The organism is Marinobacterium sp. MBR-111, from assembly GCF_040547585.1.
Classification (GTDB): domain Bacteria; phylum Pseudomonadota; class Gammaproteobacteria; order Pseudomonadales; family Balneatricaceae; genus Marinobacterium; species Marinobacterium iners.
Window position 1 is genome coordinate 1 of the sequence record NZ_JBEPQA010000004.1, and the last position, 115,343, is coordinate 115,343.

111 protein-coding genes, 6 tRNA genes and 2 pseudogenes are annotated in these 115,343 nt (G+C 53.0%); 88 read left to right on the forward strand and 31 right to left on the reverse strand.

Annotated elements, in window-relative coordinates; genetic code table 11:
- Positions 1-198 precede the first annotated feature (198 nt).
- The 3 genes from galU to ABIE61_RS03680 are packed head-to-tail and all read right to left on the reverse strand — an operon-like array spanning position 199 to position 2,163.
- A complete protein-coding gene (gene galU, locus ABIE61_RS03670; protein ID WP_354406827.1) occupies positions 199-1,104 on the reverse strand; it encodes a UTP--glucose-1-phosphate uridylyltransferase GalU in 906 nt (301 codons plus the stop codon).
- Positions 1,094-1,240 (reverse strand): oxidoreductase-like domain-containing protein, encoded by a 147-nt coding sequence (locus ABIE61_RS03675; RefSeq protein ID WP_091824585.1) that lies wholly within the window; start codon positions 1,238-1,240, stop codon positions 1,094-1,096. Before ABIE61_RS03675 ends, galU begins: the two co-directional genes overlap by 11 nt.
- Before the next feature lie 23 nt (positions 1,241-1,263).
- Positions 1,264-2,163 (reverse strand): LysR family transcriptional regulator, encoded by a 900-nt coding sequence (locus ABIE61_RS03680; protein WP_091824588.1) that lies wholly within the window; start codon positions 2,161-2,163, stop codon positions 1,264-1,266.
- A 115-nt stretch (positions 2,164-2,278) separates the two neighbouring features.
- Between ABIE61_RS03680 and ABIE61_RS03685 the strand changes: the two genes are divergently transcribed.
- Positions 2,279-2,872, forward strand: coding sequence for an FMN-dependent NADH-azoreductase (locus ABIE61_RS03685; protein WP_206835526.1), 594 nt, complete (start codon positions 2,279-2,281; stop codon positions 2,870-2,872).
- Positions 2,873-2,959: 87 nt separating this feature from the next.
- Positions 2,960-5,773 (forward strand): putative bifunctional diguanylate cyclase/phosphodiesterase, encoded by a 2,814-nt coding sequence (locus ABIE61_RS03690; RefSeq protein WP_354406831.1) that lies wholly within the window; start codon positions 2,960-2,962, stop codon positions 5,771-5,773.
- A gap of 19 nt (positions 5,774-5,792) precedes the next feature.
- Here ABIE61_RS03690 and ABIE61_RS03695 read toward each other — a convergent pair.
- Positions 5,793-5,868, reverse strand: a tRNA-Gly gene (locus ABIE61_RS03695).
- A 7-nt stretch (positions 5,869-5,875) separates the two neighbouring features.
- Positions 5,876-5,951 (reverse strand) — tRNA-Glu (locus ABIE61_RS03700).
- Between the two features lie 129 nt (positions 5,952-6,080).
- Here ABIE61_RS03700 and ABIE61_RS03705 point away from each other — a divergent pair.
- The 6 genes from ABIE61_RS03705 (at position 6,081) to ABIE61_RS03730 (ending at position 9,541) form a co-directional block, all read left to right on the forward strand.
- Positions 6,081-6,857: a hypothetical protein gene (locus ABIE61_RS03705; protein WP_354406834.1), complete on the forward strand. Its 777-nt coding sequence runs from the start codon at positions 6,081-6,083 to the stop codon at positions 6,855-6,857.
- A gap of 92 nt (positions 6,858-6,949) precedes the next feature.
- A complete protein-coding gene (locus tag ABIE61_RS03710) occupies positions 6,950-9,085 on the forward strand; it encodes a putative bifunctional diguanylate cyclase/phosphodiesterase (RefSeq protein ID WP_354406837.1) in 2,136 nt (711 codons plus the stop codon).
- A 60-nt stretch (positions 9,086-9,145) separates the two neighbouring features.
- Positions 9,146-9,221: transfer RNA gene (locus ABIE61_RS03715), tRNA-Glu, on the forward strand.
- A gap of 31 nt (positions 9,222-9,252) precedes the next feature.
- Positions 9,253-9,328 (forward strand) — tRNA-Gly (locus ABIE61_RS03720).
- Positions 9,329-9,346: 18 nt separating this feature from the next.
- Positions 9,347-9,422, forward strand: a tRNA-Glu gene (locus ABIE61_RS03725).
- Between the two features lie 43 nt (positions 9,423-9,465).
- Positions 9,466-9,541: transfer RNA gene (locus ABIE61_RS03730), tRNA-Gly, on the forward strand.
- Positions 9,542-9,708: 167 nt separating this feature from the next.
- On the opposite strand, the gene ABIE61_RS03735 is transcribed toward ABIE61_RS03730, so the two are convergent.
- On the reverse strand, positions 9,709-10,116 hold the full coding sequence (locus tag ABIE61_RS03735; RefSeq protein WP_206835517.1) for a PA2817 family protein: 408 nt from the start codon (positions 10,114-10,116) through the stop codon (positions 9,709-9,711).
- A 134-nt stretch (positions 10,117-10,250) separates the two neighbouring features.
- On the opposite strand from ABIE61_RS03735, the gene ABIE61_RS03740 reads away from it, so the two are divergent.
- From ABIE61_RS03740 to ABIE61_RS03760, 5 genes are read left to right on the forward strand one after another with little or no spacing between them, the layout of a single operon-like run.
- The gene (locus ABIE61_RS03740) at positions 10,251-11,183 is read left to right on the forward strand and encodes an ABC transporter ATP-binding protein (RefSeq protein WP_091824605.1); all 933 of its coding nucleotides are present in this window, start codon (positions 10,251-10,253) and stop codon (positions 11,181-11,183) included.
- Positions 11,180-11,953 (forward strand): ABC transporter permease, encoded by a 774-nt coding sequence (locus ABIE61_RS03745; protein ID WP_091824608.1) that lies wholly within the window; start codon positions 11,180-11,182, stop codon positions 11,951-11,953. The genes ABIE61_RS03740 and ABIE61_RS03745 overlap by 4 nt, the downstream gene beginning before the upstream one ends.
- Complete coding sequence (gene queF / locus ABIE61_RS03750) at positions 11,950-12,774, forward strand: NADPH-dependent 7-cyano-7-deazaguanine reductase QueF (protein WP_206835515.1); 825 nt, start codon at positions 11,950-11,952, stop codon at positions 12,772-12,774. The genes ABIE61_RS03745 and queF overlap by 4 nt, the downstream gene beginning before the upstream one ends.
- A gap of 12 nt (positions 12,775-12,786) precedes the next feature.
- Positions 12,787-13,344, forward strand: coding sequence for an NAD(P)H nitroreductase (locus ABIE61_RS03755; protein ID WP_354406841.1), 558 nt, complete (start codon positions 12,787-12,789; stop codon positions 13,342-13,344).
- Positions 13,344-13,793, forward strand: coding sequence for a YiiD C-terminal domain-containing protein (locus ABIE61_RS03760; protein ID WP_354406844.1), 450 nt, complete (start codon positions 13,344-13,346; stop codon positions 13,791-13,793). Before ABIE61_RS03755 ends, ABIE61_RS03760 begins: the two co-directional genes overlap by 1 nt.
- A gap of 26 nt (positions 13,794-13,819) precedes the next feature.
- Here ABIE61_RS03760 and ABIE61_RS03765 read toward each other — a convergent pair whose 3' ends face one another.
- The 4 genes from ABIE61_RS03765 to ABIE61_RS03780 all read right to left on the reverse strand — a co-directional run bounded on the left by ABIE61_RS03765 (position 13,820) and on the right by ABIE61_RS03780 (position 19,298).
- Positions 13,820-15,508 carry an ABC transporter permease gene (locus tag ABIE61_RS03765; RefSeq protein ID WP_354406846.1) on the reverse strand — a complete coding sequence of 563 codons (1,689 nt, stop codon included), beginning with the start codon at positions 15,506-15,508 and terminating at the stop codon, positions 13,820-13,822.
- A 76-nt stretch (positions 15,509-15,584) separates the two neighbouring features.
- Positions 15,585-16,610: a Fe(3+) ABC transporter substrate-binding protein gene (locus tag ABIE61_RS03770; protein WP_091824621.1), complete on the reverse strand. Its 1,026-nt coding sequence runs from the start codon at positions 16,608-16,610 to the stop codon at positions 15,585-15,587.
- A gap of 169 nt (positions 16,611-16,779) precedes the next feature.
- Complete coding sequence (locus ABIE61_RS03775) at positions 16,780-17,499, reverse strand: 16S rRNA (uracil(1498)-N(3))-methyltransferase (protein ID WP_091824624.1); 720 nt, start codon at positions 17,497-17,499, stop codon at positions 16,780-16,782.
- Positions 17,500-17,564: 65 nt separating this feature from the next.
- Positions 17,565-19,298, reverse strand: a complete 1,734-nt coding sequence (locus ABIE61_RS03780; protein ID WP_354406849.1) for a sigma 54-interacting transcriptional regulator — start codon at positions 19,296-19,298, stop codon at positions 17,565-17,567.
- Between the two features lie 396 nt (positions 19,299-19,694).
- Here ABIE61_RS03780 and ABIE61_RS03785 point away from each other — a divergent pair, with 396 nt between their 5' ends.
- The 9 genes from ABIE61_RS03785 to ABIE61_RS03825 all read left to right on the forward strand — a co-directional run bounded on the left by ABIE61_RS03785 (position 19,695) and on the right by ABIE61_RS03825 (position 26,999).
- Entirely contained in the window at positions 19,695-20,006 is a 312-nt protein-coding gene (locus tag ABIE61_RS03785) for a phenol hydroxylase subunit (RefSeq protein ID WP_354406852.1), read from the forward strand.
- A 25-nt stretch (positions 20,007-20,031) separates the two neighbouring features.
- Positions 20,032-21,015: an aromatic/alkene monooxygenase hydroxylase subunit beta gene (locus ABIE61_RS03790; RefSeq protein WP_354406854.1), complete on the forward strand. Its 984-nt coding sequence runs from the start codon at positions 20,032-20,034 to the stop codon at positions 21,013-21,015.
- A 17-nt stretch (positions 21,016-21,032) separates the two neighbouring features.
- A complete protein-coding gene (locus ABIE61_RS03795) occupies positions 21,033-21,302 on the forward strand; it encodes an MmoB/DmpM family protein (protein WP_354406857.1) in 270 nt (89 codons plus the stop codon).
- A 16-nt stretch (positions 21,303-21,318) separates the two neighbouring features.
- On the forward strand, positions 21,319-22,821 hold the full coding sequence (locus ABIE61_RS03800) for an aromatic/alkene/methane monooxygenase hydroxylase/oxygenase subunit alpha (RefSeq protein ID WP_354406859.1): 1,503 nt from the start codon (positions 21,319-21,321) through the stop codon (positions 22,819-22,821).
- Positions 22,822-22,896: 75 nt separating this feature from the next.
- Positions 22,897-23,259 (forward strand): phenol hydroxylase subunit P4, encoded by a 363-nt coding sequence (locus ABIE61_RS03805; RefSeq protein WP_206835480.1) that lies wholly within the window; start codon positions 22,897-22,899, stop codon positions 23,257-23,259.
- A 10-nt stretch (positions 23,260-23,269) separates the two neighbouring features.
- Positions 23,270-24,331, forward strand: coding sequence for an NADH:ubiquinone reductase (Na(+)-transporting) subunit F (locus ABIE61_RS03810; protein ID WP_206835477.1), 1,062 nt, complete (start codon positions 23,270-23,272; stop codon positions 24,329-24,331).
- Between the two features lie 110 nt (positions 24,332-24,441).
- Complete coding sequence (locus ABIE61_RS03815; RefSeq protein ID WP_091824646.1) at positions 24,442-24,801, forward strand: 2Fe-2S iron-sulfur cluster binding domain-containing protein; 360 nt, start codon at positions 24,442-24,444, stop codon at positions 24,799-24,801.
- Positions 24,802-24,820: 19 nt separating this feature from the next.
- Positions 24,821-25,744, forward strand: coding sequence for a catechol 2,3-dioxygenase (locus ABIE61_RS03820; protein WP_354406862.1), 924 nt, complete (start codon positions 24,821-24,823; stop codon positions 25,742-25,744).
- Between the two features lie 202 nt (positions 25,745-25,946).
- Positions 25,947-26,999, forward strand: coding sequence for a zinc-dependent alcohol dehydrogenase family protein (locus ABIE61_RS03825; protein ID WP_354406865.1), 1,053 nt, complete (start codon positions 25,947-25,949; stop codon positions 26,997-26,999).
- Positions 27,000-27,075: 76 nt separating this feature from the next.
- On the opposite strand, the gene ABIE61_RS03830 is transcribed toward ABIE61_RS03825, so the two are convergent.
- Positions 27,076-28,329, reverse strand: coding sequence for a YeeE/YedE family protein (locus ABIE61_RS03830; protein WP_354406868.1), 1,254 nt, complete (start codon positions 28,327-28,329; stop codon positions 27,076-27,078).
- A 122-nt stretch (positions 28,330-28,451) separates the two neighbouring features.
- A complete protein-coding gene (locus tag ABIE61_RS03835) occupies positions 28,452-29,507 on the reverse strand; it encodes an alkene reductase (protein WP_354406870.1) in 1,056 nt (351 codons plus the stop codon).
- Positions 29,508-29,677: 170 nt separating this feature from the next.
- On the opposite strand from ABIE61_RS03835, the gene ABIE61_RS03840 reads away from it, so the two are divergent.
- The 17 genes from ABIE61_RS03840 to ABIE61_RS03920 all read left to right on the forward strand — a co-directional run bounded on the left by ABIE61_RS03840 (position 29,678) and on the right by ABIE61_RS03920 (position 50,399).
- On the forward strand, positions 29,678-31,015 hold the full coding sequence (locus ABIE61_RS03840) for a diguanylate cyclase (protein WP_354406873.1): 1,338 nt from the start codon (positions 29,678-29,680) through the stop codon (positions 31,013-31,015).
- 234 nt (positions 31,016-31,249) lie between these two features.
- The gene (locus ABIE61_RS03845) at positions 31,250-32,248 is read left to right on the forward strand and encodes a WD40/YVTN/BNR-like repeat-containing protein (protein ID WP_354406876.1); all 999 of its coding nucleotides are present in this window, start codon (positions 31,250-31,252) and stop codon (positions 32,246-32,248) included.
- Between the two features lie 21 nt (positions 32,249-32,269).
- Entirely contained in the window at positions 32,270-34,702 is a 2,433-nt protein-coding gene (locus ABIE61_RS03850) for an efflux RND transporter permease subunit (protein ID WP_354406878.1), read from the forward strand.
- 13 nt (positions 34,703-34,715) lie between these two features.
- Positions 34,716-36,350, forward strand: coding sequence for a DUF1302 family protein (locus tag ABIE61_RS03855; RefSeq protein WP_206835457.1), 1,635 nt, complete (start codon positions 34,716-34,718; stop codon positions 36,348-36,350).
- Between the two features lie 28 nt (positions 36,351-36,378).
- Positions 36,379-37,695 carry a DUF1329 domain-containing protein gene (locus tag ABIE61_RS03860; protein WP_206835454.1) on the forward strand — a complete coding sequence of 439 codons (1,317 nt, stop codon included), beginning with the start codon at positions 36,379-36,381 and terminating at the stop codon, positions 37,693-37,695.
- A 131-nt stretch (positions 37,696-37,826) separates the two neighbouring features.
- Positions 37,827-39,191 carry an MATE family efflux transporter gene (locus ABIE61_RS03865; RefSeq protein ID WP_354406881.1) on the forward strand — a complete coding sequence of 455 codons (1,365 nt, stop codon included), beginning with the start codon at positions 37,827-37,829 and terminating at the stop codon, positions 39,189-39,191.
- A 186-nt stretch (positions 39,192-39,377) separates the two neighbouring features.
- Positions 39,378-40,127 carry an acetoacetyl-CoA reductase gene (phbB, locus tag ABIE61_RS03870; protein ID WP_091824668.1) on the forward strand — a complete coding sequence of 250 codons (750 nt, stop codon included), beginning with the start codon at positions 39,378-39,380 and terminating at the stop codon, positions 40,125-40,127.
- 136 nt (positions 40,128-40,263) lie between these two features.
- A complete protein-coding gene (locus ABIE61_RS03875; protein WP_206835452.1) occupies positions 40,264-40,536 on the forward strand; it encodes a type II toxin-antitoxin system PrlF family antitoxin in 273 nt (90 codons plus the stop codon).
- 97 nt (positions 40,537-40,633) lie between these two features.
- Positions 40,634-41,761 (forward strand): Fic family protein, encoded by a 1,128-nt coding sequence (locus tag ABIE61_RS03880; RefSeq protein WP_354406885.1) that lies wholly within the window; start codon positions 40,634-40,636, stop codon positions 41,759-41,761.
- A 61-nt stretch (positions 41,762-41,822) separates the two neighbouring features.
- Positions 41,823-44,060, forward strand: a complete 2,238-nt coding sequence (locus ABIE61_RS03885) for a heavy metal translocating P-type ATPase (protein WP_354406888.1) — start codon at positions 41,823-41,825, stop codon at positions 44,058-44,060.
- A 38-nt stretch (positions 44,061-44,098) separates the two neighbouring features.
- Positions 44,099-44,632, forward strand: a complete 534-nt coding sequence (locus ABIE61_RS03890) for an Xre family toxin-antitoxin system antitoxin (protein WP_354406891.1) — start codon at positions 44,099-44,101, stop codon at positions 44,630-44,632.
- The gene (locus ABIE61_RS03895) at positions 44,629-45,102 is read left to right on the forward strand and encodes an RES family NAD+ phosphorylase (protein ID WP_206835443.1); all 474 of its coding nucleotides are present in this window, start codon (positions 44,629-44,631) and stop codon (positions 45,100-45,102) included. Before ABIE61_RS03890 ends, ABIE61_RS03895 begins: the two co-directional genes overlap by 4 nt.
- A 203-nt stretch (positions 45,103-45,305) precedes the next feature.
- On the forward strand, positions 45,306-46,988 hold the full coding sequence (locus ABIE61_RS03900; protein WP_354406894.1) for a methyl-accepting chemotaxis protein: 1,683 nt from the start codon (positions 45,306-45,308) through the stop codon (positions 46,986-46,988).
- A gap of 83 nt (positions 46,989-47,071) precedes the next feature.
- On the forward strand, positions 47,072-47,788 hold the full coding sequence (locus ABIE61_RS03905) for a DUF6134 family protein (protein WP_354406896.1): 717 nt from the start codon (positions 47,072-47,074) through the stop codon (positions 47,786-47,788).
- Complete coding sequence (locus ABIE61_RS03910) at positions 47,785-48,567, forward strand: SDR family NAD(P)-dependent oxidoreductase (protein ID WP_354406898.1); 783 nt, start codon at positions 47,785-47,787, stop codon at positions 48,565-48,567. The genes ABIE61_RS03905 and ABIE61_RS03910 overlap by 4 nt, the downstream gene beginning before the upstream one ends.
- A complete protein-coding gene (locus ABIE61_RS03915; protein WP_354406900.1) occupies positions 48,564-49,034 on the forward strand; it encodes a nuclear transport factor 2 family protein in 471 nt (156 codons plus the stop codon). The genes ABIE61_RS03910 and ABIE61_RS03915 overlap by 4 nt, the downstream gene beginning before the upstream one ends.
- Positions 49,035-49,112: 78 nt before the next feature.
- Positions 49,113-50,399, forward strand: coding sequence for a sugar transferase (locus tag ABIE61_RS03920; protein WP_354406902.1), 1,287 nt, complete (start codon positions 49,113-49,115; stop codon positions 50,397-50,399).
- An 18-nt stretch (positions 50,400-50,417) separates the two neighbouring features.
- Here the strand turns inward: ABIE61_RS03920 and ABIE61_RS03925 are convergent, their stop codons facing one another.
- The 5 genes from ABIE61_RS03925 to pilB are packed head-to-tail and all read right to left on the reverse strand — an operon-like array spanning position 50,418 to position 55,057.
- Positions 50,418-50,630: a DNA gyrase inhibitor YacG gene (locus ABIE61_RS03925; protein WP_091824692.1), complete on the reverse strand. Its 213-nt coding sequence runs from the start codon at positions 50,628-50,630 to the stop codon at positions 50,418-50,420.
- Positions 50,631-51,242, reverse strand: a complete 612-nt coding sequence (gene coaE / locus ABIE61_RS03930; protein WP_354406905.1) for a dephospho-CoA kinase — start codon at positions 51,240-51,242, stop codon at positions 50,631-50,633. It lies immediately after the preceding gene.
- Entirely contained in the window at positions 51,242-52,099 is an 858-nt protein-coding gene (locus tag ABIE61_RS03935; RefSeq protein ID WP_354406908.1) for a prepilin peptidase, read from the reverse strand. The genes coaE and ABIE61_RS03935 overlap by 1 nt, the downstream gene beginning before the upstream one ends.
- A gap of 3 nt (positions 52,100-52,102) precedes the next feature.
- Positions 52,103-53,347 carry a type II secretion system F family protein gene (locus ABIE61_RS03940; protein ID WP_206835427.1) on the reverse strand — a complete coding sequence of 415 codons (1,245 nt, stop codon included), beginning with the start codon at positions 53,345-53,347 and terminating at the stop codon, positions 52,103-52,105.
- Between the two features lie 12 nt (positions 53,348-53,359).
- Entirely contained in the window at positions 53,360-55,057 is a 1,698-nt protein-coding gene (gene pilB, locus ABIE61_RS03945) for a type IV-A pilus assembly ATPase PilB (protein ID WP_354407211.1), read from the reverse strand.
- A gap of 285 nt (positions 55,058-55,342) precedes the next feature.
- Between pilB and ABIE61_RS03950 the strand changes: the two are divergent.
- Both ABIE61_RS03950 and ABIE61_RS03955 read left to right on the forward strand, forming a co-directional pair.
- A pseudogene (locus tag ABIE61_RS03950) lies at positions 55,343-55,448 on the forward strand (prepilin-type N-terminal cleavage/methylation domain-containing protein); the annotation flags it as partial.
- A gap of 358 nt (positions 55,449-55,806) precedes the next feature.
- Entirely contained in the window at positions 55,807-56,181 is a 375-nt protein-coding gene (locus tag ABIE61_RS03955; RefSeq protein ID WP_341868535.1) for a type IV pilin protein, read from the forward strand.
- Between the two features lie 137 nt (positions 56,182-56,318).
- Here the strand turns inward: ABIE61_RS03955 and ABIE61_RS03960 are convergent.
- Together ABIE61_RS03960 and ABIE61_RS03965 are read right to left on the reverse strand one after the other, a co-directional pair.
- Positions 56,319-56,800 (reverse strand): annotated as a pseudogene (locus ABIE61_RS03960) (IS3 family transposase); the annotation flags it as partial.
- Positions 56,796-57,308, reverse strand: a complete 513-nt coding sequence (locus ABIE61_RS03965; protein WP_206842164.1) for an IS66 family transposase — start codon at positions 57,306-57,308, stop codon at positions 56,796-56,798. The gene ABIE61_RS03965 and the pseudogene ABIE61_RS03960, both read right to left, overlap by 5 nt.
- On the opposite strand from ABIE61_RS03965, the gene ABIE61_RS03970 reads away from it, so the two are divergent.
- The 11 genes from ABIE61_RS03970 (at position 57,251) to ABIE61_RS04020 (ending at position 68,121) form a co-directional block, all read left to right on the forward strand.
- A complete protein-coding gene (locus ABIE61_RS03970; RefSeq protein WP_206835426.1) occupies positions 57,251-57,505 on the forward strand; it encodes a hypothetical protein in 255 nt (84 codons plus the stop codon). The two genes, ABIE61_RS03965 and ABIE61_RS03970, sit on opposite strands and share 58 nt — an antisense overlap.
- A 285-nt stretch (positions 57,506-57,790) precedes the next feature.
- Complete coding sequence (locus ABIE61_RS03975; protein ID WP_206842161.1) at positions 57,791-58,276, forward strand: GspH/FimT family pseudopilin; 486 nt, start codon at positions 57,791-57,793, stop codon at positions 58,274-58,276.
- Entirely contained in the window at positions 58,273-58,749 is a 477-nt protein-coding gene (pilV, locus tag ABIE61_RS03980; RefSeq protein WP_206835423.1) for a type IV pilus modification protein PilV, read from the forward strand. Before ABIE61_RS03975 ends, pilV begins: the two co-directional genes overlap by 4 nt.
- Entirely contained in the window at positions 58,746-59,777 is a 1,032-nt protein-coding gene (locus ABIE61_RS03985; protein WP_354406912.1) for a PilW family protein, read from the forward strand. The genes pilV and ABIE61_RS03985 overlap by 4 nt, the downstream gene beginning before the upstream one ends.
- On the forward strand, positions 59,774-60,415 hold the full coding sequence (locus tag ABIE61_RS03990) for a pilus assembly PilX family protein (protein WP_354406915.1): 642 nt from the start codon (positions 59,774-59,776) through the stop codon (positions 60,413-60,415). Before ABIE61_RS03985 ends, ABIE61_RS03990 begins: the two co-directional genes overlap by 4 nt.
- A gap of 10 nt (positions 60,416-60,425) precedes the next feature.
- Positions 60,426-63,683: a pilus assembly protein gene (locus ABIE61_RS03995; protein ID WP_354406917.1), complete on the forward strand. Its 3,258-nt coding sequence runs from the start codon at positions 60,426-60,428 to the stop codon at positions 63,681-63,683.
- Between the two features lie 4 nt (positions 63,684-63,687).
- Positions 63,688-64,089, forward strand: a complete 402-nt coding sequence (locus tag ABIE61_RS04000; RefSeq protein WP_277987729.1) for a type IV pilin protein — start codon at positions 63,688-63,690, stop codon at positions 64,087-64,089.
- 2 nt (positions 64,090-64,091) lie between these two features.
- Positions 64,092-65,543, forward strand: a complete 1,452-nt coding sequence (gene lnt, locus ABIE61_RS04005; RefSeq protein WP_206835408.1) for an apolipoprotein N-acyltransferase — start codon at positions 64,092-64,094, stop codon at positions 65,541-65,543.
- A gap of 26 nt (positions 65,544-65,569) precedes the next feature.
- Positions 65,570-66,892: a deoxyguanosinetriphosphate triphosphohydrolase gene (locus ABIE61_RS04010; RefSeq protein WP_425270453.1), complete on the forward strand. Its 1,323-nt coding sequence runs from the start codon at positions 65,570-65,572 to the stop codon at positions 66,890-66,892.
- 65 nt (positions 66,893-66,957) lie between these two features.
- Entirely contained in the window at positions 66,958-67,332 is a 375-nt protein-coding gene (locus tag ABIE61_RS04015; protein ID WP_206835406.1) for a translation initiation factor Sui1, read from the forward strand.
- Positions 67,333-67,350: 18 nt separating this feature from the next.
- Entirely contained in the window at positions 67,351-68,121 is a 771-nt protein-coding gene (locus tag ABIE61_RS04020; RefSeq protein ID WP_206835404.1) for an aspartyl protease family protein, read from the forward strand.
- Positions 68,122-68,131: 10 nt separating this feature from the next.
- Here the strand turns inward: ABIE61_RS04020 and ABIE61_RS04025 are convergent, their stop codons facing one another.
- A complete protein-coding gene (locus tag ABIE61_RS04025) occupies positions 68,132-69,097 on the reverse strand; it encodes a methylenetetrahydrofolate reductase (RefSeq protein ID WP_354406919.1) in 966 nt (321 codons plus the stop codon).
- A gap of 102 nt (positions 69,098-69,199) precedes the next feature.
- Between ABIE61_RS04025 and ABIE61_RS04030 the strand changes: the two genes are divergently transcribed.
- Entirely contained in the window at positions 69,200-69,757 is a 558-nt protein-coding gene (locus ABIE61_RS04030; protein WP_354406921.1) for a DUF1285 domain-containing protein, read from the forward strand.
- 10 nt (positions 69,758-69,767) lie between these two features.
- Here the strand turns inward: ABIE61_RS04030 and ABIE61_RS04035 are convergent, their stop codons facing one another.
- Both ABIE61_RS04035 and ABIE61_RS04040 read right to left on the reverse strand, forming a co-directional pair.
- On the reverse strand, positions 69,768-71,507 hold the full coding sequence (locus ABIE61_RS04035; RefSeq protein ID WP_354406923.1) for a PglL family O-oligosaccharyltransferase: 1,740 nt from the start codon (positions 71,505-71,507) through the stop codon (positions 69,768-69,770).
- 85 nt (positions 71,508-71,592) lie between these two features.
- Positions 71,593-72,930 (reverse strand): magnesium transporter, encoded by a 1,338-nt coding sequence (locus ABIE61_RS04040; RefSeq protein ID WP_354406926.1) that lies wholly within the window; start codon positions 72,928-72,930, stop codon positions 71,593-71,595.
- A gap of 92 nt (positions 72,931-73,022) precedes the next feature.
- On the opposite strand from ABIE61_RS04040, the gene ABIE61_RS04045 reads away from it, so the two are divergent.
- Positions 73,023-73,565, forward strand: coding sequence for a YaeQ family protein (locus ABIE61_RS04045; RefSeq protein WP_354406929.1), 543 nt, complete (start codon positions 73,023-73,025; stop codon positions 73,563-73,565).
- A 1-nt stretch (position 73,566) separates the two neighbouring features.
- Here the strand turns inward: ABIE61_RS04045 and rfaH are convergent, their stop codons facing one another.
- Positions 73,567-74,058: a transcription/translation regulatory transformer protein RfaH gene (rfaH, locus tag ABIE61_RS04050; protein ID WP_206835393.1), complete on the reverse strand. Its 492-nt coding sequence runs from the start codon at positions 74,056-74,058 to the stop codon at positions 73,567-73,569.
- Positions 74,059-74,312: 254 nt separating this feature from the next.
- Here rfaH and ABIE61_RS04055 point away from each other — a divergent pair, with 254 nt between their 5' ends.
- From ABIE61_RS04055 to ABIE61_RS04065, 3 genes are read left to right on the forward strand one after another with little or no spacing between them, the layout of a single operon-like run.
- Entirely contained in the window at positions 74,313-75,671 is a 1,359-nt protein-coding gene (locus ABIE61_RS04055) for an MBL fold metallo-hydrolase RNA specificity domain-containing protein (RefSeq protein ID WP_354406932.1), read from the forward strand.
- Positions 75,668-76,072, forward strand: coding sequence for a nucleotidyltransferase substrate binding protein (locus ABIE61_RS04060; protein WP_354406935.1), 405 nt, complete (start codon positions 75,668-75,670; stop codon positions 76,070-76,072). Before ABIE61_RS04055 ends, ABIE61_RS04060 begins: the two co-directional genes overlap by 4 nt.
- Positions 76,069-76,395: a nucleotidyltransferase domain-containing protein gene (locus ABIE61_RS04065; protein WP_354406938.1), complete on the forward strand. Its 327-nt coding sequence runs from the start codon at positions 76,069-76,071 to the stop codon at positions 76,393-76,395. The genes ABIE61_RS04060 and ABIE61_RS04065 overlap by 4 nt, the downstream gene beginning before the upstream one ends.
- Positions 76,396-76,414: 19 nt before the next feature.
- Here the strand turns inward: ABIE61_RS04065 and ABIE61_RS04070 are convergent, their stop codons facing one another.
- Positions 76,415-76,600: a hypothetical protein gene (locus ABIE61_RS04070; protein WP_354406940.1), complete on the reverse strand. Its 186-nt coding sequence runs from the start codon at positions 76,598-76,600 to the stop codon at positions 76,415-76,417.
- Positions 76,601-76,716: 116 nt separating this feature from the next.
- Between ABIE61_RS04070 and ABIE61_RS04075 the strand changes: the two genes are divergently transcribed.
- The 29 genes from ABIE61_RS04075 to ABIE61_RS04215 all read left to right on the forward strand — a co-directional run bounded on the left by ABIE61_RS04075 (position 76,717) and on the right by ABIE61_RS04215 (position 102,166).
- Positions 76,717-77,292 carry an ATPase gene (locus ABIE61_RS04075; protein WP_354406943.1) on the forward strand — a complete coding sequence of 192 codons (576 nt, stop codon included), beginning with the start codon at positions 76,717-76,719 and terminating at the stop codon, positions 77,290-77,292.
- A complete protein-coding gene (locus ABIE61_RS04080; RefSeq protein ID WP_206835379.1) occupies positions 77,289-77,474 on the forward strand; it encodes a hypothetical protein in 186 nt (61 codons plus the stop codon). The genes ABIE61_RS04075 and ABIE61_RS04080 overlap by 4 nt, the downstream gene beginning before the upstream one ends.
- Before the next feature lie 45 nt (positions 77,475-77,519).
- On the forward strand, positions 77,520-77,822 hold the full coding sequence (locus ABIE61_RS04085; RefSeq protein WP_354406946.1) for a nucleotidyltransferase domain-containing protein: 303 nt from the start codon (positions 77,520-77,522) through the stop codon (positions 77,820-77,822).
- Positions 77,819-78,286, forward strand: a complete 468-nt coding sequence (locus ABIE61_RS04090) for a hypothetical protein (RefSeq protein WP_354406949.1) — start codon at positions 77,819-77,821, stop codon at positions 78,284-78,286. The genes ABIE61_RS04085 and ABIE61_RS04090 overlap by 4 nt, the downstream gene beginning before the upstream one ends.
- A gap of 56 nt (positions 78,287-78,342) precedes the next feature.
- Positions 78,343-78,609, forward strand: coding sequence for a DUF4160 domain-containing protein (locus ABIE61_RS04095; RefSeq protein ID WP_277987728.1), 267 nt, complete (start codon positions 78,343-78,345; stop codon positions 78,607-78,609).
- Positions 78,602-78,853, forward strand: coding sequence for a DUF2442 domain-containing protein (locus ABIE61_RS04100; protein ID WP_206835370.1), 252 nt, complete (start codon positions 78,602-78,604; stop codon positions 78,851-78,853). The genes ABIE61_RS04095 and ABIE61_RS04100 overlap by 8 nt, the downstream gene beginning before the upstream one ends.
- Before the next feature lie 198 nt (positions 78,854-79,051).
- Entirely contained in the window at positions 79,052-79,258 is a 207-nt protein-coding gene (locus ABIE61_RS04105) for a hypothetical protein (protein WP_354406952.1), read from the forward strand.
- 53 nt (positions 79,259-79,311) lie between these two features.
- Positions 79,312-80,622 (forward strand): UDP-N-acetyl-D-glucosamine 6-dehydrogenase, encoded by a 1,311-nt coding sequence (gene wbpA / locus ABIE61_RS04110; protein ID WP_354406955.1) that lies wholly within the window; start codon positions 79,312-79,314, stop codon positions 80,620-80,622.
- A gap of 19 nt (positions 80,623-80,641) precedes the next feature.
- Positions 80,642-81,589 carry a Gfo/Idh/MocA family oxidoreductase gene (locus ABIE61_RS04115; protein WP_354406958.1) on the forward strand — a complete coding sequence of 316 codons (948 nt, stop codon included), beginning with the start codon at positions 80,642-80,644 and terminating at the stop codon, positions 81,587-81,589.
- Positions 81,590-81,620: 31 nt separating this feature from the next.
- Positions 81,621-82,214, forward strand: a complete 594-nt coding sequence (locus ABIE61_RS04120; protein ID WP_354406960.1) for an acyltransferase — start codon at positions 81,621-81,623, stop codon at positions 82,212-82,214.
- A 31-nt stretch (positions 82,215-82,245) separates the two neighbouring features.
- Entirely contained in the window at positions 82,246-83,352 is a 1,107-nt protein-coding gene (locus ABIE61_RS04125) for an AAA family ATPase (RefSeq protein ID WP_354406963.1), read from the forward strand.
- Positions 83,352-83,849, forward strand: coding sequence for a hypothetical protein (locus tag ABIE61_RS04130; protein ID WP_354406966.1), 498 nt, complete (start codon positions 83,352-83,354; stop codon positions 83,847-83,849). Before ABIE61_RS04125 ends, ABIE61_RS04130 begins: the two co-directional genes overlap by 1 nt.
- Before the next feature lie 73 nt (positions 83,850-83,922).
- On the forward strand, positions 83,923-84,999 hold the full coding sequence (locus ABIE61_RS04135; protein ID WP_354406968.1) for a DegT/DnrJ/EryC1/StrS family aminotransferase: 1,077 nt from the start codon (positions 83,923-83,925) through the stop codon (positions 84,997-84,999).
- The gene (gene rfbB / locus ABIE61_RS04140; RefSeq protein WP_354406971.1) at positions 84,999-86,102 is read left to right on the forward strand and encodes a dTDP-glucose 4,6-dehydratase; all 1,104 of its coding nucleotides are present in this window, start codon (positions 84,999-85,001) and stop codon (positions 86,100-86,102) included. Before ABIE61_RS04135 ends, rfbB begins: the two co-directional genes overlap by 1 nt.
- Before the next feature lie 30 nt (positions 86,103-86,132).
- Complete coding sequence (gene rfbA, locus ABIE61_RS04145) at positions 86,133-87,002, forward strand: glucose-1-phosphate thymidylyltransferase RfbA (RefSeq protein ID WP_354406974.1); 870 nt, start codon at positions 86,133-86,135, stop codon at positions 87,000-87,002.
- Entirely contained in the window at positions 86,999-88,042 is a 1,044-nt protein-coding gene (locus tag ABIE61_RS04150) for a TDP-N-acetylfucosamine:lipid II N-acetylfucosaminyltransferase family protein (RefSeq protein ID WP_354406977.1), read from the forward strand. Before rfbA ends, ABIE61_RS04150 begins: the two co-directional genes overlap by 4 nt.
- Positions 88,032-88,691 carry a NeuD/PglB/VioB family sugar acetyltransferase gene (locus ABIE61_RS04155; protein ID WP_354406978.1) on the forward strand — a complete coding sequence of 220 codons (660 nt, stop codon included), beginning with the start codon at positions 88,032-88,034 and terminating at the stop codon, positions 88,689-88,691. Before ABIE61_RS04150 ends, ABIE61_RS04155 begins: the two co-directional genes overlap by 11 nt.
- Positions 88,692-89,381: a WbqC family protein gene (locus tag ABIE61_RS04160; RefSeq protein ID WP_354406981.1), complete on the forward strand. Its 690-nt coding sequence runs from the start codon at positions 88,692-88,694 to the stop codon at positions 89,379-89,381.
- Complete coding sequence (gene rffA, locus ABIE61_RS04165; protein ID WP_354406984.1) at positions 89,381-90,514, forward strand: dTDP-4-amino-4,6-dideoxygalactose transaminase; 1,134 nt, start codon at positions 89,381-89,383, stop codon at positions 90,512-90,514. Before ABIE61_RS04160 ends, rffA begins: the two co-directional genes overlap by 1 nt.
- A complete protein-coding gene (locus ABIE61_RS04170) occupies positions 90,511-91,917 on the forward strand; it encodes an oligosaccharide flippase family protein (RefSeq protein ID WP_354406986.1) in 1,407 nt (468 codons plus the stop codon). Before rffA ends, ABIE61_RS04170 begins: the two co-directional genes overlap by 4 nt.
- Before the next feature lie 142 nt (positions 91,918-92,059).
- Positions 92,060-93,154 (forward strand): glycosyltransferase family protein, encoded by a 1,095-nt coding sequence (locus ABIE61_RS04175; RefSeq protein ID WP_354406988.1) that lies wholly within the window; start codon positions 92,060-92,062, stop codon positions 93,152-93,154.
- Positions 93,151-94,263 (forward strand): glycosyltransferase, encoded by a 1,113-nt coding sequence (locus ABIE61_RS04180; protein WP_354406989.1) that lies wholly within the window; start codon positions 93,151-93,153, stop codon positions 94,261-94,263. The genes ABIE61_RS04175 and ABIE61_RS04180 overlap by 4 nt, the downstream gene beginning before the upstream one ends.
- Before the next feature lie 126 nt (positions 94,264-94,389).
- The gene (wecB, locus tag ABIE61_RS04185) at positions 94,390-95,457 is read left to right on the forward strand and encodes a non-hydrolyzing UDP-N-acetylglucosamine 2-epimerase (protein WP_354406992.1); all 1,068 of its coding nucleotides are present in this window, start codon (positions 94,390-94,392) and stop codon (positions 95,455-95,457) included.
- On the forward strand, positions 95,454-96,680 hold the full coding sequence (locus ABIE61_RS04190) for a glycosyltransferase family 4 protein (protein ID WP_354406994.1): 1,227 nt from the start codon (positions 95,454-95,456) through the stop codon (positions 96,678-96,680). Before wecB ends, ABIE61_RS04190 begins: the two co-directional genes overlap by 4 nt.
- Complete coding sequence (locus ABIE61_RS04195; protein ID WP_354406997.1) at positions 96,677-97,273, forward strand: sugar transferase; 597 nt, start codon at positions 96,677-96,679, stop codon at positions 97,271-97,273. The genes ABIE61_RS04190 and ABIE61_RS04195 overlap by 4 nt, the downstream gene beginning before the upstream one ends.
- Entirely contained in the window at positions 97,270-97,887 is a 618-nt protein-coding gene (locus ABIE61_RS04200) for a NeuD/PglB/VioB family sugar acetyltransferase (protein ID WP_354407000.1), read from the forward strand. The genes ABIE61_RS04195 and ABIE61_RS04200 overlap by 4 nt, the downstream gene beginning before the upstream one ends.
- Positions 97,888-97,937: 50 nt before the next feature.
- Positions 97,938-99,107, forward strand: a complete 1,170-nt coding sequence (locus tag ABIE61_RS04205; protein ID WP_354407002.1) for a DegT/DnrJ/EryC1/StrS family aminotransferase — start codon at positions 97,938-97,940, stop codon at positions 99,105-99,107.
- Positions 99,108-99,170: 63 nt separating this feature from the next.
- A complete protein-coding gene (gene galE, locus ABIE61_RS04210; RefSeq protein WP_354407005.1) occupies positions 99,171-100,214 on the forward strand; it encodes a UDP-glucose 4-epimerase GalE in 1,044 nt (347 codons plus the stop codon).
- A complete protein-coding gene (locus ABIE61_RS04215; RefSeq protein WP_354407007.1) occupies positions 100,214-102,166 on the forward strand; it encodes a polysaccharide biosynthesis protein in 1,953 nt (650 codons plus the stop codon). The genes galE and ABIE61_RS04215 overlap by 1 nt, the downstream gene beginning before the upstream one ends.
- Positions 102,167-102,213: 47 nt before the next feature.
- On the opposite strand, the gene gcvP is transcribed toward ABIE61_RS04215, so the two are convergent.
- Positions 102,214-105,114, reverse strand: coding sequence for an aminomethyl-transferring glycine dehydrogenase (gcvP, locus tag ABIE61_RS04220; protein WP_354407010.1), 2,901 nt, complete (start codon positions 105,112-105,114; stop codon positions 102,214-102,216).
- 177 nt (positions 105,115-105,291) lie between these two features.
- Positions 105,292-107,565 (reverse strand): TonB-dependent receptor, encoded by a 2,274-nt coding sequence (locus ABIE61_RS04225; RefSeq protein WP_354407013.1) that lies wholly within the window; start codon positions 107,563-107,565, stop codon positions 105,292-105,294.
- Between the two features lie 296 nt (positions 107,566-107,861).
- Between ABIE61_RS04225 and ABIE61_RS04230 the strand changes: the two genes are divergently transcribed.
- Together ABIE61_RS04230 and ABIE61_RS04235 are read left to right on the forward strand one after the other, a co-directional pair.
- Positions 107,862-109,604, forward strand: a complete 1,743-nt coding sequence (locus ABIE61_RS04230) for a PAS domain S-box protein (RefSeq protein ID WP_354407016.1) — start codon at positions 107,862-107,864, stop codon at positions 109,602-109,604.
- A gap of 84 nt (positions 109,605-109,688) precedes the next feature.
- A complete protein-coding gene (locus ABIE61_RS04235; RefSeq protein ID WP_354407018.1) occupies positions 109,689-111,350 on the forward strand; it encodes a methyl-accepting chemotaxis protein in 1,662 nt (553 codons plus the stop codon).
- Between the two features lie 7 nt (positions 111,351-111,357).
- Here the strand turns inward: ABIE61_RS04235 and ABIE61_RS04240 are convergent, their stop codons facing one another.
- The 5 genes from ABIE61_RS04240 to ABIE61_RS04260 form a co-directional block, all read right to left on the reverse strand.
- Positions 111,358-112,815 carry a diguanylate cyclase domain-containing protein gene (locus tag ABIE61_RS04240; protein WP_354407021.1) on the reverse strand — a complete coding sequence of 486 codons (1,458 nt, stop codon included), beginning with the start codon at positions 112,813-112,815 and terminating at the stop codon, positions 111,358-111,360.
- A gap of 13 nt (positions 112,816-112,828) precedes the next feature.
- Positions 112,829-113,452, reverse strand: a complete 624-nt coding sequence (locus ABIE61_RS04245) for a chemotaxis protein CheC (protein WP_354407024.1) — start codon at positions 113,450-113,452, stop codon at positions 112,829-112,831.
- A complete protein-coding gene (locus ABIE61_RS04250) occupies positions 113,453-113,824 on the reverse strand; it encodes a response regulator (RefSeq protein WP_206835268.1) in 372 nt (123 codons plus the stop codon).
- Positions 113,825-113,933: 109 nt separating this feature from the next.
- A complete protein-coding gene (locus tag ABIE61_RS04255; RefSeq protein WP_354407028.1) occupies positions 113,934-114,998 on the reverse strand; it encodes a lipid A deacylase LpxR family protein in 1,065 nt (354 codons plus the stop codon).
- Positions 114,995-115,333, reverse strand: coding sequence for a YdbL family probable chaperone protein (locus tag ABIE61_RS04260; protein ID WP_206835266.1), 339 nt, complete (start codon positions 115,331-115,333; stop codon positions 114,995-114,997). The genes ABIE61_RS04255 and ABIE61_RS04260 overlap by 4 nt, the downstream gene beginning before the upstream one ends.
- Between the last annotated feature and the right edge of the window lie 10 nt (positions 115,334-115,343).

The following is a 115,343-nucleotide window of genomic DNA, read 5'->3' on the forward strand; positions in this document are numbered from 1 at the left end:
CGCCGATGGTAGTGTGGGGCTTCCCCATGTGAGAGTAGGTCATCGCCAGGCACTTAATACCAGAAACCCCGGTCTCGTTGAGGCCGGGGTTTTTGCATTGGGGCGAAGCACAAGCAGACGGCTGGCAAAAGAAAGGGCCCGGCGCCCCTGCGGCGGGCCCTGTCACTGACTTCCCTGTCAGTCGCTGTTACCTTGCATTTATTGTGACAATAACAGGCCATCGCCCACTATTTTATTTATGCATGCCTTCAGGTCGGCTGCTGTTTCTGAGTGCTTGAGCCCAAATGCCAGGTTGGCCTGCAGCAGGCCCGATTTGTTTCCGCAGTCATACAGATCACCGGACATGGTAAAAGCGTGAAGAAGGTCTCCCGATTCCACCAGTGATTTGATTGCATCAGTGAGTTGTATTTCTCCACCTGCGCCGGCTGTGGTTTTACGCAGCAGGTGCATGATCTTGCCTGGCAGGATATAACGACCGACTATGGCAAGGTTGGACGGTGCTTCGGACCGTGTAGGTTTTTCAACCAAATTATGCAGCTTTGAACTTGTACCGATGGCAGGCGGCATACCACCACAGTCAACAATTCCGTATCGCTCCACCTGATGTTCCGGTACCGCCTCAACCATGATCTGGCCGCACTGGTGCTCATAGTAGTGTGCAACCATTTGCTTTAGATCGCTGGACTCACCATTAGTGTCGATCAGCATGTCTGGTAGCATAACCGCAAAGTCTTCCTCGTCATGAATCAGTTGAGCCGCACAGAGAACCGCATGCCCCAGGCCTAGGGCCTGATCCTGACGTACTGATATGAGCTGTGAACCTGTCGGGAGCGTATTGCGCACTGCCTGAAGCAGTTCCTCCTTGCCTTTCGCAGTCAGAGCCTCTTCCAGCTCCGCATTGCGATCAAAGTGATCCTCGATCGATTCCTTGCCACTACGTGTGACCAGAATGATCTGAGTAAATCCTGCAGAAACCGCTTCTTCGACTACATATTGAATGACCGGTTTATCGACAACAGGCAACATCTCTTTTGGAATCGCTTTGCTGGCAGGCAAAACTCGAGTCCCAAGCCCGGCGACTGGAATAATGACTTTATTCAGCATTTTCGGATTCCTTCTGTTGTCGTGACTGTTCTTCCTGCCACAGTCTCAACTCTTCGTAATAGGTGTCCCACACGCATGGCTCGCAGCCATTTTCGCAGCACTCGCCATCTGCAGGTGGTGTCGGTTTGTCGCTCATTATCGACTCCATCAAAATGGCCTTCATTCTAACTGGTCATGCTGTTTTGCTCCACGAACAGCTTCCTTAATCATGGCAGCGAGTTTTTGCACCCCGGGTCTAGCCAGCTCACCATCGGTTAGGATCAGGTAAAGGTCAGCATAGCGTTCGGCACCGACTTCAAGCTGAAGAGGCTTGAGCTGTCCAGATTCAATCGCACTGGCTGCATGTGTCATTGGGTACCATGCATATCCGATACCTTTTGTTGCCGCCATTATCGACGTGGAAACATTACTGAGAGTCCAGCGCTGGTCAGCCCCAAGCCAACCTGCGTCATCATTGCGACTGCCAGAATCACGTACGACCAGTTGGCGGTGTTGACGCAAATCCTCCAGGCTCAGTGGACGGTCAAGTTGATGAAGGGGATGTTCAGGATGTGCACATGCTAGAAAGCGAATCTGCAGTAAACGCTCACCCAGAAAGCCTGGCGGGAGTCGACCGCTGATGGCCATGTCTACGTCTCGCTTGAGCACGGCTTCGTCACTGCCGCTGAGGACCGTTTCAAGCAAGGTGATGCGCGTCTGTGGATGGGTGGCAGCATAATTGGCGAGGGTATCGAGCATTAACTCCTTCGGGAAAATGGTATCCATTGCGATATGAATTTGTGCTTCATAGCCCATCCCAAACTGTTCAGCCAGTTGTTCAGCCTGCTCCGCCTGTTCGAGCAGGCGCCTTGCATGATGACACAAGGCTTCTCCTGCTTCAGTGAGGACTGCCCGGCGCCCTTCCAGCCGAAACACGCGAACATTAAGGCCAGACTCCAGTTTTTGAACCGAATAACTGATGGCCGACTGGCTTTTGCCAAGACGTTCGGCTGCCTTGGCGTACCCTCCGGCATCCACAACTGCCAGCATGGCCTGCCACTGTTCCAGTGATATCTGCATACGCCCTCGAACGATCTATTTTGTTGTTCAAACCAAACATGATTTTACTGTTTTATATAGACCGTGTTGATATGAAAATATTGCCTGAATTAACGATTGAGGCTGAACTTAAACAATGGCGACTCTTCTTCATATACGCAGCAGTATCTTTGGTGACAGCGGGCAGTCGTCCGTATTGGCCAATGATTTCATTACACAGTGGCATCTGAACCACGACAAGGCTGAGGTTATTACGCGTGATCTGATTTCAGACCCTTTGCCTCTGCTTGATGCCGAGTTGGTGTCGGCGTTGGTGAGTTCAGCTGAAAGTCGCACAGCGAAACAGCAATCCATCGTGAATTTGGCAAATCGCTTGCTGGCAGAAGTCCGCTCGGCCGATCAGATCCTGATCGGAGTTCCAATGTACAACTTTGGAATCCCAGTGCAGATGAAGGCCTGGTTCGACCTGCTTGCTCGTAGTGGTGTGACATTTAAGTATACGGATCAGGGGCCTGTCGGGTTACTTGAAGACAAGCCGGTGGTACTGATTGCAACGAGAGGCGGTCAGTATAAGGATGGGGGATATGACTTCCAGATTCCATTTGTAAAACAGTTCCTGGGCTTTCTCGGCCTCAAGGATGTACGAACCGTTTACGCAGAAGGCCTGAATATGGGGGAGCCTACTCAGGCTGAGTCTCTGAGCGCCGCACGTGCAGAACTTCAGTCGTGAGACGTTTTTATACAAAACATAACTTTGCTGTTGAGGAGCCTTGTGGCAAGCTCATGAAAAATAAATACAAAAAGCAGGAAACAACCTGTGTTTTTTTCACGCTTGCACCACAAACTGCTGTTGCTCTGGCTTCTGTCACTAGCCGGAGCATTGATGTTTGTTGGCCTGATATTCACACTGATGCTTGGGCATACAAGGGAGCAGCAGTCACTCCATGAGTTGGAACAGGCGCGTCATTTTCTGGCCGGGCGCTGGGATACCGCCCGGCAGGCTGTAGAGGAGCAGCTGGATCAGCTGGCAGGACAGTCAGAGCTTGCTTTACCTGATTCACCCGGTAATAACGAGAGACTCGAAACCGAACTGGAGTTACTTGCATTGAGGCTGCTCCGTCGGCTTGAGACACGAGGTCTGGACTATCTCGCCATCCATGATGAGCGAGGTCAGTTACAGGCCATGGCCTGTCGGTGTCAGGGTGGTGACAGGCTTTATGCCTACAATACAAAGCCCCTTGGCCGCACCGGTTTCCGTATACGACCCTCAAATGATGAGCCCTCCTACCAGAGCCACTTCCTTCCGTATGATTTGTTGCGACTGTCCCTGTCCAGTCATTCAGAGCCTGTGATTGCTCGCACGCGAGACCAGCTCTACCTGTTGGGGTGGCATGACGTGCCGGGTGGTTCAAGGCTTCAAGGTGGAGTAAAACTCAGCGATGATACGGTAGGCCACCTTGCGCACCGGCTTGAATACCCGGTGCTGTTACAGGCCGAAGAACTCAGTGTAGGGCAAGGATTCGAGTCACGACTCTCGTTACAACGCTTACAGCAACTTGAACGGAGTCAGCAAGGCTGGGTCGGGGCGGATGATGAATACTACGGTGCTATTACGTTTGCTGAGCCAGGAATTGAAGCGCGATTGATTTTCGCGGTACCGGTTAAAGGCTTGGGCCATGAGCTGGAGACGCTTGGGCAGTCGATGCTGGTACTTTTACTGCTTGCTCTGGTTGGGTTTACCCCGTTGGGTGGCTGGTTCATAAGTCGGGTGATTACACGCCCGCTGGGCAAGCTGTCGCTTGCAGTACAGAACCTGAAAGAAGGCAACTATCAACGTATTGAGGGATTTGATCAAAAAAGCGACCTGGGTCGCCTGGCATCGTCATTCAACACCATGGTGACGGCGCTCAATGAGCGTGAAGAAGCGCTAAGGGACAGTAGTCGTGAATTGCGGCAGTTGTCTGCTGCACTGGAACAAAGTCCAGCCTGTATTATCATCACGGATCTCCAAGGCATTATTCAGTATGTTAATCCGGGTTTTTGCCGTGTGACAGGCTATAGCGCTGCTGATGTGAAAGGGCGGCCGGTTAGTCTGCTTAAATCCTCTTCAACCCATGCTGACACCTTTGGTCAGCTCTGGAGTTCACTAAGCAGTAAGGGCGAGTGGCATGGCGAGCTGCTCAACCAGCGCAAGAATGGTGAGCAGTTCTGGGTGGCGGCTACCATTTCAGTGTTGCGTGACGAGCAGGGTCAGCCAGATCGCTATCTGGCCATTGAGGAAGATATTTCACTGCGTAAAAGTTACGAAGAGCAACTGTTTCACCGCAGCAATTATGATGCACTCACGGATCTTCCAAATCGAGAATTGATCCAGGATCGTTTGCAGCAGGCAATTGAAATGGCTGAGGCGCAGCAGCATCAGGTTGCTGTTCTGTTCATCAATCTATTGCAATTCCGTCGCGTGAATGAAGTCCAGGGTCATCAGGCAGGAGACACACTACTCTGTCAGGCCGCTCAACGCTTGCAGCAGGTACTTTCGCCCCTGGAAAGCCTCGGTCGGATTGGCAGTGACGAGTTTGTGGTCGTTGTTCCAGAAGTGACTCGCATGCAGGCGGTTGAAAATCTCACGCGCTGTCTGTTACAGCAGTTTGATGTCCCTTTTCAGCTTAGTGATACCGAGGTCCGTGTGGCGGCCTGTATCGGTATTGCCCTGTACCCTGACGATGGATTGCGCGCTGATATGCTGCTGCGTCATGCTGATGCGGCAATGCAACAAGTGCGCATACGCAAGGAAGCGGGTTACTGTTTTTTCATGGAAGAGATGAATGAACATGCACGGCACTCACTTGAGATGGAGCAGGCGCTGCATGATGCGCTTGAGCGAAACGAATTTGTACTTTGGTATCAGCCACTGCTTGATCTGAAAACCCGCCGCATTACAGGTGTTGAGGCACTTGTGCGCTGGCACCGTCCGGGTTTCGGGCTGGTTCCACCGGACGAATTTATTCCAAGGGCTGAAGAAAGCGGTCAGATTTTGCCACTCGGACACTGGGTACTGGCCGAGGCCATTCGTCAGGCAGCCAGTTGGCAACGACAGATGGGGCTGAAGCTGAATCTCGCAGTGAATATTTCTCCCCGACAGATTCTGCAGCCCGATTTTGTGCAGCAGGTTAAACAGCTGTTGATTATTCATGAGCTGATGCCAGGCAGTCTGGAGCTTGAAATTACCGAGTCTATTTTTCTCGATGTTGAAGCAGAAGGCCGCACTATTGAAACATTGAAGCAATTGAGAAGCCTTGGCGTACGCCTGTCGATTGATGACTTTGGTACAGGGTTCTCGGCACTGGGTTACTTGAAGCGTTTTCCGGTAGATATTCTCAAGATCGATCGCCAATTCGTGCGGGATATTCATACGGATCAGGACGCTGCAACGCTGTGTCAGGCGATTATCTGGATGGCCAGGGGACTACACATGGAAGTGATTGCCGAGGGTGTTGAACTGGAAGAGCAACTCGACATTCTGGCTGAATCGGGAGCCGATGTAGTGCAGGGGTATTACATCGCGAAACCGCAGCCGGCTGAATGTCTGCCTCAGATCTTTGAACGATATGAAGACAGAAAGGCAATTTGACGTAATTTGAACTAGAAATTGGAGCGGGAAACGAGACTCGAACTCGCGACCCCGACCTTGGCAAGGTCGTGCTCTACCAACTGAGCTATTCCCGCATTTGGATGGCATCCCGTAGGGGGTTCGAACCCCTGTTACCGCCGTGAAAGGGCGGTGTCCTGGACCACTAGACGAACGGGACGCGGTACAATCAGACTGTGCCTGACAGCGGTGCGAATATTAATAACAGAGATTTTTCCGGTCAAGCGTTTTCTTTCGTTTTTTGTTATAGAATCAAAGTCTTCTGTTTAACTCGGATGGACATGTGCCGATGAGCCCGACTGAAACCGGCCTAATCATCGTGGCTGTAGTGGTGGTGATGGCGATGATAGCCTTCAGTATTCAGACGGTCGAAAATCAACGTCGCGAACGTCGCATGCGTCTGCTTATGCTGAAAGACCAGATTCGCCGGGCTGATCATCTGCTGCACACTTTGCCTGAGCATTACATCACCCGTGAGATTCGCGATGTGCTGGTCAGATATCTGCAGAATCGCTGGAAGCAGGTGATGGAGCTGGAAAACACATCTGAAAATCGACAGAAACTGTCTGAGATGGAAGCCTTCGCCGCTCAACCTTTACCTGTGGTTGAACATCCACCCGGTTCCATGACGTTGCACACTGATCGTAATCATGCTCAACGCACTGCAGCTCTGTTGCGGGAGCTGTTCCAGTTTTTGACAGAGCTGCAGAACGGTGGGCTTCTGCCTCCGGCCACAACACGGGATGTCATCTATCAGGTGAAGGAAGCCTATACTCGTACACGCATTGATGTTGAGATCATGGAAGCGCTTGAAGTCGAGCAGCAAAGAGGACCGGCCCCAGCCTTGCCGCGCTATCGTACGGCAGCAGGCAAGTTGCAACGGCTCAATCAGACCCAGCAATTGGATCGCCAGATCTATGAGCTAAGTGCGCATATGGATAAACTCCAGGCGCTTGTTGAGCGTGAACGTCTGCTGCGCGAAGCGGAAGAGGAGCGCAAGCGGGCCGAAGAGGCAGCAAAAGAAGACAAGTTCAAGCCTAAATCGATTACAGACTATCGGCGTTAAGTATTCACGAAGCTGTCATAAATCTCTACAATCGCGTGCTTAAGAAATTGCTTATATAAAAGGCGCTTGCCAGCAAGGATGTGCCGTTTACAATGCCGAGGGAATCTGTGCCCCCACAAACGACCAGCCTTAACACCTCCGTTGATGAGCTGTTGCGCATCATGCAGGCGAGTCTTGAACATCTTTCTGATCTTGTGGTGGTGACGGATGCGGACCTGACGCCCCCAGGTCCGCGTATTGTCTATGTCAATCAGGCCGTTATTGAGCGTACGGGCTATGACCGTGAACGGTTGATAGGCGCCAGCCCGCGTCTGTTTCAGGGAAAAGATACCTGTAGAGAAGCGCTGAATCGAATCGGCAATGCCTTGCGCCGCGGTGAAAGGGTGCGCGAAGAGTTGCTGAATTATACCAGCAGTGGTGATGCGTATTGGATCGGCATCAGCATAGTGCCTCTTTTTGATGACAGCGGGCAGCTCACTCACTTTGTCAGTACCCAAAGTGATATTACCTCACGCAAGCGCATTGAATCCGATCTGCTGCTGTTTCGCCAGGCGATCGACCAAAGTCCTTCCAGCGTCATTATTACTGACAACAGTGGGCATATTACCTACGTTAATAATGGCTTTGAAATCAACTCCGGCTACAGTCGTGACGATGTTTTGGGGCGAACCCCCGGCTTTCGGGCCTGGGAACCTAAAAGTGAGGTTGAAAAGAGGGCTTTCTGGGACCGTCTGGATAGTGGTTTGCCTTGGCGAGGTGAGTTCGTTAATCGGCATAAACAGGGACATCGCGTGGTCAAGCGCGCCGTAGTTTCACCGGTGCGTAATATGGAAGGAAACATCAGCCATTTCCTGTCGGTCGAGCAGGATATTACGGCGGAAAAGGAGGCCCTGTCTCAACTGGAGTATTTGGCCTACCACGACCCCGTGACTCAGATGCCCAACCGTCGCCTGCTGCAGCAGAGGGTCGAAGCATTGCTCCATGCTCCACTCATTGCCCCGTCAGCTGCACTGTTGCTGATAGATCTGGATGATTTCAAACGGATCAACGATGCGCATGGTCATGGATTTGGCGATCGAGTGCTGCAGAAAATCGGCTCTCGTCTGCAAAAACAGCTGTTAAGTGAGAGCGAATTGGTCGCTCGCCTTGGGGGTGATGAGTTTGGCGTGCTTTTGTGCGGCCGAACAACAGATGCCGAGTCTGACCTGATCTGGAGATTGGAGGCCTTGAGCCAACAGTTGGCCAGACCACTCAATATTGATGGTGAAACACTACTGCTTGCCGGCAGCATTGGTGTTGCCAGAATTCCGCAACATGGTCGCAGCTTTGTAACCCTGCAGCGCAATGCCGATCTTGCTCTGTACAAGGCCAAGGCTGATGGTAAGGGAGGCTACGCCACGTTCACGGCGGAGCTGAACGTGGCGGCTCAACGCAGGGTAAGGCTTGAAGAATCACTTCGCCTCACGATTCTGCGGGATGAGCTCAGCCTTGCTGTACAGTCACAGTTCGGGCCCGCTGGCGATATTCGGGGGGCCGAGGTCCTGGTGCGCTGGTTGCGTGGTCCGGAAGGCGTTCCGGTGTCGCCCGCTGAGTTTATACCGGTGGCGGAAGCTTCCGGTCTCATCAAGCCTCTGACATTGACGGTGTTCAGGCAGGCGCTTGAGATTGCGGCGCAACTCAAGGCTGCCGGCTTGCGAATTCCGCTGTCAATCAATCTCAGTTCGGATCTGTTTCGTGATAGTGCGCTGATCGATGCACTGGTCGATCTGGTGGCTGATAGCGTTGTAACACCTGACGCGTTGATGCTTGAAATTACCGAAAGCCTGTTTATCGATACTCATCCGGACTTGTTGCGGAACATGGCGCGGCTGGCGGAGCTGGGGTTTGCCTTTTCATTGGACGACTTCGGTACAGGGTACTCCAATCTGGCCTATCTGAAACGTTTGCACTTGAGTGAGCTCAAGATCGATAAGAGTTTTGTGGATGGTTTACCGCAGGATGAAGATAACCGGGCCATTGTACTTTCGATTATCTCGATCGCTCGCCAGTTAAGACTTAGAGTTGTAGCAGAAGGTGTTGAAACGTCTGCGCAGGCTGACTTTCTTGTCGCCCATGGCTGTGAGCTGTTGCAGGGCTATTTGCTTCACAAACCATCGCCTGCCGAGGAGTGGCTGGGGCAGCTAATGGACGGTATAGAAAAAAACTGTCGAAAGGGGGTTGACCACTAAAAGGCCCATACGTAATATATGCGCCTCCTCGATGAGGAAAGCGAAAGCGCTCAAGACTGTGTCCCGTTCGTCTAGTGGTCCAGGACACCGCCCTTTCACGGCGGTAACAGGGGTTCGAACCCCCTACGGGATGCCACTCACTCGTGAGTGATGGTTTTGAGAGTAAAGCGGGAATAGCTCAGTTGGTAGAGCACGACCTTGCCAAGGTCGGGGTCGCGAGTTCGAGTCTCGTTTCCCGCTCCAAACGTTTTTGCAGGCTGCGTCCCATTCGTCTAGTGGCCTAGGACACCGCCCTTTCACGGCGGTAACAGGGGTTCGAACCCCCTATGGGACGCCACTCTCTGACAGAGATGCTATCGTAAGATCTCTGAAAGAAACATGCGGGAATAGCTCAGTTGGTAGAGCACGACCTTGCCAAGGTCGGGGTCGCGAGTTCGAGTCTCGTTTCCCGCTCCAAATTCAGTACAGACTGTCAGCACACAGTGTTTAATACGATAACCATCCGGCGAAAGCTGCATGGTTTTTTTCGTTTCATGGTCTGCACATTGGTTCCGTAAAGCAAAACCTCAGGCCGGGCATGCCTCGCACAGAGGGGATGGCCCGGCATAGGTACAAGAGTGTCTTCAGTGTCGGGTGTCCGATGCATCCCCAAGAATACTCTGTCGCAGTGACAGGTAATCTACAGGGGTGTTGCTGGCCTCAAGCTCAGCCTGTGTTTCATCAAGCTGCTGGAACTGCTCGATCTCCTCGTCACTCATAAAGTGCAGACACTCGCCGCCAAACAGCCAGAAGAGGTCACGTGCCAATAATGGTACGAATTGTGGGTAGCCACGTACCAGTCGGACCAGCAGGGTTTGGCCATCTTCGTATGCTTCTGGGCGATGATGTTCGAAATCATCCACCAGTGCGGCAAACTGGTCCAGAAACTCAAGCTCCTCGCTGGCTTCGGTGTCCTTGAAGGTTGGCTGTTGAATCAGGTTGTTATAGGCGATCTTGAGCAGGTTCAGATGAAAGCTGTGGCGATCGGTCACGGGGTACTCCGGTTGTTGCAGTCACGGGAGCGGGCATCGGATGTCCGCGCAAACGGGTACAATGGGGGGCGGCGGTTGAAATTTCAATCCCCGGCCGCATCTACCCACATCTACACTCCATTCAAAGGCAAGGCATGACAACGGCGCTTTCGATACAGGATTTAAGAAAGGTATACGGTAACGGCTTCGAGGCTCTCAAGGGGATCTCTCTGGACGTGCAGCAGGGAGACTTCTTTGCCCTGTTGGGCCCAAATGGTGCCGGCAAATCAACAACGCTGGGGATCGTTTCCTCGCTGGTCAACAAAACGGCCGGCAAGGTCAGTGTGTTTGGTTACGATATTGATACCCAGCTGGCGCAGGCCAAGCAGTGCCTTGGGGTTGTACCGCAGGAGTTCAACTTCAACCCGTTTGAAAAAGTAGTGGATATCGTTGTCACTCAGGCTGGGTATTACGGTATTCCGCGCAGGCAGGCGTTGCAGCGTGCTGAAATTTACCTGGGCAAACTTGGGCTTTGGGAAAAGCGCGATGAGCGTGCTCGCATGCTGTCCGGTGGCATGAAGCGCCGCCTGATGATTGCCCGTGCGTTGGTGCATGAACCCAAGTTGCTGATTCTGGACGAGCCCACTGCAGGGGTCGATATCGAGCTGCGCCGTTCCATGTGGGACTTCCTGAGTGAAATAAATGCCGCAGGGACAACTATTATCCTCACGACGCACTATCTGGAAGAAGCTGAAAGCCTGTGTCGCAATATCGCCATCATCGATCATGGCAGCATTATCCAGAATACCAGTATGAAAGCACTGCTGCAGAAGCTGGATACGGAAACCTTCATTCTGGATCTGCGCCAGGATTTTACCGAGCTGCCCAAACTTGATGGGTACGTGATCCGGCCGCGTGATGCACATACCCTTGAGGTCGATGTGCCAAAGGCGGCAGGGCTCAATGCGCTGTTCAGCCACTTGGCCGAGCAGGGGCTGGAAGTGAGCAGTATGCGCAACAAAGCCAACCGGCTGGAAGAACTGTTTGTGTCGCTGGTCGACAAGAATTTGAAACAGGAGTCAAAATGAATTCCCGGCTGCTATGGACCGCGTTCGTCACTATCGTCGTCAAGGAAATCCGTCGCTTTACCCGTATCTGGGTTCAGACCCTGCTGCCGCCAGCGATCACCATGACGCTCTATTTCATTATTTTCGGTAACCTGATCGGCTCTCGCATTGGTGACATGGGTGGCTTCGATTACATGGAATATATCGTTCCGGGCCTGATCATGATGTCAGTTATCACCAACTCCTACGGTAACGTGGTGTCCTCTTTCTTCGGCACCAAGTTTCAGCGCAATATCGAGGAACTGCTGGTCTCGCCGGTGCCTAATTGGATTATCCTGGCCGGCTATGTGATTGGCGGCGCCACACGAGGGTTGATGGTAGGCTTTATCGTGACCCTGCTGTCACTGTTTTTCACAAAGTTACAGATCAACCACCTCTTCATCACTATTACTGTGGTATTGCTGACCGCGATTCTGTTTTCGCTGGGTGGTTTCATCAATGCCGTGTACGCCAAAACCTTTGATGATATCGCGATCGTGCCTACCTTCATCCTGACCCCGCTGACCTATCTGGGTGGCGTGTTCTACAGCATCCAGCTGTTGCCGGGATTCTGGCAGGGGGTGTCACAGCTGAATCCGATTCTGTATATGGTAAACAGTTTCCGTTATGGCATTTTGGGCGTCAGTGACATCGATATCGGTTTTGCCTTCGCCATGATTATTGGGTTTATTGTCGTGTTGGGAGGCGTTGCCATTCATTTGCTGAATACTGGCAAGGGGATTCGAGAATGAGCGAACATGATCAGGTAAAGGCATCCCCGCTGGGGCAGGACACGGTCTACGTCAATGAGTACGACGCCTCGTTGCTGTACCCGATTCGGCGTGACCTGAACTGGGAGGCCAAGGGCGTCAAACGCAGCAGCCTGCCGTTTCGCGGACTGGATATATGGAATGCCTATGAGGTGTCTTGGCTGGACGCCGGCGGCAAGCCGGTGGTACGGCTGGCTGAATTTCGTATACCGGCCAGCTCACCCTGCATCATTGAATCCAAGTCGTTCAAACTGTACCTGAACTCTTTCAACTTGAGTCGCTTTGCACAGGAAAGTGAGGTGCGCGAGCGGATGCAGGCGGATCTGTCGGCGGCTGCAGGTGCGCCGGTGCAGGTCAAATTGATCCCGCTGACTCAGGCTGTTGAAGTGAGCCAGCTCAAGGGGCGATGCCTGGATGATCTGCCACTTCAGGTCGAGCACTACTCGCCGGCCCCTGAGTTGCTGAACGCCTCAGGTCCTGTTACCGAGGAAACTCTGGTCAGTCACTTGCTCAAGTCCAACTGCCCCGTCACCGGGCAGCCTGATTGGGCCAGTGTGCAGATCCGCTACAAGGGGGCTCAGATCGATCACAAAGGGCTGCTGGCCTATCTGATCTCCTATCGTGAACACGGCGACTTTCACGAGCAGTGTGTCGAAAATATCTTCATGGATATCTGGCAGCGCTGCCGACCGCAGAAACTCAGTGTCTATGCGCGCTATGTCCGTCGCGGTGGTCTGGATATCAATCCCTACCGCTCCAGTATCAACGATGAGCCGCAGAACCTGCGCCTGTCACGCCAGTAAAAGGATAGTACCGTGGATGCACTCGACGCCCTGATCAACCGTACCTCATGCCCCCGCTTGGAAGGTCCGGCTCCAACGCCGCAACAGCTTGACCTGATGTTGCGTGCAGCTCTGAGAGCGCCGGATCATGGATCGCTGCGCCCTTGGCGCTTTATTATTACGGAAGGCGAAGGTCTGGTACGCATGGGTGAGCTGTTTGCCCGTGCCGCTTTGAAGGCTGATCCGGCGTTGCCGCAGGCAAGGTATGACAAATGCCTGCAAATGCCGCTGCGGGCGCCAATGATCATCACGGTAGTTGCTGTCACTCGAGAGCATCCCAAAGTCCCGCTGGACGAACAGTTAATCTCGGCAGGATGTGCGGCTCATGCCATCACCCAAGCGGCTTTCGCGCAGGGCCTTGGGGCGATGTGGCGCACCGGTGAAATGACCCATAACTCGCATGTGCGGTCAGGGCTGGAGCTGGCCGAACATGAGCAGGTAGTTGGCTTTATCTATCTGGGCCAGCGCTGTCGCGAGCGCGAGGCTCCGATGCTGGATCTTGGCGAGTTCGTGACTCGCTGGGAGGGCTGATGAAGACCGATACGGTTGAATTCCTTGGTTGGCTCAAGACCCAGATTCCACTGCTGGAACACCTGGGTATTTCACAGCTGACATGGGATGGTCAAACGCTGAAGATCCCCACGCCGCTGGCACCCAATGTAAACGACAAGGGAACCGGTTTTGGCGGTTCTCAGGCGGCGATCGCCACTGTAGCGGGGTGGTGCCTGACGACCCTGTGTCTCAAGGAGCGCGGGCTGGAGTGTGACGTGGTGATCGCTGACAGCCATCTCCAATACCTCAAGCCGGTTACGGCGGATTTTGTGACACAAGTTGAGCTGATCGACACCGCCGCTTCTGATGCCTTGGTCGAGCGTGTAGTGGAGCGGGGCAAGGGTAAGCTGGCGTTGGTGGTAGAGGTCATCTGCAATGGTCAGGTCTGCATGCGTCTGGAAGGACTCTATGTCGCGATAAGGCGCTAAGGCCTGTTCCTGTTTTAGACGGTGGCCTACTTGCCCTGCCGGGTCGCCGTGATAGTGCGACTGAGCAGAATGACCGGCACAATTCCAACCAGCACAATCAGCATCGCAGACAGTGCACTGGTTTCCAGCATTTCATCTGACGCATACTGGTACACATAGGTTGCCAGCGTATCGTAATTGAACGGTCGCAGAATCAGAGTGGCCGGCAATTCCTTCATGGAGTCGACAAAAACTACCAGAACGGCCGTTAACAATCCGCCTCGGATCAGTGGCAGGTGGACGCGCCGGAGGGTTTGCAGTGGGTTAAGGCCTAGAGAGCGTGATGCCATGTCCATGCTGGGTGTAACTTTGGCCAGTGATGACTCCACGCTGCCGGTTGATACCGCCAGAAAGCGCACGGAATAGGCAAATACGATGGCGAAGGGTGTACCGCTCAGTAGCAGGCCCGTACCAAAGCCGAAGTGACGTTGCATGAACGCGTCGACGCTGTTGTCGAAAGCCGCCAGAGGAATAATGACACCGATCGCAAGAACTGCACCTGGCAAGGCATAGCCCAGGCTGCTGAAGCGAGCGGCCACTGTAAGCGAGCGTTGCTGCGGATAAAGTCGCTTACTGTAGGCCAGTACAACTGCTATCACGACTGTCAGTGCAGCAGCCAGAGCGGAAAGGGTAAAGCTGTGCACTGCATTGGCAATAAAGCCGGGCTCGGCGAACTGGTCCAGCCGCCGCAGTGCATAGCTTCCGAGCACGATAAAAGGAATTGCAAAACCGAGCACGACCGGCAGGGCGCAAGCCAGTGTCGCCATCAGTTGTCGTGCGGGGCTGAGGCGGAAGCGTTCAATTGAACGGAACCGGTCGGAGCCGCTGAACTGACGCTGACGGGCGCGTGCAATGCGCTCAAGTGAAATCAGCAGTACTACAAACAGCATCATCAGGCTGGCAATCTGGGCGGCGGCTCCGAGGTTGCCCATGTTCAGCCAGGCATCATAGATACCGGCAGACAGACTTTTGACCGCGAAATAATCAACCGTGCCAAAGTCGTTCAGGGTTTCCATGGATACCAGTGCAAGGCCCACAGCGATGGAGGGCCGAGCAATGGGCAGCGAGATGCGCAGAAAGCTCTGCAGCGGAGTGCAGCCAAAGATGCGGCTGGCATCCCGAATGCTCATCGACTGTTCAAGGAAGCTGGCGCGAGCCAGCAGATACACATAGGGGTAGAGGACCAGCGTCAGCATGGCGATGGCGCCGCCAAGGCTTCGAATATCGGGAAACCAGTAGTCGCGCGCAGTTTGCCAACCGAACAGCTCACGCAATGTGCTTTGTACCGGGCCTGCATATTCCAGCAGATCGGTGTAGAGGTATGCGATCACATACGCGGGCATGGCGAACGGAAGCAACAGGGCCCACTCAAACAGGCGCCGACCAGGGAAATGACACATGGTCACAAGCCAGGCGGTACTGACACCGATTACGACTGACAGGCTGCCGACACCGGCCAGCAACAGCAGGGTAGAGCGGATGTAAACCGGCAGTATGGTATCGACCAGATGGGGCCAGATGTTTTCGGTGGGAAAAAGCGCCAGCCACAGAACGGCCAGAACCGGCAGCATCACCAGCAGAGCGCTGCCCCAGGCAATGGAATACCAGCCGGGCATGTAGCGGCGCGGCTTGCGGGTATCAACCAGCGGGGCAGTTGCGGTAGCGGTTTCAGACATAGGACGGTGAACGCACAGAAACGGTAGCCGGGAAGACTACCGCTTCAGGTCGCAGCTGTCGATTGTCAGGCGCGAATCAGTTGTCAAAGCCGACCTTGTCAACCAGTCGTGATGCTGTTGCGCGGTGTTTGACTACATCACCCAGGTTGATGTCATCAGCCTTGAATTCACCCATGTGCTCCTTGAGCAGGGCAGACCACTCGATGCCGGGACGCACCGGGAACTCGTAGTTTACTTCCGCGTACATTTTCTGGGCCTGCTCGCTGGTCAGGAACTCGATCAGCTTGATGGCAGCTTCAGGGTTGGGCGCATGCTTGGCCAGTGCCGCACCAGAGATGCTCATGTGCGCACCGCGACCATCCTGGTTCGGGAACAGCAGATTGACCGATTTGGCCCACTCGATCTGCTCCGGCTCTTCCTGGTTGGTCAGCATCTTGCCATAGTAGTAGGTATTGCCCAGCGCAACATCGCACTGTCCTTCCATAACCGCCTTGACCTGGCCGCGGTCATTACCCTGTGGGCGGCGTGCCAGATTATCCTTCACGGCGCTGAGCCACTGCTCGGCCTGCTCTTCGCCCTTATGTTCAATGATTGATCCGATCAGGGACAGGTTGTAGGAGTGTTTGCCACTGCGGGTGCAGACACGGCCTTTCCATTTCGGATCGGCCAGGTCTTCATAGGTCTGGATCTCACCCGGCTCCACACGATCCTTTGATGTGTAGATGATACGAGAGCGTGCCGTCAGACCAACCCAAAGGTCATCCTTCGAGCGGTACTGAGCCGGTACGTTTTCTTCTACGGTGCTGCTATTGATCGGCGCAACCAGTTGACGCTCGACCGCATCGTGCAGTGGGCCGACATCCGAGGTCAGAATGACATCGGCTGGAGAGTTGGCACCCTCGTGCTCCAGTCGTTCCAGCAGGCCGCTTTTGGAGAAGATGACATTGGCCTTGATGCCGGTTTCGGCGGTGAACGCCTCCAGCAGAGGCTTGATCAGGAACTCTTGCCGATAGGAGTAGATGTTGACCTCATCGGCTGCCTGCGCAACGGCGCCAAAGGTAGAAAAGGCCAGACCAGCAAGAAGGGCGTGTTTCGCGTTCATGTACATCTCCATCGGTTGTGGCGTGAGCCATGTAGTCCGAATATCAAAAACTTAATGCGAATTATTATCACTGTTTGCGTTCAAGTCAATGCTAGTGCATCTGATTCTTGTTTCCGCTAGAGATTAAAATAGTATATAGATGTAAAGGGAGAGCATATATTGAGGCAGATCATACCGGCAGCGGAAACAGACGCGACAGTAGAACGGGGACAGCGGTTTCAACCCGTAAAATGCGTGGCCCCAGATGAATGGCTTGCAGGCCAGCCTGCTCCAGCTTTTCCACCTCATAAGCGATAAATCCGCCTTCAGGACCAATAGCCAGAGTGGTTGGTGTATCCATCGGAGCCGGGCAAGGTGCCGCGTTGTAGGGGTGAGCCACCAGTGCGCGGGTATTGTGGGCCAGTGTGGGCAATTCATCTTCCACAAAGGGTTTGAACCGCTTGCGAACCTCCACCCGGGGCAGGCGGGTGTCACCGGACTGCTCCAGCCCCAGCAGCAGGTGTTCATGCAGGCGTTCGGGGTGCAGCAGGGGGGTGGACCAGTAGCTTTTATCGACACGGTAGGAGTTGATCAGCCACAGCTCCTTGACCCCCAAAGTAGCGATCGTCTCGATGCAGCGCTTGAGCATTTTCGGTCTTGGCAGGGCCATTACAAGTCGCAGAGGCAGTACAGGAGGCGGAGCCTGATTCAGTCTCACCTCAAGTTCCGCACTGTGCTGATCCAGGTGAATCAGTGTTCCCTGCCCGATCAAGCCATTGAGAACTCCCACCCGGAAATGTTCACCAACCTGTCCACGGTGAACCTCCTGCAAGTGGCGCAAGCGGCGGCCGTCGAGGCGGACTCGGTGCGGGCCGATAAAGTCTGAGGTATACAGCAGAATCAGGTTCACGGTAGTTTCATCATGCAGGCTGAAAACCGGCGATCATAGCATCCCTGCCGGACCGGGGTCAGTGTTCAATCACTGTCCAGTTTTTTCAATCGATAGGCCAGCTGCGGCCGAGTCATCCCCAGCAGACGAGCCGCCTTTGAAACGTTGCCCTCAACGCGGTCCATCGCGGTTCGGATCAGTTGCTCTTCCATTGCTTCAAGGCTGAACTCTTCGCTCAATAATTGATCACACAGCAGGTCCTGCGGCAGCATGCCGCTGTCTGATTGCAGTGGCTGGCGGTCCAGCGGCAGGCGCTCGGCCCCCAGGGTTCCATTGCGCTTGATACTGTTAAGCGGATGAGTCGGCTCCGATAATGAGGGGAAAAACGCATCCAGATCGATAGTGTGATTGTTATCGGTCAGAATTACACCGCGTTCGATCATGTTTTCCAGCTCGCGGATATTACCGGGCCACTTGTAGTTCATCAGGGCCTGCATTGCCAGATCGGATACACCCAGCGTGCGCTTGTTGTACAGGGTGTGATACTTCTCGAGAAAATGCTCAATCAACAGCGGAATATCCTCTGTGCGGTCTCGCAATGGTGGAATATGCACCGGATACACATTGAGTCGATAGAACAGGTCAGGGCGGAATTTGCCGTTGCGAACCGCCTCTTCAAGATCTTCGTTGGCAGCAGCCACCACACGCACATCGATGCGGCGGGTACGGGTATCGCCCACCCGCTCCATTTCGCTTTCCTGCAGCACGCGTAACAGACTGGCCTGGGCGCGCGGTGATAGCTCGATCACTTCATCCAGGAAGATTGTGCCGCCGTGAGCGCGCTCGAATTTGCCTTCGCGGGACTGAACCGCACCGGTAAAGGCTCCCTTCTCAACCCCGAACAGCTCGGCTTCAATCAGGTCCGGAGGAATACAGGCACAGTTGACCGCCACGAACGCCTTGTCGGCGCGGTCTGAGCTGAGGTGCAGGCCGCGGGCGACGATCTCCTTGCCGACGCCGGTTTCGCCCTGCAGCAATACCGTGACACGACTGGATGACGCGCGACGGATCAGCTGACAGACATGCTTGAAGGCACCCGACCGCCCCACCGAGTTGAACAGCAGGTCTTCACTCTGGTCAGAGTTTCGGAAGTTGTCGCGCAGATCGCTCAGCTGGCTCTGCAGCGAGAACAGCTCTTCCGCAATGGGATCCGGCAACAGATAGCGTTCCAGTTCGGCCTGGTCATCCCACTCCTCGGCCGGTTTGCCGACGATATGGCAATGCTCATGTCCCATACCGACACATTGCGTTTCCTTGAAGATGACCGGCTGTCCCATGAAATAGGTGGTGTAGCCGCTGGCGTAACCAATGAGGGTCCAGCAAATGGGGTCTTCCGAAGGGCCAAAGTCGTGCAGGTGCACATCGGCCTCATATGAATCGAACCAGTCGAATTCTCCCTGAAAAACGTCATTATCAAGGTCGATATTCAGTGAAACGGGTTTTACGTTGACCATGCCTTTGATGCAGTGCAGCTGAGGTCCGACAAAGAAAGCATCTTCCTTTGACATATCCGGTCTGACCTTGGCGACCAACTCGGCGTCTTTCCACCCGGAGTGGTATCCAAACCGCATCAGGAATCCCTTGGCACGGTTGATACCCAGGGTTTCAATCAGCTCCTTGCGCAACAGGCCCATAACGCTGGAATGAATCATCAGCATGCGCTGTTCGTTGAGCCAGATTTTGCCCTTGTCACTTTCAAAACGAATTTGTGAGAGCAAGTCTCCGCTGCCCGGAAACTCCAGTTCTTGTGTGGTGGCCATAATTGTTTTTATACCGGCTTTGTGTGAGCGATGTTCAGTGAGCAGGCCCGTAGCCCTTATTTCATTGTTGAGATATTTGATGATGATTTGGAAGCGAAACCATAGAAACTAATACTAAAGTAGTATGAGGGTGGTTGGTCTCAATACAACTGAAAGTGACCATTTCATCAAAAAAAAGCCTGATTTTTCATGAAATGATTATTTCATCAGTGCCTGGGTGCTATGTGCGCAACGCTTTGTTGCGTGAATAGCAACATGATCTGGCTTTTAATTATTTCTTTTAAATCAATTGCTTGGCTTTTGTCTTGTGTCTGTTTTGATGCTGTTTCGCCAATCTGGCACAGCAGTTGCTCTCATGCATTGATGAATGCATCCGCCGAAGAGCAGAGGATAACAATGACAAAACTCACACTGCACTCACGCAACGATGACCTGCCCAAACGCTCGGCTTTTGATCGTTTGACCAAATACATCCGGGTACGCAGTGAGCCTGGATCGCGTTTTGTCGAGTTCGATTTTGCCATTGGTGATCCTTCACTGTTTGTGGAGCTGGTGATGCCAAAAGGCGCCTTTGATGAATTCTGTGCCGCCAACGATGTGGTGCACATGACCGAAGATCAGATCCGTGAAGTCGATTCCGAAATGGAAAAATGGCGCTACGGCGAAGATACGCTCATGTCTCACAACCATGATCGTGATTCCGAATAACAACAACTGCAGCTGGGAAGAGTCCATGACCATCGAAATTAAAACAGCCACGCTGGAACCGGTGCGCAATACCTATGCGAATGTCGCGCGTCGTTTCGGCGACAAGCCGGCTACCCGCTATCAGGAAGCCACTTACGACCTTCAGTCCGAAACGAATTTTCACTACCGCCCCTTGTGGCAGCCGGATCTGGAACTGAACGATACGCGCCGTACTGCCATCGAGATGGCGGACTGGTACGCGCTGAAAGACCCGCGCCAGTTCTATTACGGCACCTACGTCCAACAGCGTGCCAAAATGCAGGAGAACGCCGAGAGCAACTATGCGTTTTTTGAAAAGCGTGATCTGGCTCGGCACCTGAGTGACGCTCAGCAGGCTGAAGTGATTCGCTTCCTCGTGCCGCTGCGTCATATGGAGCATACCGCGAATCTGAACAACATGTACGGAGCCGCCTACGGCTATGGTACGGCCGTGACCCAGGCGCTGCTGTTTGATGGTATGGATCGCCTGGGTATCGCGCAGTACCTGTCGCGCATTGGCCTGATTCTGGATGGCAACACGGGGGAGGCGCTGGAAGAGGCCAAGCGGCAGTGGATGGAAGCCGATATTTGGCAGGGACTCCGTGCACTCTGTGAAGAGATGCTGGTGACTGAGGACTGGTTCGAAGTATTCGTAGCGCAGGACCTGGTGGTCGATACCCTGGTATATGACCTGGTATATGGCCAGTTTGACCAGTACCTGGCTGACAGTGGTGCCCAGGATGTAGCCATGCTGACCGAGTTTATGCAGCTCTGGTACAAGGACTCTTCACGCTGGGTAGATGCAGTCATCAAGGAAACCGCAAACGAATCTGAAGAGAACAAGGCACTTTTGAAACAGTGGATCGAAAAATGGCGTGGCAAGGCAGCAGAAGCCCTGGCTCCGCTGGCACCGGCAATGCTGAATGACGAAGCGCTGGCGCAGTCGCTGGCAGAACTGGATAAGCGGGTCGCTAAGGCCGGCATCAAATAACAACAAGGAAAAGCCTCATGTCCAAAGTATATATCGCACTGCAGGATAACGATGAGTCGCGCTACATCGTCGAAGCAATTGAACAGGATAACCCTGAAGCAACCGTTATCCACATGCCGGCCATGATCCGCATCGAAGCCGAGAACTTTCTCGCGGTGAAGAAAGAGACTGTAGAAGAAAAAATGGGACGTGACTGGGATGTGCAGGAGTTGCACCTCAGCCTGATCACGATCGGTGGCAACGTCGATGAAGATGACGATCAGATCACCCTGACCTGGAACTCATAACAAGAAGGTAACCCCAATGGCAGCCAAAAAGCTCAACATTAAAGACAAATACCGCCTGCTGACCCGTGACCTGGATTGGGAGTTTTCCTATCAGGATCGCAAGAAGGCATTCCCGTTCGAAGAGTTTGAAGGGATCAAGATTACCGACTGGTCAAAATGGGAAGACCCCTTCCGTCTGACCATGGACGCCTACTGGAAGTATCAGGCCGAAAAAGAGAAGAAGCTGTACGCCATATTCGATGCCTTTTCTCAGAACAATGGTCAGCTGAACATTTCTGATCCACGCTACGTCAACGCACTGAAGATCTTCCTCACCGGGGTATCGCCGCTGGAGTATCAGGCATTCCAGGGCTTCGCCCACACGGGTCGTCAATTCGGCGGTGTTGGCGCTCGAGTGGCCTGCCAGATGCAGTCCATTGATGAACTGCGCCACGTGCAGACGCAGGTTCATGCCATGAGCCATTACAACAAGTTCTTCGACGGCCTGCAGGACTGGTCGCACATGCACGACCGCGTGTGGTACCTGTCTGTACCCAAATCGTTCTTCAGCGATGCGCGTGCAGCGGGTCCGTTCGAGTTCATGGTGGCAATCGGCTTCAGCTTCGAATACGTGCTGACCAACCTGCTGTTTGTACCCTTCATGTCCGGCGCAGCCTACAACGGCGATATGGCCACCGTAACCTTCGGCTTCTCGGCCCAGTCCGACGAAGCGCGCCACATGACCCTTGGGCTGGAGGTGATCAAGTTCCTGCTGGAGCAGCATGAAGACAACGTGCCGATCGTACAGAAATGGATCGACAAGTGGTTCTGGCGTGGCACCCGTCTGCTCACCATCGTGGCGATGATGATGGACTACATGCTGCCCAATAAGGTGATGAGCTGGAAGGAAGCCTGGGAAGTGTACTTTGAGGAAGCTGGCGGCGCCCTGTTCAAGGATCTGGCCCGCTACGGCATTCGCATGCCGAAGTACGCCGACATCATCGAGAAGGAAAAAGAGCACATTTCTCATCAGGCTTGGTGGACCTTCTATACCCATGGTCATGCGGCCGGCTTCCACACCTGGATCCCGACCGATGAAGAGCTGGACTGGTTGAGCGAGAAGTACCCCGATACGTTCGACAAATACTACCGTCCGCGCTGGGAGCTGGCGAAAGAGATGGAAGCCCGCGGTGAGCGTTTCTATACCAAGGCGCTGCCTCAGCTATGTACTACCTGTCAGGTCCCGATGCTGTTTACTGAAATGGATAACCCGACTCAGATCTCCTACCGGGATTCTGTCTACAACGGCGACCGCTATCACTTCTGTTCCGATGGCTGTAAGGACATTTTCGATGATGAACCGGAGAAGTTTGTGCAGTCGTGGCTGCCGGTGCACCAGATCTTCCAGGGCAACTGTGGTGGTCCGGGTGTTGAAGACGTCCTGCGTGACTACTACCAGATGAACGTCGGCGTCGACAACATGGACATCAAGGGCTCTCCGGACGAAGAGCGCTGGAAGAAGTGGAAGGGCGTTGCCTGAGGTCACTAAGAGGCGCGCTGCACACGCAGCCGCTTCTCAAGTCGGTGTATCTACACGAGTTTGAGGATAACAATAATGCCAGTACATGCCATCACACCCGATTATAAGGGTGATGTTAAAGACCGTGTTGAAAACTTCCACGGCAATCAGATCGTCTATGTAGGCTGGGACCATCATCTGATGTTCTGTGCCGCCTTTGCGTACCCGCTGCCGCCAGAAACGCCGTTCCGTGCGCTGCGTGATGAGGTAATGCCTGAGGGTTTTTCACTGCACCCCGAGTGGTCCAAAATCGACTGGTCCAAAGCAACCTGGCTTCTGGACGGCCAGCCGTTTGAGCCGCAGCTGGATGTGTCCCTCAAGGATCAGGGTATTGGCCACAAGTCCCTGTTGCGCTTCCAAACCCCTGATCTCAAGGGTTACAAGGGCGCGGGCGTTTGAGGAGAGCGTTATGAGTTATGAAGTCAGGGTCGAACCGACCGGTGATGTGATCGAAGTCGACGAGGGGCAGACCATTCTGGATGCCGCCCTGCGTCAGGGGGTCTGGCTGCCGTTTGCCTGTGGTCATGGAACCTGTGCCACCTGCAAGGTGCAGGTACTTGAAGGTGATGCCGATCTGGGCAACGCCTCACCCTTCGCGCTGATGGATATGGAGCGTGAAGAGGGCAAGATTCTGGTTTGCTGTGCCACACCAGAGAGTGATCTGGTGATCGAAGCCGACATCGACGTCGACCCCGATTTTCTGGGCTACCCGGTACAGGACTACGTCGGCACCGTCACCGACATCGTCGATCTGTCGCCCACCATCAAGGGCATCACCTTTGAACTGGACAGTGCGATGGAATTTCAGGCGGGGCAGTACATTAACCTGAAAATTCCGGGCGTTGAAGGTACGCGAGCCTTTTCGATTGCCAACAAGCCCAGTGATGACCGCCATGTCGAACTGCATATTCGTCGGGTTCAGGGTGGCGCCGGCACCACCTGGCTGCATGAGCAACTGCAGGTGGGTGATACGCTGGATATTTCCGGTCCCTACGGTCAGTTCTTTGTCCGCAAGTCGGATGATCAAGACGTGATCTTTATCGCGGGTGGTTCCGGTCTTTCCAGTCCGCAATCGATGATTCTGGATCTGCTGGAAGCGGGCGACAATCGCCAGATCTATCTGTTCCAGGGCGCGCGTAACGTCAGTGAGTTGTACAACCGTGAGATGTTCGAAGCGCTCGACCGTGAGCACGACAACTTCCACTACATTCCGGCTTTGAATGAACCTCTTGACGAGGATCAATGGCAAGGCTTCAAGGGTTTTGTGCATGAAGCGGCCATCGACCGGTTTGATAACCGCTTCAGCGGTCACAAGGCTTACCTTTGCGGGCCGCCGCCAATGATCGATGCTGCCATCACTGCGCTGATGCAGGGGCGCCTGTTCGAGCGGGACATCCACATGGAGCGCTTTGTAACGGCTGCAGACGGTGCTGATGAGCAGACCCGTTCAGCGCTGTTTAAACGAATCTGATCCCGAATCAGGGATGGTTTCACCCGCTTTCGGGATTTCATGTTTCCATCTGAGGCGGTGGAAACCCCGGCCTCGAGGCGGGATTATCAGACATCACGTGAGGTCTGAATATGAATAACAACTATAACGCATCGACTCCGGAAACACCGCAGCGCCACCGTATCGAGCTGACGGATGAGGAGACCAGCTTTAACGCCAGTTCGGAGTTGAGCCTGCTGGTCGCCATGGAACGGGCAGGGCAGGCGCTGATACCGGTTGGTTGTCGTGGCGGCGGGTGTGGCAAATGCCGCATCCGGATTTTAAAGGGTGAGTATTTCAGTAAACGCATGAGCAGAGCCTGGGTTTCCCCCGAACAGGAAGCCGAGGGCACTGTGCTGGCCTGCAGGGTCTATGCCCGCAGTAATCTGACAATCGAACCTGATCCGCCCGAAGTCGCCACCAGCTGTGGTAAGGCAGATCGAGCAAGCTAACAACTATAAGGAAACGGCTATGAAAAAAGGTGTAATACGTCCCGGTCATATCCAGTTGCGCGTTCTGGATATGGATGAAGCTCTGAAGCACTACGTTGACCTGATGGGCATGATCGAAGTTGATCGTGATACTCAGGGTCGTGTCTACCTCAAGGGTTGGACCGAAGTGGATAAATTCTCTCTGGTACTGCGTGAGGCGGATCAACCAGGGATGGATTTTGTCGGTTTCAAATGTCTTGATGAAGCCACCATTGATCGTCTCAGTGCCGAGCTGCAGACGGCGGGTGTTGCCACCGAAGAGATCGCAGCCGGTGACCTGAAGGACTGCGGCCGTCGCATCGCCTTCACAGTGCCGACTGGGCATCGCTTCGAGCTGTTTGCCACCAAGGAGCAAACCGGCAAGTGGGGCGTGGGCAACCGCAACCCAGAAGCCTGGCCGCGCGATCTGAAAGGCATGAAAGCGACTCGCTTTGACCACTGTCTGTTGTACGGGCCGGACGTGCCTGCTACCGTCAAGCTGCTCACTGATGTACTGGGTATGGACCTGGCCGAACAGGTTGTCGATCCTGAAGGCAAACAGCTGGCCGGCTTCATGACCGCAAGCATGAAAGCGCACGACGTAGCGTTCATTGAGCATCCCGAACCTGCCAAGCTGCACCATGCATCCTTCTTCCTGGAAACCTGGAACGATGTGTTGAAAGCAGCGGATCTGATCTCCATGACCGATACTTCCATTGATATTGGTCCGACCCGTCACGGCCTGACCCATGGCCAGACCATCTACTTCTTTGACCCGTCAGGCAACCGCAACGAAGTATTTGCCGGTGGAGACTACCATTACCCGGACCACGAACCGGTGACCTGGGATGCCGAACAACTGGGCAAGGCGATCTTCTACCATGACCGTCAGCTCAACGAGCGTTTCCTGACCGTTTTGACCTGATCCTCTGCTCTAGCTGTATCAAGCCCGCTCCGGTTCGTTCCGCAGCGGGCTTTTACGTACAGGGCGTACGGTATGCTGCGGGTGCATGGATGCACAGGAGCATCGATGACGTGAAGGTACACCGTGACGCTGGCAGATTTCCACATATTCGCTATGCTGATTTGACCGAGACATCTTTCATCTTTGCTCAATGGAGACAGCAATGACACAGGACAGCATGAAAGCAGTGGTTTATCACGGGCCGGGTAACAAGTCCCTGGATACGGTGCCGATGCCCAAAGTACAGAAACCCACTGATGCAGTGGTTAAAATCGTCAAAACCACGATTTGTGGTACTGACCTGCATATTCTCAAAGGCGATGTTCCCGCTGTGACTGAAGGCCGCATCCTGGGCCATGAGGGCGTGGGCATTATCGAATCCGTGGGCGATGCGGTCAGCAACTTCAAGCCCGGTGATCGGGTGCTGATCTCCTGCATCACCTCCTGCGGCAAGTGCGAATACTGCAAGCAACAGATGTATTCCCACTGCGAGGATGGCGGCTGGATTCTGGGTCACCTGATTGACGGCACTCAGGCCGAGTATGTGCGTATTCCGCATGCGGACAACAGCCTCTACCCGATTCCGGCAGGGTCGGATGAAGAAGCGTTGGTGATGCTCAGTGACATTCTGCCCACCGGTCACGAGATCGGCGTGCTTTACGGCGCAGTCAAACCCGGCGACACGGTTGCGATTGTGGGTGCCGGCCCTGTGGGCATGGGCGCATTGCTGACGGCACAGTTCTATTCCCCCGCCAAGATCATCATGGTGGACCTGGACGATGGCCGGCTGGAGATGGCCAAAACCTTTGGCGCCACTGACCTTATTAACAGCGGCAGTGGCGATACGGTTGCACAGATCATGGCGCATACCAAGGACGGGGTGGACGTGGCGATCGAAGCGGTGGGCATTCCGCACACCTTTGATATCTGCCAGAAAGTGGTACGCCCGGGCGGGCACATTGCCAACGTGGGCGTACACGGTACCAAGGTGGATCTGCAGATTCAGGACCTGTGGATAAAAAACATCACCCTGACCACAGGGTTGGTGAATACCAACACCACTCCCATGCTGTTGAAAACCGTCACCTCGGGCAAACTGCAGCCGGAGCGATTAATCAGCCACCGCTTCAGCTTCGACGACTTCATGGGCGCCTATGAAGTGTTCGGCAACGCCTCGCGTGAAAATGCGATGAAGGTGATCATTAATAACGACTAACTATCCTTTTCGATGATTTGAGATACGGATGCATTTGTCGGCTTAAGAAGGCATGCCACTCTGCAGCAGACCGCGATTAAGCCGCCTGCATCCGCCGTCCCAGCATGTTGCCGATCACTCCACCGGCCACCATGAACACCAGGAAGATCCAGCCCGACAGGGAGAAGTTGGCGATCGGGGTAAACAGGGCGCCCACGTTACAGCCATTGGCAAATCGGGTACCCAGGCCCATTGCCAAACCGGCGATGACCAACATGCCCGCTTCACGCGCCGTCAGGCGCATTCGTGACAGACCGCTGAAGAAGCGCCCAGCCAGCAGCAGAGACACTACCGAACCCAGCATGATGCCCATGTTCTGCACATTCACCGGATGGCTCAGGAATGGCATGGTAAAGGCCTGTATCGGACGGTCGGCGAAGGCTGCCACGGCTGCCGGGTCGATACCGATCAGAATCAGCAGGCGACCAAACCAGAGACCGAAGGGGGTGGATGCTCCCCAGCCTGAACCGGTAACACCCATCAGCAGAGTAAACAGCACCACAATCATGGCGATGCCGGTGGTCATCGACCAGCGTGACACAAACAGCGCTTCATAGGTGTGGCGGCTGAAGAACGGATGCTCACCCAGGTTGGAGGGCTTGCTGTTCAACACCTGATGTTCTGAATCTACCCCGATATAGGTGTTGTCGCGACGACGGTGGTGTTCGTAGCGATGGGCTAGCCAGCTCACCAACCCTGCTAGGGCTGCCGTAATCACAATGGCCCCAAAATAACCACCCAGTGGGTCGCTCGGGAACAGGTCAGGCAGGTAAACGCCCTTGTCGGCATAGGTCGGGGTCGAGATCAGTGTGTCTGTGATCCAGCTTTCCTGTGACTGTAACGGGAAGCCAAGAAATACCCCCATACCGAAGCAGAACAGAATCAGCGCCGGGCGTGCCAGGTTACTGGAGAAGTAGGTCAGTACACCCGAAGCACAGCAGCCCGCGAACGACATGCCGAAACCGAACATCAGCGCGCCGACCACCAAACCGAGGTTGATCGGGTTGACCCAAAGGTTCAGATCATGTGGGTTCTGGTTGTACAGAAAGGCGGTTGAGGCCACGGCGGTGGCGGTAAACATCAACATCAAACCGCGCATCAGGCGGGTTGAGCCGGCACGATAGGCGCGGTTGACGCTGCCGGCAAAACCGAGCGCAGCGCGGGTCAGGGCGTAGCCCAGACCCAGGCCGACCAGCAGACGGAAAAAGATGGCTGAATCCAGCAGGGCATTGCCCAACAGCAGGACAGCGGCCAGCAGAGCAAAGCCGCTGAGGTTTTCTTTAGGGTTCATCAGTTGTATCCAATCATTCAGTAACACTGAATGCGGATTCTAATGCCCTTAAAGAATAAGGCAATCAGTAGACAATACTAATATGCTATAAGCTAATGCCTTTGAGTAAGCGCCCTCGGGGATCAGCCCGGCATGAACGGATAGTCGGTATAACCCTCAGGACCGGAAGCATAAAAGGTGCTTGCATCCTGCTCGTTCCAGTCAGCCCCGGCCGCGATGCGCTGTGCCAGGTCAGGGTTGGCAATATAGGGTTTGCCAAAGGCCACTGCATCCGCCTTGCCCTCGGCCACATAGGCTTCGGCCGATTCGGCGGTAAACGCCTCGTTGGCGATATAAACACCACCAAAGTGCTGCTTCAGCATCGGACTTATGCTGTCATCGGCAACATGCTCACGGGTGCAGATGAATGCCAGCTTGCGCTGTCCCAGTTGCTCGGCCACGTAACCGTAAGTGCCTTCTCGATCAGTCACGCTGACATCGTGTGAATCGGCACGTGGGGACAGATGCATGCCCACGCGGTCGGCACCCCAGACCCCGATCACCGCATCGGTGACTTCCAGCATCAAACGCGCCCGGTTCTCAATGCTACCGCCGTACTGATCGCTGCGCTGGTTGCTGCCATCGAGCAGGAACTGTTCCAGCAGATAGCCGTTGGCGCCGTGAATTTCGACCCCGTCAAAACCGGCGGCCTTGGCATTTTCGGCGCCCTTGCGGTATGCCTCGACAATGGCCGGAATCTCGTCGGTCTCAAGCGCACGCGGAGTGGGGTATTCGGTTTTGGGGCGAATCAGGCTGACATGCCCAGCCGGCTTGATGGCGCTGGGGGCGACCGGCAGTTCGCCGTTGAGGTAGCTGGGGTGCGAAATGCGGCCCACATGCCACAGCTGCAGTACGATCAGACCGCCCTCGGCATGTACCGCATCGGTAATCTTCTTCCAGCCCTCGACCTGAGCATCGGACCAGATTCCCGGCGTATCCGGGTAACCCACGGCCATCGGCATGATGGAGGTGGCTTCGGAGATAATCAGGCCTGCAGCGGCACGCTGGCGGTAGTACTCCACCATCAACTCACCGGGGACGCGATCGGCCTCGGCACGGCAGCGGGTCAGCGGAGCCATTACGATACGGTTGCGCAACTGCAGCGCGCCGGCCTGCAGGGGCTGGAAAAGTGCACTCATCTTAAACTCCCGGTGTGTCTGTCGGATTGGTTTGCAAGTTTTGTAACGTCAATTACACCTATATGCGGCTGCACGCCGATGATTTCAAGCCCTTAAAACTGTCGCAAAAAAGTTTTTTTATTACAATGTCATTTGATGTTAATCAGATGATCACAGGGCAGGAAAACACAGTGCGAGATCGCCTCATTCGGTTGTTACAGTCTCCATTGGCGCTGCTGTTTCCAGTACCCTTCTGGGCCCTTGTGGTGGGTCTTTTGTATTATCACAACGACCAGACATTGCAGCACGCCGGGTTTGACCTGGCGATGCAGCGCGGAGAAGTCGCGTTCCAGCTGGTGCAGGTGATGCGTCACTGGAACTCGGAACATGGCGGTGTGTATGCGCCCCTGACCGAGCGCACACCGGAAAACCCCTGGCTGGATGTGCCTGAAAAAACCATCACCTCGCCCGAGGGGGTTGTACTGACCAAACTCAACCCCGCCTATATGACCCGCCAGATTGCGGAGACACTCAGGGGTGGCGAGCTGGAAATTCACCTGACCAGCCTGAAGCTGATGAATCCCGGCAACAAACCGGATGACTGGGAAACCCGTGCGCTGACACGCCTGGAGCAGAGCGGCGGCAAATCCTTTGTTGAAATAGTGGGTGATCGCTTCCGCTACATGGCGCCGCTGCATATCGAACCGGCCTGTATGTACTGCCATGCGAAAATGGGCTATCAGGTGGGCGACATGCGCGGGGGCCTGAGCGTCTCTTTCCCGATCAGTCACGCACAGCGGCTGACAACCAACCTGCGCCGAGACAGCGTTCTGATTCACGGCATCGCGTTTTTGCTGCTATCGGTAACCGGTATCGCCGCGCTGATCGGGCTGCGCAGGTTGCTGGGCAGTCTGCAGCATGAGCGTGACGAACGGGAATCGATCATTGTCGATCGCACCTCCAATCTGCAACAGGAGATCAAACGCCATCGCCGCTCGCAGGAGGCGCTGAGTTATCTCGCGCATCATGACGAACTCACGGGGGCGCACAACCGGCGCTGGATTTTGGCTCGGCTTGGCTACCTGAAGCAGGAAGCTGAACAATGCTCAGGGACACTTGCAGTATTGATGCTTGATATCGACTACTTTAAGCATATCAACGACCGTTATGGTCATCAGAAGGGGGATGAGGTACTGGTCACGTTCGTATCCCGTCTTCAGAGCGAATTGCGCCAGTCGGATCAGCTGGGTCGTTATGGCGGTGAAGAGTTTCTGGTGCTGTTGCCGGATACCAGCAAGAGTGATGCGGAAAAAATCGCGCAGCGGTTGCGTCATGCCATTGCCGATACGCCATTTCAGATTAACGATGAAGTGCTGGATGTCACCACCAGTATCGGACTTGCCTGCCTGGAAGCAGATGTTTCGCTGGGTCAGGATGAACTGGTGGGGCGAGCTGATGTGGCGCTGTACCTGGCCAAACAGACCGGTCGCAACCGTGTGGTGTGCTGGAATGATGAAATGGCACATTGATCATTTGCTCAACACTCTGTTGCTGAATTGATGATTTAATCAAAGAGAGTTGATCAAGTTTCCATTTTGTAACGTAAGCAATTACCCGAATTGGTCTTTTTTCTGACCCTATAACCCCAGTAATCATGCAGGTTTCAGCCTTGTCGCCAAAATGAGTATCCATTTTGACACAGCTGTTGCTCTATCCGGATGAAGCCGAACTTTCGTGCCCACATTCATCCAGAAGAACAACAAATGATGAGACTGAAAACCGAACAGACCGCCGTGCAGCCTGCGGGTACACGGCACTCAAGATCTTCATTTCCCTTTCGCCTTGGCATCGTGCCCGGGCTGATTCTGTTGGCCGGTTGTGAAGCGCCGCTCAATCTGAGTGGTGTTGAGCAACAGCTGCAGGAGCCGGTACGCCGTACAGATCAAATTCAGGCCGTCGTTACGGCGCCAGGTCTTGAAGTGGCGGTTGGCAGTAATGGCCTGGTACTGCACCGTGACAACAGCGACTCACCTTGGCAACGTCAGGTGCTCGACAGTCAGCCCAACCTGATCGATGTGGAAATCTGTCCCGACAGCACTTTGATTGCGCTTGGCTTTGAGCAACAGCTCTGGCGCAGTGATGACAAAGCCCTCAGCTGGCGGCCTATCGACCTGCCAACCCCTGAAAATCTGCTGGATATTGCCTGTGCGCCTGACGGCAGTTACTGGGCGGTAGGCAGTTTTTCAACCCTGCTGTCCAGCCATGACCGTGGTGATACCTGGGAAGAGAACAGCCTGGGTGAAGACGCCATGCTCAGCAGCATCCAGTTTCTTGCGGACAGTACAGCCTATGTTACCGGTGAGTTCGGCATTGTGGCCCGCAGTGACGATGCGGGCCGTAACTGGGCGTTGCTCGACTACATTCCGAATGATTTCTATCCACAGGCCGCTCACTTCACCACCCGCTGGCGCGGTTGGGTCGTTGGGCTCGATGGCATGGTGCTGCAAACCGAAGATGCGGGCATGAGCTGGCAGGTTGAACCCACGCCCGTCGCTGCGCCTCTGTACGGCATTGTAGAAGCAGGGGGTGAGCTGGTGGCGCTGGGTGAGAACGGTACGGTTCTCAGCCGTCGCAAGGGACAGTGGCAGTCGCTGGACGTTCCCGTGATCCCAGTATGGCTGCGTGACGCCGCCCAACAGGAAAACGGCCAGCTACTGATTTCAGGTGGCGCAGGCACGCTGCTGTCGCTCGATATCCAATAATAACAACTCGACGGTTCTATCATGGATAAACGATCTGCCAAGGCTCACAAGGCCACCCACTGGTTGCACAATCTTGACCAGAAACTGTTTAACCACCCCAAAATCATTTTGTCGCTTATTTTTGCGATTACGCTGTTCTTTGCCGCTCAGATCCCCGGCGTCAAAATGTACTCGGACTTTGCGGATCTGCTGCCGCAGACACACCCCTACATCGAGTTGCATAACGACATAAAAGAGTCGTTTGGCGGGGCCAACGTGATTATCGTTGGGGTTGAGTTCACCGAGCACGATATCTTCGACAATGAGGCGCTGGCACGCATCCACCGCATCACTCAGGCGGTCGACTCACTGCCGGGGGTTGATCACAACCTGGTAACCAGCGTGACCCACCGCAACTCTCGCAAGGTGTGGCTGACGCCCGAGGGCAACGTCAACTCGGAGCCCTACTACAATCCCGAGCGCACCGATCTTGACGCCGAGCGGTTGGCGGAAATGCGCAAGGACGTGGCCGCCGATCCGCGGGTGCTGGGGCCGCTGGTCAGTCCCGATCTGAGCATGGCACTGGTCAAGGCACAGCTGCTTGAAGGTCAGCTGGATTACGCCACCACCTTCGAGCGGATTCAGCAGATGCGTGCGCTGGAAGCGGCGGAGGGCGTGAAGATCCACGTCACCGGACAGCCGATGCTGGTGGGCTGGGCTTATCAGTATCTGGGCCAGATCATCGAAATCTTCCTGTTTACCGCGCTGATCATGCTGGCCCTGCTGGTGTTCTACTTCCGCAAGGCCTACGGCATTTTCATCCCGCTGGCCGGGGTGATCATCTCCTCCATCTGGGGTGTGGGGATCATTTCACTGTTCGGCTACAACCTGGACCCGCTGAGTCTGGTAATACCCTTCCTGATCTCGGCTCGTGCCATGTCGCACGGTATTCAGCTGGTTGAACGCTACTATCTGGAACTGAACGAGCACGACAACCAGCAGGTGGCGGCACGGCTCACCTTCGAGAGTCTGTTCCGGCCCGGCAGTCTGGGGGTGGTGTCCGATGCCATCGGCCTGCTGTTGATCGCCATCGGCTCCATTCCGCTCAACACCAAGCTGGCGCATTACGCCTCCATCTGGGCGCTCAGCATCATTCTGACCGTACTGCTGGCGGTGCCGCTGTTGCTGTCGATTCTGCCCAAGCCGAAAAACATCACCATCAAGCACAACCTGTTCCGCAATGTGGGCTATATCTGTGCCGATCTGATCAGTGGCGAAAAGGCCGCCAAAAAAGCGCTGGGCATTGCGGCTCTGCTGCTGGCCGGCGGTTTTTACTTCTCCTCCCATGTGGTGATCGGCGAATCCGAGCCGGGCTCGCCCATTCTGTATCAGGATCACGATTACAACCTCTCGTCCAAGGCGATCAACGACAGCTTCCCGGGTTCCGAGGAGATGTACATCGTGGCCGAAACGGCCGAGAAGGGCGGCATCAAGCGTCCCGAAGTGCTGGCCGCACTGGCCGATCTGCAGCGCCACATGATGCTGGACCCGGAAGTGGGGGGCTCCAAAGGGATTCCCGATCTGGTGAAACAGGTGAACCGTCTGCTGCACAACAACGATCCGCGTTGGTCGCAGATTCCCGATGACCAGCTCTATGTCGGCGGCCTGATGTTCACCTATCTGATGTCGAGTCCGATTCCCGGTGCTCTGAAAGAGTTTGTCGACAGCGACGAGCGGGTGGCCAACCTGGTGTTCTACTACAAGGACCACAAGGGTGAGACCCTGCGCCGGGCGATCCACACCGCCAAAGAGTGGATCGATGCCAACGAAGGCAAGGTGGAAGGCCTGACCGTACGCCTGGCCGGCGGCACCATCGGCGTGATCGCGTCCCAGAACGAGGCCGCCTTCGAGACCAACCTCTGGGTGCTGCCGCTGGTGTTCCTGCTGATCTTCGCCATGGTGACCTTCTTCTACACCTCCTTGATGGCCGGGGTGATGATGTTCGGCGCCATGCTGTTCGCCACCACGCTCACCTACGCCTACATGGGACTGAGCGGCATGGGGATCAACTCCAATACCGTGCCGATCATCGCCGTGGGGGTGGGGATCGGCATCGACTACTCGATCTACATGATGGACCGCATCCGCTCCGAAATGGTGGCGCTGGGAGACCTGTCGGCAGCGGTGCGCCGTGCGATTCGGACCACCGGCCTGGCCGTCAGCTTCACCGCCATCACCCTGATCGCAGGCATCGTCATGTGGGTAGTACTGTCGGATCTGCGCTTCCAGGCGGAAGCGGCCCTGCTGCTGATCGTGATGGTCGTACTCAACGGCGCGGCAGCGATGCTGCTGGTGCCCAGCTGGGTACTGGTATTCAAGCCCAAGTTTATCTGTAAAGCCTATGCCGACGAGGATGGCGTGATCCACGCCGATTCGGAAGCAGAGGATCCATGTGTCATGACAACCAAGGCATAAGAGGCCAATAACCATGTCGAAAACAATAACAACGACATTTTCTCATCTCGCAGTCGGCGTTGCGGCGGCGCTGGGTACCGGACTGGCGGTACCGGCACTGGCGGCTGAAACCACCTGGAACGGCTATGTGGAAAATGCGACCTACTTCCGTGATGGCGTGGGGCTGTCCAAGTTCCGCAACACCGGTCAGGCTCAGTTTGAAACCGTGTTTCAGACCGACAGCCTGCGCTCGCTGAAGCTCAACGGCACCCTGCGCGGCACCTACGACGGGGTGTACGACCTGAATGATGGCGAGTTTGGCAAGGACAGCCGTCATTCATATCTAGGGGAGAACTGGCATAGCAATTCGACCATATCAAGTCAGGCTTTACTTTCGCCGGGTGTTTCCTTCCCCTGTGAGAACGACCCGACCCTGTGTAACAACCTGGACGGTTACATGGACCACAAGGAGCGCGATGCCAAGTTCCCGGATTTCAACGACCAGCTCGATTTTATCCGCGAGCTCTACATCAGTGCCGACAAGGAGCTGAGCAACGGCGACCTGCTCAACGTGCGTCTGGGCAAGCAGCAGGTGGTCTGGGGCAAGACTGACCTTTTCCGGGTACTGGACGTGATCAACCCTGTGGATTACTCCCGCCACAACATCTATGACGAACTGGAAGACATCCGTATTCCGCAGTGGATGCTGACCGCCGAATGGCGTATGGGGCCGAACGAGGTGCTGGATGACTCCAACCTGTCACTGGTGTGGAACTTTGACAAATTCCGTCCTAACAACCTGGGTACCTGTGGTCAGTCCTACCGGATGCTGGATGCGGGCTGTTTCTTCAGTTCATATTTGAACCTTGGGCCCGGTATCCCAATTATTCATGATGTGGAAGAGCCGAACTGGAGTCTGAAAAACACTCAGCTGGGCATGAAGTGGGAAGGTGTCTATGGCGATACCACCTTTTCATTGAACGCCTTGACCTACCGTCAGCAGCTGCCGTCACTGCATTTCCGTCCCAACCCGACAGTTCCTGGCGTACCGGCGTTTGACGGCGTATTCGATATCAAATTCCCGCGGGTCAATCTGGTCGGCGGCTCCATCGACTACTACTCGATGAACATGGATGCGATCTGGCGTCTGGAGATGGCTTATACCCAGGGAGAAGAGCTGCCGGATGACTCCGGTCACCACGAAACCGACATGCTGCGCTATGTCATCGGTTTCGATAAAAACATCATCATTCCGGAACTCGGAACCCGCAGTGCCTTTTTGTTCTCGACCCAGCTGTTCGGTGAACACATTCTCGATCATATCGGCACCATGCCCAATGACGAGGATAACTGGATCGCCACCATGCTGTTCAAGGGGTTCTACAAGAACAACCGTCTGAGCCCGCAGATCATTATTGCACACGATTTTGCCGCCGAGGCTACCGCCATCGCACCGAGCATCTCTTGGACGCCTGATAATCACTGGATGTTCAACGTTGGTCTGAATGTAAAAACCGGCGGCAAGGAAACCTTCCCCTGGGGTGTGGCTCGGGACGTGATGGGTGATAACTCTGGACAGTTTGAACCCACAGCACGCTTCCTCAACGGCCCGATCGGCGTAGCGAACCAGGAAGACGAGATTCAGTTCACCGTGCGTTACAGCTTCTGATCATGACAACGATAATAAGGATACCAATATGTTGAAAAAAACGTTTCTTTCAGTAGCCATCACTATGACTGTGGCAGTTGGTGCTCAGGCCGCTGCAATTCCGGAAGAGGTGATTCAGGCCTCCTTCTATCCCTACAAGGATGGTGTGCCTAGTGTGGAAGGCCTCACTCCAGGGATGACCATCAACCAGAGTAACGTGGATCGGTTCAAGGACGCGCTGGACCCGGGGATGTACCATTTCATCAAAAACGGTGATACCGAAATGCAGGTGGGCGAGACTACCTCGTTCGACCTGCACCCCAGCTACGTGGAAGCGACCCGCAAGTACTCGGCTGATGTCCAGCTCGGTGCCGGTCATGGCGAGCTGTCCCCGACCATCGCGGGTCGTCCCTTCCCGCAGGAGCCGTCACTGGATGATCCCCGTGCCGGCGAGAAGCTGGCGTGGAACTACAAGTACGGTTACAACTGGGGTGATTCGGCCGCCATCATGCCGTTCTACTGGACCATGCGTGACATGGACAGTGGCAAGAAGGAACGTACCATCAAGTTCAACTTCCACTTCCTGAACTTTACCCACCGCACTTCACAGGACCCGTACCCGAAGATCGAGCCCAACCCGTCCGAGCTGTTCCGAGGCACTTACGTTCAGGCGCTGGAGCCGTTTGACGTGAAGGACACCCAGCTGCTGATCCAGCGGTTTGAAGACGACACCAAAGTGGATAACGCCTACCTCTATCTCGGCTTCCAGCGCCGAGTGCGCCGCCTGTCGACCGGCCAGACCACCGATGCCTTCCTTGGCACCGACGTGATGATCGAGGACTTCGAGGGCTACAACGGCCGTATCAGCGATATGAACTGGGCCTACAAGGGTACCCGCTACATGCTGATGCCGTTCTTCAGCCACAACGAGCTGCAGCTCGACAATGAAACGCATCAGGACAGTGACGGCTATCAGGTTGTCGCCTTCGGCGGTCAGGGCGGCTGCTTCCCCAACATTACCTGGCAGCTGCGCAAGGTGTATGAGGTCGACTCGATTCCGATCGATCAGAACCACCCGATCAGCAAGCGTACCCATTTCATGGACGCCCAGACCTTCACCATCCCGCGCACCGTGGTCTATGACCGCAAGGGCGACATGTGGAAGAACTGGGTGATCGGACAGGCGCACCCGGACCATCATCTGCCGATCAACAAGGGCACCGGTGTTGCCATCGATGACGCCTTCACCATGATCGATATGCAGGCCAAGCACTGCACCACCGGTCAGTTCAAGGGGATCGTTGATCCGGCGCTGAGCCCTGTGGACAAGTTCAGCGTACAGAACATGCGCGCCTCCGGCCGCTGATCCAAACCCTTCATCATCATTTCAACTTTGGCCCGGGCACGCCCCGGGCTTTTTTTGCCTGCACCGGAGCGGCGATTTTGCTAAACTCCTGCCCATTCGACCCTCGGCCCGATCCAACAGACAGGAACCGCATGTCCAGGCGTCCCGACCTGCTCAACGCCCCCATCCGCCCGACACTGGTGCGCATGACCATCCCGATGATGTTCGGCATTGTCAGCCTGATGCTGTTCAATCTGGCCGACATCTGGTTCGTCTCCCGTTTGGGTACCGAACCGATGGCGGCACTGGCGTTTACCTTCCCGGTCTCTTTTTCGGTGGTCAGCCTGGCGATCGGGCTGGGTATCGGCACTTCGGCCACGCTGGCGCGGCTGATCGGCAGCGGCAGCAGCGAAACGGCAGCGCGTCTGGCAACCGATAACCTGCTGCTCACCTGCGTCTTGATGGCGGTGGTCGGGGCAGGGGGGCAGTTTTTGATCGACCCGGTGTTCGGCCTGATGGGCGCCGCGCCCGAACTGATGCCGCTGATCCGCGGTTATATGCAGATCTGGTTTGCCGGGTCGGTCTTTCTGGTGCTCAACATGGTGTGCAACAGCACCTTCAGGGCGTCGGGTGACACCCGTCTGTCCGCCAGTATCATGCTGATCTCGTCACTGCTGAACATGCTGCTCGACCCGCTGTTGATTTTCGGTTGGGGGCCGGTCCCCGCTTTTGGCATCGAGGGTGCGGCCATGGCCAGTGTGCTGGCCTGGTCGATCACCACCCTGCTGGCGCTGCACCTGCTGTACCATCGCAAGGGGATGCTGCTGCTGACCCTGCCCAGGTGGCAGCCGATGCTGCAGCACTGGCGCCAACTGCTGTCGATCAGCCTGCCGGCATCGCTCTCCAACATGATGACACCCCTGGCCAACGGCGTGCTGACGGCACTGGTGGCGGTACACGGAGCCGAGGCGGTAGCCGCCTTCGGTGCCGGTGCCCGCATCGAATCCCTGTCGCTGCTGTTCTGTCTGGCGCTGTCGATGACCCTGCCGCCGTTTATCAGTCAGAACTTTGGTGCTCTGCAGCTGGAGCGGGTCAGATCCGCCTACCGGGGTGCCATACGTTTTGCACTGATGTGGCAGCTGATCATTTTCGCGCTGTTGGTGCTGCTGTCTGGCCCGATCTCAAGAATGTTCAGTGACGATCCTGAAGTGGCGTACTGGCTGCAGCTCTGGATGCTGATCGTGCCTGCCGGCTTCGGCTTTCAGGCTGTCACATTCCTGAGCGCATCATCCTTCAACGCCCTGCATCAGCCGATGCGCGCCATGCGCATCAGCCTGTTCCGGCTGTTCCTGATGTACGTTCCCCTGGGCTGGCTGGGTAACCTGCTGTTTGGCCTCACCGGCATGTTTGTTGCGCTGGTGATTGCCAACGCCATCACTGCAATGGTGGCGCGTTACTGGGTGCTGCGCTATCTGCGCACACTGGATGCCGAGTCCGGTGTCATCGCCGCTTCATAGTCCGGCACTACAATCTCCTTGCACCAAAGTCATACTTCTGCCATGGTCAAAACAGACTATGATGGAATCAATTGCTGCACAGATTTTAAAAACAAAACAACAACACAACGCACCAAAAATGCCTGACGGCCCCAGCCTCGCAAGAGGCGGAGCAGGCGCTCACTTTATGGAAAAGGGATGTAAACAATGAGTAAAAAAGTTGCATTGGTAACCGGTGGTACTGGTGGTTTGGGTGAAGCAATCTGTCGCAAGCTGGTCGATGCTGGCTTTCATGTTGTAGCGGGATACAACAGTGGCGGCAACCACGACAAGGCCAAAGCCTGGCAGGAAGAGCAGCGCAAGGCGGGTTATGAGATCGATGTGGCCTATGGCGATGTCACCAGTGAAGAATCCTGCGCTGCCTGTATCGAAACCGTCAAAGAACTCACTGGCCGTAATGTGGATGTGCTGGTGAACAACGCGGGTATTACCCGTGATGGCCAGTTCAAGAAAATGAGCTGGGAACAGTGGAATGAAGTCCTTAGCGCCAACCTGGACTCCATGTTCCACATGACTCGCCTGGTGATCAATCCGATGATCGATCAGGGCTTCGGTCGTGTCATCAACATCTCCTCGGTTAACGCACAGAAAGGTCAGTTCGGTCAGACCAACTACTCTGCAGCGAAGGCCGGTATCCACGGCTTCACCAAGGCACTGGCGCAGGAAGTGGCGGCCAAGGGTGTTACCGTCAACACCGTATCACCGGGCTACGTGATGACGCCGATGGTTGCCAAGATCGATGATTCAGTGCTGGAAAAAATCGCCAAGTCCATCCCGGTAGGGCGTCTGGGTGAGCCGGACGAAATCGGCCGTATCGTGACCTTCCTCGCGGAAGACGAATCGGCCTACATCACCGGTGCTGACTTCTCTATCAACGGTGGTTTGCACATGTTCTGATCTCCACTGGGAGCAAAGAAAAAACAGAGGGCTGCCATTGGGTGGCCCTTTTTTGTAAGCGCACCCTGGCATTGTTATTGGTGTAATGCAGCTGCATTATGATGCAGATATGTCATTAATTAACGAGGAGGTTGTCATGACTCTTAATCTTGAAACCAAATCAACCGAGTCAGATGATCCGGCTCTGGAGCCTTTCCTTGAATTCCAGGAGTCCGACATTGAACAACATTCCGAACGCCTGCAGGTAATGAACGAAGAGCTTGTGCAGCGTTTGCGCTCTTTGACCGCAAAGGTCGAATTGAATCTGGATGAACAGCAATGGGCCGCATTTCAGGATGCGCTGGATCGTCCCGTGCAATCCAAGCCGCGGCTGAAGAAGCTGTTGAATGAGCCAGGGATTTTGGATTGAAAATCCTCAATCGGATCATTAAAACGATTTTCTAGTTCTATTCTGAGCCGAATAGGGCATTATAATCGGCTCAAGACTATGATCATGAGCCACTTCCATGTATATCTGGCAGCAATCGGGTTGGCCTCAGTTTGTTTATGACCATCAGACACTTGCGCCTCTGTTGTCTGATATTCGTCTCTTGCAGGGGCGCTTGATAGGGCACGCAGATTACTTGGATCACAGTGCCAGTCTCGCCAGTCAGATTGACGCGCTGGTGCAAGAGGCCATTCAAACCAGTGCCATCGAGGGGGAGGTTCTCAACGCGGCCTCGGTACGCTCCTCTGCTGCACGACGTTTGGGGTTGGATACGTCAGGGTTGGTGCCGGGCACCCCCGAAACAGAGCAGTTGGTACAAATGCTGGCTGAAGCGGTTTCAGACGTTGATGAACAGTTTGATGCCAATACCCTGTTTCGATGGCAAGCGAATTTGTTCACGGAACGGCCTCTGTTTATGCCCAAAGAGGCTATTATCGGAGGCCTGCGTCAAGACTTGCCGGGACACCCCATGGCAGTGGTGTCGCAGAAAGGGCATCGCGAGGTTGTTCATTTTGTGGCGCCTCCGAGTGATTGTCTTCCTCGGGAGCTGGACCTTTTTCTGCACTGGTTTAATCACACCTCATCGGTACTGGATGGACTTGTGCGGGCAGGCTTGGCACATCTGTGGCTGGTCACACTGCACCCGTTTTCGGATGGTAATGGCCGTGTTACGCGAGCGGTTGCGGATCGAGCATTGGCGCAGGATGAAAAAACCAGCGTTCGCTTCTACAGCATGAGTGCTGCCATCATGCGTCACAGAAACGCCTACTATGATGTGCTGGAAAATACCCAAAAAGGTGACATGGATGTGACGCCTTGGCTGGTGTGGTTTCTTGAAACCTTGCGCGAGGCGATTGAGCGCAGTCTGGCCCGATTTCTTAGAACCCTGGATAAATCTCGTTTTTGGCGTGTCCATGCCGATACTGAATTGAACGACCGCCAGCGTAAGGTTCTCAACCGTTTACTCGATGCTGATCAGGATGAGTTCACTCAGGGTATCAACGCCAGTAAATACAAAAGCATTGCAGCAACCAGTAAGGCGACCGCAACGCGGGATTTGGCTGCGTTGGTAGAGCTGGGGTGCCTTGAGCAGTTGCCCGGAGGTGGGCGCAGCACCCGGTATACTGTTAAGTATCCTTCCCCTTGACCCTATACCCCACTTCAGGGTTTATGCTTAAGCCATCAAACACCATCACATGAGGTTCAAAATGGCCATCTATCAGTTTGCCCTTCATAACGTGCGCTGCGCCGGTTGCGTGCGCAGTGTCGAAAAATCCCTCAACAGTACCGAAGGCATTCAGGACTTCGCGATCAACTTTGCCGACCGTACCGCGTCGGTGCAGACCGATGCCGACCCCAGTGTGGTGATCAGGGCGGTGGAGGCAGCCGGCTATGGTGCTGATTTGATGCAGGATCAGGACGACTACGAGAAGCGGGCCGAGCAGGAGCGTGAAGCCTATCGTCTCACGCTGCGTAAAAGTCTGGTTGCATTAACGGCAGGCGGTGTATTGATGCTCGCCATGCTGATCGGCTGGATGCCCGACCTGCATACCACAGGGGGAGTACTTCAGGGCGTCGCGCTGGGCGTGGTCACTTTGGCAATCATGGTTTACAGCGCAGGCCATATCTATAAAGGCGCCTGGCTGGGGCTATTCCGTGGTGACCTGAACATGGATACCCTGATTGCGCTGGGTACCGGCACCGCTTGGGTCTACTCCACCGGGTTGCTGATTATCACCGCGAGCACTCCCGGCATATTGCCTGACGCCGCGATGCATCTGTATTACGAAGCGGCGGTGATGATTCTCGGCTTTATCCTGTTGGGGCAAGCGCTGGAAAGCCGCGCCCGCGGCAATACCACCGATGCCCTTCGCAAGCTGCTGGATCTGCAGCCGCGTGAAGCGATGCGGGTACGTGATGGCGAAAGCAAGTCAGTACCGGTGGCGATGTTGCTGCCGGAAGATCATGTGCGTATTCGCCCCGGCGAGCGGGTCCCGGTCGATGGCAAAGTGCTGGAGGGCAGCAGTCATGTGGATGAGTCCATGCTCACCGGCGAGCCGGTACCGGTCAAGCGCGAGCCCGGTGATCTTGTCACGGGCGGTACCGTTAACGGGCAGGGCAGTCTGCTGATCGAAGTCAGCGCCGTGGGGCAGAAAACCGTACTGGCACAGATTGTGGCCACTGTACGTGAAGCCCAGAACGCCAAGCCGGCGTTGGGCCGGCTGGCCGATCGCATTTCGGCCATCTTCGTACCGGTCGTGATCCTTATCGCGCTGCTTACAGCTGTGTTCTGGCTCTGGCTGGCACCGGCGCCTGCCTGGCCCTATGCAATCGTGGCGGCCTTGACCGTACTGATCGTTGCCTGCCCCTGCGCCCTTGGGTTGGCGACGCCGATGTCAGTGATGGTGGGCGTGGGGCGTGCAGCCGAACAGGGTGTGCTGATTCGCAACGGTGAAGCGCTGCAGCAGGCGCAATCGATCACCACGTTGGTGCTGGATAAAACCGGCACCCTCACCGAAGGCAAGCCACAGGTTGTTGATCTGCACTGCGCAGGTGATGAAACCGAGCTGCTGCGTTTGGCCGCCAGTGTGGAGCAGCACTCAGAGCACCCGCTGGCGCAGGCGGTGGTTGAATATGCTCGTAACAAATCGGTTGCACTGACAGACACCCAATCGTTTGAAGCCGCCGCCGGCAGCGGGGTGCAGGCTGAAGTCGAAGGCAACAGCGTACTATTGGGTAATCAGCTTTGGATGCAAGAGCAGGGGGTTGATACCACTGAGTTTGAACCCAACGCCGAGCGTTTCAGTGAGGCCGGGCGCTCTCTGATCTGGATGGCGGTGGACAAGCAGCCGGTGATGTTGCTGGCCGTAGCCGATCCGCTGCGCGAAGACAGCACCGAAGCGGTGACTCAATTCCATCGCCAAGGGTTGGAAGTGGTGATGCTGTCGGGTGATAACAAGCGCACCGCCAACGCGATCGCGAAACAGGCGGGTATCGACCGTGTCATCGCCGAGGTCAAGCCGGAGCAGAAACAGCAGGTGATCAAGGACCTGCAGGCAGAAGGCAAGATCGTTGCAATGGTGGGTGATGGCATCAATGATTCCCCGGCGCTGGCGCAGGCCAATATCGGCTACGCCATGGGTTCTGGCACCGATGTGGCGATCAGTTCTGCCGATGTCACACTGATGCGCTCCAGCCTCACGTCAGTGGTGGATGCCATCGCCATATCGCGGGCAACAGTGCGTAACATCAAACAGAACCTCTTTGGTGCTTTTATCTACAACAGCCTGGCCATTCCGGTGGCGGCAGGTGTGCTGTACCCGTTGCTTGGCCTGCTGCTCAACCCGGCCATTGCCGGCGCAGCCATGGCGCTATCTTCAGTCACTGTGGTAGCCAATGCGAGGCGGCTCAAGAATATTGCATTAACTTGCCATCGTTCATCGTAGTGACTAATCTGTTCATCTGAACAGTTTGAGGTGATCAAATGGAAGCGGCGCATATCGCAACTCCGAAAAAAGGGCCTGTTACTGCGAAAGCACCAAGGGCAGACAGTATTCGGCCTGTCTCGCAGCGCCAGACGCAAAAGGTTACGCGGTCAGGTCAGGGTTCTACTCTAGTCTGCGTCATAACGGGTGTTTGTAATAACGACCACAGTGCAATTATTGGTCGTATTCGTGATGGCCTGCCTGCCGCTTCAGTCCAGATGCTTGAGGAAGCCTACGCAACTACTCGGGCAGAAATGGTCAAGTGCCTTTCCATGTCCATTGCAACCCTGAGGCGGCGTCAGAAAGAGGGCTACCTGCATGTTGATGAATCGGATCGCGTTGTACGCCTTGCCAGAATCAAGGACCTTGCGCTTGAAATGATGCAGGGCGACGATGCGGCTGCAGTCGAGTGGCTGCAGACACCTCATGACCTGTTACAGGGTGAAGCCCCCATGTATTACGCCAGTACAGAAATGGGAGCACGTGATGTTGAAGACCTGATCGGGCGCATCCGCCATGGAGTATTCAGTTGAGGCTAACGGGTTGGCGTATTGCTGACCCAGCCTTTGCAAGTACGCCCGAAGCGATGCTCTCTGGTGAGGGGGCATTTCTGTACGGTGGCCGTTGGAATAGCAAAGGGGTTCGGGTTGTGTACCTCGGTACCAGCCTTGCCCAGGCAGCGCTGGAGTTGCTCGTGCATCTGCGCCGTCCCGACATTCTGAGGCAATATGCCAAGCTCGAAGTCAGCTTTGATGCCGCGCTGGTCACACATATCGATCTGAACGACCTGCCTGATAACTGGAACAGCCCCCAGCTGGCAAGTGCTGTTCGAAATGTGGGGGATAATTGGGTCAAGGATGAGATCTCACTGGTTATGCAGGTTCCCAGTGCTGCAATCCATGGTGAGTACAACTACCTGCTCAATCCAGCGCACCCTGATATCAGCAAAATCAGAGTCGGCGCAATCACTCAATTTGATTACGATCCGCGCCTGACTCTCTGAATTGTATGCCGAAACAGGGAATGCGCACCGGCTGCAATTGAACCGTTTTCCGCTTCGGTGTGGTCTGTGAGACCAGTGCTTCATAAATATTGCATTGAGATAGATCAATACCAAGACATAAAACATGTGTTTATTAGAACAATGGAATGTTTTGCAGTACACTACGCTTATTTTTAAATCCCCTGCCTATGTAAGGATTAAAGATGAGCAAACTCAGACTGAAGGGTAAGCTGTTGCTCCTGTCTCTGGTGCCCCTGTTGCTGGTGGTTGCGGCCATCATGATCATTGTTCGCGTGCAGATGCAGGCGATGGGTGATGAAGAGGTGGAGCGCATCCGCAAGGATATGCTGGCCACCAAACAGACCGAGTTGCGCCATTACGTGGAGCAGGCGATCAGCGCCGTGCAGCCGTTGCTGGCGCGCAAAGGCATCACCGACGATGAAAAAATGGAGCGGGTAACCGAAGTGCTGAATGCCATGCGTTTTGGCACGGATGGCTATATCTTCGCTTTTGATCCTCAGGGGGTCACGAAAGTTCATGGCACGAACCCTACGCTTATTGGCAAAGATCTTTCGGGTCTGAAAGATCCGAAAGGTGTGCTGTTCACCCAAGAGCTGGTCAAGGCAGGGCGCAGCGGGGGAGGCTTTGTTGAGTATTCATGGGAAAAGCCACAGCTGGGGCGTGATGCACCGAAACTGAGTTATGCACAGGCGCTGCCGGGTAAGGATTGGGTTGTCGGCACCGGCTTCTACATCGATGATATTGATGCCGCGGTTGCGCAACTGGAAAATCAGATTCGCTCTTCTATCGCGACCACGCTGGGCATCATTGGTATTTCTGCGCTGATCCTGCTGGTACTGGTATCGCTGGTAACCCTGTATGTCGCACAGCGTATGGTACGCCCGCTGCAGCAGACTGCTGCGGCCCTCAAGGATATCTCGCGCGGTGAAGGTGACTTGACTCAGCGCCTGCCGGTTGAAACCGATGATGAAGTCGGTGATGTGGCCAGGGGGTTCAATGACTTTGTTGAAAAAATCCAGCAACTGGTACGCGAAGTGCAAACTGCGGTGCGCTCACTGAGTCAGTCAACCGAGTCGATGAAACATGTGGTGAGCCAAACCCATGAAGATGCCCATAAACAGAAAGGTGAAACCTCACAGGCCGCTGCCGCCATTCACCAGATGGCAGCCGCGGTTCAGCAAGTGGCTGGCAGTGCTGCTCAGGCAGCCGATGCCGCTCGTGAAGCCGATGGAGAGTCGGTAAATGGGCAAAAGGTGGTTGAGCATACCATCGAATCGATCAACCGCTTGGCTGATGACGTAAACCGTTCGGCAGAGGTCATTGCCAGCCTCGGCACCGATGCCGATCAGATCGGCACAGTGATCAATGTTATCTCGTCCATCGCGGAACAGACCAACCTGCTGGCGCTCAACGCGGCGATTGAGGCAGCCCGCGCCGGCGAGCAGGGGCGTGGTTTCTCTGTTGTCGCTGACGAAGTGCGCACCCTGGCAACCCGTACCCAGCAGAGCACCGATGAAATTCAGCGCATGATCGAACGGTTGCAGTCCGGCGCACGCAATGCGGTTACCGAGATGCAAAGCTCGCAGGCACAAAGCCAAGACACCATCGAACGGGCCGATGAAGCACGCAACTCGCTGCAGCAGATTACCCACTCGGTCAGTACCATTACTGAAATGAATACCCAGATCGCCAGTGCAGCGGAAGAACAGACCGCGGTGGCTGACGAAATCAGCAAGAGCGTACAGCAGATTGCCGATATTGCTGACAAGGCCACGCACAATGCAGAAGAACTGGCCGGCACCGCCAGCCAGATGGGCGAACTGGAAACACGCCTGAACCAGCTGGTATCCCGCTTCAAGGCGTAACCGGCGCCACTTGCTACCCGATAATCCCCCGTTGACTGAACCGCCCGCATTTCGAGCGCGTATCAGTCAACGGGGGATTTTTTATGCGTATACTTCGTCACATCTTGGTGTCGGCGCTGTTGATGGCGACCGTTCAGGCAGCTGCCGCTCAGGTCGGGGTGGGCACTGGTTTTGTGTCGCCACTGAATTTGTACGGCACTGAAGCGTTATACAGCGTTGAGCGCAAAGGCAAAACCATAGGCCATTACCGACTTCGGTTTGACCAACAGGCCGACCGATTGCAGGTCGATATAGAGATGCAGCTGCAGATTCGTGTACTGGCACTGTTCAACTACCATTTTGAGTATGCAGCGCAAGAGCAATGGTCAATTGATGGACAGCTGCAGAAATTGAACGTCAGAATTGATGACGATGGAGCGCTGACATTACACCGCATTGAGCGTCAAAATGATTGGCTGTGCCGTGTTGAGGCGGCAGTTTGTGAGCCTCTGGGTCAGCGACTGCTTACTTCAAATCACTGGCACCCTCAGCTTCCACTACAGCAGCAGCTGCTGAATACACTGACCGGCGAGGTGAGTGAGTTGAATGTCACCGAACTGGGGCGTGAAACAGTGCAGCTTGGCAACGAAGCAATAGTGGCCACTCACTACCAGTTGGGAGGGGATCTGGACGATACTCACAGCTGGTACGATCAAAATGGTCGCTGGCTGGGCATGGAATTCAGTGCTCGCGATGGCAGTCGCATTCGTGTGCGATTACAGCCTGAGCCAGTGCCATTGGCGCTTAAGGAGGCACCATGAATATCAACGGCATTCCACGTTGGCCCTTGGTATGGATCACCGGTGCCGGCACCGGTATTGGCCGGGCCACGGCCCTCAGGCTGGCAGAGCAGGGCAGTGATGTCGTCATCAGTGGGCGTCGACGTGAAATATTGCAACAGGTGGCGGATGATGCCAGAAAAGCCGGTTATATCGGACGTATACTGCCGCTGGAAATGGATGTCACCCAACCCGGTGCCAATCTACGGGCACTGGACTGGATCGAGGCGCAATGGCGCCTGCCTGACCTGGTGGTCTTCAATGCAGGCAATCATACACCCATGACACTGGACGAGCTGTCGGTGGAAACCTGTCGCAGTCTGATGGACATCAACTTTCTGGCGGTCATGGCCGGGCTGGAAGCGGTGCTGCCGCGCATGCGCAAGCGAGGACATGGGCAAGTGGCATGTGTAGCTTCATTGGCAAGCTATCGAGGTCTGCCGACAGCCGCAGCCTACGGAGCAAGCAAGGCGGCTTTGGTCAACGCCTGCGAAGCACTGGCGGTCGAGCTACAGGGGAGTGGCGTGCAGTTGCAAGTGGTCAACCCCGGCTTTGTGCGCACTCCTCTGACCGACCAGAACCCATTCGACATGCCGCAGCTGATCAGTCCAGAAGAGGCCGCGTACCAGCTGGTCAAGGGGCTCGGAAGCCGCCGTTTCGAGATCCGCTTCCCTTCGGCGTTTGCGCGTACGCTGGCCCTGCTGCGCATGGTACCCTACGGTATCTACTTCAAACTCATCAAACGCAGCACTGGGTTTTGAGCAAAATCATCATGGATGCAGACACCACAGAGCTTGAACAGCAGGCGCGCGATTATGCCGAGGCCTTCGCAAGCCTGACGCCCGACCGGATAAACGACCTGTGCGAACGCCTGGCACCAGACGTGCACTTTCGTGACCCGTTCAATGATCTTTATGGACGCCACTCGGTGTGGGCGCTGCTGAATGACATGTTTGAACGTACCGGAAAGCCGGCCTTTGAACTGCTCGAAGTCTGCTGGCATGAGCCCAATCGCTGTGCCTGGCTACGCTGGCAGTTTGCCGCTCAGGTGCCGGTGATCGGTGAACTGAAGGTAGAAGGCAGCAGCCGAATCTGGCTGGATCAGGCGGGCAGGGTTGCGGAGCATCTGGACTACTGGGACAGTGCTCCGGTGTACCTGCAATTGCCGCTGATCGGCGCATTGCTGCGGCGGGTCAAACGCAAAATGGCACTGCCGCCTCCAAACTGAAACCGTTCACAGACGCTGAATATTAAGGTTTCAACGCGTATACTGGCAGCTTGATGTCAGCAGCGTGAAACATTCTTCATGTCAGTAGCCCCACATATTCCGCACTATGAGCGCCGTCACTCACGCTGGTATGAGAGGCTGTTGCTGGGATTACCGTTTCAATTTGTGCTTGGCAGCGTTTGCCTGTACCTGTTACCGCTGGGGCTGCTGGCACCGGAATACATGCAGTTGCGCTGGTCAGTGGGTAGCGTAACACTGACTGCCTTGGTCGGTGCTTACCTGTTAAGTCTGTTTTTTCTCAGCCGGTTACGCATCTATCCCGGTGCGCGCTCGCTTGCACACATACTGCCAACGGTATCCCTTGCCTGGTTTCTGGTCAGCGCCATTATTCTGTTGCTAAACCAGCCGGTACTGTGGCACTGGCACCTGTATGGCTTCATTGCGGCCTGTTTCTGGAGTGGCGCAGCCATTTTTGTAGGACGTCGCTTTCGTACCCAAAAAATCGCCGTAGTGCCTTCAGTCAGAACAGAACGGCTTGAATCGACCGCATTCTATCGGTTTCACACCCTGGCCGAGCCGAGTTTTGGCGGTCGTCGTTTCGATGCCGTAGTAGCTGACCTTCACGCGGAACTGTCGCCCCAATGGCAGCGCTTTCTGGCCCATGCCACGCTCAATCGCATACCGGTTTATCATATCAAGCAGCTGAACGAATCCATTACCGGCCGTGTACGTATCGATCACCTGTCCGAAAATGAGTTTGGCAGTTTGCAGCCATCACCCGCCTATGAGTCACTCAAGCGGCTGATTGATATCATCATCGTGCTAGTCACATTGCCTGCCTGGCTGCCACTGATGCTGCTGGTTGCGGTCGCCATTAAGCTGGACTCCCCCGGGGCGGTATTGTTTATTCAAGAGCGGGTGGGGCAGGGAGGGCGTCCTTTCAAAATCTGCAAGTTTCGCAGCATGCGTCATGATGCTGAAAAGAATGGTCAGCTGCTGGCACAGTCGGGGGATGAGCGCATCACTCGGTTGGGGCGTTTTTTGCGGCGCTCGCGGCTTGATGAACTGCCGCAGTTCTTCAATGTGCTGAAAGGGGATATGAGTTTGATAGGGCCACGCCCTGAACAGTCTGTATTTGTGGAACAGTTTGAGCAGGAAATCCCTTTTTACGCCTACCGTCATGTTGTTAAGCCCGGGATTACGGGGTGGGCGCAGGTAATGCAGGGGTATGCTGGTGACAGTGACGAAACCCGCATCAAGATCGAGCATGACTTTTACTACATCAAGCACTTCTCGCTGTGGGTGGACCTGTTGATTGTACTGCGCACTCTGCGTGTCATTCTGACCGGTTTTGGTGCCCGTTGAAACGAGATGAGGTGTGCTTTAATGGCGCGTTTGCATCATGCCCGGATCTTCCAGCATATCCGAGCTGAATTCATCAAACTCCGGCTCTGCCGCTATCTGATACCCCTCGCTGGCCCACTCACCCAAGTCGATCATGCGGCAGCGTTTTGAGCAAAACGGCCGGTCCGGGTTATCGATGGAGTAGAGGGTGGGTATACCGCACTGAGGGCAGTCGAGCAGTTTGCCGGCCATTTACACCTCCTCCTGTGCCAGTTGCAAAAGTTGCGGGTGCAGGGCGTTGACCGACTCGCGCAACTGATCTTCGTTGCCACTGTTGTCCAGCACAAAGTCAGCGTGCTTCAGGCGCTCTTCACGTTGCATCTGAGCCGCCAGAATCTGGCGTACCTGTGCTTCCTCGATATTATCGCGAGCCATGGTGCGACTGATTTGCAGTGCCTCGGGGGCATCCACCACAATCACCTTGCTGATCAGCAGGTGCTGGTCGGTTTCGAGCAGCAGGGGTGAAGCCAGAATGGCATAGGCGTGGCCCTGTTCGTCCAGCTGTTCAAGTGTATCCAAAATGTGATCGCGAATAAGAGGGTGCAGCAGCGCCTCAAGCCAGTTGCGTTCGCGTTCCTTGTCAAACACGATACGGCGCAGTGCAGAGCGGTCGAGGTTGCCATTGGCCTGGATGACGTGGTCGCCAAAGTGAGCGGCAATCTTGTCCAGCGCCTCACTGCCGGGTTCTACCACCAGTCGAGCTACACGGTCGGCGTCAATCACCGGTACGCTCAGTGAGATAAAACAGTCGGATGCAGCACTCTTGCCACTGCCGATTCCACCTGTAAGTCCTGCTACCAGCATCAAAAGCTCCCCAAATAAGCGGAAATGATCTGATCACCCCAGACCAGTGCGATCCACCCGGCAATTGCCAGATAGGGCCCAAACGGAAGTGGATTTTGCGCGCTATGGCGACGTAATGCAATCAGGCTGAACGCCAGCACGACACCCACCACCGATGACAGCAAAATCACCAGCGGCAGTACCTGTACCCCGCCCCAGGCACCGATGGCAGCCAGCAGTTTGAAGTCACCATAGCCCATGCCTTCCTTGCCGGTCACCAGCTTGAACAGCCAGTAAACGGCCCAGAGTACAAGATAGCCGGCGGCCGCACCGAATACGGCACTTTCAAGCGAAGTAAATACACCTTGTGTATTCAGCAGCAGCCCCAGCCACAACAGGGGCAGAGTGATACTGTCGGGCAGCAGTTGGTGGTCCAGGTCGATAAAAGTGAGCACAATGAGCGCCCAGCTCAGCACCACCAGTGCCATGCCCTGAGGTGTCAGGCCGAAATGCCAGATCAACCAGCCCCCGATCAGACCTGTGATCAGTTCGATCAGCGGATAGCGTACCGAGATGCGCGTGCCGCAATCACTGCAGCGGCCACGCAAAAACAGCCAGCTGACCACTGGAATGTTTTCGTACCACTGAATCAGGTGGCCACAGCTACCGCAACGTGAACGTGGCACCATCAGGTTAAAGCGCTCCTGAGGTACGGGCGCAGACGCATCGGCCTCAGCCTGCAGCATCGCATCCCACTCGCGCTGCATCATAACCGGCAGCCGCAGTATCACCACATTCAGAAAACTGCCCACCAGCAGTGAGGTAACTAAAGCAAAAAGAGCCGCAACCAGCGGCTCTGTCATTAACAATTCGATCATTGCTCAGCCAACCACCTGGCCCAGCTGGAAGATCGGCAGGTACATGGCAATAACAAGCCCACCCACCAATACGCCAAGAATGACCATAATCATCGGTTCCAGCAGGCTGGAAAGGTTGTCCACTGCGTTATCCACATCTTCTTCATAGAAGGTGGCAATTTTATCCAGCATGTGATCAAGAGAGCCCGCCTCTTCACCGATTGATAACATCTGTATCACCATTACAGGAAATATACCGGTCATGGTAGTAGCATTGGTTAGCGATTGCCCCGTCGATACCCCGTTTCTAATCTGCTTGATAGCATCACTGTAAACCACATTACCCGTAGAGCCCGCTGCAGAATTGAGGGCTTCTACCAACGGTACCCCTGCAGCGAAAGTTGTGGCCAATGTGCGTGCAAAGCGGGCAACTGCAGCTTTATGGAGAATTCCGCCAAATACAGGTAGCCTTAGAATTGATCTATCAACGAGATTCGAGAACTTCTCCGACCTGGCGTGTAGTTTTGCAAAAAAGAAAACAGACGCGACAATGATTAACAGCACCACAAACCACCATTTCTGCATCCACTCAGACATGTTCACCACGAGTTGTGTGAACGCAGGGAGGTCGGCACCGAATCCCCTGAATATTGAGTCAAACTGAGGCACAACCTTCACAAGAAGAATCGCAGATACAATGACACCCACAACAATCACTGCAATCGGGTAAGTCATGGCTTTTTTGATTTTCTTTTTGAGAGACTCAGTTTTCTCTTTGTAGGTTGCGATTCTGTCGAGCATGGTTTCCAAGGCGCCCGACTGTTCACCAGCTTGCACAAGGGAGCATACAAGGTCATCAAAATAGTCGGGGTGTCTCGCTAGTGCAGATGCAAAATCAGTCCCTGAGTTGACATCGGAACGTACAGTCTGAATGAGTTTTTTAAGCTTGAACTTGTCTGCACCGTTCGAAACAAGATCGAGCGCCTGTAACAGGGGGACACCGGCTCTCATCATGGTGGCCAGTTGGCGAATAAGGTAAGCAATATCAACCGGCTTAATGGGCTTGCTTTTGCTTCCAAAAAGACCCATGCCCTCTTTGTGAATTTTGTGGGGATTAACACCCTGATGACGAAGGAGAGATTTTGCTTTAGCAAGGTTTACCGCGTCAATTTTACCTTTGCTGATATTGCCGCTCTTGTCGCGCCCTTGCCAGACGTAGGTGTTTTTCACTTCTTCCTGTTGTTGCTTTCGACTTAGTGCTTTAGCCATGTTCAATCCTTGTCAGGTCTTGATGACGCGGTTCATCTCTTCCAAACTCGTCAAGCCATTGGCAACTTTGATGAGACCTGCCTCGCGAAGCGTCTTGAAGCCTTCTTGTTTTGCCACTCTGAGTATATCAATAGATGTGCCGTTATCCATAATGCACTCAGCCACGTCTGCTGTCATCTGCAGTATCTCGTAAATACCCACACGTCCCTTATAGCCACGATTGCAGCTGTTACAACCTTTATGGTTTGCTTCATATATGTGCAATGCAGGTATTGCCTCTATAGAAAAACCTTCCTCGATCAAGGTGGCCTCTGGTAGGTTGACAGGTTTTTTACAGTCTGAACATAGTCGACGTCCCAGTCTCTGAGCTATGATCAAGCTTACAGATGTTGCAATATTGAATGCAGGTACTCCCATGTTTCGTAACCGTGTCAGAGTTTCGGGTGCACTATTTGTATGCAATGTAGACAGCACCATGTGCCCTGTTTGAGCAGCCTTGATCGCAATCTCGGCTGTTTCCAAGTCACGAATCTCACCCACCATCACCACGTCGGGGTCTTGGCGCAAAAAGGCACGAAGTGCTTCAGCAAATGTAAGCCCGACTTTAGGGTTAACATGGACCTGGTTAACCCCCTCTAGGTTGATCTCTACCGGGTCTTCTGCAGTCGAAATATTGCGCTCTTCTGTATTTAAAATATTGAGACCGGTATAAAGCGTTACTGTTTTGCCCGAGCCAGTGGGGCCTGTGACTAAAATCATACCCTGCGGCTGCTCAAGCGTAGACATGAAGGCTTCTTTCTGATCCGGCTCAAAGCCCAAAGCTTCAACACCCATTTGGGCGCTGGTAGGATCCAGGATTCGCAATACAATCTTTTCACCCCAAAGAGTAGGGAGTGTGTTGACACGGAAGTCAATAGCGCGCTTTGCGGAAACCTTTAACTTAATGCGTCCGTCCTGAGGTACGCGCTTCTCTGATATATCCATCTTGGACATGACCTTCAAGCGAGCAGTTAATCGGCTGGCGAGGTTCAGGGGTGGGCGGTGTACCTCCTGCAGTATCCCATCAATACGACAACGTACCCTGTATGCTTTCTCGTACGGTTCAAAGTGAATATCTGAAGCGCCTTTCTTTATCGCGTCCAGTAGTACTCTGTTGATAAATCGAACAATTGGGGTTTCGTTAGCTGCATCTTCAGCGACATCTTCTTCCGTTTGTTCAGTTGGATGCAGTTGCAGGTTTTCCAGGTCTTCATCTTCCAGCTCGTCCATGGCTGTTGATGAGTGCTCCAGGTACTGGTCAAGCCGACGGGTTAGCTTGTCATCTTCGACAATGACAGCCTCAGTTGTGATGCCAGTCTGAAATTTGATTTCGTCGAGCGCCTGGATATTTGTAGGGTCGGAAACGGCAATGAATAACCTGTTTTCCCGACGCATCAGCGGAAGAACATGGTGCTTGGTGATCAGGCCCTCGGCTACAACCTCTTTGGGCAGTAGCTCATCAGAGATGGCGTCGATGTCAAAAAGAGGTAAGCCGAACTCATCAGATGCGGCAGTAGCGGCCCGCTGGGCGCTGACGAGTCTGTGCTTGATTATGTAGGTTATGAACGGCTGGCCAGCCTTTTGGGCTTCTTGAATCGCATCCTGTGCGACTTCGGCTGAGAAAACACCATCATTGACCAAGCGTTTGGCCAAGCCTGTAAGGGGTTGCATTCCTCTAGACACCGGGACTCCTGTAACCTCAAAACTGCACATTGCGGCTGTATAGTAATGGCAATCAAAGCACAGCGGCAGTCAAACTGTAAACTATTCTGGGTAGAGTGATCAGCCTTTGATTCAGCTCAAGCTAATTTTGCATTCAGTTTGTGTTAAGGCTGGACAGGGAGGTAATCACTGGCCTAGTATCTAATGCAGCGTCGGGGTAACAGGAGATGTGCCCGCATGCTGCACCTCTTTTAGAAACGTTAACTCGCTGGAGAGATAACCATGAAAAAACAGATGAATCAGAAGGGTTTTACTCTGATCGAACTTATGATCGTTGTGGCGATCATCGGTATTCTGGCTGCGATCGCGCTGCCTGCTTATCAGGATTATACGCGTAAGGCGGCGAACAATGCGTGTTTGGCTGAGGCTAAAGGTGCTGCAAATGCGTTGTTGATAGCTGTATCAGAAGAGGGGGCATCTGCACCCGCCAGCGCTGAACCGTCAGAGTGGAGTGCTTGTGCAGGAAATGCACCAGGTAACTTTACTGTAGCGAATTTTGCATCCCCTGGATCGGTTACTGTGGTTGCGGCGGAACCAGGTGGCGCAACTATTAAATGTGATACTGAAAGTGCTAACTGCTCACATGATGGCTGATAATTGATGTGATGTGTGTGTGATTAATTTGAGTTACTTCATCGAAGCCCTGGATTGTCGGGGCTTCTTTGTTTTTGACCAATGTCCAAATGCCGGAGGTGGCTATGAACAGGGCAAAGGGATTCACACTGATTGAGCTGATGGTTGTGGTTGCCATTATCGGCATTTTGGCCGCGGTAGCATTGCCAGCATATCTTGATTACACGCGTAAGGCAGCTAACAGTGCCTGTATGGGGGAGGCAAAAGGCTATGCGATGAGTGCTTTGGTGGCTCTAACCGATGGCAGTAGTTCATTTCCTTCGCCGACTGAGTCCGCCTGTGTATGGATAACCGATGTGGCAGCTATTGCCAGTCCAACGGTTGGTGCCGAAATTCAGGCTTACCCCAAAAGCCCCGGTGATACGGGCATACGTTGTAATTTGAATGCCGATACCGCTTGCCGTCCGGATACAACGGGTACAGTCGGGCCAACACCTTAATCAAGGGAGAAAAAAGGGGGCAGACCCCATTTCCATTTCCTGATATCGTGATGCTTCCATTAAACGTATTTGATGGGGGATACTATGCCTCGCCGTGCGCGTGTCGTTCTGGACGGTGTACCCTTGCACTGTAGTGGTTAACCAATCCCGGACAGTATTTTAAGGTTTTCTTCGGCGGCAACAGGCGAAATGCCGTCGTTAAATGCGTGAGGTCGCTGCCGGTTGTAGTAGTCCATCAGGTAGCCCCCAACATCTTTCTTGGCCTCGGCCAGGTTCTGATACCCCAAGGCTGGTATCCACTCCGATTTCAGACTCCGGTACAGCCTTACCATCGGAGCGTATCCCAGCAGTTGCCGCGCTGGCTCATGCTTTGCGTCATTCGATAGCGCCAGAGTCTCTGACGGAATTTACGGCTGGCGTACTGGCTTCCCTGGTCTGAGTGGAACATGACTTTCTCTGGTTGGCCACGCTGCTCCCAGGCGTGGTCCAGCGCTTTGACAACCAAGTCCGCATCCGGGCTGGATGACATCGCCCAACCAACAACGCGTCGGGCACACAGATCCAGCACGACTGCCAAATAGCTCCACTGCTGACCGCTCCATACATAGGTGATGTCACCACGCCTTGCGGGTGAGTCCACCCTTCATGACACGCCCCACGTTAGCGTCCAGCCAGGTCTTGAACGCTTCCAGTCGAGGCAGGCTCGATGCCTGACGGATCTGATAGCGTTCGGCCACGCTCAGGTCCTTGATCTGACGTTCGATGGCATACAGTTTGTTGATGTGACTGAGTGCCGCATCCGCTTTGGACGGCTTGGCCTGTTTGCCTTTACTCGCCGGCTTGGCCGCTTTGGTCGCTTCGATGAACTTGCGGCGGGCATGATTCCAGCAGTCGATGCGTGTCAGCTCATTGGCTGAACAGATCGGCGCATAACCGGAGTAACCATCGGCCTGCAGGACACCCTTGAAGTCATCGAGCAGGCGTACGGGTACCGGAGTGCTTGGAATTGTTGTTGAACATAGTGTTATACTTTTTCGGGGAGCTAAAGCTGCTTGTGCAAGGAGGTAACGTGGTTCACGCGAAGCTTTTTTTTGAAGATGGCCAAGATGTATATGTATGTCTTGCAGCCCGCCCGCTGGTGGGTGAGTTTATTGTGTTTAATGAGGATCGCTTCAGGGTCAAGGATGTCACCCACATTGCTACCCCTATTGATGCTCAAGACTTGTCGCCGATGGTGGTCGTAAAGCTTGGTATTGGCCGCAAAGGTTCTCATCGGCACCTTTTGGAATCTTCGCCCAAGGGCTTTTATACAGGTTCTGATTGACTTTCTTTATATGTCTCTCTGTTGCCAGGAGCTTTCACTCCCCATAGGCTGGGCTTGAATGCTCCTGGTTTCCTCATGCTCATGCAAAAAACCAACTCATGTCGTTCGACTCTTTTTGTCGCCTCAATCCGTGACTTGGCTCATGGAATCACTCAGCTGGCTTAACGTGCCTTAACTTGAAGCGATATTATGATCCTGTCTGGATAAAAGATCTGAGTTAGGGACTATACTCAATGTGGCTTTTCCAAAAGGAGTTGTCGATGTTTCCGAAGAAGGTCTGCTCCCATGTATGAAATTGGTAGAATCCGCCAAGCAGGTGTGACGCTGGTTGAGATCATGGTAACTGTTGTGGTGTTGGGGGTTCTTGCTGCCATCGCTATACCGGGTTTTGATGCTTATTCTTCTACCAGTGCTCGACGTGCTGCTGTGAGTGATTTTCTCAGTGCGGCAGGGTTGGCGCGTTCCATGGCAATACAGCGAGGGCAAGATGTTACTCTCTGTCCACGAAACGGAAATCAATGTTCAGCAGCTGCGGACTGGAGCAACGGTTGGCTTATGGTGACGGGTGGTCAGGTGATGAGGTCTTGGGGGGAGACACCATCCGGTGTGCAGCAAATGTCGGCAGATAGTGGTGGTGCCATTACCTGGTCATCAACCGGTATGGTTAGTGCTGCCAGAAATATTGAATTGATTATGATTGACGGTGCTCAAAGATGTATCCGTATCACGACACTTGGGCGTGTAAGTACAGAGACAGGAGCCTGTCCATGATGTCAGCAAGCAGACATTTGAAGTCACAGTTGGGTGTGTCTTTGATCGAAGTAATGGTCGCTGTTGTAATTGTTGCAGTAGGGCTGCTTGGTATAGCCAAGTTGCAAGTCGCTTCATTAAAAAATAATCAGGCTGCTGTTCAGCAAAGTGGTGCCGTGATGGCCGTCTATTCAATTCTGGATCGAATGCGAGCAAATCGGATAGACTTGGGTGGATACGAGCTAAGCAATTGGGCCTCTTCAGGTCCAGCCGGAGGAAGTTTGGCGGCCAATGATTTGGATGAATGGTTCGATGAGTTACGCGGCAATCTTAATGCTCAACCACCTATCATGCCGATGGTCGGGCCTTCAGCGCAAGCACGGATACAGTGCAATGCAAGCCGCTACTGCCAAATTGAAATCAGGTGGAATGAGCGAGTTGATGGTCAAGGGAATGTAGCAACCCAGTCTATTGAGATTGAGGCCCAGTTATGAAAAATGCTGAACGCCTTTGTTGTAAGGGCAAGAAGACAAGTGGGTTTTCGCTTATCGAGTTGATGGTTGCCATGGTGATCGGTTTGGTAATCCTTGGAGCCGTCCTGAGTGTCTTTCTTGTGAACACTCGATCAATGGAAACAACCGAAAATTTGTCTAAGCTTCAAGAAGGTGCGCGGGCGGCGTTTGAGATAATGTCTCGTCAGCTTAGAGAGGTTGCACCGAGTAGTTGTTTCACATCAGACCTTTCGGGTGCAGGGAGTGGCTGGTGGGATGGTCTTGATGACGAGCTAACACCTGATCTGACAGGGTTCCCTGATGTGGGAAATAGTGATGTGCTTCAGATGTACACATCGGCGCCGGGGTTTGCCAATTCTGCCAATTTATTATCAAGAAATTGTAGTCTTGCCGATGGACTTTTTGAGATTGCACTCTTTCCTGTTGCTTGGTTTGTTGGCTGTACAGATGGGGCGGCAAATTGTGCCGAAGGGGATCGTAGTCTCTTTATATCACGAGTGAGTAGCGCAGGTAATGCACTTAGTGAGCCAGTGATGGACGGTGTCGTACGCATGGAGATCCAGAGGCTAAGGTATGGCAGCTCATCCTATGTGTTAACACCCCGTCTCATTAATAGTGATACCTTACCTCTCACACTGGTTGCTGGTTATGGTCCCGCAAGTGGTGGTGGCGGTGTGGGTGGAGGTGGCGGTGACGATGATGATGACGGAGGTGATGATGGAGGCCAGCCGGGCGGTGGAGATGACGGCGGTGGAGATGACGGCGGTGGAGATGACGGCGGTGGAGATGACGGCGGTGGAGATGACGGCGGTGGAGATGACGGCGGTGGAGACGACGGCGGTGGAGATGACGGCGGTGGTGATGATGAGACCAATGAAGAGCCAACTGAGCCAGAGCCCTTGGCTGATGATGTTGTAGCCATCAAGGTGACACTCCATTTCTTCAATGAGGATGGTGAGCCAGTTCCTTTTACTCACGTTATCAGTTTGCGTAACAGGATCAGATCATGAGTGCTAAGCGTTATCACTCTTGCCTAAGAAGTAATATAAAGACTTGGCAGTCTCAGCAAGGTATAGCATTGCTTGTGGCTATGATAATTCTTTTGGCAATTACCCTGATTGGTTTGGCAGGCAGCCGTTCAACCGGAATGCAGCAGAGGATGACGGCAAACTTTCACGACAGGGCAGTCGCATTCCAAACAGCTGAGACAGCGCTTGAAGTTGCAGAAAATATTGCCCTGAGCAGGACGTTGAATACTGATGGTACATATGTTTACACAAGTATGAGCTTGGCAGAGCAACGAGCTTATTTTGATGGTCTTGAATCGTTTGTTGATTGCTCGTCTTCAACTGAAAACCAGTGCGCTTTTAATGTCGATGATAGTTATTTACAAGATATGACTGTTCCGTCATCCAGTAGCTTGCTGGCCTCTGATGTTGATATTAGCTATATCATACAGTTAATGGGTGAAGGTGTGGAAACGGGAAACGCAACAGCTTCTCAAAGCGGGCAGTGTTTACAGTATCCAGCAGCAGGATGTGAGCCGCCCAATGTATCCTCCATGTATCTCCGAGTAACCGTGACTGTTGATCAGCCTGATCGTGCAAGAGTGAAATTACAGTCTGTGGTCAAAAGAACTTTTTCCTGAGGTGATCGCGATGAACCCTTCAACCCTGCGAGTAGACATAAAGCATCAGTCCAGAATCCTCAAAGTGTTGCTTCTTTCGATGCTAAGTTCAATCTCAGCGGCAGAAGTTGTTATTGATCAAAGACCTTTGACAGTTACGGATCCTCTCGAGCCTAATTTACTTTATATGCAGGACGACTCAGGCTCTATGAGGTGGGGTTTTGTACCTGATGAGTTGGCAAGCGATCGGAGCTGTAGTGGTGAGGTATCTTTCTATGGCGAGGATCGGCAAAATTGCACAGCCAGTAGCAATCCATTTTTTGTATCCAGCTCAATAAATAAAATTTATTTTGACCCTAACCAAACATATCAACCACCTGTAAAAGAGATAAGCTTTAATTCAGCTGGTGATGTCACCATTGTGCGCTACCCAAATGCAACCTTCACAAACGCGTATTTTGATGGATATGCTCAATCGGGAACACGCTTGAATCTTGCAACAAGCTATCGAGCCTTGATGGATGATTATTACTATAGTTCTGATGGGTTCTTGGTGACAGCTTCCCGACTGAACGGTTTTTATTATGAATACGATACAGATAACTGCTCAACATCTCTATCAGATGATGACTACGAAGATAGTGACTGCTATACGCTAAGATATGTAACTTCTGCACAAGAACAAAATTTTGCCAACTGGTTTTCTTTTTATCGTACGCGAGTGCATGTCAGTAAAGCAGGCGTTAGTGAGGCTTTTAGTAAGCTACCACCAACCTATCGTTTAGGCTATGGATCTATCAATAGTAATACCATCTATGGTGTCAGACCTTTTTCATCGCGTGCTGATAATTTTTACTCGTGGCTGGCTGATCTCAGTCCGAATGGAGGTACACCACTAAGACAAGCTCTTGAACGAGCCGGTAATTACTACGAAAATAATGATGAACCTTGGCGTATAAATCCTTCTTCCTCCAGTAGTGATTTATTGTCTTGTAGGCAAAATTTCACAGTTATGATGACCGATGGTTATTGGTCTGGCGGATCCCCTAATGGAGATATTGGAGACTATGATAGTGATACTAGAGAAGTCACACTTGCCGACGTTGCTTACTATTATTGGAGGCGAGACCTAAGAAGTAACTTGAGAAATGATGTTCCTGCTTCACCGGCAAATTGGCAACACATGGTGACTTTGGGCTTAAGCTTTGGTGTGGGCGGTACGCCTGGCCTCAAAGAAGAAGCATTGCAGGTGCTGAATTCCTGTGGCCAAACTGCTGATTGCGAAGCGTTACAGGATGATGTGAACTGGCCTAATCCGATGCCGTCATCAAATGATGGCTGGCAACGCATTGATGATCTTCTGCATGCTGCTGTAAATAGCAGAGGCAATTACTTTTCGTCCCAAAACCCTCAAGAATTTGTGGAAGGTTTGGACGCAATTATCGCCAGTATTAAGGAGAGGCCTGGTAGTGGAACAAGTTTGGCATCCTCAACAACAGGGGCTGGAGATTTTGTTTATGCTAGTGGTTATACGTCAGTTACATGGGATGGTTACCTTAAGGCCTACTCGGTAAATGCGGATGGTGGGTTAGAAAATGTCATATGGGAATCAAGTTTTCCCGCTCATACTGAAAGGAAAATACTGACACGGCGAGATTCTGATGGTGCTACCATAGAGGTAAAATGGGATGGGTTGAGTGACACTCTGCGTTCACTTCTATCCTCATCCGGTGTTACGGAAGAAGTGCTGGATTACTTGAGAGGCGACAGAACTAAAGAGCGGATATCTTTAGTGGATACAAACGAAAATCGTCCATATCGTTTTAGAGGTGGGTCAGTCTTAGGTGGGATTATTAACTCAAGCCCTGTTTTTATACCTAAAGTAAATCCTGATAAGTTTAAAACCTTTAACTGGAGTGAGTTGTCAAGCTACGAAAGTTTTGCTGAAGGCGATGCTGGCTCAAGAGCTGAGGTTATTTATACGGGTGCGAATGATGGTATGCTGCATGCTTTTTATACGGGTAATGGACCAGAGGCAGGTGAAGAGGTCTTTGCATATATTCCCTCATTTTTATTAGATGATATTGGTGTTTTGAGCGACCCTGATTATGTGCATCGATACTTTATAGATGGTGATTTAACTGCTGCAGAGGTGTATGTAGCAGGTAGTTGGAAGACAGTGCTTGTCGGTACACTTGGTCGCGGTGGTGAAGGTATATTCGTTCTTGATGTTACAGACCCAACATCACCACAGGTGCTTTATGAATATGACGGATCATCATATACTGATATTGGTAAAATTATTGGAAAACCAACAATCACGCGTCTTGAGGATGGAAGCTGGGTTGTTTTGTTAGGTAATGGCTACAATAGTAGTAGCCACGATGCAAAACTACTTAAAATAGATCTTTCAACTGGTGTGCTTACCTCTACAACAATAGCAAGTGGCTCAGCGGCCAATCCGAATGGACTCGGTAGTCCTTTTGCGTGGGATTCAGATCAAAGTGGTGCATTCGACTTGGTTTATGCTGCAGACTATCAGGGCGATGTGTGGGCAATCGATATCTCTTCCAGCTCTGTAACGAGCAGGAAGGTATTTGACGGCTATCAGGCTATAACTGCTCCTGTTTTTGTTACAAAGCAACCTGATACTTCTTATACTTGGATTTTTGTTGGTACTGGCCGCTTTTTGAGTGAAGATGATATCGGTAATACTGGCGTGCAAACTTGGTATGGTTTCAAAGATCCAGGAGCAGGTGTAGTTCTTGATAGGTCTGATCTTAAAGAGCGTACGATCACTGCCGAGATTGAAATAGCAGGTTTCGATGCGCGAACTGTCTCTTCAGCTTCCTCTGGAGATATGGCGGGTAAGCAAGGTTGGTTCATGGATCTGGTTGTAGGCGGTAACAATCAGGGGGAGCGTATGGTGTTCCAGAACCGAATTGTCGGAAATGTATTACTGGGCTCAACTTTGCTGCCAGTTGCTGACCCGTGTCAGCCTGGTGGTACAGGTTATTTGATGTCGATAGATGCATTTACTGGGGCTGGTCTAGAGGATTTCTTCTTTGATTATAGCGGTGATGGTCAGTATGGATCTGAAGATAAATACGGGGACAGCTTTGGTAGCGGGATTTCATTCGGTGCTATTCCATCAGTTCCTGTTATTGTGAATGGCTCGGTGATTGTTCAGCAGGAGAACACTCAAATAGGTGAGACTTCTATTATAATTAGTGGAGGATCAGGTCTAACAATTGAAAGAATACTTTGGCGTGAAATGACAGGAGGCTGAGTGAATGATGAAGTATAGAGCGGCGGGTTTCACGCTAATTGAGGTTCTGATAGCAGTTCTGATTATAGGTATTCTTGCATCTATAGCATATCCTGCCTATTTGCAGTATGTCGAAAGCGGACGACGTAAATCTGCAACAAGTTGCCTTTCTGAGCTTGCACAGTATATGGAGCAAGCTTATGCTCGGACGTTTTCTTATTCTGTAGCATTACCTTTAAATGAAACATCTTGTGACAATGACTTACAGTTATTCTATTCATTTCAGTTTGCTCAAGGGCAACCTACGCAGACTACATATAATATTCAAGCTGTACCCGTCGGTGCTCAATCAGGTGACGCGTGTGGTACATTGTCGCTTAACCAAGCAGGTCAAACGACTCCTACAACTTCAGGCTGTCAGTGGTAGATGTGTTTTATAAATCACTGTTTGTTATTGTGGCCGGAGCCTCAACAGCTCTGGCTTTTTCTCCTTTTAATCTGTTTCTTTTATCACTTGTTGGCCCCGTTGTTCTTTATTTCGTGACTCGTGATACCGCCACTCGAGTTGTGGTTTTGTTTTTTGGTCTATTCTCAGTTTCATTTTATTTATCCGGTGCTCATTGGATATTTATCCCACTTATAAAAAAATCAAATAGTAATTTTATTTCATTGTTATTATTTACTCTATTTATTGCTGTATTAGTATTACACTTCTCTTTTTTTGGTTACATCTACTCGGTATTGTCAAGGTTATTCAGGTTTTATCCTATTCTATTTGGTCTGGCATGGGGTGGGATAGAGTTGTCACGAGAGTTCATTTTTAGTGGGTTTCCATGGTTGAGCATAGGTTTTTCATGGGTTGATAGTCCGTTCAGTTCACTTCTTGGATTTTTGGGAGTGTGGGGTGTAAGTGTTTTTTTGGTGGTTTTTTCGGTCTTTACAATTAATTGCCTAGTTCATGGAAATATAGTTCAGGCCGCATGGGCAGGAATGATTTTTATTATTATATACAGTGTTTCGGAGCTGAGTATTTCGAGAATTTATTATGATCAGAAAATAAAAGTTGCTATGATACAGCCGGGTATTTTGAGTGATGAGAAGGACGATAATAGGTTTTATGAAAGAACTCATGATCTAATTATGCGATCAGAGGAGTTTATAGGTTTTGATATTATCGTTTGGCCTGAAACGGCTTTACCTCGTTATGGGAAAGTCAGGAGCTTAATGGATCCTTTTAGGAAAACTCTTAATTCAAATAGAACCGCGCTTTTAAGTGGTTTTGTATACAGAGGTAATGTTGGCTTTGAGACTGTCTCTCACAATAGTATTGGACTGTTTTCTATGGGTGATAGTGTTTATCATAAAGTCAAATTAATTGAAATATTTGAAAAAAAACCAAAGAATCAATTAATTAAAAATTGGTTAAAAAGTTTTGGTTTTAATAACGATTTTAGAAAGTCCGATACTAATATCGAATATTTCAATGTTGCTGGATTAAATATTGCTCCTTTTATTTGTTATGAAATTGCATTTACAATTTATTCACATGATGCTTACTCTGAGTCAGATCTGATCGTTAATGTTGTAAATGATGGGTGGTTTAATAATACAATCGAGCCATATCAGCATTTACAAATTGCCCGGGCGAGAGCACTTGAGTCAGGTCGATGGATCATTAGATCGGCTAACGATGGTGTTTCTGCTTTTATAGAGCCAAATGGTAATATATATGCCTCACTTGGCAGAGATCACCCCGGGGCTTTGATGGCTGATATTCATTTATATAGAGATAATAATCTGTATAGTACTTTTGGTTTTTTAAACATATTATTGGTTTTGGTTTTTTTTGTTTTTATTATATGGTTTTTTAAGTTAGAGTGAAGTGATGATATGATTCTTTGGGGTTTTTGATAGTGAATTGGTGTCACTTATTATCAACACAGCGCTATGGCCATACTGAAGTAGAACCTGACGAAGTTGGACGTTCGCATTTCCATAAGGACCACGATCGCATCATCTTCTCTAGTGCGTTTCGCAGGCTCGGACGCAAGACTCAGGTTCACCCCTTTGCCCTCAATGATCATATCCACACCCGCCTGACTCATTCGATGGAAGTCGGCAGTGTGGGGCGCAGCCTCGGTATTCGTGTGGGTGAGCTGATTGTAGATGAGTTGCCGCCTTGGGTCACACCACATGACCTGGGCATGATTGTCCAGTCGGCATGTTTGGCACACGATATAGGTAACCCACCTTTTGGGCATGCCGGCGAGTATGCCATTCGTGACTGGTTCAGTCACCATCAGGATGATGTGCGCCTGGAGCCACTGTCTGAGCTGGAACTGATGGACTTGCAAGTGTTCGAGGGCAATGCCCAGGGTTTTCGGGTGGTAACCCGCATTGAGAACCATCTGTTTGATGGCGGCTTGCGCCTGACATTTCCGACACTGGGAACGTTGCTGAAATACCCTTGGGGGGTTGAACATGCAGGACCGCGCGGCAAGTTCAGTGCGTTCTGTTCAGAGCGCGATATTCTGAATGCACTGGGGCGTGATCTTGGGCTGGTGCTTCAAGTTGACGGGCGTTGGTGCCGTCATCCTCTTGCCTATGTGCTGGAGGCTGCGGATGATATCTGCTATGCCATTCTGGATCTTGAGGACGCCATCGAGTTGCACATCCTGAGCTTTGAGGATGTAAAACAGATTTTGCTGCAGTTGTGCGGTGATCTTGAGTTTGATGATAAGATTTTTGCATCTCACGCTTCGGCCCGGCGCAAAATTTCGGCCTTGCGCGGCAAGGCGATGGAAAACATGGTCAACTCGGTGGTGCAGGTGTTTGCGCGCCAGTATTCGGCAATCATGGCGGGCACTTACACGGGCGAGCTTCTGCTGGACGGCGACCCGATGGTGCGTGAAGGCATCAATACGGCCAAGTGCGTTGCCCGTGAACGGGTATTTCCCGATACTCGCAAGGCTGAGCTGGAAGTGGGTGCTTACACCACGTTGGGTATTCTGCTGGAGGCGTTCATGGATGCGGTGTATGAGCAGTACTGCAAGGGCCGCGGAGGGCTGGGCTATCGCAGCCAGAAGATCATCAGCCTGATGGGTATTCATGCCCCTGCAGCGGACTGGTCCCTGTATGACAGCTACCGCCGTGCGCTGGATTTTATCTCCGGTATGACCGATAACTACGCCAGCTACCTGGCACGCCAGATTGGTGGTGTGGGGCTTTAGGTCCATAATGTAACGCGGTTCTTTGATTCTTACTTCATATAACGCTCAGGATTATGTGAAACAGTATGGCAAGTCTACGTGACCAGCCCAGTGGGCTGGTATATTCAACTGAAAGTGGTCGACATTGCCCTGCCTGTGGCGAGCCGGAAGCGCAGTGCAAGTGCGATGATCTGAGTGAGGCTGAGCGACTGGCGGCACTGGATGGTGTGGTACGCATTCGGCGCGAGACCAGCGGCCGCAAGGGCAAAGGTGTGACCACCATCACGGGTGTGCCGTTGTCGAGTGCAGAGCTGAAAACGCTGGCGAAAAAGCTAAAGCAGCGTTGCGGTACCGGCGGCGCAGTGAAAGAGGGGGTGATCGAGATTCAGGGAGATCATCGTGAAACGTTGAAAGCGGCGCTGGAAGCTGAGGGCTATAAGGTCAAAGCTGCTGGTGGTTGAGGCAATGTGGGGAGCAGGATGAAATCTTATTGGGTATTCGCTAGTTTGATAGTCAGTTTTCAACCCGCATTTGGTGACGTATATCATTATGTTGATGAGAGAGGGCGGAAGGTTTATGTGGATCGAAAAAGTGAAATTCCACAACGATATCGTGAGCAAGTTCAAACCATAGGTTCGGTTGAAGCTCGTACTAAACCTATAAGTATCGATCTCCAATCGGTTGAAGGTCAGGTAGATGAAGCCTTTAATGAAGGCCTCGCACATCAACAAATAGGTGAATTGAAAAGTTTTATGGATAGCCTTGTAACTCCTGTATTAATTCAGGGTAACTCGGTGTTTGTTCCTGTGCGCTTGTATTATGGCAACCAAATGATTCGGGTTAATCTATTACTGGACACTGGTGCTTCTAGAACAGTGCTTCATGATGATGCGATTGCTGATTTGTCTATTGTAAAGCGATCAGGCAGTCAGGCTCGTGTAGCAGGTGGTGGAGTTATTGATACCCGTGACGTTGCTTTCAGCCGTATGGAAGTTGGCCCCTATAAGCCAGAGAATACCATGTTGAGTGTTATTCACAATCATGATGCTGGCTCAAGATTTGATGGCCTGCTGGGTATGGATTTTCTTCGGGGAATTGAGTTTGACGTTGACTTTGAGAATAGCAGGATTGTTTGGCAGAAAAGTGATTATGACAAAGCCGCTGGAGATATTCAGCAGCTTGAAGCCCTCATTCAGAGGGTCCAGGCTGCTAGAAATGATGCGTTGAATGGATCATCAAAGCAGAGGTGAACTCGGCCTGTTACAGGTTATGGCAGAGTTGTCGTTCTGCCAGTCTCAGATCGAGCGTTGCCTTGAGCAGCTGATACAGCTGGATTGAGGCATCGATTTCGGTCTTGCGGTTGGTCAGGCTTTCAATGTTTAACCCTAGTGGCAGGCCCAGTGGCAGACAGGCATCCAGAATCTGTTCCAGATTGTTCTGGCAGATGCGAATCGATTCTGCCAGCGGCTTTTCCGCATCCAGAATGCGGTAGCGGGTGGCCTCGGGTACTGAAATGCCCAGCCACTGCATGAACTCCAGCGTCTTGGCACTACCGCAGGGAGTGAATGTCAGAATGATGCGCTGTGGTGTCAGGCCCTTTTCCTTGCAGCTGCGGGCATAGGAGGTGAGCAGGTCGATGGTGGCCTGTGCATTGTATACTGCCTGCGACACGAAAAACTCACAGCCGTTACCCATCTTGCCCAGCAGGCGTTCATGTTCGTTGCCCTTTACCGAGTGGCGTTCGGCAATGGTCACACCACCCAGATGAAACGGATGCTGGTGTTCCTGCAGGGTGGTATAGGCCTCACTCAATGACAGCTTGATGTCGCCTTCAGATGAGGGGCTGCCCACCAGTACCAGGTTGCGCACACCGTACTCATTCCAGCTTTGTTCCAGCCAGTGTTCAAAATCGGCGCGGTCGCGTTGGGCAACGCTTTTGTAAGTTATGATCGGTTTGCCGCTTTTCTGGCTGAGTAAGCGCGAGTAGTCACGCGGGTCGCGGGTTTCCATGTAGGGAAAGGGGCGCGGCGTGTCGATACGGCTGCTCTCGTCCTGGATGTCATAGACGATCAGGCCGTCATACTCCAGTGTGTCCAGCCTAGCCAGCAGGCGTTCGGCGATCTCCTGCATCTGCATATCCTCGGTGCTGGCCTTGGGTGGGGTAGTGCCCACAAAACAGACGCTGCGGTGAGGGTCGGCAAATTTATGTTGCAGGGTATCGCTCATGGTGGTTTTCCATTATCCGGTTGGTCTTGATTATTTTGTGAATTATATTCATTTTAGTGAACAGGATGATGAAATCTTCTGCAGACACTGTGAGGCATCTTCATGAGTACAAGGTTTGACCCCGTACAGCTGGGCCAGCAACTGGAAGGCGAAGCCGATATTCCACCACTGGAAAAGTGGAACCCGGCGTTTTGTGGCGACATTGATATGCGGATTGCGGCGGATGGACGCTGGTTCTATGAAGGTTCGCCCATTGGGCGCGAAGCGATGGTGAAGATGTTTGCGCGGGTGCTCTGGCGTGAAGGGGACAAGTATTTCTTGAAAACACCGGTCGAGAAGGTCGGCATTCAGGTGGATGACGTGCCCTTTTTTGTAACTCAGGTGGAGCATCAAACGGGTAAGAAAGGGCTGGAGCTGATCTTTATCACCTCAACCGGCGACCGGGTGCGGGCTGATGCCGAACACCCGATACGGGTCAAGACCGATTCAAAAAGCGGCAAGCCTTCACCCTATCTGATGATTCGCTTCGGTATGGAAGGCAAGCTGTCACGCAATCTGTTCTACCAGTTGGTGGAATTGGCTCGTATGGTGGAGACCTCGCGCGGTACTGAGTTGGTGGTGGACAGTGCCGGCGAGATATTCAGTCTGGGGCGCCTGTAGCCCACTGGTGTTATTGCGCCTGGCTGCCCTCAGGGGTGGAGGCGGCTAGCAGCGGCTCGCGTTCTTCAAGCTTTTGGTAGGAGCTGGAGATAACCGGGTGTTGCGGGAAAAGATACAACCCGCGCTCGATCGTTGCTTCGGCATTGCCGGTCATGCCCAGGTGGTGGTATGCCAGCGCCAAGTCATGGAAGGATGATGTTTCCGGGGTGTGGAGTAGGTATGTCTCAATCCAGTCGATATAAATCTGCGTCCAGTGTTGCGTGCCCTGTGTCAGATCCTGATTGAGCAGTGCCTTCAGTGTCAGCATGGTCGCGAATTCATTGAAATACAGGTTGTCCTGTGCGGCACGCAGCTCGTCAAGATTGATCTCTTTGTAGAGCAGGAAGCGGGTCAGGTCTCGGCTGGTTCCAAAGGTGGTGGTGCAGAACATGACGGTTGCCAGCAGTAAAGCAGTTGTTGCGGCCGGAATGGGGATAAGCGCCGCAGAGGGCCAGTTTAACCAGCGGTAGCGCTGCAATGGACGGAAGACCAAAAAGCCCAGAAACAGGAACAGCAGCCAATGATACATGGAGGAGTAAAACGGCAGCTCAACCTGAGTATGCAGTGTGATGGGAAGCAGAATGGCCAGCATAGCGCCACCACGCTGCCAGCCCAGCCGATAAAGTTGCATCAGTGTGGCACTCAGAATGGCGACAATGCCCAGCAGCGCAAGTGAGCCTCCCTCGATAGCCCAGAACAGCAGCTCGTTATGCGGGTGGCTGAAACGGGCATGGCCGATCAGCGGCTCGCCACCTCTGGCCTCAAGGTATTCTGCGGCACGATCATGGAAAACTCGCTGAAAACTGCCGATGCCGTGGCCGGCGAGTGGTTTATCGGTATACAGATCCCAGGCGATGCGATAGAGGTGTGGACGTGCATCGCGACCCTCATCTGCAAGCTGCTCCAGTTTGGAAGTGGCCTTCCAGAAACCGTCGCTGGTCGCGATGCCGCTGCCGGTACCCAATACCAGCAGGGCAACTGCAAGCAACGCCTTGACTGGCGTGCGCCGCAGCAGGGTAAAGCGCGCAGCCACTACGAGCGGAACAGACAGAACCAGTGCAACCAGACCGATGCGTGAGCCGGTGATCATGACGATAAAGCTGCACACAAACAGGGTGGTCAAGGTTAGCGTTTTGAGCAAAAGTGAGCGTTGGTTAAAGCCGGGTGTACTGAGTTGATACAGGCTCAGTACTACACCTGTCACCATAACCGAAGCAAGAATGTTGGGTTGCATGAAGACGCCCACTGCGCGGGGCGTTTCAGGATGAGGGATCAGCCCGAACAGGGGGCGGCCGGGTAGGGTCTGTAGGAATGCAATCACGCCATTGAGCAGCAGACCACCCAGTATGATGTAAACGGCATTGTCGAGGGTGCGGCGATTGGCCTGAAACTGAAATAATGAGAAGAAAAACAGCAGCCCCATCAAAATGGTGGCCAGCCGGAACATCCAATCCACCGGTCGGTCAAGCCCGGTTATGAAACCGCTGACCACCATGCCAACAGGCAAGGCCAGAATAAGCATTGTGTGGCGCGGCAGCACCAGCACCTGGTGTTTGTAGATGTAGAGGCCTGCAAAAAATATCGAGGCTGCTGCAATTTCCCACAAGAAAATATTGAACGGAATCAGCAGAGCATCATGTCCCGGATTGGGAAAATAGATTAGTGGAAGTAGCGTTAGCAGGAAAACAATCAACAAAAAGGCACGGTTCACGGGGCATTGTCCATGGCTTTCGACCCATTTCGGGTCAGTGAGTTTTCATTAAATGTTATCGGGTTATAGTGACCGAGGCTACCGTTCACAGTAACAACAGCGTTCCCAGTCCCAAAAAAGCCACAAATCCCACCACGTCGGTCACGGTGGTCAGGATGACCGAGCCTGACAGGGCCGGGTCGATCTTGAAGCGTTCGAGTACCACCGGGATCAGAACACCCGAGAGCGCGGCAGCGGCGATGTTGATCACAATCGCCAGAGCAATGACGACACCAATGGCGGCGCTGCTGAACCACAGCGACGCCACCACCCCTATGACCAGTGCCCAAAGCACACCGTTCAGGCCGCCTACACTGAGCTCCTTTTTCAGCAGTGGCATCATGTTGGCGGTGGTGATCTGCCCCAGTGCCAGGCCGCGAATAATCAATGTCAGCGTCTGGCTGCCGGCGATGCCGCCCATTGAAGCCACGACAGGCATCAGGACGGCCAGGGCCACGATCTGCTCCAGCGTGCCTTCAAACAGGCCAATGGTCCAGGAGGCCAGAAAGGCGGTGAGTAGGTTGATGCCCAGCCAGGTTGCGCGGCGGCGTGAACTGCGCATTACCGGCGCAAAAAGGTCTTCTTCCTCATTAAGGCCCGCTGTAGCCATCAACTGGGCTTCGTAGGTTTCATGAAGAATTTCTGTGCTCAGGCGCTGCGGCATGCGACCCAACAGCAGGCCGTTGTCACCCACCACCGGCAGTGCGGCTACGGCCGCCAGTTCAAAGCGGTCGGCGGCCTCTTTTAGCTCGGTTTCGGCTTGAAGTGGCTCCAGATCAGAATCGCACAGCTCTGTCAGCGGCAGGTGTGAGGCCGCGCTGAACAGGGCGGTGATCGGAACGGCACCGGTATAGCGGCCGGTACGGTCTACCAGCCAGAGGTGTTCGGTATATGCCGGCACCGCACGCCGCAGCAGCCGTTGAGCGTCTCGTACGCGGCTGTTGTGCGGCAGTATGAGCAGTTCATGGTCCACATAGCGCCCAATGGCGTTGTCGTCGTAACGGGCGCTCTGTTCATAATGCGTGCGCTGTTTGTCATCCATGCGCGCCAGCGCGATATCCACTACTTCTTCAGGCAGAGACTCGGCCAGTTCTATCAGCGTTTCGGCATCCAGGTCCGAAATCAGTTGATCCAGAGTGGCGCTGTCGAAGTGATGCAGCAGGCTCTCGCGTGCCTCGCCACGCATGGCAACCAGTACATCGGCATGCAGTTCTGCCGGTACATGCTCCCAGGCATGCTGACGTGCATCCAGTGGCAGTGATTCCAGCAGCAGCGCGATCTGATCTGGCTCCAGCGCTTCAAACGACTCAGGCAGAGGCTGCCCGCCGGGGTTGTCATCGTGGCGGATCATCTGGTCTATGTGCTGGCTGATGTCGTCACTCATGGCAGGAGCCTGTATCCGTAGGGTTTACGGTATGTTAACGGCTGACGCCGAGGGGCGCTATAATGTCGCCACTTTGTTAAGGATTGATAGTCATGGCTCAAAACGCAACAGTATTCAGGGTGCACCTGCAGATTGCCGATATGGATCGGCACCACTATTCCGATTACAGCCACACCCTGGCGCGGCACCCCTCCGAAACCGACCTGCGCATGATGGTGCGACTGCTGGGGTTCATGCTGCGTGCTGATGAACGGCTTGAGTTTACCCGTGGCCTGTGTGTTGATGACGAGCCTGACCTGTGGCTGAAAAGTTATTCCGGTGAGATCGAGCTGTGGATCGATACCGGTTTGCCCAGTGAGAAGCGTATTCGCAAGGCGTGTAACCGCTCAAAGCAGGTTCTGCTGTTGGTGTACGGAACCGACCAGGCGGTGAACCCCTGGTGGTCAGGGTTACAGGGGCAGGTAGGGCGCTTTGATAACCTTGAAGTGCTGCGTATTCCGCCACAGCAGAGCGACGCACTCGCCGCACTGGCTGAGCGCGGTATGCACCTGAATTGCACTATTCAGGATGGGCAGGTCTGGATCAGTGGTGACCATGGTGAGGTCACCATTGACCCCGAAAAGTGGCTACCCTGAGCTAATCTGCCTTGATGGCGCTGAGGGGCAGTGACAGCTTCTGCCAGCGCCCGAGCAACTCCAGCAACAAAAATGCCCGCTTCTCGCCGTCGTATTCCAGAAAAACAGCGTTTAAATGACTGAACGGGCCTGCTTCGATGCGTACAGGCTGTTGTGGTTTGAGTGTGTGGTGCTCAGATTCCTGCCGCAGGCGGTCGCGTAAGTGCTCTACAACATCATCCGGTACCACAGCGGGCTTGTTCCCAAACGTAATCATGCGTGCCACACCGCGTGTCGAACGAATGGGCCGCCAGTTGCTGGTCAGTTCTGACAGCTCAATAAACAGATAGCCGGGAAACAGCGGTTCAACCCGCGCAACCCGTTCACCCCGTCGCAAGCGCTCCACCTTGATGGTCGGGCAAAACACTTCATAGCCCTGATTGGACAACTCTTGCGCCGCACGTGCGGCCTGGCCGGGCTTTGACTGAATGACATACCATTTGAAATCTGACATTGGGTGTCCCTTCTGCAACTGGCCTATTCTATCAACAAGTACCACCGGCCGCAGGCTTGATACAGCGCACAAGCGGGTCAGCTTGGCTGATTGCATTAGCATTAGGCAAGGGTATGATTGCAGGCGTGTACATTTGCTCAAAATGTACAAAACCGATAATGACTAGGGACAGGGTGTTGAGGATTGCCCGAGCAGACCTCCGGGCGGTAGCGTGTCTGAACGCCAACACCTCAGGGTAAAAGGATCTGCCAACGATGAGAATTGACCACCACGGTGCACGCGATGGTGTCACCGGCTCTTGCCACCAGCTTTACATTGACCAGAACAACAGCCTGCTGATTGATTGTGGTCTGTTTCAGGGTGGTGAAGCCGGTAACGGCAACAGCGGCGACCGCCATCGCATCGATTTTGATATCAGTAGTGTTAGGGCACTGATTGCAACTCATGTGCATATCGACCATGTCGGTCGCATTCCGTGGCTTTTGGCAGCAGGTTTTAACGGGCCGATCATCTGTTCACAGCCTTCAGCCAAACTGCTGCCACTGGTACTGGAGGATGCGTTCAAACTGGGTATCAGTCGCGACCGTTCGCTGGTCAAGCGCTACCTGAAGCAGATCGAATCGCGTACGCTGGCGCTTCCCTACAAACAGTGGTTCTCGCTGATCGATACGCCTGAGCACACAGTGCAGATCAGGCTGCAGCGCGCCGGCCATATCCTGGGCTCAGCCTATGTGGAAGTGAATATCAGCCAGCCTGGTATCAAGCCAGGCACTCGCATCGTCTTTTCCGGCGATCTGGGCGCTAGCCACACGCCATTGCTGCCAGCACCCAGGCCGCCGTATCGTGCTGACATTCTGGTGATGGAAAGCACCTACGGTGATCGCAACCACGAGAATCGAGCTAGACGTAAACACAGGCTCAAGGCCGCGATCTATCGTGCACTGCACAACAACGGCACCGTTTTGGTACCGGCCTTCAGCATCGGCCGTACGCAGGAACTGTTATACGAGCTGGAAGAGTTGCTTGATGACGAACTGCCGGTCATCCTCGACTCGCCACTGGCATCCAAATTCACTGATGCCTATCGAGAATTGAAACCCTTTTGGGACGACGAAGCCCACGCCCGGCTGAAACAGGGCCGCAAGCCACTGGCATTCGACACACTGCTGACCGTAGACAGCCACCACGAACACCTGAAAATGGTCCACCACCTGTCTCGTTCCGGTCGCCCGGCCATCGTTATCGCCGGCAGCGGCATGTGCAACGCTGGCCGTATCGTCAACTACCTCAAGGCGATGTTGGGCGATGAGCGGCACGATGTGTTATTTGTGGGTTACCAGGCTGAAGGCACACCGGGGCGTGCGATACAGCAATACGGCCCGCAAGGCGGCTGGGTGGAACTCGACAACGAGCGCTACAGCATCCGCGCCCGTGTCGAAACCATCGGCGGCTACTCTGCCCACGCTGACCAACAGGGGCTGGTCAATTTTGTGAAAGGCATGAAGCACAAACCTCGCGAGATACGGCTGGTGCACGGGGATAAAGGCGCGAAGCAGGCGTTGAAAGAAGCGTTGGTATTGGCAGGAATAAGTAATACGGAATTCAAAACATGACCGAACATGACATCCGCTGGCATCAGCGTTTCCAGCAGTACGGCAACGCCTTCACCCTACTGGAGCAGGCCATCCGCATTCAGCAGCCCAGTGTTGTTGAGCGTGCTGGCATCATCCAGTTTTTTGAGATGGCGTTTGAACTTGCCTGGAAGCTCCTGAAGGACTACCAACAGGCGGAAGGCTTTGACGTGAGCAGCCCGCGTTCAGCTCTCAAGCAGGCATTTCAGAACGGACTGATCGAGGATGGCCACCGCTGGATGCAAGCGCTTGCAGACCGCAACCTGACCACGCATACCTACAATGAAGCAACAGCCATCGTCGTCGAGCAGAAAATCCGTGATGATTACTACCCGTTGTTGGTGCAATTACGGGGTCGGTTTGCAGGTATGATCAACTCATGAGCCTGGAGCAGCAAACAGGTCTCACGGCACGTGACTTTGAGATGATCACCCAGGCAGCTGCACGTCAGCCAGAAATCGAGCACCTGATATTGTTTGGCTCTCGCGCAAAAGGCAATTATCGCAAAGGTTCAGATGTTGACTTGGCCGTGCAGGGCGCAGATGTCACCTATGACAGCATCACAACCCTCGCCGAAAAGCTCAATGAAGTGCTGCCGCTGCCCTACATGTTCGATGTACTGGATTACAACACCCTGGCAGAACCGGCACTCAAGGCACATATAGACCGAGTAGGGCTGGAGGTCTACTCCAGGGCCAAGTCGTAGCCTTGGCATCCATAGCGAACTATTTTAAACAACCATGCGCCTGACCCCAAAACAGCACCAGATCATCGTCACCACGCTGCGCCGTTACTTTGGACAGCGCAGCCGCATTCTGCTGTTTGGATCGCGTGTGGATGATAACGCCTGCGGTGGTGACATCGATCTCTACATCGAGCCGGGACTGACTGATGCCGACCAACTTGAACATCACCACCGCCGGCACCGGCTACCTGGGCCTATCCAACGTGGTACTGCGGGCTCCTTATAACAGGCCGGAACTATGTTGAAAGTATCGGCATCAAACGGCAAAAGGGAGGCTGGGTTGTGAAACCGATCTGCTGGATTTTGGCAGGGCCAAATGGCTCAGGTAAGACAACCTTCGCTAGCAGATTCTTACCTCAGGTTGCAGGTGTAACCAGCTTTATCAATGCTGACCTGATAGCAGCAGGATTGTCGCCTTTTGCACCGGAAAAACAGCTTCTTAAAGCCAGTCGTATATTTCTGCAGCAGATGCAAAGTTGCATTGAAGCCAAAGAAAGCTTTAGCTTCGAAACAACGCTTTCAGGAAGGGGCTATTTTAAGCTTATCCAGCGCCTGCGACAGGAAGGCTGGCATGTAGAGCTGGTATATTTGGCTCTGCCCAGTGTTGAATTGTCTCGTCAGCGTGTTGCTGAAAGAGTCAAGCATGGTGGTCACGATATACCACGGGAAGACCTGATGCGTCGGTTCCCCAAGAGTCTGAAACACCTGCTTCAGGAATATAGCCAGAAAGCCGATCATTGTGTCTGCATGATGAACCACCGGGATAAGCCGGAATTGGTATTTGAAAACTTCGGTGAAACCAGAGTAGTACACAATCCTGATATGCTGGATCAACTAACCAAGAGGTCCACCCAATGAGTACAACACAGCAGCCACAGCCCTGCTCGTCATCCACACTGTTGGCCAGTTTGGCACATGCCGTACAAGAAGAGTTAGAGAAAAAACGCAAGCTTGGTCACTACTATGTGACCGATGAAAACGGCCGTATCGTTTTCAAAGGAGATGATGCCCCTGCAGCAGAAACACACGCTGGCAAGTGAAAAAAACATGTATGCAGTAGAGTTTGAAGCAGGCATCCCTCACCCATGCGCCTGACCCCAAAACAGCAACAGATCATCGTCACAACTCTGCGCCGTTACTTCGGCCAGAACAGCCGCATTCTGCTGTTTGGGTCGCGTGTGGATGACAACGCCCGCGGTGGTGACATCGACCTCTACATCGAGCCGGAACTGACTGATGCAGACCAACTGGTCGATGCCAGGCTCAATGCCATGGCTGAACTGCATACACTCTTGGGTGAACAGAAAATCGACCTGGTCATCAACCGTCATCACAGTACCAGCCTGCCGATCTACCGTGTGGCACAGGAAACAGGAGTCGCCTTGTGAAAGCCGATATCGCCTATAAAGGTGCACTCGACATCTGCAATACCCATGCAGAGCGCTTGAATTGGGCCATGGCCGAGCTCAAGCCCCATTTCCCGCTGACACCGGCAAAGCTGGCACAACTGACACCATTGGAGCTGGCCATCTTTGACCAGTTTATCGTGCGCTTCTCCAAGCTACAGGATGCCATGGGCGCCAAACTGTTACCTGCGGTACTGGATCTGACCCAAGAGCAGGGCGAGCTGAGTGCATTCATTGACAAGCTGAATAGGCTCGAAAAAATCGGCGCCATAGAGTCCGCCAACGAATGGCTGCAACTGCGAGAAATGCGTAACCAGTTTGCGCATGATTATCCCGAAGACTCCGACATACAGGCCAGCCTGTTGAATAAAGCTTTCGGCCTCAGTGAGCGGATGTTGGTCATCCTGAAGGGTGTCAGTGATTTTGCTGAGCGTTACCAGCAGTAAATTTTACTGACCCAGTTTCGGGTACTGAATTCAGGACTTGATACGGAGGCAACGGAATGCCGATACTCTCAGTCTTTTTCGGGATCGTAGTGCGAATGTGGCACGATGATCATCCACCACCTCATATTCATGTTGAATACCAAGGCTATGAGGCGCTGGTCGCTATACATACGGGTGAGGTGCAGCAGGGTAAGTTACCGAACAAAGTTGCTGCTATAGTCAAGGAATGGTGCATGAACCATCAGCAGGAATTGCTCTTGAATTGGGAAAAGGCACAGCACTTTGAACCTCTTGAACGCATCAGAGGTGCGGATCATGATTAAAATTCTCAATGTCCATTACACAAGTCAATCATCGATTACACTTGAGTTCTCTGATGGCACAACGGCTGTTTTCGATCTCCAGAAGTACCTGTCGGAGCATGAAGGGCCGCTGCTGCAGCCACTGTGCGATACAGCCTACGCACAGAGACTGTTTATCGACTGCGGCGCCTTGTGCTGGCCAAATGGCTTGGAACTGTCACCAGCCAGGTTGTATGAGTACACACACGCAAAAAAGGTGGCCTAGTCTGACCCATGCGCCTGACCCCACACGCCATACATGCCATCAAATCCGCCGTTAGCGCCATCTTCGGCGCAGACGCTGAGGTCAAACTATTCGGCTCGCGCACAGATAACAACGGATATATTCTATTCTGATCCGAATTTAAGAGTAAAAACCACTCCACGGAAGGAGTTTGCATGAAAAAAATCATCATCTGTGCCGATGGCACCTGGCAATCGCCAGAATCCGATAGCGTTACCCACATCCTGCGTACTGCACCGCCGCGTCATACGCGAAGTAGAACCGGTACTGCACATCAGCGTGCGCCAACGCTGGCTGGATCAATCGGTACGCTACTCCAGCCCCGCACTCACGGCACTGCTGGCGCGAGTGAATAATGACTGGGAGCGGGTAAGGGTGGTGGAGTGAACGAAGCTTTACTTTCACGAGATTCCATTTAGCAAACTGATTTAGAGAAGCCGATGTCGACACTTCAAGCCACCCTCGCCAAGTTCAAAAACAAGGAAGCCGTGATCGGTATTGCAGGTCTCGGCTATGTCGGGCTGCCGTTGATGTTGCGGTACAGCGGTGTTGGCTACCGTGTGATCGGTATCGACATTGATGCTGAAAAAGTAAACCAGCTGAACACTGGTAAAAGCTACATTGAACACATCCCTGCAGAGAAAATTGCCGGTGCCCGTGCATCAGGCTTTGAAGCGACCACCGATTTCAGTCGTGCCGCCGAGTGTGATGCGCTGGTGATGTGTGTGCCTACACCGCTGAACAAATACCGCGAACCGGATATCAGCTTTGTCATTAACACGATGAATGCACTTAAGCCACATCTGCGGACCGGCCACGTGATTTCGCTGGAGAGTACGACCTACCCGGGCACCACCGAAGAAGAGCTGCTGCCGCGTGCAGAAGAGGGTGGTCTTAAAGTAGGGGAAGACCTGTTCCTGGTGTACTCACCGGAGCGTGAGGACCCAGGCAACCCGGACTTTGAAACCCGCACCATCCCTAAAGTGGTGGGCGGTCACACCAGAGCATGTTTGGAAGTAGGCGTAGCCCTGTACGAACAGGCGATTGATCACATCGTGCCGGTCAGCTCAACAAAAGCAGCCGAAATGACCAAGCTGCTCGAAAACATTCACCGTGCCGTTAACATCGGCCTGGTCAACGAAATGAAAATCGTAGCCGACCGCATGGGGATTGATATCTTTGAAGTGGTCGATGCAGCCAAAACAAAACCGTTCGGCTTTACAGCCTACTACCCTGGCCCAGGTCTTGGGGGGCACTGTATCCCGATCGATCCTTTCTACCTGACCTGGAAGGCGCGCGAATACGGTTTGCATACCCGCTTCATCGAGCTTTCCGGTGAGGTTAACCGTGCCATGCCGGAGTACGTGGTTGGCAAGTTGATGGACGGCCTGAACGATGCGGGCAAGTCACTGAAGAACAGTAAAGTATTGGTACTGGGTATCGCCTACAAAAAAAATGTCGACGACATGCGTGAGTCGCCGTCAGTTAAGATTATGGAACTGATCGAAGCCAAGGGGGGCATTGTGGCCTATACCGATCCGCATGTGCCGGTATTCCCGAAAATGCGCGAGCACCACTTTGACCTGTCCAGCGAGCCGTTTACAGCTGAAAATCTGGCCAGTTTTGATGCGGTGCTACTGGCCACAGACCATGATCGCTTTGACTACGACCTGATTAAACAGCATGCGAAGCTGATTATCGACAGCCGTGGCAAGTACCGTGAGCCGGCAGCACACATCATCAAGGCCTGACAGCAAGGAACTGACAGTCATGAAAAACTTTGCATTGATTGGTGCCTCAGGCTATATCGCGCCGCGTCACATGAAAGCGATCAAAGACACCGGTAACCACCTGAGCGTTGGCTACGACATCAACGACTCGGTCGGCATTATCGATAGCATTTCGCCTGCCAGTGAGTTCTTCACCGAGTTTGAGCGCTTTCAGGAGTACGCATGGCAGCTCAAACGGAATCCTGAAACAGCATTGGATTACGTGGCCGTTTGCTCGCCCAACTACCTGCACCATCCGCATATTGCAGCAGGCCTGCGCCTGGGGTGTGATGTGATCTGTGAAAAGCCACTGGTGCCGAGCCCCGATATGCTTGATGAGCTGGCGCTGGTTGAGAAAGAAACAGGGCAGCGCGTCTACAACATCCTGCAGCTGCGCCACCACGACGCGATTCTCAAGTTGAAAGAGAAAGTTGCCAACGAGCAGCACAGTAGCAAGTATCAGGTTGACCTCACCTATATTACCTCCCGTGGCAAATGGTACATGGAAAGCTGGAAAGGCGACCCGCGTAAGTCATTCGGTGTGGCTACCAATATTGGCGTGCACTTTTTTGATATGCTGCATTTCATATTCGGCAAGCTGGAAAAGAGCGTGCTGCATTTTGCCAACGACTACAAGGCTGCCGGCTACCTGGAGTATGAGAAAGCACGTGTACCCTGGTTCCTGTCCATTGACGCCAACGACCTGCCGGAAGAAGTGAAAGGCAAGCAGACGACTTTCCGAAGTATCAGCTGTGATGGTGAGCAGATTGAGTTTTCGGCCGGGTTTACCGACCTGCACACAATCAGTTATCAGGAAATACTGGCAGGCCGTGGCTATGGTATCGAAGATGCGCGCCACTGTATTGAAACGGTGCATCATATTCGTAACGCTCAGCCGGAACAGCCCGCACAGGGCGAGGGCCATCCCTTCCTGAAAAAATGCCTTTAACGTTTTAAGTGTTCAACGCAAGTGAAAGTCTATGAACTATCAAATCCATGAATCTGCGATTGTCGACGAAGGCGCCCAGATCGGTGAAGGCTCACGCGTATGGCACTTCGTACATGTCTGTGGCGGGGCTAAAATTGGCAAGGGCGTGTCCCTTGGCCAAAACGTCTTTGTCGGCAACAAGGTTACCATTGGCGATCACTGCAAAATTCAGAACAACGTATCCGTCTACGATAACGTGCATCTGGAAGAGGGCGTTTTCTGCGGCCCGAGCATGGTATTCACCAATGTGTATAATCCCCGCTCACTGATTGAGCGCAAAAGCGAATACCGCGACACTCGGGTTAAAAAAGGTGCCACTTTGGGCGCCAACTGTACCATCGTCTGTGGTGTCACCATCGGTGAGTTCGCCTTTATTGGCGCAGGTGCGGTTATCAACAAGGACGTGCCCGCCTATGCGCTGATGGTCGGCGTGCCTGCCAAACAGATCGGTTGGATGAGCGAGTTTGGCGAACAGTTGGATCTGCCGCTAACAGGGCAGAGGCAGGCTACCTGCCAACACACGGGTACAATCTACACACTCGATGGCACTCAAGTATCGACGGCTGTGCTAGAGTCACCGCAATAACTTACGCATCAAAGCTTAGGTACATTAGCCCATGCTGAACACTGTTTATATCCATCATTTTCGTTGCCTGCAGAACTTCAAGCTCAGTTTGAAAGATCAGCACTCAGTGTTGCTGCTGGGTCGTAACGGTGCGGGTAAGTCCAGTTTTTTTGATGCACTTGAGGTATTGCAGCAGATAGGCCGTGGTGTAACTCAGCTGAAAGATCTGATCAAAGTAAGCGATTTTGCGTTTGGCGAGACCTACAAACCCATTAGTCTTGAAATCAATGCCACACTTGGCAACCAAGTATATGAATATGTGCTGGAAATAGAACTACCGGAAAACTTCAGCCAGCCCAGGGTCAGGCAAGAATCCTTCAAGGTTAACGGTAGAACCAACTATCAACGCGAGTGTGGAAAGACTCAACTGGGTCGAAATGCAGAGTTTACTCTAGACTGGCACCATGTAGGCTTGCCATTGATCTCTACGCGTAATGATGATGAACCCATTGCACGCTTTCGTGAATGGCTTGCCAATATTCTAGTACTCTCGCCGGTGCCCAGCGGGTTCGATGCGGCAAGTAAAGACGAAACAGCTTATCTGAGCCGCAATGCCAACAACACGCTGGATTGGGTGCGTCATCAACTGGCAGTTTATCCGGCACTGTATACCGATATTGCCGATTTCATGCAGCTACGCATGCCCGATTTTGGCAGCTTCAAATTTGTCACCACAGGCCGCGATGAAAAAGAACTGGTTTTCAAGTTCAATGATCCCGCAGGCAAGAGCCTGGAATTGAACTTCCAGCAGCTGTCTGATTGTGAAAAAATCTACTTCCTCACGGCAACCGTGCTGGCCGCCATCACCAACGAAGAATCGGTACTCTGTCTGTGGGACGAGCCGGATAACTATGTATCACTGCCAGAACTCAGTCACTTTATCACCGCATGCCGCAAGGCATTTGAAAACAGCAAAGTGGCATCTCAGGTTATCATGTCCAGTCATAACGCCAGGACCATAAACGAATTCTCGGAGCACAATACCTTTCTGGTATCGCGGCAATCTCACCTGCACCCTTCAAGACTGGAAGTTGTCTCAGAAAAGGAATACCTGAGTGCAACCTTCATTGATGCCTACGAGAACGGAGAACTCGACTAATGGCGGTGAATCGGCATAAAAACCATCTTGTGATCTATCTGGAAGACAGACCGTACCGTGGCATCGTCAATGGGGTGAAAACACTGCCAAACGTTAACGATCAAGTCATTGATGCGAGGCCACCCTGTGGTGGTTGGGCCAAAGTTTTTGCGGAGCTGGAAGACAACCTGCGCCTTTTGAATGCCAAGCCTGAAATGCACGCCTTACTGCTCATGGACTTCGACAATGACTTTGAAAAACGTAAAAAACGTTTTGAAGACATGCTAAACCAGCATACGTGCAAGAATCGCGTTTTCCTTTTAGGTGTAGATGATAAAGAAAGCGAAGATCTGAAAGCAGCACTCAAGCAAAGCAATAATGAAGCAGTGGGAAAAATTTTGGTAGAACAGTGCCCTGAAGAAACCAATGAACATTGGAGTAACGCGCACTTGCGTTGTAACGCTGCCGAATTAAACCGGATGCAACAGATGGGTATATTCGACTGGCTGTTTGTTTGATTGTTTGAATTTATCAACGCTTGATATTCCACCCCCCATTAATGGTAGGCGCGGATTTACCCGCGATAAGCAGATGCAATTCATCGACTTGGCCGCCCAACAGGCCCGCATCAAAGACAAAATTAACGCCAATATCCAAAAGGTCCTCACGCACGGTCAATATATCCTTGGCCCCGAAGTGACCGAGCTGGAAGAAAAGCTGGCCGCCTTTACTGGCGCACAATACTGCATCACCTGCGCCAACGGCACTGATGCACTGCAGATTGCACAGATGGCACTGGGTATAGGCCCCGGTGACGAAGTGATTACCCCCGGGTTCAGTTATATTGCCACCGCTGAAACCGTTGCGTTGCTGGGTGCCAAACCCGTATATGTGGATATTGACCCCAACACTTACAACCTTGACCCAGGCCAGTTGGAAGCGGCAATTACGCCACGGACCAAGGCGATCATCCCGGTCAGCCTGTATGGTCAGTGCGCCGATTTTGACGCCATTAACGCTATAGCAGCCAAACAGGGTATACCCGTGATTGAAGATGCTGCGCAAAGCTTTGGGGCGAGTTACAAAGGTAAAAAATCCTGCAACCTGACTACAATTGCCTGCACCAGCTTCTTCCCCAGCAAGCCACTGGGCTGCTACGGTGATGGCGGTGCCATCTTCACCAATGATGAAGCACTGGCCAAAGTAATCCGCCAAATCGCACGCCACGGCCAGGATCGCCGCTATCATCATGTTCGAGTCGGTGTTAACAGCCGACTCGACACCCTGCAGGCGGCAATACTGTTACCCAAGCTTGAAATATTCGCGGAAGAGATCGAGCTGCGTAACCAGGTCGCTGCCAACTACACACGTCTGCTAAATGAGGCCGGTATACACACCACCCCGCATGTTGAGGCACACAACATCTCCGTGTGGGCGCAATACACGATTCGTGTGAAAAACCGTGAGCAGGTGCAGAAAAAACTGAAAGATGCAGGCATTCCGACTGCCGTGCATTACCCAATACCACTTAACAAACAGCCGGCAGTGGTAGATGCACAGGCACAGCTGCCAGTAGGGGACGAGGTTGCGGAAGAGGTTATGAGTTTGCCGATGCATGCTTATTTGAGTGAGCAGGAGCAGAAAAAAGTGGTAGGAAGACTAACATAATGAAGCTCCTCGTTACCGGCGGGGCCGGCTTTATTGGCTCAGCGGTTATCCGCTATATCATTCAGAATACTCAGGATAGCGTTGTTAACGTCGACAAACTCACCTACGCAGGCAACCTTGAAAACCTGCGCGAAGTCGATAACTCTGATCGCTATGTCTTTGAGCAGGTGGATATCTGTAACCGCCACAAGCTGGAGAGGGTATTTGCTGAACACCAACCAGATGCCATCATGCACTTGGCGGCTGAAAGCCATGTTGACCGTTCAATAGATGGTCCGGCTGTGTTTATAGAAACCAACATCGTCGGTACCTATACCTTGCTGGAAGTCGCTCGCAGCTACTGGCAGGGCCTTGATGGCACCCGAAAGCAAGCGTTTCGCTTCCTTCATATCAGCACCGATGAAGTCTACGGCGATCTGCCACACCCGGCAGAAACGGACGAGGTGCTCCAGCATCTTTTCACCGAAAGCACCGCCTATGCCCCCAGCAGTCCATACTCGGCCAGCAAGGCCAGCTCAGACCACTTGGTACGCGCCTGGATGCGCACCTACGGCTTCCCGGCTATGGTGACCAACTGCTCCAACAACTACGGGCCGTATCATTTCCCCGAAAAACTGGTGCCGTTAATGATCCTCAACGCACTGGAAGGCAAGCCGCTGCCGGTCTATGGCAAGGGCGACCAGATCCGCGACTGGCTCTATGTAGAAGACCACGCCCGCGCACTGTATAAGGTCGTCACCGAAGGCAAAGTCGGCGAAACCTACAATATCGGCGGTCATAACGAAAAGCAGAACATCGAAGTGGTCCGCACCATCTGCGATACTCTGCAGGAGCTTATCCCGCCCACCAAGAACACCTGCCTCATGGGCGCGCGCTCCGTGCGCGATTACAAAGAACTTGTTATCTTTGTAAAAGACCGCCCCGGCCACGACCGCCGCTACGCTATCGATGCAAGCAAAATTCAGCGCGAACTTGGTTGGCAACCAGAAGAAACCTTCGAGTCAGGCATCCGTAAAACCGTGCAGTGGTATCTCGAGAATCTGGAGTGGTGCCGCCACGTGCAAGATGGCACCTACAAGCGTGAGCGACTTGGTCAGCGCTGATTACAACAGTTTCAGTCACAAGGACAGACCATGAAAGGCATTATCCTTGCCGGGGGTTGCGGCACTCGCTTGTATCCAATCACCAAGGGTGTGTCCAAGCAGTTGCTGCCGATCTATGACAAGCCGATGATCTATTACCCGCTATCTGTACTGATGCTGGCGGGTATACGTGACATCCTGATCATATCCACCCCCGAAGACTTGCCCAACTTTGAGAAACTACTGGGCGATGGCGGTAACTTCGGCATTCAACTCAGCTACGCTGCACAGCCCAGTCCAGACGGTTTGGCACAAGCCTTTATCATCGGTGAAGAGTTTATCGGCGATGACAGCGTATGCCTGGTACTCGGTGACAACATCTTTTACGGTCAGGGCTTTTCGCCCAAACTGAAACAGGCCGCGGCTCGCACGTCCGGCGCGACTGTATTCGGCTATCAGGTAAAAGACCCGGAACGCTTTGGCGTGGTCACCTTTGATGAGAACAACAAAGCGATCTCCATTGAGGAGAAGCCTGAAAAGCCTACGTCTAACTATGCAGTAACCGGCCTTTACTTCTATGACAACGATGTGGTGGAAATCGCTAAGCAGGTGAAACCCTCGCACCGTGGCGAGCTGGAAATTACCAGTGTGAACCAGGCTTACCTTGAACGTGGCGATTTAAACGTAGAACTGCTGGGCCGTGGTTTTGCCTGGCTGGATACCGGTACCCATGAAAGCCTGTTGGAAGCATCGCAGTTTGTGCAAATTATAGAGGACAGGCAGGGGCTAAAGGTTGCGTGTCTGGAAGAGATTGCTTTCAATAATGGTTGGTTAACTAAAGAAAATCTCAAGACTCAAGCGGCTACACTAATTAAAAATGGTTATGGACAATATTTGCTGCGACTGGTGGGCGAGCAGTGAGTAAAAAGATACTACATGTCTGTAATGCGGATAATTTTATTCCGCCATTTATTGATTTTGTAGAAGAGCACTTCGGGCTGGATGATCATTTCTTCTGGCTTAATGGTGACTTTGATCGTTATTCGGTTAAGCAGGAAAAGTCTAACTATAAGGTCAAAAGAACAAAGGCAGGACAAGTTAGAGGGCTATTGAAGCTGGTACAGCTCATGCAGTCTTCAGAAAAAGTTATCTTGCATGGGCTATTTAACCCTAGAATCGTATTGATTCTATTCCTGATGCCTTGGCTGCTAAAAAAATGTTATTGGGCTATTTGGGGGGGGGACTTATACATTTACAAGTTAGGTGAGCGTAATTTAAAATGGAAAGTTAAGGAGTTTTTTCGTAGGTCAGTTATTAAAAAAATAGGGCATTTAGTTACTTATATAGAAGGAGATGTGGAACTCGCTAGAAAGTGGTATGGTGCGAGAGGTGAGTATCATGAGTGTTTAGGTTACTTAAGTAATTTATATTCGCCTCACAATGTTTGTGTTGAAAAAAATAGCCATATTAATATACTGATAGGTAATTCTGCTGATCCAAATAATAACCATATTGAAGCCTTTGAAATGCTTCTGCCTTTTAAAGAAGAAGGTGTTAAAATTTACTTACCGCTTTCTTATGGCGATAAGAAATATGCTCAAAAAGTAATTAAGATGGGTTATGACTGGTTCGGTGATAAGTTCAAGCCCTTGACAGAATTTATGCCATTTGATGAGTATTTATCACTACTCTGTAGTATTGATATTGCTATTTTTAATCATAGGCGCCAACAAGCCATGGGAAATACTATAACATTGTTAGGATTGGGTAAAACTGTTTACATAAGGCCTGAAGTGAGTCAGTGGAAATTCTTTATGGACAAAGAAATAATTGTGGGTGATATAACAAAATTATCTGACCTTAAACTATTGGATGTTGAAAACACAGTGGGAAATGTAAGAGAATATTTTTCAAAGGCGAAGCTGATACAGCAGTGGAGTTTATTGTTTGATGGAAAGTGAAAATTTAATTATATATGGTACCGGGCCTTTAGCAAAACTTCTGTATTACTACCTTAGTGATGATAGTGAATACAATGTAAAGGGTTTTTGTGTGAATGCTGACTATATCTCAGAAAGCGAGTTTTTGGGGTTGCCTGTTGTTCCATTTGAGGAGATAGAGAAGACGTATCCGCCTACTGAATATGGGATGCTTCTCGCTATTGGCTACTCCAAAATGAGAGTCAGAAAAAAATTGTTTAATGATGTAAAAAACAAAGGCTATATCTTAGTCAATTACGTACATTCATCAGTGATCAAACATAATGTTGTTATGGGGGAAAATAACATAATTTTTGCAGGTTGTATAATAGAGCCAAATGTAAAGATTGGTAATAATAATATTATCTGGTCAATGACCCTGTTGGGTCATGATTGCATTATTGGGAATCATAATTATATATCTGCTAAGTGCTTGATATCAGGTGATAGTCAAATTTTTGATCTGTGCTTTATAGGGAATGGTGCGACCATGATAAATGGCTTATTAGTTAATAATGAGACTTGCGTTGGTGCGGCCTCTTATCTTAGAAAGAGCACAGATGAAAAAGGTTTATATGTCGGCAACCCATCTAAGCTTATAAAATATAATAAAAATGGTATAGAGTTGTAAATGAAGCGAATAGCAATTCTTCAGTCAAATTATATTCCATGGAAGGGGTATTTTGATATGATTAATATGGTTGATGAGTTTGTTCTCTTTGATACTGCTCAATATACAAAGAATGATTGGCGTAATCGTAATAAGATTTATACTAAACAGGGATTGATCTGGCTAACCATACCTGTAAGGCAAGTAAATCTTGAGAAAAAAATATCTGAAACTGAAATTACTGATGAAAAATGGGCTCTAAAACATTGGCGTGCAATTTCACAAAGTTATAGTAAGGCTAGTTTTTTTAAAGAATACTCACCAGTTTTTGAAGAGTTTTATTTGGACTGTACGGAAACCAATTTGAGCCAAGCAAATCATTCGATAATTGAAATAATAAATAAAGTTTTAGGTATCAAAACTAAAGTTACTTGGTCTAGAGATTATGAGTTGGTCGATGGGCAAACAGAAAAACTGCTGGGAATCTGTGAGCAAGCAGGTGCTGATATTTACCTTAGTGGCCCTGCTGCCAAGGGATACTTCGATATGAGTCTTGCGGATCAAAAAGGCATTCAAGTTGAATGGATGGATTATAGTGGATATCCTGAATACCAGCAGCTTCACGAGCCATTTGAACATGGTGTTACCATATTGGATCTAATCTTTAATGAAGGTCCAAATGCTAAAAAATTCATGAAGAGCTTTAAGTAATGAGCATCGGCTTCAATCGCCCCTCCGTCACCGGCAACGAAGAAAAATACATTCTCCAGGCACTGCAGAGCCCGAAAATATCAGGTGATGGAGCCTTTGGTCAAAAATGCCAGAAATGGTTTGAACAAAATTTGCCCTGTAAAAAATCACTGCTCACCCCGTCTTGTACGGCGGCATTGGAGCTGGCTGCTCTGTTGATCGATATTCAGCCCGGTGATGAAGTCATCATGCCGAGCTACACCTTTGTCAGCACTGCAAATGCGTTTGTACTGCGTGGCGCAAAAATTGTGTTTGTTGATATTCGCCCCGACACCATGAACATTGACGAGCAGTTAATCGAAGCAGCCATTACTGACAAAACACGCGCTATTGTTCCCGTCCATTACGCAGGTGTTGCCTGTGAAATGGATACCATCATGGAGGTCGCCAATCGACATCAGCTCTTTGTAATCGAAGATGCGGCACAGGGCATGATGAGCACTTACAAAGGCCAAGTGCTGGGCACCATCGGTCACATGGGCGCATTCAGCTTTCACGAAACCAAAAACTACACCAGCGGTGGGGAAGGTGGGCTGCTTATCATCAACGACGATCAGTTCACGGAAAGAGCTGAAATCATCCGCGAAAAAGGCACCAACCGTAGCCAGTTCTTCCGTGGAATGGTCGATAAATACCAATGGGTCGATGTCGGCAGCAGCTATCTGCCGAGCGAACTGCAGGCTGCTTTCCTGTGGGGACAATTGGAACGTGCTGACGGAATCAACACAAGCCGACTTGCAAGCTGGCAGGTGTATTACGATGCGCTGCTACCCCTGCAAGCGGCAGGCAAAATCGAATTACCATCCATCCCAGCAGCGTGCACACATAACGCCCACATGTTCTATCTCAAAGTGGCCGATCTGGATGAGCGTACCGCATTGCTTGAGCACCTCAAGACGAACGATATATTAGCGGCTTTCCACTACGTCCCACTGCATACGGCTGCAGCCGGTGAACAGTTCGCACGTTTTCAGGGGGAGGACCGTTACACAACCACGGAAAGTGAACGCTTGATCCGGTTGCCTATGTGGTATGGACTCCCCAAGGACGATCAAGCGCGAGTGATCTCAGCCATTGAAGAGTTTTACGTGTGACACCACGTAAAATAGCCGCCTTCGCCATTGGCCCCATCGGTAGCGCAATGCTGGGCCTTATCACGCTGCCAATCATCACTTGGTTCTTTTCACAGGAAGATGTTGGCAGAATGGCGATGCTGCAAGTCACTATCGGCTTTAGCACACTGTTGTTCAGTCTCGGATTGGACCAAGCTTATGTGCGTGAATTTCATGAGGTAGACAATAAACCGGCACTGCTCAAACGTGTGATGTTGCCGGGTTTATCCATACTGTTTGTGACACTGTTGTTCTTACTGTTATTCGGCGGCACGCTTGCTGGATGGCTATTCGAACGTCCCGAATGGCACTTGAGCCTGTTGATTGCGACGGTCTTACTGGCGGCGTTTATATCCCGCTTCCTGTCATTGGTGCTGCGGATGAACGAGCAGGGACTGGCATTCTCAATGAGCCAGTTACTGCCCAAGCTGGTATTACTCGCCATCATCGGTGGCTACGTTTTGCGGGGTGCTAATACAAGCCTGACTAACCTGGTGATCGCAAATACAGCCGCCTTTGTGTTTGTCTGCGTCGTATTTGCGTTCAATACCCGCAAGGAATGGATTGCCGGAATATCTGCAACACTTGACTGGCGACATATGAAACAGATGCTGCACTTTGGTCTTCCCCTGATACTGGGAGGTGTTGCCTACTGGGGTTTGACTGCAATCGACAAAGTGTTCTTGCGCACATTGGCAAGCTTTGAAGAGCTTGGCGTTTATTCAGTGGCCGTGAGCTTTGCCGGGGCTGCAACCATTGTGCAAAGTGTGTTCTCCACCGTTTGGGCGCCCACAGTGTATAAGTGGGCCAGCAAAGGCGAAGGGCTGGAAAACGTACATAAGGTAAGCCGCTATGTCCTTGGCCTTGTCGTACTACTGTTTTGTCTGGCAGGCCTGCTGTCATGGATCGTCACACTGTTCTTACCTGCGAACTACGCGGCAGTGCAATGGATACTGGTGGCATGCCTTGGCGCACCCTTGCTCTACATGCTGTCAGAAACCACCGTAGTGGGCGTAGGTATTTCACGCCGTAGCAGCTTTGCCATGTTGGCCGCTTTGATAGCCTTTGCAGTCAATCTTGCGGGGAATTGGCTGATGATCCCGCGCTTCGGTGCAGCAGGTGCCGCCGTCAGTACCTGTATTTCGTTTTGGGTATTTTTCGTACTGCGTACAGAACTTTCAATTTACTTGTGGAAACCGATGCCAAGGTTGCTACTGTACGGATACTCAGCAACCGTAGTGATTGGGGCCTGCATATTTACATTATATGGCTCCAATATTCAGACCTTCATGATGGTATTTTGGATATTGCTGCTTGTTGCATCGCTGATTGTCTTTAAGACGGATGTGCGAAAAATAGCAGTTTCATTAAAAAATAAAATATGAAAAATATAGGACTATAAAAATAATTCGTTCCTATTTTATAAATTAATATTCAAAATATCTATAGTTATTTTGAATATTAATTTTATTTTTAAATTTAGTTTCTTATTCCTGGTTTTATGTTTTTAAAATAAAAGGTAAAAATTTGAAAATAATTTTTCACCATCCACTTCCGCTTAATGAGAACTCCAAGTCGGCCTCTGGTATTCGTCCTCTGCGTATGCTGGCAGCTTTTAGAGAAAGTGGCTATATTGTTGATCTTGTCACTGGTTACTCAGTAGAGCGAAAAAAATGTATTGATAAAGTAAAAGAAAAGATCATGCATGGTGAAAAATATGAATTCGTGTATTCAGAATCGTCGACCATGCCAACAGCGCTAACAGACCCTCATCATCTACCTTTACACCCCTTTTTGGATTGGCAGTTTTTCAGTTTTTGCAAAAAAAATAACATACCGATAGGGCTATTTTACAGGGATGTTTATTGGCGTTTTAAAAATTATGGCAAAGGTCTCAATCCAATAAAAAAAGCTGTAGCTAAATTTTCATATGAGTTTGATCTTTGGGTTTACGAAAGAACTTTGAGCAAACTCTATTTACCATCAATGGACATGGGTGCGTATGTGCCTCATGTTAGTCCTTCGCGTTTTGTCGCATTGCCTCCTGGGCATGTATCACCGGATATAGTAACTCAGCCAGTTTCAGAGCTAGGCATTAGCCCCCTCAAACTGTTCTATGTTGGAGGCATGTCCAGTCACTACCAGATGCATGAGTTGTTCAAAGCCGTACTCAACGTACCTGATGTTCAGCTTACGCTTTGTACCCGTGAGGCAGAGTGGCGGTCGGTTCAACATGAATATCCTGCACTAGCACCCAACATTAAGGTAGTGCATCTTTCAGGGGCTGCAATGGAAGCACAGCTGCAAGCCTGTGATATCGCGGTTTTGTTCGTGAAACCGCAGGAATACTGGGAGTTTGCTTCACCCGTGAAGCTTTATGAATATCTTGGCTTTCAGAAACCAATACTTGCCAGTGAAGGCACACTGGCAGGGCGTTTTGTTAAGGAGCAGGGGATTGGTTGGTCGTTGCCTTATGATATGAATGCTGTCACGAAGTTACTTGGGGCGTTACGCCAACGCCCGGTATTGTTTAACCCCATATACGAGAAATTAAAGCAAGTAGCTCCGCACCATTCGTGGCAAGCAAGAGCTGAACAGGTAATCACGGATTTGACCCAGTGAAAATTGCTCTTCTCTCCGGTGCCAGCTCGATCCATACGGTCCGCTGGGCTAATGGCTTAAGCGGTGCCGGCCATGAGGTGCATGTCATTACCCAACAGTCGATTGTTGACCCCTTCGATAAAGAGGTAAAGGTTCATCTATTCCCATTTCGTGGTGTTTTGGGCTACTTCACTATGGTACCTGCGGTGCGCAAGTTGCTAAGGGTTATTCAGCCGGATATTGTTAATGCCCACTACGCCAGTGGTTATGGCACTACGGCACGATTGGTGGACTATCACCCTTGGGTATTGTCGGTGTGGGGCAGCGATGTGTATGACTTCCCGCATAAATCACCTGTGCATAAGTGGCTGGTAAAAAAAAATCTGCGTGCTGCCGATCAGGTAGCGTCTACCAGCCATTGCATGGCAAATGAAACCCGTAGGCTGACGCCTGAATTGACTGATATCGCCATCACCCCTTTTGGTGTTGATCTGAAGGCTTATATCGGGCTTAAGCCGCAGATGGCAGAGCCAAAGCCCAAACTGGTGATTGGCACCGTCAAAACCATGAAACCAACATACGGTGTCGATACCCTCATAGAAGCCTATGCCTTGTTGCTCAAATCGTTACAGACCAAACCGCAACTGAACGCCCCCGCATTGGAATTGCGGCTAGTAGGCGGAGGCGAACAAACTGCTGAGTTACAGGCTCTGGCGAATCGTTTAGGTGTGGCAGGCAGCGTTAACTTTGTTGGTCGTGTGCCGCATTTAAAAGTCCCCATGGAACTGGCCAAGCTCGATATTTATGTAGCTTTAAGTCGCGCTGAAAGTTTTGGTGTTGCCATTATTGAGGCCGGTGCAGCAGGTCGCCCTGTTGTGGTATCAGATGCCGGTGGCCTGCCGGAAGTTACTATTGAAGGTGAAACGGGTTTTGTTGTACCCCGTGAAAACCCACAGGTTGCTGCGGTTGCACTGGAGAAACTGGTACTTGATGCCAAGCTGCGTCATCGTATGGGGACCACTGCACAGGCGCATGTTGCCCAACACTATTCCTGGGATGCGTGTATTGAAATCATGCTGGGTGTCTATGGTAAGACACTCACAGCCAAAGCCGCCAACAGGCAGGTGTAAATCTTACGCAACCTACCGGGTAGTTGAGTAAACATATCCAACCTGTACCCTGTTTACGCCGGCATCAAGGGCGAGGCGAGATCAAGGCTAAACGCTGGGTCAATCAGCTGTACTACAAGGAATTCAATGAAAATCCTCACCGTTATCGGCGCACGCCCTCAATTCATCAAAGCCAGCGTGGTCTCCCGCGCCATCCAGCAAGCCGATGGCATGGAAGAGGTCATACTGCATACTGGGCAGCATTTTGATACCAATATGTCGGATATCTTCTTCAACCAGCTCAACATCCCACGACCGGATATTCAACTGGATATCCATGGTGGCAGCCATGGCGAAATGACCGGCCGTATGTTGGCTGAAATTGAGCAAGCGCTGCTCGCACATAAACCGGATCGTGTGTTGGTCTACGGTGATACCAACTCCACTCTGGCGGGTGCGCTTGCGGCAGCCAAGTTACATATCCCTGTTGCTCACGTAGAGGCGGGCCTGCGCAGCTTCAATATGCAGATGCCGGAAGAGATCAACCGTATCCTCACCGACCAGATCAGCGACCTGTTGTTTTGCCCCACGGATGCCGCCGTGAAGAACCTTAATAACGAAGGCTTTGCCCACAAGCCCGTGCACGTGTTGCAGGTAGGCGATGTGATGCAGGACTCGGCACTGTTGTTTGCCGAACAAGCCACGGCGCCATCAGGTGATGTGCCTAAAGGCTTTATTCTGGCAACCTTGCACCGTGCCGAAAATACGGATAGCCCTGAGCGCTTGGCTGCAATTGTGGCTGCCATGAACGAAGTTCACGCAACACTTGCGCCCGTAGTGCTGCCACTACACCCACGAACCCGAAAACTGATCGTGCAACAAGGGTTGGAACTTAATGTTCACCTGATCGACCCCGTAGGTTATTTCGAGATGGTCTGGCTGCTGGATCATTGCGAGCTGGTTCTGACCGACAGCGGTGGTGTGCAGAAAGAGGCTTTTTTCTTTGGCAAAGCCTGCGTCACCCTGCGCGACCAGACCGAGTGGGTAGAACTGATCCAAGTTGGCGCCAATGAACTGGTGGGGGCGGATCAAGGCAAAATCATTAATGCTGCTACCCGCAACCTTGGACGTAAAGTGCAAGATACCCAGCAGTTGTATGGTGGGGGGAAGGCGGCTGAGAGGATTGTGAGCGTGCTGGTTAAGGCAAGCACATGAGTAAAACGGTTTGGATTATTAACCAGTATGCGTCTACGCCTGCAACGGGTGTTGGTGGTCGCCATTACTACATGGCCAAGGAGATGGCAAAGCGTGGCTATAACGTTTATATCATTGGCTCAGCGACACACCACATTTTACGTAAGAAACCGGCAGTTGCAGATGATTTCCTTATTGAAGACGTGGATGGTTTCAGGTTTGTTTGGGTCAACATGCCTGAATATGAAAATGCACATAGCAAGCAGCGTGCATTCAACTGGTTTATCTTTCCGTGGCGTATCAGAAAAATTGAAAGGTTTATCAAAAGCAAGCCAGATGCAATATTAAGCTCTTCACCGTCACTGTTATCGTTTATTGGCGCGCAGAGGCTGGCAAGAAAAATGCGAGCCAGATTAGTGTTTGAGGTGCGTGATATATGGCCTTTAACGCTAACGGAGATCGGCGGGTTTTCGTCGAATCACCCGTTTATCCGCTTGATGCAATGGGTTGAAGACAAGGCTTACCGTGATGCCGATGCGGTGATTTCAAACCTGAAGAACTCGGTTGAACATATGTCTAGCCGGGGGCTCGATCCTGCAAAGTTTACCTGGATTCCAAACGGTTTTTCACTGGATGAGGTAAATCAGAAAACATCATTGAACACCCTCGCTATTGAACAGTTGCCACAGAATAAATTTATAGTTGGTTACACCGGTACACTGGGTGTGGCCAATGCACTGGATACGCTGATTGAAGCAGCTGATAAACTCAGAGAGTATGTGGATATTGCGTTCGCTCTGGTAGGTACTGGTAAGGAAAAAACTTCTTTGCAAGCACTGGCTGATGAAAAAGGGCTGGAGAATGTGTTTTTTATTGATCCAATACCCAAGGTTGAAATACAAGCCATGTTGAGCCGGTTTAATGTTTGCTATATTGGTCTGACGAAAGACCCACTATTCAGGTTCGGGGTTTCACCCAATAAGCTTTTCGACTATCTCTACTCGGGGCGACCAATAATTTATGCAATAGACTCAGGTGATTATAAGCCTGTGTTAGAAGCTGGGGCAGGCTTACAGATTCCTGCGCAAGACGTTGATAAACTTGCCAGAGCAGTACTGAGGCTTTATCAATTGCCCCTCATTGAAAGAGCAGAAATGGGTGAAAACGGTCGTAGAGCTGCACTTGAGCAGTATGAATATGGCCAATTAGCTGAGAAGTTGGCAGAGGTTCTATTTGACACATGACCAAACGCCTCTTCGATATCATCGCTTCTGTAACCGGTTTGTTGTTACTTGCTCCAGTCATCGCTGTTGTCGCATTCCAAGTTCGCCGCAAACTCGGCACTCCCGTTCTGTTCCGCCAGGAACGCCCAGGCAAAGACGGAAAGCCTTTTGAGATGATCAAGTTTCGCACCATGCGCGATGCCATCGGTCGCGATGGTGATCAGCTGCCGGACTCGGAGAGGATGACGCCTTTTGGATCGTTTCTGCGATCCACCAGCCTGGACGAACTGCCAGAGCTGTGGAATGTACTCAAGGGTGATATGAGCCTGGTCGGACCACGGCCTTTGCTGATGGAGTACCTGCCGCTTTACTCAAAAGAGCAATATCGACGCCATGAGGTGCGCCCCGGCATTACCGGGTGGGCGCAGGTGAATGGCCGTAACACAATCAGCTGGGAAGAGAGGTTCAAGCTTGATCTGTGGTATGTGGATAACCGCTCGTTCTGGCTCGATCTGAAGATCATGTATTTGACGGTTAAGAAAGTACTGGTCAGGGACGGAGTCACAGCTGAAGGTGAGGCAACCATGTCAAAGTTTACGGGAAGTGACAAGTGAAGCGTCTGGCAATTTTGGGTGCCAGCGGCCATGGCAAGGTAGTGGCCGACGTCGCCGAATGTTGCGGCTGGCATGAAGTAATATTCTTTGATGATGCATGGCCTGAGGTGTCGCATAACGGGCACTGGAACGTTGAGGGTAATAGCCAGTCGCTGGTAGCGCGGCTGGACGGCTTTACCGGTGTAATCGTTGCAATTGGCGACAATGATATTCGTGCTGAAAAGCTGCGCTGGCTGTTGGACATGTCAGCACCGGTTGTGACACTGACTCACCCGTCTGCCATTGTCAGTCAATATGCTGAGCTGGGCGCGGGCACTGTAGTGATGCCAAGTGTGGTGGTGAATGTATCAGCCTGCATCGGTGAGGGGGTGATTCTCAATACCGGTTGCAGTATTGATCATGATTGTAGCATTGGTGACTGTGCGCATATTAGCCCAGGGGCACGATTGGCGGGTGGTGTGCAGATAGGAGCACACAGTTGGGTTGGTATAGGAGCCTGTGTGAAACAGTTGGTCCATATTGGTCAGCAGGTTACAGTAGGTGCCGGTGCTGTAGTGGTGGCAGACCTGCCGGATGGCGTGACTGCAGTGGGTGTGCCTGCAAAGTCGATTTAACAGAGTCATATCCCTCAATGGGTATTTCACACGATGACTAAAGGTATTTAATGCTGAACGGACCTTTCTCCCCTTGGCCTTCCTTCACCGAGGAAGAGGCTAACGCGGCGCGTGATGTGTTGCTCTCCAATAAGGTCAATTACTGGACTGGGCAGGAGGGACGTCAGTTTGAGCGCGAGTTTGCTGATTATGTTGGTGCTGCGTACGCCATTGCGCTTGCCAACGGTACGGTCGCCCTTGATCTGGCGCTGAACGCACTCGGGATTGGAAAGGGTGATGAGGTGATCGTCACCTCACGTACCTTTCTAGCTTCTGTCTCCAGTATCGTCAATGCCGGCGGGGTACCGGTATTTGCGGATGTGGATCCCGATAGCCAGAATATAACTGCTGAGTCCATTTCTGAGATGATCACGCCGCGCACCCGCGCCATTGTTTGCGTGCATCTTGCCGGTTGGCCTTGTGATATGGACCCGATCACAGCGCTGGCGCAGCAGCATGGCCTGTATGTGATCGAGGATTGTGCCCAGGCGCATGGTGCTCGTTACAAGGGACGTGCGGTTGGTTCAATCGGTCATGTGGGCTGCTGGTCATTTTGTCAGGACAAGATCATGACCACCGGCGGTGAGGGTGGTATGGTCACCACCAATGACAAAGCGCTCTGGTCAAAGATGTGGTCGTTCAAGGATCACGGTAAAAACTGGGAGGCGGTCTACGAGCGAAAGCATCCGCCGGGCTTCCGCTGGGTGCATGAGTCTTTTGGCACCAACTGGCGCATGACCGAGGTGCAAGCGGTGATTGGGCGCATCCAGCTTAAGAGCATGCCTCATTGGCATGAAACCCGTCTGCGCTATGCGCAGCAGATTTGGGGCGCGGCTAAAAAGATACCCGGGCTTCGTGTACCTGAGGTTCCTGCCCATATTGAGCATGGGGCATACAAATGCTACGTGTTCGTTGAGGGTACTGCGCAACGGCGTGATCGCATCATGCAGTTAATCAATGAGCACGGAGTGCCCTGTTTTTCGGGGTCTTGCTCAGAGGTGTATTTGGAAAAGGCATTTGACGGCACAGGCTGGCGTCCTGAGAAGCCTTTGCCTGTGGCCCACCAGTTGGGCGATACCAGCTTGATGTTCCTGGTTCATCCAACCCTGACCCAAGCCGAAATCGACAAAACCTGCACGATACTGGCAGAGTGCATGGCTGCTCCAAAACCTCTCAGTTGAGAGAGCGGGCTTGGCGCCGGTGGTTTTTTGGTTGTTATTTAACTTTTGTGGACAAAAGGTCTGGTGATCGAATTAAAACATGAGCCCGGCAAAACGGTGCTGGTGACCGGTGGGGCGGGGTATATCGGTTCACATACGCTGGTTGTGTTGTTGGCGGCGGGTTACAGGGTTGTGGTACTTGATAACCTGTGTAACAGCTCGGCCATTGCACTGCAGCGTGTTGAACAGATTACCGGGCAGGCCGTCAGTTTTTTTGAAGGCGATGTACGTGATGCCGGTTTACTGGACAAGCTGTTTGCGCAGTATGAGATTTCAGCCGTGCTGCATTTTGCAGGCCTGAAGTCAGTTGCTGAAAGCGTACAATCCCCCCTGATCTATTTTGACAACAACCTCTCTGGCAGCATTACTTTGCTTAGAGCCATGGAGCGCGCAGGTGTATTCAACCTGGTGTTCAGCTCGTCGGCGACAGTGTATGGCGAAACCGTGATGGGCCCGGTGGATGAGGCCATGCCATTGGGTAGGGCAGCCAACCCCTATGGCCAAACCAAGCAGATGGTTGAGCAGGTTTTGACTGAGCTTGCCGAGCGCGATACCCGTTGGTCTGTGGCAATTCTGCGCTATTTCAATCCAGTGGGGGCGCATAAGAGTGGGCTGATCGGCGAGGCACCGGGCGGCACGCCCAACAATTTGCTGCCCTATGTGACGCAAGTGGCTGCAGGCCAGTTGGCGTCTTTGCCGATTTATGGAACAGACTACCCAACACCGGATGGCACAGGTATCAGGGATTACATTCATGTGATGGATCTGGCCGAAGGGCATTTGGGTGCACTGCAGGCCATCCAGAAATCGTCGGGTGTCCATATCTGGAATCTCGGCACTGGTCAGGGCTACAGTGTTCTTGAGGTAATTAAAACCTTCGAGCAGGTAACTGGGTGTACTGTGCCCTTTTATTTTGAAGCACGCCGTGCAGGCGATATCGCGGTATGCTTTGCAAACCCGAACAAAGCATTCGAACAATTTGGTTGGCGGGCATCATTCAGCCTTGCTGATATGTTGGCGGATGCCTGGCGCTGGCAGCAACAACACCCCAAGGGTTATCAGATGTGATGAATAAGCAAGATCAAGGGATTGATTCAATATTTAGGCAAATTGTCAGCCAGTTTCTGAAAGCCAATCGACGTGTAAAGCAAGGGATCGTGGTGCTATCCGATTTGGTCATGCTGTTTATAGCCTGCTGGATGGCACTGGCGCTTCGGTTGGGTGATATTGTTGAACCTATGCAGCGCTACTGGCTGCCTTGTGTTTTGGTGCCACTGATTTCGGTGCCAGTGATGGCACGTCTGGGTCTGTACCGGGCGGTTATCCGCTATATGGGGCATGTCACGCTTTGGGTATCGTTCAAGGCTGTTTTCCTGTCTGTCTTAATTTGGGGCGCTGTATTGGTCGTGCTTGAGGTGCCCGCCCCACGTTCTGTATTTTTCATCTATGGTTTTACCGCTGTAACGCTTGTAGCTGGCAGTCGGCTGTATGCTCGCTGGTTGATTCGTCGCCTGTCACCTTCGGGTCAACGATTGACACGTGCCGAGCCTGTTGCGGTATACGGTGCCGGCAGCGCTGGTGCACAGCTGGTCGCGGCTTTGAGTGACTCGGCTGAGTTTCAGGCGGTGGCTTTTCTGGATGATGATCTACAAAAGCAGGGTACTGAGATTTCGGGGTTGAGGGTTTATTCTCCCGACAGCTTATCAAGCTTGATTGAGCAGTACGGGGTCAAGTCCGTACTGCTGGCTCTTCCGGGGCTTGCGCGCAGTGAGCGGCGCGTTTTGGTTGAAAAAATCAGTGTTTTTCCTGTCAGCGTTAAAGTGCTGCCGGGGATCTCACAGCTGGCGTCTGGATCAGTCAGAGTCAGCGATATTCGTGATGTGGATGTAACGGACTTGCTGGGCCGTGATCCTGCAGAACCTGTAGCTGAGTTAATGACGGCCTGTATTACCGACAAGGTGGTGATGGTAACAGGAGCGGGTGGATCAATTGGTGCTGAGATATGTCGCCAAGTGCTCGGACAGAAACCGAAGCGGTTGGTATTGTTTGAGCTTTCAGAGTTTGCCCTGTATCAGTTGGAGCAGGAACTGAATGCCCTGCCAGATGCCGGTGTTCAGATTGTTCCGGTCTTGGGCAGTGTGTTGGATCAGGGGCATCTTGAATCAATCCTGCGCACATTCCAGGTCAATACGCTTTACCATGCGGCGGCTTACAAGCATGTGCCAATGGTTGAGAGCAATATTGCATCCGGCCTTCGAAATAACGTACTGGGTACCTTGCGTACAGCGCAAGCCGCTATTGCTGCCCATGTCAGTGACTTTGTACTGGTTTCGACCGATAAGGCGGTGCGCCCAACGAATGTGATGGGCGCCAGCAAACGATTGGCTGAGATGGTCTTACAGGCATTGAGTGAGCATCGGCGCTTCTCGAGGGAATCCACCCGGTTTGTAATGGTTCGTTTTGGCAACGTACTGGGCTCTTCAGGTTCAGTTATTCCACTTTTCAGACAGCAAATTGAGCAAGGGGGGCCGCTTACCGTGACTCACCCTGATATTAACCGTTATTTTATGACCATTCCTGAAGCGTCTGCGCTGGTCATTCAGGCGGGGTCCATGGGCGAGGGTGGTGATGTGTTTGTGCTGGATATGGGACAACCTGTTCGCATTGTTGACTTGGCCAAAGAGATGATTCGATTAGCTGGTCTTTCATTGCGTGATGCGACCGACCCTAATGGTGATATCGAAATCCGTTATACCGGTTTAAGGCCAGGGGAAAAGCTGTATGAAGAGCTGCTGATTGGTGAGAGTGTATCAGGCACGCGTCATCCAATGATTATGCGAGCCTGTGAAAATATGCTGGCCTGGGAGCTGCTGCAGCCTCGTTTACAAGAGCTTGAGTTGTTGACCCGCTCGGGTAAAAGCGAAGCGTTGGTGTCATTGCTACAGCAGCTTGTGGATGGTTATCAGCCGTCGGTACAGGTTATCGAAGCCCCCACGATGGAGCCTCATCGCTTGCATTGAAAAAAGCCCGAGCGTGTCAGCGCATCGGGCTAATTGGCAGATTGTTTCTATTGGTAATCACTGACCGGAATGCAGCTGCAGAACAGATTGCGGTCGCCGTAGACGTTGTCGATGCGGTTGACCGTTGGCCACAGCTTGGATTCCTTCAGCCAGCTGGCCGGGAAGGCGGCCTGTTCGAGGCTGTAGGGACGGTTCCAGTCCGGGTCGATCAGATCGGCCTGAGTGTGTGGAGCATTTTTCAGCGGGTTGTTGTCCGCGTCCAGCTCACCCGCTTCCACCAGTGCGATTTCCTCACGAATCTTCACCATCGCTTCAATGAAGCGGTCCAGCTCGGCCTTGGATTCGGACTCGGTCGGCTCGATCATCAGTGTACCGGGTACCGGGAAGGACATTGTCGGTGCATGGAAGCCGAAGTCCATCAGGCGTTTGGCCACGTCTTCCTCGCTGATGCCGGAGCGCTCCTTGAGCGGGCGCAGGTCGATGATGCACTCGTGTGCCACGCGGTCGTTACGGCCCGAATACAGCACCGGGTAATGTGCCCCCAGTTTCTTCGCCAGATAGTTGGCGTTGAGAATGGCGTACTCGGTCGCCTGACGCAGGCCTTCTCCTCCCATCAGGGCGATATACACCCAGCTGATCGGCAGAATGCTGGCGCTGCCCCAGGGCGCAGCGGATACGGCGCCGTTTTCCGGGTTGGGGCCATCAATGCCGACCACCGGGTGGTTGGCAACAAAAGGTGCCAGGTGTGCCTTGACGCCGATGGGACCCATGCCGGGACCACCGCCGCCGTGGGGGATACAGAAGGTTTTGTGCAGGTTCATGTGCGACACATCGGCTCCGATGTCCGCCGGGCGGGTGATCGCTACTTGGGCGTTTAGGTTGGCACCATCCATGTAGACCTGACCACCATTGGCGTGAATGATGTCGCAGATGTCGCGGACACCTTCCTCGTATACGCCGTGCGTGGAGGGGTAGGTGATCATCAGGCAGGACAGGTCTTCGGCGTGGGTCTCGGCCTTGCTGCGCAGATCGTTGATATCCACGTTGCCCTTGTCGTCGCAGTTGACCAGTACCACTTTCATGTCCGCCAGCGCGGCCGAGGCCGGGTTGGTGCCATGAGCGGAGGTAGGGATGAGGCAGATGTTGCGATGGCCCTGACCCTGTGACTGGTGGTAGTTGCGAATCGCCAGCAGGCCCGCATATTCCCCCTGAGCACCGGAGTTGGGCTGCATGCAGATGGCATCGAAGCCAGTGACGGCCTTGAGCATGGTTTCCAGCGAATCGATCAGTGTTTTGTAGCCCTGTGCCTGCTCCACCGGCACGAAGGGGTGCAGGGCGCCGAACTCGGGCCAGGTGACCGGGATCATTTCGGCGGTGGCGTTGAGCTTCATGGTGCAGGAGCCCAGCGCGATCATGCTGTGGGCCAGCGACAGGTCCTTATTCTCCAGTCGCTTCAGGTAGCGCAGCATTTCGGTTTCGCTGTGGTATTCGTTGAATACCGGATGGGTCAGGAAGGCAGAGGTGCGCTCAAGCCCGGCAGGAATGCTGTCGGAGCCGTTGCTCACCAGTTCAGAATCCAGTACCTCGATATCCAGGCCATGATCGGCACCCAGCAGTGCGGTCCACAGGGCCTCAATTTCATTGCGGTCCGTGCGTTCATCCAGACTGATACACAGTCGATCATCCCCCAGTTTGCGCAGGTTGAAGCCTGCAGCCTGAGCGGACTCATACAGCGCATCGCGCTGGTTGCCGGCTTCAACACAGAGGGTGTCGAACCAGCTGTCATGTACCAGCTTCAGACCTTTTTGCTGCAGGCCTGCCGCAAGCAGGTCGGTCAGACGGTGGATGCGACCGGCGATGGTTTTCAGCCCTTCAGGGCCATGATAGATGGCGTAAAAGGCGGCCATGTTTGCCAGCAGTACCTGAGCGGTACAGATGTTGGAAGTCGCCTTTTCTCGGCGGATGTGCTGCTCGCGGGTCTGCATCGCCATACGCAACGCCGGCTTGCCGCGGGTGTCCACCGACACACCGATGATGCGGCCGGGCACTGAGCGCTTGTACTCGTCACGGGTGGCAAAGAAGGCGGCGTGTGGGCCACCGTACCCCATGGGAACACCGAAGCGCTGGGCAGAGCCGAACACCACATCGGCACCCATTTCGCCCGGCGATTTCAGCAGTACCAGGCTGAGCAGATCGGCGGCGGCGCAGACCAGTGCCTTCTGTGCGTGGGCCTTTTCGATCAGTGCCGAGAAATCGCGCACCACACCGCTGGTGCCGGGGTACTGAACCACTGCGCCAAAGGCTTCATGCTGATCCAGCAGGGCCTCCACATCACCGACGATAATCTCATAGCCCAGCGGCTCGGCACGGGTCTGAATCACGCTGATGGTCTGAGGGTGCAGTTCTTCATCGACTAGAAATACATTGGCGCGCTTGGCCTTGCTCATGCGCTTGCATAGGGTCATCGCTTCGGCGGCGGCAGTGGCTTCATCCAGCAGGGAGGCGTTGGCCAGATCCAGTCCGGTCAGATCCAGTACCATCTGCTGGTAGTTCAGAATCGCTTCCAGACGGCCCTGTGACACTTCCGGCTGATAGGGGGTGTAGGCGGTGTACCAGCCCGGATTTTCCAGTACATTGCGCAGAATGATATTGGGCGTGAGCGTGTCGTGGTAACCCATACCGATGAGCGAGCGCTTGATTTGGTTCTGGCCTGCAATCGCTTTCAACTCAGCCAGTACCTGAGCTTCGGTCTTCGGTGTATCCAGCGCAATCGGCTGCTTGACGCGAATGCTGCCGGGCACGGTTTCATCGATCAGTGCCGCAAGGCTGTCAACGCCCAGCTCTGCCAGCATGGCGGCGGCTTCGTCTGCTGAAGGGCCGATATGGCGGCCGATAAAGGCATCCTGCTGTTCAAGGGTGTTCAGCGGGCGCAAAGACAGTTCACTCATGGCAGATCGATCCCGAATTGTTCATCAAATGGGCGCTATTCTAGCAGGGAAGAGGGGAGCGGCGCAGCAGAACTCTGGTCGTAAGAGAGGCAGGGCACAGGTCGTGTTATCAGCGGAAGGTTATTCACAAGCATGAAAAAAGCCGGCGTTGCCGGCTTTGAAGGGGAGGTGTGATGCTTAGAATTGAACGTTTATACCGATATAGGCTGAACGCCCCATACCCGGTACTGCGATGCCCCAGGGGATACCATTGATTGACATGGTACGCCCCTGACCGGTGTATGCACCGCCGGTTGGGAGCGCATAGCTGCGATCAAACAGGTTTTCGACGCCAAGGTCGAGGCGCACCTGATTCCAGCTGTGGCTGGAGCGCAGGTTGAGCAGGCTGTAACCGGAGGTGTCAATCTCATTGCGTACATCTGAACCGTCTTTCTTGGAGTCCACAACAACCCATTCCACTGCGTTGTCCCAGCCAGCTTTTTGGTGAGTCAAGGTGAAGCGGCCGTTCAAAGGCATGACGTTATACAGTGCATCGCCGGTATCGCGGTTTTCGCCGTTGGTATAGTTGATGACGCCCTTGAAGCCCCATTGACCCCATGCATTACTGCCCAGCGGTACCTGTGCAGACAGGTCGATACCGTAGAGTCTGGCCGACTGATTCGCGTACTGGAGTACGTTGAACTGATCATCACCCCAGGCCGGCAGAGCAACGGCGTCAATATAGTTATCGACGTGGGTATAGAAGGGGGTTGCCGTTACATTCCAGCTGCGATCAGCTGCGTGCCAGTCAAAGGTGGTCGAAAGGGTATAGGCTGTTTCCGGTTCGAGGTTTACATCACCCACATAACCGTTGCCGTCACCGACAAAGTTGTTCATGGTGGCGGCCATGGCCCAGCTGGACCAGGTGTAACGCTCGTACAGGTTGGGAGAGCGTACCTTGCGTGCCAGTCCCATTTCGATATCCAGCTGGTCGCTGTATTGGTAGCGAGCGAGCGCCGTCACATCGATATTGTCATCGGTCTGTGAGCGATCCTGTGCATTGAAGGCCGCGGATTCAGCCCCCTGATTTGCCATCATGCTGTAGCCATGCACTTCGTCTGCGTCCATGCGAACACGCTCATAGCGAACACCCATCAGAGTGGTCCAGCGCGCATCATGCTTAGACTCAAGCTCTGCAAAAAGGGCTGCACGGTCACGTTGACCATTGTTGATGTTAAGGAAGGTGTCAGGGCCCATGCCACCACCGGAGGCTGTCCAGTAGTCGTCGAGGCGATAGCGCTGCAGTTCAGTACCAACGCGCAGCAGACGGTCTGAATTCAGATTGATATCGGCTTTCAGGCTCAGGCCGCTGTTTTCACTTTCAGAGTACATCGGCATCCCTGCGGCACATGTATTCATCATGCCATCGACCATAAAGCCAATTGGGCTGCAAGGTACGCCAACTGTTGGGTCGGGCGTGTTGGAGAGAGCGCCGTACCAAAAGCGTTTATCCGCTCCAAAGTCCATAAAGTGATCAACGGTTTCATGGTATGCGGCTGCTTCCATGACCCCCCAGTTGAAATTACGCGTCCATGTAAGGTTCGCAAGCTTTTGTGTGTTTTCCAACAGATCCATGCGCTGATTGGGGTACAGCTGCTCAGGCATGTCCTGGTAGCTGAATTGGGACTCGAACACATTGTCCCCGGCCTTGAAGGCAAGCCCCAATGCGTGGTTCTGCGTTTCGTAAGCGGTCGAGCCAACTTCATCCAGGCTCAATGCATGACCCAGCGTGCCGGTTTCGACAAAATCCTTGAAGTCGGCACCTGCGGTATAATTGTCAGCCTTGCTCCATGAGCCACTGTAGTTGATGCTCAGGTCCTCCGTTGCATGAGTGGCACTGAGATGACCACCAACGGCGTCATTGTTGCTGCGATAAAAGGCGCCAACTTCTCCTTTGGTAATACTGTCATTGCCGGCGTGAGCAAACTCAGGCTCAGGTTTCTCGACAATGATGGTACCTCCAATGCTGTCACCCCCCACACTGACAGGTGAGATGCCGGCATAGACTTTCATCAATCCAATGTTGCTCGGCTCAACGTATGAGAGGGGCGGATTCATGTGGTTGGGGCAGGCCGCAATCAAGTCCATGCCATCCACCTTGATGCGTAGACGGTCGTCTGCAAGTCCACGAATCGAGGGCAAACTGGAAACACCACCGGCGCCGTTCAGGCTGACGCCAGGCATATCTCTGAGCAGGCTGGCACTGTCATTGGTTGCGGCTCGAAGCATGTCAATCACCGCAGGAGACTGCTGTACAGAATGGTCCAGTACCTCTGGCGCGGGTTTGGTTACGATGAGCACGGACTCTGCTTGCCCAGGCTCTGCGCAAACAGCATGAGAAAGTGAAGCACATGCAATCGCGGTCAGCAGTTGACGTTGTTTGAACCGGGAAGCCTTGAAGGTGTTACTCATGATGTCTCCTGTGTATTCCCTGATGTGGGTCATGCCACAAGTTTCACCTTGTGGTGCCGCATGAGAGATGTCCATAAGGGCGAAAAATTGGAGCTATTCTAGGGGAATGCGACATACCTGACTTGAGACATAATGTCGCAGGGGAGCCTGCCGAGGCGTGAGGCCCTGGTATTTACCCCCAATCGCTGGTTCCCCCCTTTATGCAGAGCTGCTAAATTTCACGTTTGTACAACCGTTATAAAAATAAGACACTCACAGGTAGCGTCCGATCGCCTGTGGGTTGAAGAGGACAACAGATGCACCTATGGCCAGGGAAAAGCTCGGCGGATCAAACGCTGGATCAGTCACTGATTGCGGTAGTCATGATTGATGAGCGCAACCGCATCAAACGCTACAACCGGGCTGCCGAAGCGTTGTGGGGCTACAGTCGCGAAGAAGTGATCAATCGCAACGTGTCGATGCTGGTACCGCAGGAGCACCGGAGTCGGCATGATGATTATGTGGGTCATCACCGTAAAACCGGTGAAAACAGAATAGTGGGGACCTCGCGAGAAGTTGAGGTCGAGCGCAAGGACGGCTCACGCATCTGGGTTCAGCTGGCGCTGTCGCAGGTCAAGGTCGGGCGCAAGAAATACTACAGTGCTTTCGTGCGTGACGTAACGGCCGAGCGCAGTGCACGCGAGATGATGCAGCAAACGCTTGAGCAGGCGCTGGATGCGGTGGTTTGCATTGATGAGCGCAATAACATCACCCTGTTCAACAAGGCGGCCGAAGTGCTGTGGGGTTGCTCACGCGATCAGGTGATCGGGCAAAACGTCAAAATGCTGGTGCCCCAGATACATCAGCCACGCCATGACGAGTATGTGCGCCGCAATCGCGAGGGCGGACAGGATCGAATTGTCGGCACGTCACGTGAAGTTGATATTGAGCGCCTTGACGGAGGTCACCGCTGGGCGTTGCTGTCGCTGTCCAAGGTGGCGGTGGATGATCGCGTCACCTACACAGCCTTCCTGCGCGATATCACTGAAGAAGTCGAGCGGCGCGAAGAGATGCGCATGCTCAGTCTGGTAGCGGACAAGACTGAAAACTCGGTGGTTATTACCGATGCGGAAGGCTGTATCGAGTATGTGAATAACGGCTTCATTCGTATGACTGGCTACACGCTGGCTGAGGTGCAGGGCCGCAAGCCAGGCAGCTTCCTGCAGGGTGAAGAGACCAGTCCTGAAACCATTGAACGCATCCGTCAGCATCTGCGTGATCTGGATGTGTTTTATGATGAAATTCTCAACTACAACAAGGCTGGTGAGCCCTACTGGGTGTCGCTGTCGATCTCACCGGTTCTGGATGAGCGCGGCCACGCGGACAAGTTTATCTCCATCCAGGCGGATATTACCGAAACCAAGCGCGAAGCACTGGAATCTGAAGTCCGTCTCAAAGCGATCAGTGAATCCCTTCTGATGGTTGAGTACACCCCTGAGGGCCACTTTGCATCGGCCAACACCTACTTCACAAAGCGCAGTCGCAACCGTGCGGAGCAGGTCGCCCACAGCCTGTGGCAACAGATTGAACCGCAGCAGCTTAACCGGCTGAAAGAGCAGGGTGAGCTGGCCTGTAAGCTGGGGATTACCCTCGCCAGTGGAGACCCTCTGACGTTGGATATGCGCTTCTGTGCCCTGCGGGACTTCAAACGAAGGATTACTCGCCTGGTTGGCTTTGGTATCGATATTTCTGATCGGCGGGTGGCGGTGACTCAAACACTGCAGGCGATGAGTTCGGTAGAGGAGGTCAGTGACCGCATTGCCAATATCGTCACCAGCATTAACCAGATTGCTGAGCAAACCAACCTTCTGGCACTGAATGCCGCCATTGAGGCAGCGCGTGCAGGAGAAGCGGGTCGAGGCTTCTCGGTGGTAGCGGACGAGGTACGCGGGCTGGCTCAGCGATCGGGCGAATCGGCCCGTGAGATCGGACAGTTGGTCGAAGAAACACACACGCGAGTGAACGAATTGTCGGGTGCCATGCGTAAGATCGATCAATAAGATTATTCTTATACAAACAGACGTTCAACTGTATTAGAATAACTACACATTTTGTTCAGGACTGCCCCCAGACAAGGAGTTTCTATGCACGTTGGTCTGTTTGGCTCTATCAAAAACCTGCTACGCATGCTTGTAGCGCTGTTTCTTTTGGTGGTTGTGGCCCTGACCGGCTTCGCCATGTATGGCTTCAAATACGAAGCGTTTCAGTTTGATGATAACTTCGATCGTCGCATGGTGCCGCTGTATCAGGTGGAACGCATTGGCGGTTTGATGGGGGATATTCGTGCGCAGCTGCTGTTGAGTATTCAGCACCAGCCTGGGACTGAATTCGTCAAGGCTCACAACCATCCTACCAGTCTGCATACTAACCTGGTTCGTGACTACGAGCAGCAGGTTCGAAACCTGTGGCAAGCATTTATGTCAGTCCACCACGGTGAAGAAGCAGCACAGTTGTCCCGCGCCTTTGAACAGGAGTTCGAGAATTTTTTTGAAAAAGGGGTGAATCCGACTCTGGACCTGATTGAAAAGGGTAATTATGTGGGGGCGAACTGGCAGATTCTGCAACAGGTCAATCCACTCTTTGCCGCGGCTGACAAGACACGTGCCGACTTGAGTGACCGCAAGTTGAGGGGGGCGCAGGAAGCACGCGCTGAAATGAGTGCAACTGCCGTGATGTTGAATCTTCAACTACTGGCCGTTGGTGTTCTCGGCCTGTTGCTGGCGTTTGGTTTCGCTTTATTCGTGACCCGCCGTATCAACCGCGGCATGGATAATCTGGGCAGTATTGCCGACAACATGGCGGCTGGGGATTTCCGGGACCAGTCATTGCCGTTTGCTTCGAATGAAGATGAAGTGGGGCGTATCACCCAACGCTTCATCCAGACCCGCAACAGCCTTGCCCAATTGGCACGTGAGATTGGTCAGGTAGGCGAATCTCTGAATGAGCAGGCCGAACGTGGGGCTGCCATGGCTGAGCAATCGCGCAGTGGCATTCAGGCACAAAAGGCTGAAACCGATCTGGTGGCAACTGCCATGTATGAGATGAACGCCACCGTGCATGACGTAGCCAAGAGTGCGGCAACCGCTGCCGAAAGCGCTACGGCCGCGGATGAGTCGGCTCACCATGGTCAGTCGGTGGTGACCGAAAGCGTTGATGGCATGAACCATCTGGCATCTGAGGTTGAATCAGCTGCTCAGGTAATAGCGGAGCTGGCCGAAGATGCTCAGGCGATAGGCAAGGTTGTGGATGTGATTCGGGAGATCGCGGAACAGACCAATCTGCTGGCGTTGAATGCAGCCATAGAAGCTGCCCGTGCCGGTGAGCAGGGGCGTGGCTTTGCGGTGGTGGCGGATGAGGTGCGCAGCCTGGCAGGCCGTACTCAAACATCAACCACTGAAATTCATGACATGATCAGTCACCTGCAGGCGGCTGCGATCAAGGCGGCCAAAGTGATGCAGCAGGGGCAGCAGCAGGCCACTGATGGAGTGGAAAAGGCCGCGCGTGCCAATGAAGCGCTGGAGACGATTATTCAGCAGATCATGCGAATGAATGATATGAATACTCAAATCGCCAGTGCTGCTGAAGAGCAAAGCTCAGTCGCTGATGAGATGAACCAGAATCTGACTCGCATCAATATGGCTGCGGATGAAACATCTACAGCGGCTGACAGTGTAGCGGCGACCAGTCAGGAGATTGCGGCGCTTGCCATGCAGTTGAAAAAGGCTGTCAGCAAATTCCGGCACTAAGCCTGCATTAATCCAGCCGGTGCCAGCGGTTCTTGCCCAGTGCCTTGGCGCGGTACATGGCATCGTCAGCACGGGTCAGCAGGGCATCCGCGCTGCTGCCATCCTGTGGATAAAGTGCAATGCCGATTGAGGCGGACACCTGCAACTGCAGTTGGCCGCGCTTGACCGGACGGCTGAGACATTCCAGCAGCTTTTCTGCCACCTGCTCTGACGCTTCCGTTGTGGTGACGGTTTCCAGCATTACTACAAACTCATCTCCACCAATGCGTGCGCAGGTGTCGGTACCGCGAAGCTGCTCGGTAATGCGGCCGGACAACACCGACAGCAGGTCATCACCGGCATCGTGTCCATGCAGATCGTTGATCTGCTTGAAACCGTCAAGATCGATGAACATAAGCGCAAACTGATTGCCTTCCCGATGTGCGCGACGCAGGTTGCGTCCCAGGTGCTCGTTGAGCAGGCTGCGGTTGGGCAGCCCTGTCAGCGGGTCGTGCATCGCCAGAAATCGGATGCGTTCGATGCGCTTGTGTCGCTCCATTGCGATCGCGGCCAAATGGGCCATGCGCTGCAGCAGCTGACGCTGAGTGTCGTCCGGCACCGCCGGGTTGTGTGGATAACAGGCGAACACCCCGATCACTTCATCATAGGCCGCTATGATCGGCTGGGCCCAGCAGGCAGCGATGCCGTAGCGTTGTGCCTGATCACGCCAATGGTTCCAGTTGTTGTCCTGATGGATATCCGGGCAGATTGTAAGCCCACGGCTGAGGTACGCCTGTGCACAGGTGGTGCCTTCTGCCGTCAGGCCCAGTCCCTCGCGGCGCTGCAGGAAATGTCCGGGCAGGTTCGGAGCGCTTTTGATATGCAGGCGTCGACCGCTTTCGTCAGGCAGGAGTATTGCCGCGCTGGCGCCCGGCACAAGGCTTTCAACAGTATTGCACAGCTGCAGCAAGACCTCTTCCAGCGAATCACCGGTGGCGATCAGCTCCAGCACACTGCGTTCCAGCCGTAATATGCGTTCGCTGGCGCGCAGGTGTTGCTCGCGTTTGACGGCATTGGTGATGTCGAGGCACTGCACCAGCGTCAGGTTACTGTGGCTGAGCGGTTTGATCAGGATCGATTGGTACAGAGGCGTCTGCTCACCCCCGGGTCCGCGTCGCCAAAGCGGAAGCAGCCGTTTGTGTAACTGATGTGACAGAATGCGGCCCATGCGCAGCCGGCATCCGCTTTCAATGGCGTCCAGCAAAGCGGGTGGCAGCTGTGCGGAAAACAGACTTTCAATGGTGTGGCCAACAATCTGCTGTTCGGTCAGACCTGTGTTGCGGCTGAACCAGCGATTGCAAAAAATGATGCGGCACTTATCGTCCAGCAGCAATACACCGCCATCGAGGCTGTGCAGCAGTTCGGTGCAGTCGAGGTTTTCGAGGCTATCGGACAGGCAGGCGCTCTGGAGTTCAGTCTGGTGCATATGCGATTCCTGCTTACAGCAACTCAGCAAGGTAGCTGCGCAGGGCGGTAATAAAGGTATCAGCCGAGCGCAGGTCAATAATGAAGGCTAAATAGCCGCGCAGTGCACTGTGGCGCAGACTGAAGTCGATCTGAACCAGCATCACCAGCGTGTTTTCGTTATCCGAGTCGTACAGGCTCAGGGTGCTGGGCAGGTCGGCTGCACTGACGCTGAACGCTTTGGGAATATCGGTCTGAACCTGCTGCTTCAACTGATTGGCCAGCGTGGCCAGGCAATGGTTGAGCAGGATGTTGCCCAGCTCTGCCAGGGTCTCCTGCTCCAGCTCGGTGATCTCATCGGCACTGAGTTCTTCACCGATCATGGCGTTTACCAGCTCCAGGCTCCGGGCTTCCGGGAACAGCAACGCGGCACGGCCATTGATAAAACCTTCAAAATCCTGCAACACACCGGCCAGAAATGAGGGCAAGTCCTTGCGGAAGGCCGCCTGAGCTTCGGGTACAGAGATGAACTCTACACGCGGGACCGACAACAGGACTTCGTCATTGACCAGCTGTGACAGGGCGTTAGCAGCACGGCCAACCCCCAGGTTCATCAGCTCTACAATCAGGTCGTGCTCATCGGCGCTGAACAGGTCCATTCACGCCTCCTGACAGACAAAGGCAGCGAGCTGCTCGGCGGTGGTTGGCTTGGGCAGGAACGCCATGCCCATGTCGCGGGCGCGCTGGGCCAGTGCGTCCTGTATGTTGGCGGTCACCAGTGCCATCCGCAATTGCGGAAAACGGGCACTGAGCGCCTCGGCCAGTTCGAGGCCATCACGACCGGGCATGTTGAAATCGATCAGGGCGATATCGGCGGCTTGACTCTGCAGCAGGGTTTCGGCTGCATCAGCCGAATCAGCCTCCAGCAAATTCAGTTCCAGGCCCAGAGATTTCAGCTGACGGCTGAGACTGAGACGTGCAATACGACTGTCATCAACCAGCAGCAGGTTGATCGGTTTTGTTGTTGTCATGGTGTCAGCGTGTCGTTGCAGGAATAAAGCGAGAAGTTTAACAAGTGAAGCAATTTTAGTCAGCTGATTTACGGAATTACCCTTAAATCAGCTGACGTTGATACAGATATTAAAATGTATAGGAAACGGCAAGAGAGCCGAAATTATGGTTGCCCTGCTGAGTTTCAAACTGACGTGTGCGGTAGATGCGGGCGTAAGACAGCTTCCACTGTTGCCACGTGGCCGCAATGCCAAAGGCGACATCGCCGACCAGTGGTTCCTTGTCGACACTGTGACTGCTGCGCCAGGTGTTACCATCAAGAAAAATGTCCCGCAGTACCCAACGGCCGTCAACAGACACAAAGCCGTGAATGCCCCAGTGATGTCGAAAGCGAGGATCGCCTCGTCCCGGAACGCTGTTGTCGCCCCCCGGGCGCAGCGCCGAGGTGCCAAAGTCATGTGGCAGGTGCTTGCCGATACGATACTCAGCCCCGGTATTCAGATAGGTTGCGACGTTGCCGAGGCTGCCACCGGCATGCAGCAGGACTTCATGCTCCCAGCCTTTGCCCAGTGACTGACGCAGCCAACGGTTCTTGTGTTCATACACCAGCTGCAGCCCTGGCTCATTGCGCAACTGGTTATGCCAGCCGTTAAAATTGTCGATACCGCGCAGGTCGTGGATGAAGTCCTGTGACTCCTGTGCCAGTGCGGCGGGGCCAACCATACCAAGATTCACCTCAAAGGAGTTCATCCGATTGCGGGTTTGGGTATGGTAGCCAAAGCCCATGTACAACCAGCCTGCATAGGGGCGGTCGGTTGGGTCGATGCTGGTACGCTCGCGATCCTCCGGCGTATACATCAATTGCCCCAAGGTGAAAATCAGGCGGCGGCTCACGTCTTCGCCAAGACGGACAGGCTCAGGGTCAAGCGGTGCCAGCAGGCGGTTGGCATCACGCATCCAGCCGGGCAGGTCTGGGTCATCGATAAAGTTGTCGATTTCGGGTGATACAAACGATAGCCGCACACCATTGGTGTATTGCTGGTCAGTATCGCTGAACAGGTCGTTTTCAAAATAGAAATTGGCTGTCCAGCTTTGATCCGGGTTGAGTGAGGGTGATTCCGCCGGCGGTTGTTCGGCTGCGGTTACCGCCGAAGCCAGGCAGCCGAGGCTCAGTAGACAGAGGGCTTGTTTCACTTTCGACGCCACTGACCGTTACCATCCTGAATATACTCTCCGGCTGGGGTCATTTCCTGCAGGCGCTGGCCGGTACGCAGTTCCATTACGTCCAGTGAAACCCCGGCTTTGCTGGCTTTTTGTTGATACAGCGCGCGGCGTTTGTTGTTGATTTCATTCACCATCGCCTTTACATCGGCACTGGGGTTGGAGGTCACGATGCCGAGGTAGCCGGTGGCTCTTTCACCTACAACGCCGCTGGATTTGGCTTCGTCCAGTGACAGGGCAAAGGCGGGCATGCTCAGGCTTACAGCCAACAGGCCTGTGGTCAGAATTTTACTCAATGTGCGCAACATGGTTCGCCCC

Excerpts from the sequence above, each read along its gene's own strand:
- galU (WP_354406827.1), bottom strand. The coding sequence starts at position 1,104 with ATGCTGAATAAAGTCATTATTCCAGTCGCCGGGCTTGGGACTCGAGTT.
- ABIE61_RS03675 (WP_091824585.1), bottom strand. The coding sequence starts at position 1,240 with ATGAGCGACAAACCGACACCACCTGCAGATGGCGAGTGCTGCGAAAAT.
- ABIE61_RS03680 (WP_091824588.1), bottom strand. The coding sequence starts at position 2,163 with ATGCAGATATCACTGGAACAGTGGCAGGCCATGCTGGCAGTTGTGGAT.
- ABIE61_RS03685 (WP_206835526.1), top strand. The coding sequence starts at position 2,279 with ATGGCGACTCTTCTTCATATACGCAGCAGTATCTTTGGTGACAGCGGG.
- ABIE61_RS03705 (WP_354406834.1), top strand. The coding sequence starts at position 6,081 with ATGAGCCCGACTGAAACCGGCCTAATCATCGTGGCTGTAGTGGTGGTG.
- ABIE61_RS03710 (WP_354406837.1), top strand. The coding sequence starts at position 6,950 with ATGCCGAGGGAATCTGTGCCCCCACAAACGACCAGCCTTAACACCTCC.
- ABIE61_RS03740 (WP_091824605.1), top strand. The coding sequence starts at position 10,251 with ATGACAACGGCGCTTTCGATACAGGATTTAAGAAAGGTATACGGTAAC.
- ABIE61_RS03745 (WP_091824608.1), top strand. The coding sequence starts at position 11,180 with ATGAATTCCCGGCTGCTATGGACCGCGTTCGTCACTATCGTCGTCAAG.
- queF (WP_206835515.1), top strand. The coding sequence starts at position 11,950 with ATGAGCGAACATGATCAGGTAAAGGCATCCCCGCTGGGGCAGGACACG.
- ABIE61_RS03760 (WP_354406844.1), top strand. The coding sequence starts at position 13,344 with ATGAAGACCGATACGGTTGAATTCCTTGGTTGGCTCAAGACCCAGATT.
- ABIE61_RS03765 (WP_354406846.1), bottom strand. The coding sequence starts at position 15,508 with ATGTCTGAAACCGCTACCGCAACTGCCCCGCTGGTTGATACCCGCAAG.
- ABIE61_RS03770 (WP_091824621.1), bottom strand. The coding sequence starts at position 16,610 with ATGAACGCGAAACACGCCCTTCTTGCTGGTCTGGCCTTTTCTACCTTT.
- ABIE61_RS03780 (WP_354406849.1), bottom strand. The coding sequence starts at position 19,298 with ATGGCCACCACACAAGAACTGGAGTTTCCGGGCAGCGGAGACTTGCTC.
- ABIE61_RS03785 (WP_354406852.1), top strand. The coding sequence starts at position 19,695 with ATGACAAAACTCACACTGCACTCACGCAACGATGACCTGCCCAAACGC.
- ABIE61_RS03790 (WP_354406854.1), top strand. The coding sequence starts at position 20,032 with ATGACCATCGAAATTAAAACAGCCACGCTGGAACCGGTGCGCAATACC.
- ABIE61_RS03795 (WP_354406857.1), top strand. The coding sequence starts at position 21,033 with ATGTCCAAAGTATATATCGCACTGCAGGATAACGATGAGTCGCGCTAC.
- ABIE61_RS03800 (WP_354406859.1), top strand. The coding sequence starts at position 21,319 with ATGGCAGCCAAAAAGCTCAACATTAAAGACAAATACCGCCTGCTGACC.
- ABIE61_RS03805 (WP_206835480.1), top strand. The coding sequence starts at position 22,897 with ATGCCAGTACATGCCATCACACCCGATTATAAGGGTGATGTTAAAGAC.
- ABIE61_RS03810 (WP_206835477.1), top strand. The coding sequence starts at position 23,270 with ATGAGTTATGAAGTCAGGGTCGAACCGACCGGTGATGTGATCGAAGTC.
- ABIE61_RS03815 (WP_091824646.1), top strand. The coding sequence starts at position 24,442 with ATGAATAACAACTATAACGCATCGACTCCGGAAACACCGCAGCGCCAC.
- ABIE61_RS03820 (WP_354406862.1), top strand. The coding sequence starts at position 24,821 with ATGAAAAAAGGTGTAATACGTCCCGGTCATATCCAGTTGCGCGTTCTG.
- ABIE61_RS03825 (WP_354406865.1), top strand. The coding sequence starts at position 25,947 with ATGACACAGGACAGCATGAAAGCAGTGGTTTATCACGGGCCGGGTAAC.
- ABIE61_RS03830 (WP_354406868.1), bottom strand. The coding sequence starts at position 28,329 with ATGAACCCTAAAGAAAACCTCAGCGGCTTTGCTCTGCTGGCCGCTGTC.
- ABIE61_RS03835 (WP_354406870.1), bottom strand. The coding sequence starts at position 29,507 with ATGAGTGCACTTTTCCAGCCCCTGCAGGCCGGCGCGCTGCAGTTGCGC.
- ABIE61_RS03845 (WP_354406876.1), top strand. The coding sequence starts at position 31,250 with ATGATGAGACTGAAAACCGAACAGACCGCCGTGCAGCCTGCGGGTACA.
- ABIE61_RS03850 (WP_354406878.1), top strand. The coding sequence starts at position 32,270 with ATGGATAAACGATCTGCCAAGGCTCACAAGGCCACCCACTGGTTGCAC.
- ABIE61_RS03855 (WP_206835457.1), top strand. The coding sequence starts at position 34,716 with ATGTCGAAAACAATAACAACGACATTTTCTCATCTCGCAGTCGGCGTT.
- ABIE61_RS03860 (WP_206835454.1), top strand. The coding sequence starts at position 36,379 with ATGTTGAAAAAAACGTTTCTTTCAGTAGCCATCACTATGACTGTGGCA.
- ABIE61_RS03865 (WP_354406881.1), top strand. The coding sequence starts at position 37,827 with ATGTCCAGGCGTCCCGACCTGCTCAACGCCCCCATCCGCCCGACACTG.
- phbB (WP_091824668.1), top strand. The coding sequence starts at position 39,378 with ATGAGTAAAAAAGTTGCATTGGTAACCGGTGGTACTGGTGGTTTGGGT.
- ABIE61_RS03875 (WP_206835452.1), top strand. The coding sequence starts at position 40,264 with ATGACTCTTAATCTTGAAACCAAATCAACCGAGTCAGATGATCCGGCT.
- ABIE61_RS03880 (WP_354406885.1), top strand. The coding sequence starts at position 40,634 with ATGTATATCTGGCAGCAATCGGGTTGGCCTCAGTTTGTTTATGACCAT.
- ABIE61_RS03885 (WP_354406888.1), top strand. The coding sequence starts at position 41,823 with ATGGCCATCTATCAGTTTGCCCTTCATAACGTGCGCTGCGCCGGTTGC.
- ABIE61_RS03890 (WP_354406891.1), top strand. The coding sequence starts at position 44,099 with ATGGAAGCGGCGCATATCGCAACTCCGAAAAAAGGGCCTGTTACTGCG.
- ABIE61_RS03900 (WP_354406894.1), top strand. The coding sequence starts at position 45,306 with ATGAGCAAACTCAGACTGAAGGGTAAGCTGTTGCTCCTGTCTCTGGTG.
- ABIE61_RS03905 (WP_354406896.1), top strand. The coding sequence starts at position 47,072 with ATGCGTATACTTCGTCACATCTTGGTGTCGGCGCTGTTGATGGCGACC.
- ABIE61_RS03910 (WP_354406898.1), top strand. The coding sequence starts at position 47,785 with ATGAATATCAACGGCATTCCACGTTGGCCCTTGGTATGGATCACCGGT.
- ABIE61_RS03920 (WP_354406902.1), top strand. The coding sequence starts at position 49,113 with ATGTCAGTAGCCCCACATATTCCGCACTATGAGCGCCGTCACTCACGC.
- ABIE61_RS03925 (WP_091824692.1), bottom strand. The coding sequence starts at position 50,630 with ATGGCCGGCAAACTGCTCGACTGCCCTCAGTGCGGTATACCCACCCTC.
- coaE (WP_354406905.1), bottom strand. The coding sequence starts at position 51,242 with ATGCTGGTAGCAGGACTTACAGGTGGAATCGGCAGTGGCAAGAGTGCT.
- ABIE61_RS03935 (WP_354406908.1), bottom strand. The coding sequence starts at position 52,099 with ATGATCGAATTGTTAATGACAGAGCCGCTGGTTGCGGCTCTTTTTGCT.
- ABIE61_RS03940 (WP_206835427.1), bottom strand. The coding sequence starts at position 53,347 with ATGGCTAAAGCACTAAGTCGAAAGCAACAACAGGAAGAAGTGAAAAAC.
- pilB (WP_354407211.1), bottom strand. The coding sequence starts at position 55,057 with ATGCAACCCCTTACAGGCTTGGCCAAACGCTTGGTCAATGATGGTGTT.
- ABIE61_RS03955 (WP_341868535.1), top strand. The coding sequence starts at position 55,807 with ATGAACAGGGCAAAGGGATTCACACTGATTGAGCTGATGGTTGTGGTT.
- ABIE61_RS03975 (WP_206842161.1), top strand. The coding sequence starts at position 57,791 with ATGTATGAAATTGGTAGAATCCGCCAAGCAGGTGTGACGCTGGTTGAG.
- pilV (WP_206835423.1), top strand. The coding sequence starts at position 58,273 with ATGATGTCAGCAAGCAGACATTTGAAGTCACAGTTGGGTGTGTCTTTG.
- ABIE61_RS03985 (WP_354406912.1), top strand. The coding sequence starts at position 58,746 with ATGAAAAATGCTGAACGCCTTTGTTGTAAGGGCAAGAAGACAAGTGGG.
- ABIE61_RS03990 (WP_354406915.1), top strand. The coding sequence starts at position 59,774 with ATGAGTGCTAAGCGTTATCACTCTTGCCTAAGAAGTAATATAAAGACT.
- ABIE61_RS03995 (WP_354406917.1), top strand. The coding sequence starts at position 60,426 with ATGAACCCTTCAACCCTGCGAGTAGACATAAAGCATCAGTCCAGAATC.
- ABIE61_RS04000 (WP_277987729.1), top strand. The coding sequence starts at position 63,688 with ATGATGAAGTATAGAGCGGCGGGTTTCACGCTAATTGAGGTTCTGATA.
- ABIE61_RS04015 (WP_206835406.1), top strand. The coding sequence starts at position 66,958 with ATGGCAAGTCTACGTGACCAGCCCAGTGGGCTGGTATATTCAACTGAA.
- ABIE61_RS04020 (WP_206835404.1), top strand. The coding sequence starts at position 67,351 with ATGAAATCTTATTGGGTATTCGCTAGTTTGATAGTCAGTTTTCAACCC.
- ABIE61_RS04025 (WP_354406919.1), bottom strand. The coding sequence starts at position 69,097 with ATGAGCGATACCCTGCAACATAAATTTGCCGACCCTCACCGCAGCGTC.
- ABIE61_RS04030 (WP_354406921.1), top strand. The coding sequence starts at position 69,200 with ATGAGTACAAGGTTTGACCCCGTACAGCTGGGCCAGCAACTGGAAGGC.
- ABIE61_RS04040 (WP_354406926.1), bottom strand. The coding sequence starts at position 72,930 with ATGAGTGACGACATCAGCCAGCACATAGACCAGATGATCCGCCACGAT.
- ABIE61_RS04045 (WP_354406929.1), top strand. The coding sequence starts at position 73,023 with ATGGCTCAAAACGCAACAGTATTCAGGGTGCACCTGCAGATTGCCGAT.
- rfaH (WP_206835393.1), bottom strand. The coding sequence starts at position 74,058 with ATGTCAGATTTCAAATGGTATGTCATTCAGTCAAAGCCCGGCCAGGCC.
- ABIE61_RS04055 (WP_354406932.1), top strand. The coding sequence starts at position 74,313 with ATGAGAATTGACCACCACGGTGCACGCGATGGTGTCACCGGCTCTTGC.
- ABIE61_RS04060 (WP_354406935.1), top strand. The coding sequence starts at position 75,668 with ATGACCGAACATGACATCCGCTGGCATCAGCGTTTCCAGCAGTACGGC.
- ABIE61_RS04065 (WP_354406938.1), top strand. The coding sequence starts at position 76,069 with ATGAGCCTGGAGCAGCAAACAGGTCTCACGGCACGTGACTTTGAGATG.
- ABIE61_RS04070 (WP_354406940.1), bottom strand. The coding sequence starts at position 76,600 with ATGTTCAAGTTGGTCGGCATCAGTCAGTCCCGGCTCGATGTAGAGATC.
- ABIE61_RS04080 (WP_206835379.1), top strand. The coding sequence starts at position 77,289 with ATGAGTACAACACAGCAGCCACAGCCCTGCTCGTCATCCACACTGTTG.
- ABIE61_RS04085 (WP_354406946.1), top strand. The coding sequence starts at position 77,520 with ATGCGCCTGACCCCAAAACAGCAACAGATCATCGTCACAACTCTGCGC.
- ABIE61_RS04095 (WP_277987728.1), top strand. The coding sequence starts at position 78,343 with ATGCCGATACTCTCAGTCTTTTTCGGGATCGTAGTGCGAATGTGGCAC.
- ABIE61_RS04100 (WP_206835370.1), top strand. The coding sequence starts at position 78,602 with ATGATTAAAATTCTCAATGTCCATTACACAAGTCAATCATCGATTACA.
- ABIE61_RS04105 (WP_354406952.1), top strand. The coding sequence starts at position 79,052 with ATGGCACCTGGCAATCGCCAGAATCCGATAGCGTTACCCACATCCTGC.
- wbpA (WP_354406955.1), top strand. The coding sequence starts at position 79,312 with ATGTCGACACTTCAAGCCACCCTCGCCAAGTTCAAAAACAAGGAAGCC.
- ABIE61_RS04115 (WP_354406958.1), top strand. The coding sequence starts at position 80,642 with ATGAAAAACTTTGCATTGATTGGTGCCTCAGGCTATATCGCGCCGCGT.
- ABIE61_RS04120 (WP_354406960.1), top strand. The coding sequence starts at position 81,621 with ATGAACTATCAAATCCATGAATCTGCGATTGTCGACGAAGGCGCCCAG.
- ABIE61_RS04125 (WP_354406963.1), top strand. The coding sequence starts at position 82,246 with ATGCTGAACACTGTTTATATCCATCATTTTCGTTGCCTGCAGAACTTC.
- ABIE61_RS04130 (WP_354406966.1), top strand. The coding sequence starts at position 83,352 with ATGGCGGTGAATCGGCATAAAAACCATCTTGTGATCTATCTGGAAGAC.
- ABIE61_RS04135 (WP_354406968.1), top strand. The coding sequence starts at position 83,923 with ATGCAATTCATCGACTTGGCCGCCCAACAGGCCCGCATCAAAGACAAA.
- rfbB (WP_354406971.1), top strand. The coding sequence starts at position 84,999 with ATGAAGCTCCTCGTTACCGGCGGGGCCGGCTTTATTGGCTCAGCGGTT.
- rfbA (WP_354406974.1), top strand. The coding sequence starts at position 86,133 with ATGAAAGGCATTATCCTTGCCGGGGGTTGCGGCACTCGCTTGTATCCA.
- ABIE61_RS04155 (WP_354406978.1), top strand. The coding sequence starts at position 88,032 with ATGGAAAGTGAAAATTTAATTATATATGGTACCGGGCCTTTAGCAAAA.
- ABIE61_RS04160 (WP_354406981.1), top strand. The coding sequence starts at position 88,692 with ATGAAGCGAATAGCAATTCTTCAGTCAAATTATATTCCATGGAAGGGG.
- rffA (WP_354406984.1), top strand. The coding sequence starts at position 89,381 with ATGAGCATCGGCTTCAATCGCCCCTCCGTCACCGGCAACGAAGAAAAA.
- wecB (WP_354406992.1), top strand. The coding sequence starts at position 94,390 with ATGAAAATCCTCACCGTTATCGGCGCACGCCCTCAATTCATCAAAGCC.
- ABIE61_RS04190 (WP_354406994.1), top strand. The coding sequence starts at position 95,454 with ATGAGTAAAACGGTTTGGATTATTAACCAGTATGCGTCTACGCCTGCA.
- ABIE61_RS04195 (WP_354406997.1), top strand. The coding sequence starts at position 96,677 with ATGACCAAACGCCTCTTCGATATCATCGCTTCTGTAACCGGTTTGTTG.
- ABIE61_RS04205 (WP_354407002.1), top strand. The coding sequence starts at position 97,938 with ATGCTGAACGGACCTTTCTCCCCTTGGCCTTCCTTCACCGAGGAAGAG.
- ABIE61_RS04215 (WP_354407007.1), top strand. The coding sequence starts at position 100,214 with ATGAATAAGCAAGATCAAGGGATTGATTCAATATTTAGGCAAATTGTC.
- gcvP (WP_354407010.1), bottom strand. The coding sequence starts at position 105,114 with ATGAGTGAACTGTCTTTGCGCCCGCTGAACACCCTTGAACAGCAGGAT.
- ABIE61_RS04225 (WP_354407013.1), bottom strand. The coding sequence starts at position 107,565 with ATGAGTAACACCTTCAAGGCTTCCCGGTTCAAACAACGTCAACTGCTG.
- ABIE61_RS04230 (WP_354407016.1), top strand. The coding sequence starts at position 107,862 with ATGCACCTATGGCCAGGGAAAAGCTCGGCGGATCAAACGCTGGATCAG.
- ABIE61_RS04235 (WP_354407018.1), top strand. The coding sequence starts at position 109,689 with ATGCACGTTGGTCTGTTTGGCTCTATCAAAAACCTGCTACGCATGCTT.
- ABIE61_RS04240 (WP_354407021.1), bottom strand. The coding sequence starts at position 112,815 with ATGCACCAGACTGAACTCCAGAGCGCCTGCCTGTCCGATAGCCTCGAA.
- ABIE61_RS04245 (WP_354407024.1), bottom strand. The coding sequence starts at position 113,452 with ATGGACCTGTTCAGCGCCGATGAGCACGACCTGATTGTAGAGCTGATG.
- ABIE61_RS04250 (WP_206835268.1), bottom strand. The coding sequence starts at position 113,824 with ATGACAACAACAAAACCGATCAACCTGCTGCTGGTTGATGACAGTCGT.
- ABIE61_RS04260 (WP_206835266.1), bottom strand. The coding sequence starts at position 115,333 with ATGTTGCGCACATTGAGTAAAATTCTGACCACAGGCCTGTTGGCTGTA.